Raw genomic sequence first — 112,835 nt, 5'->3', positions numbered from 1 at the left:
TACATTAAATTTTTATAAATTTCAAAATGAAGTTAATATACTAATATCTATAAATAGTGAATCTACTCCTATAAATGAATTAAAAAATTTAAAAAGAAGATTGAAATAACGAGGTTAGCTTATAAAGAGATTGAATTTATTTTTGATTACTACCAAACCTCCTATAACGGAACGTATATTAATGGTGCTCCTTTACCTAAAATAAGTGAGTATTATGAAGTAGGTAATATTATTGAACCCTCTGGTTTATAAGCGTTACATGAAGCTGTTTATGGTGAGCCTACAAAAGAAATCATACAAAACATAAAAGAGTTTGCTAAAAAATTAAAAGAACATGTTGATTTTGCTTCAGAAATATATATTCCAGTTCATTTAAATTCAAGTCAAATTATAGAAAGCATTCGGTCTGGACTAGTTAGCGTTTTCACTTTAGGTATAACAGGTTTTGACACACCAGATTCTGTTAATGGTTTAAAAGAGAGCTACGTAAGTTTACAAAGTATGGAAAGTACATTTTTGTACTTTGAGGAAGGCATACTTCCTGAAGCGAAGCTTAAATTTAACATCTTCTGGGTGCATTTCTCCCGAAGGAAGTGGTCCTGTGTTTAATAATAAATTTGCAGGATAACTGTTTGCTTTTTTTAACATTGTGATGACCTCTTCTTTGGTTTTGTGTTTACCATCTTCTGTTTTGGTATATCCCCAACCTTGTCGTTGCAAGTGGTTTTGTTATTTTATCTTTGGCATCAAACTTTCGTTCCGGAGCTAAAAAATCTTCAGTTCCCAATAAACCTTGTTTGTAAGAAACTAGTACTTTAGGCTGTTTAGAATGAATCATATCATACAATTCTTGACATTTAAAAAGAGAACGATGTCCTGATAATGGACCACCAATACCATCTAACCATATCCCAGCTATAGGTGAATAATTTGTCAATAATTCATCAATTTGATGGGACATAAATTCCAAATAAATATTCAAATCGTGGTCTTGACCATATTTATAATACGGTTCTGGAGTATCAAATTTGGGTCTTGCAGAACTCCCCCATTTATGCAGTTTTTTTTAAGTTCTATGCTTATAAAAACCCAGAATAAACAGTTCATTCGTGCATATGCCTATTTTACACTATTTATAATTCTAGAAGCTCACTGAGATAAGTTGGGTAATTTGCACCTTGTCCACCTCCGCGGGTAATTGAGTCCCCGAAGCAAATGATTTTTTGGTTTGGATCTAATAGACCTTTTGCTTTTAAAAAGAAATATACATTTTGGGCAATAAAGCGATATCCTAATGCTGTGGGATGTACACCATCTTTCTTTCCGCTATTCTTTTCATTACTAATTAGTATATCTTGATTGTGCAGCGGCAAGTTCTGTGCTTTAAATTCGGCATTTAAATCATAAAAAAGCACATTGTTTTCGGCCGCCAAAGTTTTAACAATTTTACCAACCTGATCTATTTTTTGATTTGGCGTTTCCGAAAAGAGACTTTTGTCATGTCTTGAAAACAAGTAAATGCTGTCTGCTGGAATAGGACTCATTAAAACCAACTTGCTTCCAGCCGATTTAATTTTTTTGATTAATTTTTCTAAGTTGGCAGTGTATGTTTTATAATCAACCATTTTGTTAGAATTCAACATATCATTGGTCCCCACCATCATGATGACTAAATCGGGTTTGTTGGCTACAACATCTTTATCTACTCGTTTTAGTAAATCGCTTGTAGCGTTTCCTCCAATACCAGCATTCACTACTTTGTTAATAGTATTTTCAGTATTGCTTACGGTACAATTAATTGCCAAATCGTTTAATCTCACTGGCATTCCTGTATAATTAAACAGTTTAATATTTGCTGCTCCAGCATAAGTGCCTTGAGGATCGGTAGGGTTTCTATAGCGATGTACATCATCCCAAAACGATTCGCCAAATACTATTGGAGATGCAACACTGCGTTTTTTATTTTGATAATTACGTATGGTGATGTTGTGTCCTGATCCATTAATTTCGGCCAAGCGAGCGACAGCGTACTCGCTAGTGCTATCGATTAACTCTAGCTCTACTTTACAATTTTTTACATCATTCCCCACAAAGGTAATAAGTGGCCCGTATAAAGCGTCCCCTTTGGAGTTTTCAATAACACCATTTGTGCCTATAGAAAATGCTTTTTCCTGACAACCAATTGCGGTGGAATTAGTTATTTTAGTTGGTGACAAATTTGCGCTTAAATCGAACCCAGAACGCATATTTTTTACAGTGCAGTTAATAACGGTTATGCCTTGGGTGCGTCTGCCGCTTAATCCTCCTGTGGGATAACTTCTAATGCCATCTTCAGAAAGTGATTTCATTTCATTTGCCAAAATTTTCCCCGGCGGATAATCACTTTTAAACCCAACATTAAAAGCCAAGCCTGAAGTTTCGGCCAGCATTTCATTAGTTGACCTCATTTTTCCTTCTACATAACAATCTTGTATCAATGTATTCACTGCTCCTTGCATAAAAATAGCATGACCATACGCATGTGTCACCACCTTACATCCTATTAGTTTGGTATTAGTTCCTTCAACCAACAAAATAGAATGCTTATGTAAGGGAACCAAGGCTCCTCCTCCTTTACCTAATAAATGTCCGTAACCATAAGGAGAAGACCCCTGAATAACTAAATCTGCATTTTTAATCGTGTTATCATCACCCATGATAGTGAGCATTTGTATACGATTTGCAGGAACATCATCGCCAACATCCTTAGCTTTTAAACCTTCGATGTAGTTATTATTTCCACTTACTAAAAATTCGGCGAATTCACTTTTCCCATAGTTTTTATGCAGCTTGGTGTCGAGATTTAAAGTTACACCCGTTAGAAAGTAACTACTATTATTTCCAGAAAAATGAATTAATGAACCAATACTAAAATCACCTTTCTTATTATTATTTTCACCATATTTAAAAACACTCAACTTTCCTATTGAAACGGACTTAATGGTATATTCACCTGGTTTCATTTTAACCAACACATTGCTTTTTTCTGCGTATTCAGCTAGTTTCTCTACTGAATTGATAAAGATGGTATCACGCAAGTTGTTTTTGGCTTGTGCCGAAAACAGAATCATTGTTAATAATAGTAGACTAATTGTATTTTTCTATTTTTTTTTAAATTTTATTTTTATTCTTTTAAGGATGAAGTTTTATTGAAACGATGCTCCATCAAAAACAGTTTCTTTTTCTGCTTTTAAGGTTACTTCCTTTTTTAAATTTCCGTATCTTACTATAATGGTTTGGTTTTTTATTGATTTTAAACTCACTTTAACCAGTTTAGCCTCTTTCCAATTTATACCAACAGTTATATTTCCTCTTGCTTTCAATCCTTTTATAGTTCCTGAAGGCCAAGCGTCTGGAAGCGCTGGTAATAGGTTAATTTCACCCGTTTGACTTTTCTATTCTCATCTATTTATTTTTATATTCTAAGATTGGATATTCTAAAAGGGGTTATTAGTACCTCCCTATATTAATTTCAATATTAAAAGTTAACGTGCCTATGGCTAATTCAGAAAATAATCAGGTCAAACGTAATAAAATTATTTTATGATTTTTCTTACACGAATTACACCAGTTTACACGAAATAGGTTTTGTTTAAATTCCATGAATCTGACACAGTCAGATAAAATTTTTTCTGTTTTTAGAAAAATCGGTCAAATTAAGTAGAATATTAGCATCAAAGTGCGCATTGATTTTTGTTCGGGCCATAATACCGTAATTCGATAGTTCTATATTATCGTTTACACCTGCTCCTAACAAATTGGAGCCTTTTGAATTTACCTGATCAGTTAATGAATTGTTCTATCGCAATTGAAGGAGGTATGCTACCTGTATGCTGCGTTTAAAAGTGGCCAAATTATGAACAGTAGAGTAACCGGTATTCGTGAAGGAATTGGTTTTGAAGTAGCGACTGCTGCAAATAACAGCATCAAGACAGGAAGTGTATAGCGCATAAAAACGTCATGTGAATTTATATGCAAGTATACCTGTTGTTTCTTTGAACTAAAACGCTCAATATCATTACAATAAGTAATTGTGCTGTAAAACAAAAAACATATGCACTTGTGTAAAAATTTTCCTTAAACTTCAAAATGCATGAGTTTTTATTGGAATCATACACAATCGTTTCCGTAAATAAATCCTTTGAAAAGCTGTTGCGATCCCTTTTTTTTCATCAATTTTACTCATCCAATAATAGATTAAATTAAACCAAACAGGATATGTCTTCAGAATTTTCAGGCAAAGTAGCAGTGATTACCGGTGGTGGTGGTGTGTTATGCAGTACAATGGCAAAGGCGCTTTCTAATAAAGGAGCAAAAATTGCCATCTTAGATTTAAGATTAGAAGTAGCAGAACGTGTAGCTGCAGAAATAAGGGAAAACGGTGGTGAGGCAATAGGTGTTGCCTGCAATGTGTTGGAGGTCGAAAGCCTTAAATTGGCACATGAAAAAGTGAATAAGGAACTTGGATCTTGCGATCTTCTGATCAATGGTGCCGGTGGTAATCATCCTAAGGGAACAACTTCTAAACCATATTTATATGCAGAAGATCTGACCTCAACAGAAGAAGGTCTTAAAACTTTTTTCGACCTTGATCCTGAAGGTATCAAATTTGTGTTCGATTTAAACTTTATAGGAACGCTGCTGCCTACTCAAGTCTTTGCAAAAGATATGATTGGCAAAACTGGTGCTTCTATCATCAATATATCATCCATGAATGCCTTTACTCCATTAACTAAAATTCCTGCATATAGTGGTGCTAAAGCGGCTGTATCAAACTTTACACAATGGCTGGCGGTTCATTTTTCGAAAGTAGGGATCCGTGTAAATGCGTTGGCTCCTGGATTTTTCCTTACTGATCAAAATAGAACATTGTTAACCAATACGGATGGGAGTTTAACCGACCGTGGAAATACAATTATTGCGCAAACACCAATGAGTCGTTTTGGTACACCAGATGATCTTACCGGGACTTTATTATGGTTGTGTGGTGATGGATCGAAGTTTGTAACTGGTGTAGTGATTCCAATTGATGGTGGATTCAGTGCATTTAGTGGAGTTTAATTTTAAATTAAAGACATGTCATTAGAACAAACATGGAGATGGTACGGACCGAATGATCCAGTATCTTTATCCGATATCAGACAGGCGGGCGCTACGGGAATCGTAACGGCTTTACACCATATCCCGAATGGCCAGGTATGGTCTCAGGAGGAAATTCAAAAAAGAATAGCGATAGTAGAACAAGCCGGTTTAACATGGTCTGTTGTGGAAAGTGTACCTGTGCATGAGGATATCAAAAAACGTACGGGTGATTACGAGAAGTATATTTCGAATTATCAAGAAACACTGATTAATCTGGGGGCTTGTGGTATTGATACTGTGTGTTATAATTTTATGCCTGTACTGGATTGGACGCGGACCAATCTGGATTATCCTATGCCTGATGGTTCAACTGCATTGCGTTTTGAAGCAGCAGCATTTGCGGCATTTGAGTTATATATTCTAAAAAGACCTGGTGCTGAAGCGAATTATACCGAAGAGCAACGGGTTAGAGGGAAGGTTTATTTTGAGGCTTTGTCTGAGGATGATAAGCAGAAGTTGGTTAATAATATTATTGCGGGACTTCCAGGATCTGAAGAGGGATATTCGCTTGATGATTTCTTAAAGGTGCTTGCCGGATATGATGCAACTGGGCCAAAAGAGTTGAAGGCTAACTTATATAGCTTTTTGACTGATATAGTACCTGCTGCTGAACAGGCTGGTGTGTTATTATGTATTCACCCTGATGATCCTCCATTCCCAATATTAGGCTTGCCACGTGTGGTAAGTACAGAACAGGATATTAAAGACTTGTATGAAGCAGTTGATAGTCCAAATAATGGCCTGACGTTTTGTACCGGTTCTTTTGGTGTACGGGCTGATAATGATCTTGCTGGTATGGTAGAGCGGTTAGGCGATCGAATTCATTTTATTCATTTGAGAAGCACCCGTCGTGATGATGAAGGGAATTTTAATGAAGCAGATCATTTGGATGGTGATGTCGATATGTATGCAGTGATGAAGGCGCTTGTTGAAGAACAGGATAAACGTAAGGCAGCTGGTCGTAAAGATTTGCGGATGCCTTTCAGACCTGATCATGGACATAAGATGCTGGATGATTTAAAGAAAAAAACCAATCCGGGTTATTCTGGCATTGGTCGTTTAAGAGGTCTTGCAGAATTAAGAGGTTTAGAATTGGGGATTATAAGGAGCAAGGGGTAAATCAAATAAAGATTGATTTTTGCAATGAATGAGTTAAAGTAAAAATTCCGGGTAAGATTTCTTACTCGGAATTTTATATAAATATTACCTGCGATATTATGGAACTAATGTTAAGATCTAGTAACGACAGAGCATCGCTGAAATTTTAGCCCTGGCTAAGAAACTTAATGTTGTTATTGAGAAGAAGGATACTGATACGGGTAAGAGTGCCAGGGAGGTTATTAAACAACGAATATTAAACTTCAAATCTACTGGGCCATCTCCATTCAGGGATCCTGCTAATTGGGAAAGAGAACAGCGCGCAGATAGGGAACTTCCATTTTCTTAGCTATGCCGTTTCTTTTAGATAGGAACATTATTATCTATTCTTTTTCCGACGAATACGAATATCTTCGAAAACTTTTTATTGATGAAAATTCTAATATCTCAGAAATTTCAAGGGTAGAGGTGCTGGGTTTTTACGGCTTAAAGGATACACTTATTTAGACCTCATTTCAATGTCTATGTATTCGAAGTCGATACTCGTTCAATTAGCGTTGACCGTAAAACTATATTTCTATTTTCCATTGGTATCTGAGGCTTTTTTAGTGCCTCAAATAGAGCTTTTGCGGCTTCTTTTCCCATATCAAAAGCGGGCTGAGTTATCGTAGTGAGTGCAGGATTAAGTAAGGAGGCTGTCCGAAGATTGGAAAATCCGATGATCTTGATATCATTCGGGATGTTTATTTTCATTTCCGCACATACTTCATAACATAGGATGGCCAGAAGTTCTACCGAAGCAAAGATCCCATCGGGCCTGTTCTCCTCCGAAAAAAGTGTTTTAATTTTGGTGTGACTTTCTTTAGTGTTGGTATTGCACCTCACAATGTAATGATCATTGGGAACTAGATTGTGCTGTATTAAAGCATCCTGATAACCCTTCATCCGTTGCCGTTCTATAGAGAGATTTCCTGAAAAGGTTAAGTAAGCAATATTTTTACAACCCTTACTGATGAGGTGACTGGTTGCCAGATAACCGCTCTCATAGTCATTTGTGGTTATTTTAACGGTATCAATGCTATCGCAAATACGGTCAAAGAAAACGATGGGGATGTTGTTTTCCTGAAGTTCCTGAAGGTGAGTGATGTCTTCGGTTTCAATTGATAAGGACATTAATACGCCATCTACTCGTCCATTCAAAAGATGCCGGATAATGGAAGCTTCTTTAGCATGATTCTCATGGGTAAGATAGATCAGCACATGGTAGTCGTAATCCTGGGCAACTTCTTCAATTCCATTAATGGCAAGGGAGAAATAATTATTAGCTATTTCGGGTAAAATGATGGCAATCGTCTTGCTACTGCGTTTTCTTAGGCTTCTTGCAAATGGATTAGGCTGATAGTTTAACTCCTTTGCAAGATTGATTACTTTTCGTTTGGTTTCTATGCTAATGTCGTGACTATCGCTTAATGCCCTGGAAACCGTAGAGACGGCCAGGTTTAGTTCTTTTGCGAGTCGTTTTAAATTTACATGATCCATATACCAATACGAAGATATACAATTATGATTAGAGTTCGTACTGGAGGGAGAGGTACGAATCAGGAGACAATTTAGAACTTTAGCAAAAAAAAGGTATTAAACCAAACTTAGACAGTTTGGTTTAATACCTTTTTATGAGAACAAAGCGATTTTAATTGTTTGGTATAAACCTCTTTGTAACGATTAACATTAACTATATTTTACCATCTTCATTGTCTTTCTCGTCAACATGAAGCGTGTCTGTATGCTGTTCAGCATTGTAATTAGCCTGAAGTTCTTCAAGTTTCTTTTTTCCATAAGCCAGGCGGGTGATGAATATAAATAGAACTGGAACGAAAAAGATGGCTAGTAGGGTTGCTGCAAGCATCCCTCCAAATACGGTCCATCCAATCGTTGTACGGGCGATGGCACCAGCACCTGAGGAAAGCATCAATGGGATAATACCTAATATAAAGGCCATGGAGGTCATGATAATAGGTCGAAGTCTTAATTTTACAGCTTCGATAGTCGCAGCAACAACTTCCATTCCCCAATCGACACGTTCTTTAGCAAACTCAACAATTAAGATTGCATTTTTAGCGGCAAGACCAATCAGGGTAACCAATCCAATCTGAGCATATATATTGTTATCAATTTTTGGAAGGAAGGTTAGCGCTAGTATCGCACCAAAGAGTCCTAATGGAACTGATAGCAAAATAGAGAAAGGGACAGACCAGCTCTCGTAGAGTGCCGCAAGTAAAAGGAATACGAACACAATACATAATCCAAAAATGAGTAGCGTGCTGCTTCCTGCTTCACGTTCCTGGGCACTTAAACCGGAGAAGCTGTACGAATAACCTTGTGGTAGGGTTTGCGCGGCAACTTCCTCAAGGGCATCAAGGGCATCACCACTACTATATCCTGCTGCTGCACTTCCACTGACTTCAATTGAACGGAATAAATTGTAATGATTGATAATTGTAGCAGTTTGTGCTATCTGATACTTGACCAATCCGCTTAGAGGAACATTATTCCCAGCTAAATTTTTGACGTATAGTTTACCTATATCTTCAATATGCTGACGATAAGTGGTATCAGCCTGTGTAACTACCCGATAATTTCTTCCATAACGGGTAAAGTCATTGATGTAGCTACTACCAAGATAACTGGAAATTGTACTATAAATAGCACCAACGGATACACCCATCTTTTTAGCTTGCTCCCGGTCAACTGTAAGTTGATAGTTTGGCGTATTGGCATTAAACAAAGTATAGGCCATGGCAATCTCCGGACGTTGGCTTACTGCTCCAAGAAATTTATATGCCGCAGCTTGAAAATCTTTAAGGCTTCCAGCAGTTTGCTCTTCAATTTGAATACTAAAACCCCCACTGACACCTAAGCCGGGAATTGCGGGTGGAGAAACAGCCAGTATACTTCCTTCCTTGCTGCCAGCAAACATACCTTGGATTTGACCTATGGCCTCCACAACGGTTTTTTCGCGCTCGTCCCAATTCTTCATTTGCACGAAGAAAGTTCCGGCATTTGATTTAAATGACCTGTTCAGGATGTTAATTCCCTGGATTGAAGTAATGTTTTTGACTTCAGGAATTTCTTTCTTAATTCTTCCTATAATGGTTTCAATAAATGCATTCGTACGGGCTGCTGAAGCTCCTTCAGGAAGAGATACTCCCATTAGAAAGACACCGGCATCTTCGTTAGGAATGAAACCGGCGGATTTGCTTCTAAATAATCCAACTGTTCCGATAAAAATACATACAAGAAGGATCAATGCCATAGGTGTTTTGCGAATGGTCCATTGAACACCATTAGAATACTTGCCTGTAATATGTTGAAACCATCTATTGAATCTATAGAAGAATTTATTAAGCCCCCTTGACTCTTTATTGAGGTTCATTGGTACTAATAACAGCGAGCACAATGCCGGTGTAAGTGATAATGCAATAAAGGCAGATATAATTACAGATACGGCAATGGTAATGGAAAACTGCTGATAGAGCTGACCAACCATTCCTGGAATAAAACCAACGGGTATAAATACTGCAGCAAGGATAAGTGCGATGGCAATTACCGGAGCTGTAATATCTTTCATTGCTCTGGAGGTTGCTTCTTTGGCAGAGAGCTTCTCGTGATCGATATAATGCTGGACAGCCTCTACCACCACAATGGCGTCATCCACCACTATACCAATAGCCAGTACAAAGGCCAGCATGGTTAACGTATTAATGGAAAAGCCAAGCAAAGTAAAGAAAATGAATGTACCAATAATCGATACTGGAATTGCCAGTACGGGTATTAAAGTCGCTCTCCAACTTTGAAGGAACAGGAATACGACAAGAGTTACCAAGACAAGCGCTTCAATTAAGGTATGAATAACAGCCTCAATGGATACGTTGATTACAGAAACGGTTTCGTAACCGATGGTATAATCCATATCACTTGGAAAGGATCTTTTTAGTTCTTCCAGCGTTTTATAAATCCCTTCAGCTGTTTGGACTGCATTTCCTCCTGGCATTTGATTGATAGCCATCATGGATGCTGCTTTGCCATTTACTTTAGCATTGATTGCATAAGAGAATTCTCCAAGTTCAACCCGGGCGACATCTTTTAAATATACAATTGATCCGTCTGCACCCGTTTTTATAATGATGTTTTTAAACTGATCTTCTGTTTCAAGGTCTCCATCAAGGATTACCGAAAACTCAAATGCCTGAGAGGATTGTTGAGGGGCACCACCTACACTTCCTCCCGGAACCCTTACATTTTGTTCCTGAATAGCGGTAGATACATCTGCTGGAGTTAAGTTCAGCTGGGCCATCTTTCCGGCGTCCAGCCAGATACGCATACTAAAAGGTTGTCCAAAAGACTGTACGTCACCTACACCAGGTACTCGAAGGATGGCATCCCGTATATATAAATTCACGTAATTGGACATGAACTTAACGTCGTGAGTGCCTTTGGGAGAATATAGTCCCAATACCATCAGGATATCTGTATTGGCTTTACGGGTTGTTACTCCAAGGCGTCTTACTGCTTCTGGAAGAGCAGGTTCTGCAATACCTACCCGGTTTTGTACGTCCAGTGTGGCAATGTCAATGTCGGTACCCACATCAAATGTGACGGTAATAGCAGAACGTCCGTCAGATGTACTGTTGGAGGACATATAAGACATTCCTGGTGTACCGTTGATTTGACTTTCTATGGGTGTGGTAACCGTTTTTTCAACTGTTTCGGCATCTGCACCTGTATAGGTACTACTTACGGTTACCGTTGGAGGGGCAATATTTGGGTATTGACTGATAGGTAGCGTGGTTAAAACAATAACACCAATCAGCACAATCAGAATGGAGATGACGATAGCGGTGACGGGTCGTCGTATAAATACTTCTGAGATCATATAGATTTTATCTACTTTGTAATAACATTATTTCTTTGCGGCAGTAGCTGCCTGTGCAGGAGCTCCAGTTTGCACTTTGACTCCTTCTTTGAGGTTTTGTGTGCCTTCACTGACGATTACTTCTCCTGCTTTCAGTCCTTCCTGAATCACAATTTTATCGGCTACCTTAATGCCAAGTTTAACCTGACGTTGAGCTACCTTATTACTGTCGCCTACAACATATACAGTAAATTCGCCCAATTGCTCAATTACAGATTGGTAAGGAATAGTGATTTGTTCACCGGATTGTTTATTGGGTACCTCAACAGTGCAATTCATACCGGCAATAAGTTTTCCGCTATTATTAGGGAAACTGGCACGAACACGAATGGTGCCGGTCTGTGCATCTACCGCTCGATCTACAGCAAGTACTTTCCCGCTAGAGGAGTACTTCGTTTGATCAGATAAAATAATGTCAAAACTGGCTGCTTTCTGTTGTTGTAATCTGGTAAAGTAAGAGATGTCACTTTCGTTGATATTGATGTCTACACCAATTGGATCAGGCGCAGAAAGAGTATTGATTAGGGTTGAACCAGCGGTAACTAATGTTCCTTTTCTAATCATAGTGATCCCTATTTTTCCTGTTAAGGGGGCGATGATTGTAGAGCGGCGAAGATCGGTAGCGGCGTTAGATAGAGTAGCCTGCGCTGCGGAAACTTGTGCTTGTGCGGTTTGTAAATCAGCCTGTGCATAATCTACACGCTGTTTCGCTATGGCATCTTGTGCGGCAAGCCTGGTATACCTTTCTGAGTCCTTTTGGGATTTAGTCAGGTTTGCTTTTGCTATCATAAGCTGTGCATTTGCCTGATTGTAGACGGCCTGGTATCGGCTACGATCAATTTCATATAATTTCTGTCCTTTTGATACCTTTTGGCCATCTTTTACATAAATAGCAGTGATGTAGCCATTTACTTCGGCCCTAAGTTCTACTTCATTTAATGCAACAATAGTTCCCGGGTAAGAATCAATGCCGTTAACTTGTTCCTTTTGAACGGTATAAGTAGTGACAGGGACAGCTGGTGGAGCTGCCTGTGCTTGTTGCTTGCTTTGATCTGATCCTCCACAGGCCGTAAATAAAACGGCACCTATTAGTAAAGAAGCAAGTGTTAATTTGTTATTCATCATGGGTTATTGTTGAATGGTAATGGTTCCTAAAGCCTGTTGTACGTCGAGTTTACTGGATAGCAAACTGTATAATGCATTGAGATAATTAATTTGAGTGGTGCGCAGATCAGTTTCTGCTGTCATCAGTTCCAGGTATGATTTAATACCTTCATCATATTGAACCTTGATGGTATTATACACTTCCTGGGAAAGGGTAACGTTCTGACGGGATGTTTTCCAATCATTCAGATTGGCTTTATATGAGGCCATAGCGGCTTCCGTTTGGCTATAGATCGAATTTTTTGCTTGTATCAGATCCAGATCGGCTCTTTTTTCCTGTAGTTGTGCTTTTCGTATTTCCTGGGTACGTTTGGTTCCCTGGAAAATAGGGATACTGAGGGTCAGGCCGCCAACAGAGCTAGGGTAATTGGTATCATACAGATTCCTAAAGTTATCGTTTAAATAATTTTCGCCGTAATTAATGAAAGCTGAAAGGGTTGGAAGGTATGCTAGTTTATTATAATTTGTGTTGATTCGTTGCAGTTCACGCTGTGTGGCCAATTGTCTGTATTCAACTCTGTTCTGGTAATTGAGTTGTTGTGTGGTGTCCAGCAATATTTCATTTTCCATGCTGGTATTATTTGCATTGATCATAAAATCAGCGGTTACCGGGTAACCTATAAGCTGTTTCAGGTAAGCATATTTGTATTTTAATAATTCGGTAATTCTTTTTTTATCGGCTTGGGAGTTACTTAAGCTGATTTGTGCACGTTTATAATCTGTTTTATCGACAAGGCCTCCTTCATATTGAGCAAATGCATCTTTTAATTGTTTTTGAAGGCGTGCGATATTTTCATCTGTAATGTTTAACTGCTCTCTGCTGGTCAAAATGTCGTAAAAAGCTTTACTAACATCGACAACTGTAGTTATTTCATTGTTCTCTGTGTTTTGTTTGAACTGTTGTCTGAAGAACTTTGCCGTTTTAGATGCTTGGATTAAACCTGCGTTTAATATATTCTGATTAGCCTGTACCGATATTAAGGAGGTGTTTTTGGTTCCTATAGTTACATTAGTGGGCACTCCATCCACTGGGAATACGGAAACTTGTTGTTTAAGGTTATGGTTGAGATTTGCATTACCATTTATTTGGGGCAACCAACCGGAGAGTGCTGATTTGATGTCCCGTTCACCAATTTCTTCATCGATGAGTGCTTGTTTAACAGCTGGCTGGTTTTTTAACGCATATTGAATACACTGATCTAAAGTAGCATTATTGATTGATGAATCTCCTGCTACTGTTTGTCCGTTTATTTTCCCCGGTATAACAAAGGGTATAGCTAATACTAATGAGAAGATTAGTTTGTTGATTTTCATATGATTGGGTGAGTGGTAATTGTAGTAGGTTGCTTTTTTATCCCATCCCAGATTATCAGGGCTGTTTCTCGAAGTTTTTCTTTTGTAAATTCATAATGACCTGATAAATGGTATTTTGCCGCAGCAACAATGCTTCCATGGATAACAGGCATAAGCAGTTGGTAATCCATTTTGCGGATATGTCCCGAATCAATGCCCTTTTGGAAAAATGGAACGATTCGGGTTAAAAATAGTTTGCTTTCTATTTCAGGATTTGAATTCCTGTAGGGGGAAGTCAAGTATTGCTCAAGAAAATATAAGGCATTTTCATGGGCTATAAAATACTCGCATTGATCTACCCAGTATTGAATAAACAGATCTTTGTAAGACAGGATATTGTTTTCTAAGGGTATTGTGTCGGCAAGACCATCTTTGACGTAAATGTAGAGTGCTTTGATCAGGGCATCTTTACTTTCAAAGTAATGATAAATTGTGCCGGCGGCTACATTTGCATTTTTAGCGATCAGGCTCATAGGTGTACCATGGAAGCCGTGCTCCTTAATTAAGCACAATGTGCTATCAAAAATTGCTGTCTTTTTACAGGTAAAATTGTTTAATTGAACGTTCATTCGGTTGCAAATATAGGGCTCAGATGAAAAAAAAATAGTGTTCGATTAGATAATGACATTTGGATGAGATGATCGAAATCCTTGTAAAATTTCTAACATATTGCGATTTTAGGTAGCAATTTTATCATTAATGTTTGCTAAAAGATATTCTTTATGCCAAATGTCAGGTAGATAAATGATATTGATCAGATTAGGAAAGTGGAAAGAAAGTAACTTTGATGCATCAAACCAGAAGTCATGGCTAACGAAAAAATATCAAGAGTGAGCACATCCATATTTACCTGTCACTGCTGTAACTCACCATTAAATTACGTACAAATATTAAACGATGATTTGAGAATTCAGGAAGATTTTTTTGAATGTCAGAATTGTGGTACCCGTATTGATAGCTTAATGACGGAAGATGAGGATGTACCTGCTTTCTTCGATTAACACTGTTTTATTGATATTGAGGCTACATGATGAATCAAAAATGTACTTGGCAATCAGATTTTAACTAGTACCCAACAGTATAAAAAATTAATTATTGGCAGTTTTCTAATTGGAAATTGCCATTTTTTATTTTAATAAAGCTTCCTGAAAATATATTTGACAGTGTTTAAGATTAATAACCTGATTTAATTTCTGAGGTATTTCGTTGCTGGCTCAACAGTAAATACCTTTTTAACTCCCTTTAGATTTACGCTATCTCTATAAAAATTGGAATTTCTGGAAGGATAATTATGGCCCATATCCTACTATTTTGGCATAAGGATCCGGTATATTTTGATCAAGAGTATACTAATGAAGAAATATTTCATTAAGTTTCGTCCTTTTACAATTTTATTATGGTCACTTTTTTTGAAGCTTCAATTGAGCAACTATCCATTCATCGTATTGGAAACAAGATGCAGGATGAATTTTATGTTCTATCTGAAGAACCTCTAAAAATAGAGGATGAATTTTTAAGTAAACTCCTTCTCCAGTATTTTCTAAAACCTTTTGAGAAAATAAACGAAGTTTATCGGTTGATCCATTCAAGTGATAATCTGGATTTAAACGAGATATTTCATTTTTGTACTTCTATTTTTGATGATGCAGGATGCTTTCATGAAAATAGTGAATTAATGGCAAAGTATCTGTACGAGGTCTCTAGTCATCCTAAGATAAAATCAGGTGAACTTTATGTCGTCTTGTTTAAAAATGTTCAAATTGAAGGTGAGCTTTTGGATGCCCTTGGCATATTTAAATCAGAGACAAAGGATACTTATCTAAAAATATTGCCAGTTCAAAGTGGGTTTGAGATGGAATATGAAGAAAGTGGAATTGACATCAATAAGCTGGATAAGGGAGCGCTGATTTTTAAGACAGAAAAAGAATTGGGGTACAAGGTGATGGTGGCAGATCAAACGAACCGAAGTTCAGAAGCCGTATACTGGAAGGATGATTTTTTGAAATTAGGGATTCGTAATGATAGTTATAATCAAACTTTCAACACTTTGGGCGTATATAAAAGTTTTATTACCTCAGCAGTAGAAGCAGAGTTTGAAGTGACAAAGGCTGACAAAATTGACCTTTTAAATAAATCAATGAAGTATTTCAAAGATAAGGACAGCTTTGATATAGATGAATTTTCCAGGGAGGTGATAGGTAATACTATAGCAATTGAATCATTTAAAACGTTCAAGAGCAATTATGAACAAGAATTCAGTACAGAGATTAGTGATTCTTTTGATATTTCAGCAGCGGCAGTTAAAAGCCAGACTAAAAACTATAAAACTGTTTTAAAGTTAGATAAGAATTTTCATATTTATATTCATGGAAACAGGGAATTCATTGAAAAGGGTTTTGATGATGGAAAGTCTATGAATTATTAAGTTTATTTTAAGGAAGAAGAATAGCGGATTCCAATCTCATTATTGATTTAATTTAATATGATATGTTAAAAAAAACTTTTCGAATACTTGTGTATTGTACTGTGTTGATATCGTTTGGCTGTTCTTCATCTCCAAAAACGCAAGACTTTTATGGAGAATGGAAGTATATTAAAGTGGAAAACCCTAATCAAAATCCTCCAAATACAACATCAGAGGAAGAGCTTTCTGCAAATGATCCATCTATTACCTTTACCTCGAAAGGGGATATAGTGATGATGTGGGGAGGCAAGCAGCTTTCTCATGGTACTTTTAAAATTGAGTATCCTACGATAAGTTATCAGGAAAGTATGGCTGACGGGAAGATTAGGAGTATTCGTTTTTTGATAAAGAAATTTGATCAGGATATTTTGGTATTTGAAACCATGGAGGCAGATGCAGTACGTGTTACTGCTCGAAAAGTGACTGCAAAATAACTACATTTGCGAATATATAAGTTATGGTCTCGGTTAGATTTCTGCCTCTTCTCTCAGTTCTATTTTTTTTAAATAGTATTACGCTGCAAGCTCAGGTCGATTCTGCGGTTCTGGAAATGCATTCTTTACAAGATTCATCTGTTCTATCTGATTCAGTATATTCTTTAAATATAAATTCTTTCCAGGCACCGGATCCTAATAGAGCAAATCTTTTTAAGGATAGCCTTATTGCTGTACATACTGTAAAAAACCTGGATTTTGTTGGTTGGGCAAAAAAATTTGTAAAAAATGAGCAGCAGTATAATAAAGGTGCTCCAAGAAAAAAAGGGGAACTATGGGTTATCGCATTTGTATTTGTGGCTCTTATTCTCTTCGCTATTTTGAGAAACATGTTCTTTAATGAACTATCAGCTATCATAAATGCTTTTTTCAGTAACCGGGTTTTAGGTCAGATAAATAAGGAGGAGAAGTTTTTTAATTCATGGCCTTTTGTGTTTCTCTATTTACTGTTTGGCTTTACTATTGGTATGTTTTTATATCAATGTGGGAAATATTTTCAACTCTCCTATTCATATAGTGGTTTTCAATGGTTTTTAAGGCTTTCCATGATTGTAATTGGGTTGTTTACATTAAAAATTATTTTGCTAAGACTGCTTGGGTTTCTGTTTGACTCGGTAAAGTTGGTTAAGGAGTATATTTCAATACTATTTTTAAGCTATTTTAGTGCAGCTCTATTGTTTCTGCCAATTGTTGTTGCCTTTAGTTTAACCCCTACACGCTTTGCACCGTATTATATCTATTTGTCTTTAGCCTTAATCCTATTTATTGCTTTTTTTCAGTTCACCCGGGCTGTTTCAAATATTTTAACAAGCTACAAGTTCCCTAAACTATATTTAATTCTGTATCTTTGTGCCCTCGAAATCTGCCCAATATTAGTGTTAATTAAAGCTCTCAGGTTCTAAAATAAAGATGCAGTTATCAGACTCAAGAAGAAAGAAAGTTAAGAATGTTTTGGTTACTTTACCAAAACCGGAAACAGAAAAATCGCCTTATTATGAACTTGCGAAAAAGTACAATGTAAAAGTTGACTTTCGTTCATTTATACATGTTGATGCCGTATCAGCAAAGGATTTCAGAAAAGAAAAAATCAATTTAGCTGACTTCAGCTCTGTTGTTTTTACTAGTAGAAATGCAGCTGATCATTTTTTCAGAATCTGTGAAGAGATGAGATATGACGTCCCCTCAGAAATGAAATATTTTTGTCTTTCAGAGAATATCGCGTTGTATTTGCAAAAGTATATCCAGTACAGGAAGCGTAAAATCTTTTTTGGTAAGCAAACTGCAGCAGATCTTGCAGAGGTTTTAAAAAAGAATGCGTCAGAAAAGTTTTTGTATCCATGTTCTGATATGGCGGCCGAAGAAATGTTGAAATTTATGCAGGATAATGGTTATGATATAACTCCTGCTGTATTATTTCGCACTGTTTGTAGTGATCTTTCAGATTTAGCTGATGTGTTTTATGATGTTATTGCCTTTTTTAGCCCATCAAGTATTCAGTCGCTGTATAAAAATTTCCCAACTTTTGTACAAAATGATACGCGTATTGCGGCCTTTGGCGTCAGTACGCAGAAAGCAATTCATGAAAGGAATTTAATTCTTGATATTCCAGCTCCAACACCTGCAGCCCCTAGTATGACTATGGCTATAGAACAATATCTGAAAATAGCCAATAAGTAGAGGTTTATGAACTTAAAGTAGTCTATCTTAAGCATATTGAGTATTAATTGAGAATATATGAGAAAATTTTTACACAGTTGGCCTCAATTAGTAAAGGTTTTAATATCTTAGTCTAATATTTAAAGTGTATCATTTACAAATGAAAAAAGTTTCCATTGTTGCTTTTTTCCTCATCTCAGTTATTTTCGCAAGTTGCGGTAAAGGTGGAGCAGGAGGAGAATTAATAGGAGTAAAGAGCAAGAAAGTGAGTACAAATCAAGTCCCTTATGGAATGGTTTATGTGCCGGCTGGTACTTTTATTATGGGTCAAACAGATCAGGATATAACATTTTCTCAAGTTGCTCAAAATAAACAAGTCACTGTTCAGGCATTTTACATGGATGAAACTGAAATTACAAACAGTGAATACCATCAGTTTGTAAACTGGGTTAGAGATTCGATTGCTATTACTGACTATTTACAGGATCCACAATTTTTTATACAGCCGAATAAGCAAGGAGAGAATACTTCGTCCCGAAAAAATATAGATTGGAGAAAGGTTGGAGATGGATCTTCAATTTGGGGAAACAAAAAGAACACAGCAAACGTAAACAAACTTCAGGGAATGTATTACCAGGGAGAGGACAGGATATTCGATCAGAATGAGATTGATGTGCGCTTGCTGAAATATAATTTTGCTATGATGAATTTGCAGAATGCCGCAAATAACCGTGGTGATCGAACAAAGAAGAGGTCAGACTTTATTTTTAGAGATACAGTCGCAATTTATCCTGATACCCTTAGTTGGTTAGCTGACTTTGCTTATGCGCAAAATGATCCATTAACAGAGGGCTATTTTACACATCCTTCATATGCTAATTATCCGGTAGTAGGAGTGACATGGAGACAGGCCAGGGCCTTTACGGTATGGCGAACCAGATTATATGGAAATTCCGAAAATGGAAAAAGAGGTCCTCGTCTTCCTTATGGTTTACCATCAGAAGCAGAATTTGAATATGCAGCTCGTGGTGGACGGATTGGAACTGATTATCCATGGGGGGGACCCTATATACGCAATGCAAAGGGATGTCTGATGGCTAACTTTAAGCCAGGACGTGGAAACTATAATGACGATGGAGGAGCCACTACTGTAAATGTAAAGTCTTATTTTCCAAATGACTATGGTCTTTATAATATGGCAGGTAATGTAGCAGAATGGACCTCGTCTGCTTATGATGAGTCGGCTTCTACATTTGTTCATGATTTAAATCCGGTATTTAGTTATGAAGCGAAAGCCAGTGATCCGGAGGTAATGAAGAGAAAGGTAGTAAGAGGAGGTTCATGGAAAGACATAGGTTATTTCCTGCAAAATTCAACTCGAACTTATGAATATCAGGATACATCAAAATCATATATAGGTTTCCGCTGTGTAACTCGTTTCCCGGGAAGGGATATTAGAGACAAGAGTTCAATTTAGAAATTCAAATAATTCAACAATAAAATGGCTGATAAAAAAAGTGCAGGTGCAGAGGCTTTTCTACATAAAGCAATTTCATGGGGAGCAAGTGTGGTGATTTTAGGCGCATTGTTTAAAATATTGCATCTTGGGGGAATTTGGGGGAATTATATGATTGGGATAGGACTGGGAGTCGAAGCCTTTTTGTTTTTCATCACGGGGTTTGTTCCACCAGCAAAAGATCTTGAATGGTCTAAAGTATATCCTGAACTGGCAGATGATTTTTCAGGAGAACCATCAGTTAAATCGGTAAAGCCTGCTACTCAAGCTCCATCGACAACAGTGGCTTTAGATAAGATGTTAGCAGATGCGAAAATTAGTCCTGAACTTATAGAAAGCTTAGGCACTGGATTAAGAACTTTTGGCGATAAAGTAGCATCTATATCGAATGTTGCGGATGCTTCTTTGATAGCAAAAGATTTTACTGATAAGGTAAAAGGAGCTTCTATTGGATTTGGCAGGTTGAGTGAAACATTTGACAGAGCAACCGAAAATCTTAGAGAACTGGGAAATTCTAATTCTGATACAAAATCTTATCATGATCAGGTTAATAATTTGGCAAAAAATTTATCAGCACTGAACACCGTATATGAGCTTGAATTACAAGATTCAAGTGCTCATTTGAAGTCAATGAATAAATTCTATCAGAATGTTTCTGTTACTATGCAGAACTTTAATGAATCATTGGAGGACTCAAAGAAATTTAAAGATGAAGTTGGCCATCTGGCTAAAAATCTAGCATCTCTAAATGCTATTTATGGTAATATGCTTTCAGCAATGAACCAGCCAAGAGTTTAATCAGATCAGGTTTATTAATTATTTCAATATTAAACAATGGCAGGAGGAAAAGAAACGACGAGACAGAAGATGATCAATATCATGTATTTGGTATTGCTAGCTATGCTCGCGTTGAATGTGTCGGATAGTATTCTTAATGCATTTAAAAATATTAATGACAGTTTGGAAATGTCTCGTTCAAATGTCAATACAAGTGTAGAGCAACTTTTTGCAGCATTTGAAGCTACGAAGCTTCAAAAAGAACCAGAAAGAGCTCGCCCAATATATGAGAAAGCTAAAAAAGCACAATCCGTTGCTGAAGAGCTTAATTCTTACATTGAAGAACTCAAAAAAGAATTTGTAACAGCTGGTCAAGGCTACAATCCTGAAACAGGCGACCTGGTTCAACGCGATAATATGGATATTGCTCCTGGTATTATGATAAATAAGAGGAAGGGTAAAATGTTAAAGGAAAAAATTAACGAAACCCGAGAAAAGCTCATTGCGTTAGTTGATCCTAAGGAACGCGCAGGTTTATCAATGTCACTACAAGCAAATGATCCGGTTAAGGGCAGGGCTAAATGGGAAGAGGCTAATTTTGGTGAAGGTACACCGCTGACTGCAGCAATGACCATATTAACTAAAATACAGACGGACGCTAAGAATACAGAAGCTGATGTTATAAAAAGGATTTTAGGAAAAATGGATGTGGCAATTGTAAATCTGGATAAATTTGCAGCAGTCGCTGTTGCTCCAACATCTTATTTAATTCAAGGGCAACCATATACTGCTGAAGTGTTTTTGACAGCTTATGATTCAAGGACTACTCCTACAATAAGTGTAGGAGGTTCAAACCTTACCTTGCGAGATGGAAAGGGTCTATATTCTGTATCAACTACACGTGAAGGAATATTTTCATGGTCAGGAATTATCAAAGTAAAACAAACAGATGGCAAAATAAAGGAATACCGTACCCCTGAGCAAAAATATCAGGTTGCACGTCCTTCTGCTGTTGTTTCGCCAGATAAAATGAATGTTTTTTATATAGGAGTATCTAATCCGGTTTCGGTGTCTGCTCCTGGAATATCCAAAGAGAAGCTGAGGGTTAGTATGAGTGGAGGCTCAATAAAAGGTTCTCAAGGGAAATATACAGTCAATGTTAGTTCTCCTGGCGCTGCTAAGGTTTCTGTTTCAGCGGAAATAGCTCCCGGCAGAGTTCAGACAATTGGAAGTACTGAATTTCGCGTGAAGCGGATACCTGATCCGGTAGCAAAATTTGCAGGCAAAACAGGTGGCGTAATGAGCTCAGTGGCAATAAAATCCCAGGGGAAAGTATTTGCGATGTTAGAAAACTTTGACTTTGACGCTAAGTTTACTGTAACCCGGTTTACTCTAATTATTGCTAAACCAAGAGCTGATGCAGTGGTACTAAGTGTTTCGGGTAATAGCTTAAGTGCTGCTATGCATTCTGCTTTAGCTGGAATAGGTCCAGGTTCAAGAGTTATATTCGACAATATTGTTGCAGTGGGTCCTGATGGGTCTCAAAGGGCTTTAAATTCTATTGCATTAACTGCTAATTAATCAGAAAATGAAAAGATATTACCTGTTCGTTTTTTTAGTTTGTTTGCGGCATTGGCAAGTGCGCAAAAGCCTAATCAAAACAATTCAATAACCCCTATCTCTGAAGAACCTGCAACGGAGAGACCCGTGGATGGTTATTATAAGCGTAGCAATATAGAGAATGCTAAAGTAACACCTTATGCAAATTTAAGAGATGCAGATGTTATGTTTTCTAAGCGTGTATGGCGTGAAATAGATACCAGGGAAAGAATGAATCATGTATATGCCTCACCAAAATCACGTTTAATTGATGTGATAATGGATGCTGTTATGGCTGGAGAGCTTAATGCATATGATGCTGTTAGCACAAAATCAGATCCTAGTGGTGATGCCTTTGGTACGCTTTTACCGGCTGGTAATGTAATGGCTAAATTTGCTGATAGTGTGGTAATTCCTGATTTTAATGACAATGGAGAGCAAATTGGGTCGCATGTGGCAAGTGGGGAGTTTAATCCTGATAGTGTAACGCGATTTCAAATCAAAGAAGACTGGATTTTTGATAAACAACGTTCGGTTTTCGAACCCCGTATAATTGGGATTGCTCCAATGGTTAAAATTAAGGCTGCCGGTCAGGATTTAGGCGAACAACCTGCATTTTGGATTTATTTTCCAGAAGCAAGACATATTTTCGCGACTAAAGCTGTTTCAACAAAAAATAATGATGCTACAGGATTAAGCTATGATGATATATTTATGAAGCGATTGTTTTCAAGTTATATCGTTAAGGAATCAAATCCGGATGATCTTAGGTTTAAAGATTACACCATTGGTATTGATCGCCTTTATGAATCAGAGCGAGTCAAAAAAGAACTAATGGATTACGAGCATGATTTGTGGTCTTACTAGTTACTAAGATCTTTTTCGTCATCTGCAGATGTTGATAAATCGATGCTGCTGCCATCATCAAAATAAGAAAGCAGCGATTTTGTTTGTTTTAAATTAAGAACGGTTAGGAGTTCTTCTTTCGATGCTTCACGGATTTTTACAACTGATTTAAAGCGTACTAAAAGCTTTTCTGCTGTTGTTTTTCCTATTCCCGGGATATCATAAAGCTCAGTTACAAGTGTACCTTTATCTCTTTTTAACCTATGAAAGGTTATTCCAAAGCGATGTGCTTCATCTCTGAGTTGTTGTATAATCTTAAGTGTCTCTGATTTTTTATCCAGGTATAATGGGTATTGGTCGCCAGGGAAAAAGAGCTCTTCCAGCCTTTTGGCGATTCCAATAACTGTCAATTGTTTATCAATACCTAATAGTTTCAAGCTTTTTAGAGCAGCTGACAGTTGACCTTTTCCACCATCTATGATCACTAGCTGAGGTAAGGGTGTTTCTTCTTCCAACATCCTTTTATAGCGTCGGTATACTGCTTCTTCCATTGTTGCAAAGTCATTGGGGCCCTCTACAGTTTTAACGTTAAAGTGGCGATAATCTTTTTTAGAAGGTCTTGCATCTTTAAAAACGACGATAGCTGAAACGGGGTAATTGCCCTGGAAATTTGAGTTATCAAAGCACTCTATATGTCGGGGCAACTGATTTAGCCTTAAATCCTTCATCATTAGATTGAGCAGCCGATCGGTTCGAACTTCAGGATTGAGCTTCTCATACTGTTCCATCTTATCCCGTCTAAAGAAAATTACGTTCTTTTGAGAAAGCTCCAGAAGTTTTTTCTTTTCTCCCATTTTAGGCACAGTAAACTTAAGCAGAGGGTCTTCCAATTCAAGCTCAAAGGGTATAATTATCTCTTTGGAGTTGCTGTTAAAGCGAGTTCGGAACTCTGTAATAGCAATACTTAGAAGTTCCTCATCTGTCTCTTCTAGTCGTTTCTTTAGCTCTAATGTCTGTGTTTGGATCACAGACCCATTCATTACTTTCAAAAAGTTAACAAATGCTAGTTTTTCGTCTGAAGCGATGCTAAATACATCTACATCGGAAATCGAAGAATTCACTATGGTCGATTTACTCTGGTATTTCTCCAGCAAATCATACTGCCTTTTTAATTTGTGAGCAAGTTCAAAGTTAAGTTCTGATGAAGCAATATCAAGTTGCGATTTGACACTTCTCACTACCTGGCCAGTTTTGCCATTTAAAATATCATAAATGTTGGTTATATTATTATTGTAATCTTCTTCTGACTGGTATGCCTGACAGGGTCCTTTACAATTTCCAATCTGATATTCAAGACATACTTTAAACTTCCCTGCTGCTATGTTGGATTGGCTGAGAGGTAGATTACAGGTCCTCAATGGATAGATCTCCTTGATCAGACCAAGAATAGTATGCATCATGCTGATAGAGGCATAGGGACCAAAATACTTTGATCCATCTTTTATAATGTTTCTTGTCCAGTAAATCCTTGGAAAAGTTTCATTTTTTATAACAATCCAGGGATACGTTTTATCGTCCTTTAGGAGTACGTTATACCGGGGCTGATGTTTTTTAATCAGACTGTTTTCCAGCAACCAGGCGTCTATCTCAGAATCAACTATTGTAAATGTAATGTTTGCAATTTTACTAACCAGAACCCTTGTTTTTGAATTAATGCGGTAATTGTCCTTGTTAAAGTAAGAACCTACCCTGTTTCTAAGGTTTTTGGCTTTACCAATATAAATCAATTCACCAGCTTCATCCCAATACTGATATACACCAGGATTAACTGGAATCTTTTTTAAAGCCTCACGATAATCAAACTTCATCTTTTCTATGGCAAGGATTTGTTATGGGGTTGGTTCTTCCGTTGGAACTACGGTTGAGTCTTTTGTGATTTTAGGGGCATATGCATCACAGTTTAGAGTGATGGTACTTCCTCCTTTTGGTGGTTCGAAGTCGCCTTTAGAGTATTTAAGAGTTGGATCTTTGTATACTTTTTGCATATAAAGCCCAAATATGGGTAATGCGGAATTGGCGCCACCACCCTGATCTGTAGAGAGAAAATGTATCCCGCGATCATCGGCACCTGTCCAGACCCCTGTAACCAATTGAGGTGTAATACCAATAAACCAACCATCGGAGTTATTTTGAGTGGTTCCAGTTTTTCCACCTATAGGATTGGTTAATTTATAGGTATACAATAACCGACGTCCTGTGCCACGTTGAACTACGCCCTTTAGCATATCAGTCATCGCATAGGCAGTTTGAGGATTCAGTGCAACCACAACCTTTGCCTTACGTTCATAAAGCACATTTCCATTTTTATCTTCAATTCTGTTCAGGTATGTGGGTTCGGTCCAAATACCCTGATTGGCAAATACGGCATAAGCACCAACCATATCGAAGACGGATGCATCAAAGCTTCCTAAGGCAATGGATGGATAAGCTGGGACATCACTTGTCACTCCCATCTTTTTAATTAGGGTTGATACTGCCGTTGCACCTACCTGACCCATCAAATAGGCTGTTGCATAATTTTGAGAAAATGCAAGGGCCGTTTTTAAAGAAATTGGTCCTGGAATTGGTTTATAGGCACGCGGTTCCCAACCATCCACATTTATAGGTGAGTTGGGAGCCATAAAACAAGGGGAGTAACCTTGATTTTCAATGGCTACAGCATAGGTAAAGGGCTTAGCTGTTGATCCTACCTGCCGTTTCCCCGTCTTAACCTGATCATATTTATAGTGCTCAAAGTTAATACCACCTACCCAGGCACGTACGAATCCTGTTTGAGGTTCCATCGACATTAAGGAGTTACGTAGCATCAGCTTGTTATATTTGATAGAATCCATTGGAGTCATCACTTTTTCGACATCACCATTCCAGCTAAATAGAACCATTTTTACTGGGGTATTAAAGTTTTTTCGGATCTCGCTATCAGACATTCCATCTTCCTTTAATTGGTGATAGCGGTCTGACATGGTCATACCCAATTCAAGGATCTTTGCTGCTTCCCCTTTAAATGGGTTTCTATTTACCCAAACCTTGTTAAATGATGCTTGTAATTTTTTCATATATTCGCGCTGTGCTTGTTCGGCGTATTGCTGCATGTGCGAATTTATAGTGGTATATATTTTTAAACCATCACGATCCAGATCATAAGGAGTGCCATCTGCTTTAGTAATATTCTGTTCGTCAAATATTTTCTGTATTTCTTTTTTAAGCACTGCTCTGAAATAGGCAGCATATCCGTCAAAATGATGCGTGGCTTTGAAGGATAATACCAAATCCTTTTTCTTTAACTCTTCTGTTTCCGGATCTGATAAATAGCCGGCCTTTCCCATATTATCCAGAACTGTATTTCGTCTGGCTAAAGCACGGTCTGGATTACGTACAGGATTGTACCATGATGGCCCTTTAAGCATACCTATCAATATGGCAGCTTGTTCAGGGGCTAATTTATCCGGTGATGTATTAAAATAGGTCTGTGAAGCTGATTTAATACCAAAACTATTGTAAGAACCAAAATCCACCGTATTCAGGTACATGGTTATAATTTCTTCCTTGGTATAATTACGCTCCAGTTTTAAGGCGATAATCCACTCTTTAAATTTAACAATAACGGTACTAAAAAAACCATTTACGCCCTCACGTGGGAAAAGATTTTTAGCCAATTGCTGTGTTATTGTACTGGCTCCTTGTTTGTTTCCCATCAGATTATAAAATATAATCGTGAAAATACGTTTGAAGTCAATTCCTGAATGACTATAAAATCGAATATCTTCAGTTGCTATAAGGGCATTTATTACATTGGGCGATATTTGGTCGTAGCGAACATTGGTTCTGTTTTGCACATAGTAGGATCCTAAAACTACCCCATCATCAGAAATTACATCCGATGATAAGTTACTTTTAGGGTTTTCAAGGTCTCGGAATGATGGCAATTTCCCAAATAGGCCTAATCCAATACTGAAAATTAAAATGATGCCAAATGCGATACAGCCAATAATGATTTTCCAAAAGGTTATGGTGTACTTGGTAATTTCCTGCTTGGAGAGTAAAGTTTTATTTTGTGGCATATTTCTACTTACTTTTATTAAAGTATTCAACATACGATTGTATAATCGTACCTGTATTTAGTTTTTCAAGTCCTTCTTTGGTGATAATAAAGGTATTGTATTTATCAGAAGGGATTTTCATTATGTCTTTAATTAATGGAGCAATATTATTTTCGTATGAATTAGCACTAGTTCTTGACGTAAATGGACCTACAAATATCAGTTGATTTTCCTTATTCACCACTTTTAATTGATGTTTTATTGGTAAAGATAGATATCGGGTTCTATTAAACTGTCCAATACCAAATCTGGACGGACTAAGATTAGTTCTTGAATCTAAGATATTAATAACAAAATAATATTCAGCTGAATCTGGTAAACTAAATTGAGCCTCAGCCAAGACTTGATTTGTAGGAACTGCTGGACCTTCGCTTGATTTAGTTTTATCCGGAATACCATCATTCTCAATTGTTGAAATCTTATTTTCCAACTTTGATTGGTTCGAAGGATTTGATATATGCTTTACATGTCCGTTTGATTCGGGTAGTATTTCCGGTTCATAGATCGCACTCTTTGAATCATTTTCCAATAAAGCTGTATTCCTTTTCATAAGCTCCTGCCTGTTTAGATCCACATATTGAAGTTGTTGTTTTGACAGGGGGGTAACCAGAGAATCTTCTGGGAAGGTGGAAATAATGGATTGAAGTGACTCCTCAAATGCAGGAAGCTTTTGTAAATGGCCTGTAGCAAGAGCGTCCAGATAAGCCAATTGTGCTGAAAGAAAGGTGCGGTTGTTTCGATTTTTAAATTCATTTGTAAGTTGAATAACCTCTCTGTATTTTTTTTGAGTGTACAACTCAAAAATAGCGGTATAGTCCTGATTAAATGTTTTTTCCTTTTCAGCCGACTGCATATTAAATAATGGGTTTTGTAAGCTTTTTGAAAAGTTTGATTCCGGGTATCTGTTTATAATCAGTTTTCTATAATTATCGGCCTTAGCAGGGTTTTTATCCAGATTTAAAAGATATAAGCTATACAGGGTAGAACTGGCATAACTGCTTGCCGGATAAAGAGCTAGTAAATTTTCAAATGTCTTCTGTGCTTCTTCATTATCCTGAAGTTCGGTACGATAAAAATCACCAATTTCATACATTGCAGCTGCAATTCGTTCATTTGAAAGCTGCATTTTTTTATTATCCAGCGGTATCTCTTTCATATATTCGTTGAATAAAGCTGTGTACGCAGAGCTGGTGCTTATTGTGTCGGCAAGAGGGGAAGTAAGCGGACTAGATACCGCCTGTGTGATTTCGATACCTAAATTAGTACTGTTTCTCCAGTTATCACTACGTTTTCTATTACCCCACCGCTGCTTAAAGTCAACACTCCCCTTGGTTAAAGCTGCAGTATTGTAGAAGTAAAATGTGTTATCTCTGGAACTTTCCACAGCTTGATCTGAATAAGCTAATGAATTATTTTGTGAAGCGTGAAAAGGTTCAGCACGAAGTGTAAGATCCGATTGCTTTCTTATTAAGCTGTCTATTTTTTCTTTAAGGTCTTGTTCGGAAAGCACTGCAAATACCTGTAGTTGCTTTTCAACATAAATGTTATTGAACCGATTTGCAAGAAAAGTGAGACTAGCTGCTTTGCGTTTTATTACCGAATAATCCGGATATGTAGGAGGCAAAGTAGACAAAGTGGTGTCGTAGTAAGTCTTTGACAGTGTATATTGTCCCTTCTGGAAAGTTATTTCAGCTAACTTCAAATAAGAAAGTCCTTTTTGATTTTTATTGCCAGTATTGAGCTTTATGGACTTATTGTAGCTTTTAACAGCTTCATCAAGTTGGTTCCTTTCCTGATAGATGTTTCCTATTTTGTAATAAATCTGATCCTGGAAATCTATATTATTATCTCGTTTGAGTAGTGATTTGAGGATAATAATATTGTCTTGTTTAGTATGATCATTATCAATTCGAATGCGGTTTAGGTCTGCGTTAAAAGCCATTTCAAAAGGAGCATTACCTTTTATAACAAGTGTATAATTAGAATAAGCTTTTTCTGGCAGTTTGTTTTTTTCTTGAAGTTGTGCGAGAAGATAAGTCCATCGGATCTTATGACTTCTTGGCGGCTTAGCTTTAAGAGCCTGATTGATCATTTCTTCCGCATCCATGAAGCGATTCTGGAAAATTAAGAGCTGCGCTTTCGTTGCATATAGATCAGTTAATGCCTCTTTAGAAGAAGGTGCGTTTTTTAGAACAAAAGCACTATCTAATATAGCTTCCGCTTGAAATGGGTAATTAAGTTGAATCAGTGCACGAGCTTTCCTAGATTTTGCAAGTTGAGACAAACGTAAATCATCCGGATAGGAGGTATATATATAGGTATAGAATTCCGCAGCATCAAAGTAATTTGCTTTTTGAAAATTGGCCTCAGCTATCAAAAAGTAAGCATCATCTACATATTTGCTCTCTGTTTTTTTTAATATTATACTATTTGCTTTTTGAATTACCGAATCGAGCGATTTACTATTAGATTCCGCTGTTTCATTTATTGGTTCTTTATACACCGGCAATATATGAGTGTAATCATCGATAATACTTCTTTCGGTGGTTTCCCGGCATTTATTTAATAAATTCTCTGCGTTATAAATGATATTATACCGGGCAGTAAGATTCTGTATAGCCGGTATTTTTCTGGCCGAACCACAGCCTGCTATAAGAAGTAGACTCAAGAAAATAAATAAATAATAATATGTAAGAAAACGCTTCACACCAACATTGCTTCGTAATTAGCAATTTTACGATAATTAATTTGAAAGGTTAGGTTAAGACATTTAACAAAAAAATCTTATGCCTAATTCTATGGTTAGCGGAGAAGTATTTCGTACTTTTGAAAATTATTATAAATATGAAAGATGTTAAAGCCTAAATCTCCAAAACAACTGGAAGAGCAAGATGGAAAGAAGGCTCTTAATAGCTATGCTTACTACTCTGGATTGGGATTTCAAATGATAGCCGTCATAGGTGTCTTTACGTTTATAGGCTATAAAATTGATGAAACAAAATCCTCAGCAACCCCTATTTTTACCGCTTTTTTTAGCTTGGCAGGAGTGTTTGCCTCATTATATTTAGTAATTCGTTCAGTTAAAAAGAATAAAAGTTGAGTTTAAAAAAATTTCTTATACAATTCGGCATCCTTGTGCTTATCCTTGCAGTCGTAGCTTTGTTATTAGATTCCGCCTACACAATTCTTGTTCCCAAATTCTGGATTATCTTTGGTTTTTTGGGTGTCCTTACATTACTTGCCTATATAACATCCAATGTAGCAATAAAAACAGGGGGTGATCTATCCGTTTATATTTTATTGGCTGCTATATTTATAAAGTTAATTGTCAGTTTGTTTTTCGTTGTTTTTTACCTGAAAATATATAAAGTTAGCAGCACATATTTTGCACTTGAATTTTTTTCCATATATTTTTTATTTACGGCCTTTGAAGTTAAATCATTGTTAGTTAACTTGCGCGCACCAAAATAAAAAGTAAAATCTCCAATTAGATGATCTCTACGCGTATTTTGAGTACAGGAAAAGTTAGACTTAGCATAGTTTACGCTTTTTTTTTCACTCTATTTAGTTTTAGTACCTCTTTATCAGCTCAAAATCACTCAGGTGAAATGACAGATAGTTCCACCGTTAATACCGATGCCCAGATTCCGGGAGTAGAAAATGGTGAACACAAACCGGAAGAGGGTAAGTTCGATCCAACCGCCGCCATTATGGAGCATATTGCCGATTCTCATTATTGGCATTTATGGGGAGAAACTTCATTCCCACTTCCTGTTATACTTATTACAGATAAAGGCGTCGATCTATTTTCTTCTTCAAAGTTTAATCATGGCGAAGATGCTTATCAAAGTAATCATTACACGTATAAGCTTATTGAAGATCAGGTTTTTGCCGTAGACGCTGCAGGAGCTGTCGACAAAGAAGCATCGTCTCACGTCTATGACTTCTCTATTACCAAAAATGTTGCATCAACCTGGATTTCTATCATTATTTTACTATTGATATTTACATCCGTATCATCTGCTTATAAAAAGCGTATTGGTAAAGCTCCAAAGGGATTTCAGTCTCTTATTGAGCCTATTATTATCTTTGTAAGAGATGATATCGCTATTCCTAACATTGGTTATAAGTACGCTAAATTCATGCCTTTGTTGCTGACCTTGTTTTTCTTTATCTGGATCAACAACTTATTAGGCTTGCTTCCAATTTTTTCCAGGAGGAGCTAACGTTACCGGTAATATTTTTATGACCTTCCTATTGTCATTCATTGTTTTGGTCGTTGTGAACACGAGTGGAAACAAGTACTACTGGAAGCATATATTACTACCAGATGTGCCATGGTGGTTATATCCAATTATGATCCCTGTTGAGATCATAGGTGTAGTGTCTAAGCCTTTTGCATTAATGATTCGTTTATATGCGAATATTTCTGCAGGTCACATTATTGTTTTGAGTCTGATATCCCTGATATTTATTTTTAAATCAATCGCAATTGCACCAGTATCGGTAGCCTTTGTATTGTTTATGGATGTACTTGAACTTTTAGTGGGATTTTTACAGGCATTTATTTTTACAATGCTTACTGCCCTGTTTATCGGAACAGCGGTACAGGAGCATCATTAGTTAGAAACATTTTTATTTAATATTAATCAATACAATTATGGTAGGTTCAATCGCTGCACTAGGTGCAGGTTTAGCAGTAATCGGTGCTGGTATCGGTATCGGTCAAATTGGTGGTAAAGCAATGGAAGGTATTGCGCGTCAGCCAGAGGCTGCTTCAAAAATTCAAACTGCTATGATCATCGCTGCAGCCCTTGTAGAAGGTGTTGCTTTGTTCGGTGTTGTAGTAGCATTATTGGGTAACAATCCTCAATAATTAAAAGGACTTCGGTCTAAGGGCCGGAGATTAACGATTGGTTAATTCCGGTCCTTTAATTTTGCAATAAAAAATTATTTGATAGAAAATGGGAGAATTATTTGAGGGTATACTTAATCACCACCTCGGGTTTGTAGTTTGGTCAGCTGTTGCTTTTCTGCTTTTACTGATCATGCTTAAGAAATTAGCATGGACACCTATTTTAGATGCTATAACTGAACGTGAGCGTTTTATTGAAAGTGCACTTGCTTCTGCTGAAAAGGCAAAGAACGAGATGGCGCGTCTTACCAATGAAAACGAAAGTTTATTGAAACAAGCACGTGTAGAACGTGATTTGATTTTGAAAGAAGCTAAAGAGCTTAAAGATAAAATTGTCGCTGAAGCCCGTACCAGTGCGCAGGTTGAAGGCGCAAAGATGATCGAGAAAGCTAAACACGAGATTGATGCTCAAAAGGTGACTGCTCTTAACGAAGTTAAAAATCAGGTTGCCGAACTTTCAATCCAAATAGCAGAGAAAATTCTTCGCAAACAGTTTGAAGATCAACAGAAACAACAGGCGTTAGTATCTGACCTATTAAAAGACGTGAAATTAAACTAATTAACTTCACACACTCACAAAAAATAAGATGTCTGAAATTCAAGTAGCATCAAGGTACGCAAAATCATTACTTGATTTAGCCCAGGAACAAAATTCTTTGGAAATGATTAAGTCTGATATCGATTCTTTTCTAGCTGTTCTGCGTTCAACGCCCGAATTGAAGGCTGTGCTGAAAAACCCAATTATTAATCCTGATAAAAAATTCGCGATTATTAAGGCAGTGTTCGGTCCATCTGTTCATGAGATCGTGTTGACGTTCTTTAAAATAGTTATCAGTAAAGGTCGCTCTGAAATTCTTTTCGAAACTGCAAAAGAGTTTGTAAACGGTTATAACCGAATTAGAGGAATTATTAAAGCTAAAATTGTTTCAGCAGCACCTCTTACGGATGCAAATAGAGCTGAAATATTACGCGTAGTAAAAGAGGCAACTAACAATGAAGTAGTTCTGGAGTCACTAGTTGATGAAGATCTGATCGGCGGTTTTGTACTGAAGGTTGGCGACAAACAATTTGATGCCAGTATTTCAAGTAGCCTGAATAAACTAAGGAAAGATTTTTTGCAGAAGGTTGTTAGTTAAGTATCTATTACTTTAAAACATACCCGAAATATATTTTTAACAGATTAAGAAACAAAATATTAATATAAAACTATGGTAGAGGTAAGACCGGATGAAGTATCGGCTATATTGCGTCAGCAATTGTCGGGCTTTAAATCAGAGGCTGAACTTGAAGAAGTAGGTACCGTATTGCAGGTGGGCGATGGTATTGCCCGGGTTTATGGGCTCACCAAAGTTCAATCAGGCGAATTGGTTGAATTTGATAACGGACTACAAGGTGTAGTTTTGAACTTAGAAGAAGACAATGTAGGTGTTGTTTTACTTGGTACTTCTGACAATGTGAAAGAAGGTGACACCATGAGGCGTACTGAAAAAATTGCTTCTATACAGGTGGGTGATGGTATGTTAGGCCGTGTTGTAAATACATTAGGTCATCCTATTGATGGAAAGGGACCAATAACTGGTGAAACTTATGAAATGCCCATTGAGCGTAAAGCTCCTGGTGTAATTTATCGCCAACCGGTTACAGAACCTCTTCAAACAGGTATTAAGGCTATTGATGCCATGATTCCTATTGGTCGTGGTCAACGTGAACTTGTTATTGGTGATCGCCAAACTGGTAAAACTGCTGTATGTATTGATACCATTATCAATCAAAAAGAGTTTTATGATGAAGGCAAGCCGGTATATTGTATCTATGTAGCTATTGGTCAAAAGAATTCAACAGTTGCAAATATTGTACGTGTTCTTGAAGAAAAAGGAGCAATGGCCTATTCAATTGTTGTAGCTGCTTCTGCTGCTGATCCTGCTGCAATGCAGTTTTATGCTCCATTTTCAGGTGCTGCAATAGGTGAATTCTTCCGTGATACTGGTCGTCCTGCTTTGATCATCTATGATGATTTATCAAAACAGGCAGTTGCATACCGTGAAGTGTCTTTATTGTTACGCCGTCCACCAGGCCGCGAAGCTTATCCAGGTGATGTGTTCTATCTTCACAGTCGTTTATTAGAACGTGCAGCAAAGATTAACAGTTCTGATGCAATTGCCAGAAATATGAATGATTTGCCTGATTCAATCAAGCATCTTGTTAAAGGAGGAGGTTCATTAACTGCACTTCCTATCATTGAAACTCAGGCAGGTGATGTTTCTGCATACATTCCGACCAATGTAATTTCAATTACTGATGGTCAGATCTTCCTTGAATCTAACTTGTTTAACGCAGGTGTAAGACCAGCTATTAATGTGGGTATATCTGTATCCCGTGTAGGTGGTAATGCGCAGATCAAATCAATGAAGAAAGTTGCTGGAACATTGAAATTAGACCAGGCACAGTACCGTGAGTTAGAGGCTTTCTCTAAGTTTGGTTCTGACCTTGATGCTGCTACTCAATCTGTATTGGATAAAGGTGCCAGAAACGTTGAAATTCTAAAACAAGGTCAATTCTCTCCTGTAGCAGTTGAAAAACAAGTGGCAATCATATATGCTGGTTCTAAAGGTTTATTGAGACAGGTGCCTGTTAATAAAGTAAAACAATTCGAAGCAGAATATACTCAACAGCTTGAAGTCCGTCATCCGGAAGTGCTGAAAAGCTTAAAAGCTGGGAAATTAGATGATACGATTACCGGGGTTCTTGAAACGGTTGCAAAAGAACTTGCTGCGAACTACTAGTTCGTTTTCATAAGTTCAAAGGATGAATTCATCTTTTGAACTTATGATTTAAATTTTATAAGATGGCTAATTTAAAAGAAGTAAGAAACAGGATTGTTTCCATAAGTTCAACACAACAGATCACTAAAGCCATGAAAATGGTATCTGCTGCAAAACTTAAAAGGGCTACAAATGCAATTGTTCAGTTACGTCCTTATGCAAATAAGCTAAAGGATATTCTGACCAATTTGTCTACGAGCCTGGAGGATTCAACCTCTCCATTTATTCAGGAACGAGAACCTGTACGGGTATTAGTTGTTGTCGTATCTTCTAATAGGGGATTAGCGGGTGCATTTAATGCAAATGTGATTAAAACCGCTAATAGTCTTATTGCTGGTAAATATGCCACTCAAAACCAAAATCAAAATGTAAGCATTTTGGCCATTGGTAAGAAAGGTAAAGACTTTTATGAAAGGCGTAAATACAAAACTATCGGAAATCATACCGAAATATTTTCAGATTTATCATTTGAGAATGTTTCTACTGTTACTCAAACCATCATGGATGGATTTGTAAATGGTGATTATGACAGGGTAGATGTGATATACAACCAATTCAAAAATGCTGGAATGCAAATTCTGGTAACTGAACAGTTATTGCCATTACCTCGTCCTGCTGCTAAAGCTGGAGATGCGGCTGCAGAATCCAGGGTGGATTATATTCTGGAGCCTTCACAAGAGGAGATTGTCAATAGCCTGATACCAAAATCTATCAAAACTCAATTATATAAAGCAGTTTTAGATTCTTGGGCGTCAGAACATGGTGCACGTATGACTGCAATGGATAAGGCTACAGAAAACGCAGGTGACCTTATAAAGTCCCTTAAGCTTTCTTATAACCAGGCCCGTCAGGCGGCAATTACAACTGAACTTACAGAAATTGTAAGTGGTGCTGCTGCTCTTTCCAACGGTTAATTATTCGTTAAAAAACATATTTTGAAAGTCCTGACTGAAAAGTTCGGGACTTTTGTATTTACTAAGCTTTATTTCCTGATTTCTATGATCTGAACAGAAGCGCATCTGCTGCAAATTTCTGATTCATTTAAGGTAAGACTCTGAATTTCCATTATACTACAACATCCACTTTTTACTATTCGGGAATTTATACTGATCACGTCTTCAGGGTAGTTTTTGAACTTTAATGATAGGGCTTCATTTCCTGATGAAAGAATACTGATATAGTTACTGTTTAGTTCAGTGCTATCAATTTTAATCACCAGGTTTGAGTGGTAAGCTGTGCTGGTTATTGATAAGTCAGTGAGTTTAAAATCTGCCCCCTTATCTAGTAAGTTCTTATTTGTAAGTTTATCAACCAGTTTAATCTTAAGAGTTGCAACAGGTGCCTCACATTTAGCAGCCTCGCAAAGGTTATCCTCAACCGTGCATCCTCCCAAAAATAGAAAGTGTATTAAAAAAATATTTAACAATAATTTATTCATTTTCCTTATATATCATAGCCCTATTTAATAAAGGGTTATCAATTCATTACCTTGTCTTTACGAACAATATATCCTGAATGCGACATTTTAAGCTTATTTTTTGGAATTCCTTTAAAATATTTACATAAACTCCCAGACATCCCATCATCCGATCCTTATCTCCATTAGGTCAAACGATGGAATGTTGAGAGAATAATTATTTGTATCAGGCCGAACATTCCTGTCCATCTCTACAATCCCGATACAATGATCTCATTATGTGCCAAACCAAAAATGGGTTACTTTTTTATTCCTATTGAGTCCGGCATCTGCGATATAGACGATTCTATCCGCTCCTGATCCAATCCTTATTTCTAAGCTGCTTCCGACTCATGCCAAACTCATTATTAAGAAATGAATAATGAAACTAAATCTTTCTGTTGAACAAATGTAAATAGGGTATTTAGGAGAAACGATTGTAAAGTCCAATCTTCCTAAATCTTCTCAAATAGAGTAGGTTTTTAGCTTTAATGAGCTAATTTGGATTGTCTCTTTTTATAAAGTTTATAGCTAAACTTAATACAATACTCTTTGTTCAAAAGGTATATGGAATATAGAAAATTAGGCGATTCGAATCTCGAAGTCTCTGCAATTACATTTGGTTCATGGGCTGCCGGAGGATGGATGTGGGGAGGAACTGAACGGAATGAATCTGTTAAGGCAATTAAGGCTTCCTACAATGAAGGTGTAACGTCAATCGACACAGCACCAATATATGGTCAGGGGTTAAGTGAAGAAATTGTTGGTGAGGCAATAAAAGGAATTCCAAGGGATAAGGTTCAGATTCTTACTAAATATGGAATGAGGTGGGATCTAAAAAAGGGTGATTTTGCATTCAAGAGCAAAAATAATGATGGTCAGGATATTGATGTCTACAAATACAGCGGAAAAGAAAGTATTATCAAGGAATGTGAAAATAGTCTCAAACGATTAGGTACCGATTATATCGACTTATATCAAATTCATTGGCCCGATGTTACTACGCCAATTGAGGAAACCATGGAAGCTATTCAAGATCTTATTACCCAGGGAAAAGTTTTGTATGCCGGTGTTTGTAATTATAATGAAAATCAAATGATGGAAGCTGCGAAAACTATTAATCTGGTATCCAATCAAGTTCCTTATAGTATGGTTAATCGCGGGATAGAACAAGTGGTTTTGCCCTATTCACTTGCTAATAAAAAATCAATTATTGCTTATAGTCCGCTTGAAAGAGGATTGCTTACCGGAAAGATTAACCCCGGACACGTATTTGCCAATGGTGACCACCGTGCCACTAATCATTTTTTTACTGAAACCAATATCATCAAAGTAAATGCATTTCTTCAGGAGATTATCCCTCTGGCTGCAGATAAAGGCATAAGTGTTGGGCAACTTGTTCTTCGATGGACAATTGATATACCGGGAATCACAATTGCACTTGCAGGTGCCAGGAATGCCGAACAGGCGATTCAAAATGCTAAAGCTATTCATGTTAAGATTTCACCTGATCAAATGAGCTTTATCAATTCTCAATTGGATCAATTATTAATCGATTGAAAGTTTTTGCCGGAATAAAAATACACCACTTAATATTGTATGTTTGCAACACATAATATGAAGGCGGTTGAAAAGCCTGATATTGTATCTATTAGATTTTAAAACGCTTACGCTAGAAATGGAAAACACGAATAACACGATCGAAACAAAGAATGACGGTATTAACGCAAATGATTCAAGTCATTACAAACTGTTAACTATTGGGCTTATAATAACTTTATTGGGCGTCTTGTTGCGTTTTATAGGTCATTTTAGCTTTATTGACCTTATATCAAATGTTATACTTGTCGTAGGAGTTGGTATTTGTTTAAGAGCTATATATAACGTGCTGAGATAAAATTAATTATGGAATCTTCAAACGAATAGCATCATTAAATCGTTAATGTTATTACTATGAAGGGAATCATGTTGTACTTGGGTATGCTTATCCCACTGTTCGCCATTTCGCAAACAGAACAAAAAGTAAAATATATTGAAATAAAGAAGCTGGTCATTGACAAGCGGAAATCATATGATTTTTCATCAAGAGATTCAAGTGTATCTATAAAAATAGATACACTTATCATGCATGCTAACGCCAGAATTAACTTTTTGAACAAAAAAGAAGCAAGTATGGTTGTCGGTTATGCGCAAATTGATAATGGAGCTCAGCTGAATGGCAATGATGGAAAAAACAACGGTACCAATTTGAATTTAAGTATCAATTTTGCAGATCTTAAAAGTTTATCAATTAATGTTCCAGGCCTGGATGCTAAAACTGCAAACAGGAAGTTTGATAATGGCAATGGGGGTAAAATAGTCGTTAAGTACTTGTCCTCAGGTATTAAGCCCCAAACTGAAAATTCAAAACAGCCAGCCTTTTTAGATATCCGAAACTCAGCAGGAGGGTATACCACCAATGCACAGACAGATCTTGTCGTAGTGTTTTCACAAATTAGGTCCGGCAATCCAGGTCGCCCATTAAGCCAGTTACCTAACGGTCGTGTTTATTCCGGTAACACAGGAGGCGAAGGTAAATTTACAATGACACCGGTTGCTGATTTAGAAGATTAAAGCTTTTATTTAGGCTTGTAGTGCGATTTATTTAAGATGGACTGGTAATCTTCATCTTTCATTAAAGCAGGAATACTGATTTTTGGATTCCTGTCCATGTATGATTTCACTATCTGCCAGCCACTATACAACGCTAGCTTAGGGGCCGATTGATTACCATCTCCGATACCTGGAGTAAAGGGGGCTTCAGTTAAAAATTTCTGAATTTTCATGTAATCACTCTCATAGAGTAAATTATTTTCCAAAAAATATCCCCATATCCCAGACTCATACTTTTCTGCCCATTGCTGTTGTTCGGAAGTGTAATTGATCAGGAGCGAATCGGGAGTATCAGGCAGAACCGCCTGCATGAAATAAAGAACCTTACCATTGTAGATCATTCTCTCCAGCAAAGTATGCTGTACTTCGGGCTCTGGAAATAAATCCTCTCTTACAAACGTCTCCATAACCCTGGGTGTGATGTTTTCAGGTGTAAACCGTCTGGATATATACTGTGGAATACCGGGTCGCAACGCAGGGTAAAACTTAGATTGTGCACCTAAAAACATATCTAAACCAATGCCTATATAATTTTCTCCAATTGGCACCTGTACGGCAAAGCCCGAAAAGAAAGAAATTAGCCGTGGAATCTTTTCCTGCGGATAATAATATTTTACTCTTTTAAAAGCATCAGTCAAAGCCTCTTCCTCCATACTCATGTCTTTAAACGTTGTGGAAACTTCGGTTTTCAGTTCATTGAAATCTTTATTTTGAAGTATAAGGCGCATGTTAGCATAATACCCAGTATCAGAACTAGATCCTGCATTGACCATTCCCCCAATAAAATCGGAATAAAATGGGTCGTATTTATTCTCCAATGGAGGTATTTCAGATGTAAGATCGGAAGCTTTTAAAGCACTTAGCTCCTGATCAAATCGTTCAATTTTCAAATCCAGCTTAATCTGGCTGGTGTCAACTCCCTGTTTGTTCCGGCAATTACATAAGAATAATGTAATGAAAAAAAACAAGTAGATTTGAAGCGTGTTTTTAAAAGTCATAGTTAAATCAGATACGCAAATATGAAAAATCTTTTTCTTGTAATTATATGTTTTATTACACCTTTTGTTTCCTCTGCTCAGATGTCTGGAAGTAATACGCAACTAGGCTTTACCGTCTCTCCGAATTTAGGTTGGTTATCTGGTGATGGATCAATAAATGATGGTACCCGTGCAGGAGTCTCTTATGGCTTACTAGCAGACCTGGCACTTTCACCGAACTATTACTTTTCTTCAGGATTTACTGTAACGTCTATCAATGGAAGATCTATGGTAGAATCTGCTTCAACCAATTATAAAATAAAATACATTGAGGTTCCTTTAACCTTAAAGTTGAAAAGTCAGCCTACTTCCATAGGTCGGTATTATGGCCAGTTCGGTTTAGGTACCGGATATAAAATTGGTGCAAAGGCTGATATTTCAAACGGCGTAGGCAGTACAAAAAGCGAGGATGTTGATATCTCATCAGATATTAATTTCTTTCGCATCAGCATGATTGCAGGGGCAGGTGTGGAATGGAAAGTAAATGAAAGTTTAAATGTAATGACCGGGATTACCTATAATAATGGATTTACATCAATGAATGATGAGGGTACTAAAATCAAAAATTCCTATCTGGCATTAACTTTGGGTGTATTCTTTTAACTAGATTTAAGTAATAAAGTAAATACGCTCATGAAGATAGCTCTTTCCCAACTTAATTACCACATTGGTAATTTTGAAGCCAATACCTCTAAAATTATTCAGGCAATCAATAAAGCAAAAACGGAAGGAGCAGATCTTGTTGTTTTCGCAGAGCTTGCTGTATGTGGTTATCCACCACGGGACTTTCTGGAGTTTAGTGAATTCATCGACCTATGCGAAGAGGCGATCAATAAAATAGCAGAGGCTTGCACCGATATCGTCTGTGTGGTAGGTGTGCCCTCAAAAAATCCTGCCCGCGAAGGTAAAGACCTTTTCAATTCGGCATATGTTATCCAGGATGGGAAAGTCGTACAACAGGTACACAAAGCGCTACTACCCAATTATGATGTCTTTGATGAATACCGCTATTTTGAGCCAGGCCTGAGTAACTTCAATTGTATTGAGGTTAAAGGCACCCGGATTGCATTAACTATTTGTGAGGATCTCTGGAACATAAACGATAATCCATTATATCTCATGTCTCCTATGGATGAGCTGATTAAACAAAAACCAGCTCTAATGCTGAATATAGCAGCTTCGCCATTTTCTTACGTACACGACGATAACCGGGTAAAGGTATTAGGTGACAATTGCAAAAAATACAATCTTCCGCTCTTATACATCAACCAGGTTGGCGCACAGACTGAAATAATATTTGATGGCGGTTCCTTTGCTTTTAACAAAGAAGGGATTCTGCTAGATCAAATGAACTATTTTAAAGAAGATTTTAGGATTTATGAGTTTAATAACGGTGAAATAGAAGGACTGGCGCCAATCGTATATAAACCATTGCCGGATATCGAACAAATTCATCATGGCCTGATATTGGGGATCCGGGATTATTTCTATAAATCAGGCTTCAGTAAAGCTGTATTGGGACTCTCTGGGGGTATCGATTCAGCCGTAGTATGCGCATTAGCAGCCGAAGCACTAGGTCCCGAAAATGTAATGGCCGTATTGATGCCATCCAAATATTCCACTGACCATTCTGTTAAAGATGCCATGGACTTGGTTAATAACCTGGGTTGCAAACATCAGATCATTGCGATTAAAGATGCAGCTGATGCTTTTGAGGGAATGTTGGAAACGGCCTTTAAAGGTTTGCCTTTTAATACCACTGAGGAAAATATTCAGGCACGTTGCCGTGCTATTGTGGTGATGGCTTTTTCAAATAAATTCGGATTCATCTTATTAAATACCTCAAATAAAAGTGAATGTGCAGTGGGATATGGAACCCTGTATGGCGATATGGCAGGTGCAATATCTGTATTGGGTGATGTATACAAAACCCAGGTATTCACGCTTGCTAATTATATCAACAGGGAAAGAGAGATCATTCCGGTCAATAGTATCACTAAACCACCCTCAGCAGAATTAAGACCCGGACAAAAGGACAGCGATTCCTTACCTGATTATGAAGTTCTGGATGCCTTACTCTATCAATATATCGAATTAAAGAAAAGCTCTAAAGATATTATTGGACAAGGATTTGATCAGGCAATGGTCAAAAAAGTCTTAAAGATGGTCAACACTGCAGAGTTTAAAAGATATCAAACAGCTCCTATACTGAGAGTGTCACCTAAAGCGTTTGGAATGGGAAGAAGAATGCCTCTGGTAGGAAAATACCTCTCTTAATTAAAATAGCAACATCTAAAAAAAACATCTATGAAAATTTTAGCATTTCTCCTGGTCGCTTTATTCATGACACCTCCTAAGTCTGTGTATGAATTTAAAATGCAATCTATTGATGGGAATAAGATTGATTTAAGTGCTTATAAGGGTAAAAAAATCCTGATTGTGAACACTGCATCCAAATGTGGCTTTACCAAGCAGTACGCGGGATTAGAAGAGCTTTCGAAGAAGTATAAAGACAAGCTGGTTGTGATTGGCTTTCCCGAAGATAATTTCAAACAAGAATTGAGCTCTAATGAATTGATTAAAGAGTTCTGTAAAGCCAATTACGGGGTTACTTTTCTATTGAGTGAAAAGGTAAGTGTAAAAGGGGATGATCAGACGGCACTGTTTAAGTATTTAACTACTGCCGAAAACCCCGATTTTGAAGGCGATATTAATTGGAACTTCGAGAAGTTTTTAATAGATGAAAACGGTAAATTGATCCATAGGTTCAGGTCAAAGACAGAACCACTATCACCCGAATTGACCAAATATCTATAGATCAAGCCAGTATAGTATTTTGCATTTTATTTTGTAATCTTACAATCTGAGCCTATATTTGCAATCCCAAACAGAAACACTGTTTCGGGAATAAGGAGGCTTAGCTCAGCTGGTTCAGAGCATCTGCCTTACAAGCAGAGGGTCACTGGTTCGAACCCAGTAGCCTCCACTTTAATTAGGACAACGCCGCATTTGGTTTTGTCCTTTTTTTTGCCATAACCCTAAATAAAGATCCTCGACTTATTTAAACCCTCCTATTTCTTTAGTTTGAAAGTATTTAGAATTCAGTTCTTATAAATTTTTAATTAATGCCCTTTCTGAACGAATAAGGAGAGTAAACCTAGCTCTAAGCCGAAATTTAGATCTATTAAAGAATGTGCCAGAATAAGAGATAAAAATATTTATTTATTTGGCAAGAAGCTTTTAATTAGCAAGTTCAAATTTATATATCAGAATATATTTTGTTATCTAATATTTAAACGTGTATAAATAGTTAATCTAGTATTTCAAAAATAAAAATTTAGCTCTCAGTCCTCTAACCGGTATTTTATGAAAGTTTTAAAAGCGCTAATCCTAATATCATTTGAATTTTCATCTTGTTCTCCTGGCTGGATCAGGTGTAAGACAGACAGTAGTCCTTAGGCTGATTCATTTAAAAAATTAGCTTCAATTAAGGAAAAATAATAAATATTCTATTGCTGCACGATGGAAATTGCGCAGTGTTTATCTGCGGATCAATGTATTATTAAATAATATAAGCCAATTACATTCAACAAAATATTCTTCCTTATGAACACCAAATTCACTGAAAGAGGCCAAGTTGTTTTATTTTTTCTGCTCTCCATATTTGTTTTCTCTTGTAGAAATCATGCTGCTGATATCGAGTGTAATTTCACTAAGAATGAAATTACAGGTATAAAACAGATACTTTAGATACAACTTTGGCTATAACTGAAATTAAAAAAGATACAATAGATTCCGTTATAGCTACACCTAAACGTGAAGCTCCCAGAAGTCGGTTCTAGGCCGGCGCACAAGATAAATAGTAAAGCATGTAGGTAATTCTACAGGGTAATACAACAGATCCATTGATGTAACTTTCTTGTTTAATGCCTTTTTAAGGAAAATCTTTACTATTTTGTGGTCATCAGTAAAGAAAGACATCTGATCGATCATAATGAATAAAGGAAACGAACTACCACCATTTATTAAATCCTGGAATCACTATTACTGGATAGTTGTATGCTGGCTGATTTTATTGATTGTCTTCTTCTCCCTGATAACACTTTATTATTCATGAGTTTAGTCGACTGGTTGGTCCTTGGTTTCACCATCCTCTTTATTGTGGTATATGGTATTTGGAAAAGCCGGGGCAATAAAAACATGGATGGCTACTTCTTAGCCGACCGTTCTATGCCATGGTACAGTATCGGCCTTTCAGTGATGGCTACTCAGGCCAGTGCCATCACTTTCCTATCTGCACCAGGGTTGGCCTACTCCAGCGGAATGCAGTTTGTCCAGTTTTATCTGGGTCTGCCACTAGCCATGATCGTGCTCTGCATCACGTTTATACCCATCTTTCACCGCCTTAAAGTTTTTACTGCATATGAATTTCTGGAACAGCGGTTTGACTTAAAAACAAGGGCATTAACAGCTTTCTTGTTTTTGATCCAAAGAGGCCTTTCTACAGGGATTACCATCTATGCGCCATCCATTATATTGTCCACAATCTTAAATATCAACACCTCTTATACTACTTTATTTATTGGATGTGTAGTGGTATTATATACCGTTTTTGGGGGAACAAAGGCAGTCTCCTATACACAAATGCTCCAGATGAGTATTATATTCGCCGGATTATTTATGGCGGGTGTTGTCGTTGTTTCGCTACTTCCTCCAGCTGTGGGCTTCGGACAGGCATTATCAATAGCCGGAAAAATGGGGAAGATGAATGTGATCAACTGGGATTTCGATCTTAATAACCGGTATACCATCTGGACAGGACTCATTGGAGGTTTCTTTCTCCAGCTCTCTTATTTTGGTACAGACCAGTCACAGGTAGGCAGATACCTAACAGGTAGCACAATTGGTCAAAGCAGGATGGGATTATTGATGAATGCGATGCTTAAAATTCCCATGCAGTTCATGATTTTACTCATAGGGATTCTTATTTTTTCCTTTTATCAATACCAGAAGCCTCCGGTATTTTTTAACCAGTTTGAAATTAACAAAGTAAAAAGTGGTGTCTATAAAGATGAATTTGCACAAAAGGAAGCTGCATTTAGTCAAGCATTCGAAGCAAAAAAACAAAAAGTTATCGCTTTAGAAAATGCGCTTAATCAGGGACAAGATGTATCAAAGTACCAAAATGAGTTAAACAAGGCCAATGCCAATTTCCTTGATACCCGAACAGCAGCCATAGCCGTCATCAAGAAAAATGATAACAATGCCGATCTGGACGATACCAACTATGTGTTTCTGAATTTTGTGACCCATTATTTACCTCAGGGTTTGATCGGTCTACTCATCGCGATTGTTTGTATGGCTTCCATGGGTTCAACTGCCAGTTCGTTAAATTCGTTGGCTTCCACAACCTCCGTAGATATTTATAAAAGGTTAATAAATAAAACCGGATCGGATCTTAAGTATTTGAATATAAGTAAAATTACTACCTTGTTTTGGGGAATTCTAAGTATAGGAATGGCACTCTACGCGAGTAAATTAGGCAATCTTTTAGAAGCTGTTAATATCCTGGGGTCACTTTTCTATGGAACCATATTGGGCATATTTCTTGTCGCCTTTTACATTAAAAAAGTGAAAGGAAATGCTGTCTTTATCGCTGCTATCCTAACTGAAATAATTGTTTTTTCGGCCTTTTATTATAAAGTAATGGCTTACCTGTGGTTAAATGTATTGGGTTGTGCAATGGTAATCATCATTAGTTTGTTAGTCGAGTTGTTAAACAGTAAAGATGAGAGCGACCCTAACAGAACTGAAATACAACCTATCTAATGCTCTAGACTATTGCTAAACAGATTTTAAGTTTATTCAAATTCTCCATTAAACCTAATGATAACTTAACACTATCCTAATACGCTTAGTACTTCTCATGCATAAATTTGCACACATAATAAATGAGGTATTGAGTAGTCAAACAAATATAGTGTCCGATCAGGATTTGGTGAGGAAGCTTAAAGCCGCTGATAATGATGTATTGGAGCTCATTTACCAACGGTACGCTCAAAAATTATACCATGCGGCTTACAACCTGCTTCGCAATAAAGAAGTCTGTGAAGACCTGATTCATGACCTGTTTGTGGATCTTTGGCTGAAAAGAGAAACGTACAACATCAATGTCCTGAAGCCTTATCTATATGCCGCAATAAAGAGTCGGGTGCTCATGCATCTGCGTTCATCAAAATCAATAATTGATATTTCTTCCATGGAATTTACTGATAACGGGCGTACACCTGAACACCTTTATGCCTTAAAGGAAGTCAGCCAAATTTCTAATCATGAGATCTCAAATTTACCCCACAAATGTCGGGAGATCTACAAGCTTAGCCGCCTGGAGCAGCGTTCCCATAAAGAAATTGCGATACTAAAAGGTATTTCTACTAAAACGGTTGAAAGCCAAATCACAATTGCACTTAAACGCTTACGTCCGGCCCTCAAGGACTACATGACTCTAATCTTATAGATGACCTTTTTCGGTCAATAAAAATATTAAAATTTCTTTTAGGGGATAAGTGCTGGTTTTGCATTATACAGGCAAGACACAGCAAATAGATAGAATGAACCCCTTTAAAAAGAAATTAAGCTCCAAACTTGAAGAAAAGATCAATAATTATTTTGATGATGCTGAAGATCCTTCCACAATAGAACAGGAGTCAAACTTCGAAGGGAATAAAACTTATCAGAGAATACTAAAAACCATCAGCAGTAAAGAAAAGCAAAGCAATCATCCTAATTGGTTTTATCAGGTTGCAGCCGCAGTCTTATTAATCTTCTTGACGTCTGGTGCTTTTTATTTTTATTACCAATCTGGTGCTAATGTAACTCAAGTGGCCATGCAAGAGAAAAAAGCAGCCCCGGGAACACTTACCAAAGTAAACTTGCCGGATGGTACCGAAATTTGGCTTAATGCAGGCAGCAAGATTTCATTTCCTAGTGAATTTGATAGTGATAAAAGGGAGGTTAACCTCGAAGGGGAGGCTTTCTTTAAAGTCAAACACGATCCCCAAAGACCTTTCCTCATCCATACGCAGAACTTGGTTACCCAGGTATTAGGTACCAGTTTCAATGTCAACTCTTTTCCTCAAGAAAATCAAATTAAGGTAACCGTACTTAGTGGCAAAGTAGCCGTCTATGAACAGGAAATGCAGGGTAAGAAAAATCTAAACAAGACGCTCTTTCTAACCGCCAATCAGCAAGGGGTTTATTCGAAAAAACAAAAAAACATCTCCTTGAATAAAAAAAATATCAAGTCGGAGGAAGCAGTTGCATGGAAGGAAGGTAACCTCATATTTAAGGATACAGAGCTCAGCGAAGTTGTTCATAACCTGGAACGTCGTTATGCCATTCGCATAGAAATGGAGAAAACAATGAGCTGTCCGGTTACCGTAAATTTTAACAATGAATCTTTAGAGAGGGTGATGCGGGTTCTCGCTAAACTGGTGAATGGGCAGGTAAGCTATGAAAATGGGCATTATCGGCTAACAGGTGCTATATGCGAATAAAACAGAATGTAAATGAATTATAAAAATCGAATATGAAGATCTAGTATGAAAAAGTAACAAATCCGTTCCGCAGAGTGCAGAACGGAGATTTTTATTAAAAAAATGGATGTTATCCCCCGGCGACCTGAGAATCATAGGGGAACATCACTAACACTTAAAACTTGGATATAAAATTATGAAAAAATCTCTATGCCCCAATGGAGTGGTATATTATTGCTTGCTTTTTATGAAATATGGCATCTTAATCAACAGTATGATCTTTTGTTTATGTACTCTGGCCATGGCAAAGTCTACATTTAGTCAGGAAGTAGTCAATAAACCTGTACATATTCGCTTGAACCAGACTAGCCTGGAAACTGCCCTCGACGAACTTTCTGAAAAATTAGGTGTAAAAATAGCCTACCGTCAGAAATTGGTTGACCGGTCTGCATTAGTTAATCAGGTTGCTAACGGCGAAAGTCTGAGAGAGGTATTAACTAAACTGTTAACACCATACAAGTTAACCTATTACCTTATAGACAACGCTATCGTAATTACCAAACAAGGTGATCTTGCCGCATTAAATACAGACCTGCGTCAGGTTCCTGAAGAAATTGAAATCAGCGGAACAGTAAAGGATTCAGTTGGAGTAACACTTCCAGGCGTATCCATTCGCATTAAAAATCAATCAAAAGGTACAGTAACGGATCAGAATGGTGCTTTCCGCATACGTGCTGATGCTGATGCCACTTTGGTCTTCAATTACATTGGTTTCATAAGTCAGGAAGTGCCTTTACAAGGTCGTACCAACGTTAATATTCGTTTACAAAGCAGTATTTCCACCTTACAGGACGTCGTTGTAATTGGTTACGGAACGGTAAAAAAAGGCGACCTTACCGGCTCGGTAGGTAAAGTCAATTTAGCAGATGCCCAAAAAGCACCTGTTAGGTCTTTTGATGAATTCCTTGCCGGACGAGTAGCAGGTCTACAGGTTAGTTCTACCGACGGTCAACCTGGTTCTCCAATAAACATTGTAATCAGAGGAAACAACTCCATCACACAAGATAATTCGCCATTGATCGTTGTCGACGGCTTTCCAACTGAAGATCTGGACTTGAATACGATTAACCCCGATGATATCGAATCTATTGAGGTGTTGAAAGATGCGTCTGCAACTGCCATTTATGGATCAAGGGGTGCAAATGGGGTCCTTATGGTGACCACAAAAAAAGGAAAAGTAGGTACTCCTGTGCTTAACTTCAATGCTTATTATGGTACACAGCGAACTACGAAACAGTTGGACCTGATGGATCCATACGATTTTGTCAACTATCAAATTGATCGGAGCCCTAGTCTGACAGATACTTTAGCACCATCGGCTATATTTCTTTCAGAAGGACGTACGCTGGACTATTACCGCACGGCAGAAAAACTGGATTGGCAAGACATGATGCTTCGTGATGCCCCATTTAAGAACTATTCCTTATCATTAAGTGGTGGTAATCAGCAAACAAGATACTCCCTGTCCGGATCTATAAATGACCAGGAGGGTGTAATTATCAATTCATTTTACAAACGATATCAGGGCCGTGCAGCAATAGATCAGACCGTAAACTCAAAATTGAAAGTTGGCATTAATACAAATTATTCGTACCTGGAACGCAGCGGTATAAGTCCGTCTGAGTCGGGAGGTAACCTTGCTACTACATTGCTATACAGTGTATATGGTTCTAGTCCGGTTAATTCTCCCCGCAGTAACGTTAGTCTTGACGATGAACTATTTGACCCATCCATCGACTTAACATCCGATTACCGCATCAACCCGATCATCAATCAGGAAAATCTGGTTCGGAATACCACTACACGGAACCTCTTTGCAAATGCCTATGCCGAATATGCCATCATTCCTGAACTGACCTTAAGAGTCACCGGTGGAATCAGCAACACCATGGGTAGGTTTGACGCTTTCAATAATTCAAATACGTTGTATGGTAATGTCAGAACTGTATGGGGTGCAACCTATGGCGTCAATGGTTATGTTCAGCATCGTGAAAATAATTCATGGATCAATGAAAATACATTGACATGGAATAAAAAAATTGCCAGTGATCATAATTTAAACATCGTAGGTGGCGTAACTGAGCAGGGAGGAAAGACATCAGGATACCAATTTGGTGCTTCAAATTTACCTAACGAAGCGCTAGGGTTGAGTGGATTGGAAGAAGGTAATCTTTTGCCAGTACGTACACAAGCCTTTAGTTCTAACTGGCGGCTTATGTCGTTCCTGGGTAGGGCAAATTACAATTACCAGTCGAAGTACTATGCTACAATAAGCTTTAGGGCAGATGGATCATCGAAATTTCCTCCTGATAACCGCTGGGCGTACTTTCCTTCTGCAGCACTGTCATGGAGAATCATCAATGAGGACTTTATGAAAAATATACCGGTGATATCCGACGCGAAACTTCGTGGAAGTTATGGTTTAACCGGGAATAACCGTGTAGGCGATTTTTCTTATCTCCAATCATATGGGCTTCCAATTCAGAATACCTATATATTCAACAACAACTACCAGAGTGTTATCGTCCCACTTTCTCCAGGAAATGACGAATTGAAATGGGAAACAACCCGTCAATTTGATTTGGGTATGGATCTCGGATTTTGGAAGGATAGACTTACGTTGACGGCTGATGTATACAGCAAGACCACTTATGATCTACTGCTGAATGCACGCTTACCATTCTCTTCAGGTTATGCATCCGGATTTAAGAATATAGGAAGCATGAAAAATGAAGGTCTTGAAATTACCCTTGCCGGTACGCCGGTAAACAATCGTAACTTCAGATGGAACTCCAGTTTAAATATCTCATTCAACAAGAATAAAATACTGGAATTGACTGAGGGACAGCAAGCGATCGCTACTTCCATTCAGTGGGACAACAATTGGCAGAGTCTACCTGCATACATTTCTGAGATAGGCCAGCCGGTAGGAAATATGTATGGCTATATCTGGGAAGGAAACTACCAGGTGAGTGATTTTGATCAGGACGCTAATGGAAAATACATATTAAAGGAAGGTATTACGACCAATGGTAATACGGCTGACCGCATCCAACCCGGCGACATTAAATACAGAGATCAAAATGGAGATGGTGTAGTTGATGCATCAGACTATACCGTAATCGGTCGTGGTCTGCCTAAACATATCGGAGGTTTTAACAATACATTTAATTATAAAAGCTTCGACCTGAATGTATTCTTTCAATGGTCTTATGGCAATGATATTCAAAATATCAATCGCCTTGTATTTGAAGGAAATGCGTTTAATAAGCCTTACCTGAACCAACTGGCTTCTTATGCAAATCGCTGGACACCGGAAAATACCGGGAGTGAAAACTACCGCACGAACGGTTTCTTTGGAGGCGGATATTCATCCAGAACAGTTGAAGATGGTTCTTACCTACGCCTGAAAACACTTGCATTAGGTTACACGATGCCGAAATCAGTATTGCAAACTTTAAAAATTTCGAACCTAAGGGTATATGCTTCAGCACAAAATGTGATCACCTGGACCAAATACAGCGGCTCCGATCCTGAAGTAAACACGTATAACACGGTGCTGACTCCAGGATTCGACTTTTCTTCCTATCCCAGAGCAAGAACAATGGTGCTGGGTGTTAATTTAACTTTTTAATTCATACATAGATATTATTAGTCATGAAACTACATATTTCTTATCTCTTAACTGCGATAGTACTGTTATTCAGTGGTTGCAGTAAATTCCTGGATACCAAACCAACCGACTTTCTGACCACTGAGAACTATTATAATTCGGAGGCGAACCTCCTTAAAGTGCTGGCAGGCGTTTACAGTCCGTTGTCTTCAGCGGCTATGTACGGAGATGCCCTATTTAACCAAATTGGTGCAGGAACAGATGAACATTTCCGTTCTGCAGTATCAAGCACTACAGGAGTATGGGTAAATAACTTTGATTATACCAACCTGGACGTAAACAATCTTTGGCAGCAATGTTATATCGGAATTGAGCGTGCGAACAGCCTGATTGTCAATATTAACATTCCTGAAATGGATGAAACCAATAGACAGGCTATTCTTGGAGAAGCCCTGTTTTTGAGGTCCTATTATTACTTTTTATTGGTAAGCTATTACGGAGGTGTACCCTTGAAACTCGAGCCTACAACCAACATTAATACCATTTCCATTCCCCGTGCCACTGATAAAGAAGTGTACACACAGATTATTAGTGACATGACTGAAGCTGAAGGAAAAGTGCTTACATTGGTACAATTGGGTCATGCCAGCAGAGTAGGTAAAACAACGGTACAGGGTGTTTTAGCAAGAGTTTGTCTCACTATGGCAGGATTTCCTGTTCAGGACGAAAGCAAATATGCCGAAGCCTTAAGCTGGGCAAAGAAAGTTAAAGCATCAGGAGAACACAGCCTGCTTACGGAAATTGTAGGAACCCCAGACGGTGACAACAACAGCGGTTATAGCCAGGTATTCGTTAATGAAGCTCAGGATAAATACGACGTCCATGAAGCAATGTGGGAATCGGAGCAGAAAGGTAACCGGGCCGATGGTTATGTATCTAACGGCCGTATAGGCAATAATATAGGTATAAAATTTACTGGAAGTAATTTCGCAGACACAGGGTATTGTTATGGTAACTTGAGGATTACCGAACGCCTGTATCGCCTGTATGGTAATGGAGACCTAAGAAGGGACTGGAATTGTGGCAAGTTTACCTACGATGCAAATGCAAAAAGAACTTACCTGGCTGCCAGCAAAATTTACGACCGTAACGCAGCAAAATGGAGACGTTCTTACGAAACGCTATATCCGAAAGATAAAAACTACACCCCTATTAACTTTCCGCTATTACGCTATTCAGATGTATTGTTGATGCTTGCAGAAGCAGACAATGAAGTCAATAGTAATCCATCTGCTGAGGCGTACGAAGCAGTCAACATGGTAAGACGCCGGGCTTATAAGTTGCCGATAAATACAGCGAATGCCCTGGCCGATATTCCTGCAGGACTGAGTCAATTAAATTTCAGAACAATGATTCAAGATGAACGCTCAAGAGAACTTTGTTTCGAATCGTTAAGGAGATTAGACTTGATTCGGTGGGGCATCTATGTATCCAGAATGAAGGAAGTAGCAACTCAGTTTACTGCCAGTGCAGGTAGCTATGCTTACGGTGCGATAGCTGGTAATAATACAGCTGAGCGACATGTGCTTTTCCCGATTCCTAGTGGTGAAATATCGGTTAACAAAGCTGCTACTCAAAATCCAGGCTGGTAATTTCGATTATTCAAGCTGATTTATTTCCATAAGAACAAAAATGTCACGACTTAAATTTTATATCACCATCGTCCTGATGAATCTTTATTCATTGACCTGTCTCAGCTTAAGTGCTCAGCAAAGAACCTTGAAAGTGCTCAGCTATAATGTATTAAAAGGATTGCAGGGGGACACGGTAAATATGAAACGCTTTACCAATTGGGTAAATGAAAAATCGCCGGATATTATTTTCTACCAGGAAATGAATGGGTTTACCCAAAAAACAATTAGAAAACTTCGCGATGGGTTATGGTCATCCCTATGCCGTGCTTGCCAAAGAGAGCGGTTATTCGGTGGCTTTAACCTCGCGTTTTCCAATTGTAAATGCACATAAAGTACTGGATAATATGTGGCATGGTTATATCTATGCCAATATCAGGGGAATCCATGTTTTCGCCATACATTTGTCGCCATTCCTTTACGAAAAGCGGGTATATGAAATTAAACAAATTCTGTCACAAGCGGCGCTCCTACCTAAAGGCAGTGCGGTAATGATTGCGGGTGATTTCAATTCCTACCAGGCCAGAGACAGTAGTCATTACTCTGCAAAGGATCTACGTGCGCAGCAAGTAAGAGAACAGAACAATGCTGAAATCCGTAACCTGAACCATGCGAAGTTCGATTACAGTGTGACTAATGAAATAGCAGCAACAGGGTATCAAGATGCAGTGAACATGTTTAGCAAGCAGTTTGATTTCACTATGCCTACCAAGAAATACGACGCACCCTTCAAGCATAAAATCAGGATTGACTATATATGGCTCAATCAGGTACTCCAGAAGAAAGTTAAAGCTGCTGAGGTAGTGTATGATGATGATACTGAAGCAATGTCAGATCACTATCCAATCTTCATTCAGATAAAGTACTAATTATAGGCAAGTAGTGACCAGATTAAGGGTGATGCCACAGTGAGGCCACAGTGACGCCACAGTGAGGCCACCTTTTACCGCAAAAACGTGGCGTCACTGTGGCTTCACCGTGGCATCACTGTAGCCTGAAGGGTAACCAAATTCTAATCAGTCCTCAATCTTATCTTATGTTTTATCTTTTCGTTTATAATGGTTTAGATCTTTCCTTTTACATGAGAAGATCTAAATCATTTTTAGAACTCTTTAACCAAAATTACTCAGAGCTCTTTCAAGTTGTCCCAAACGTCTTTTCCATAATAAGTATACAAAGTAAGAATGAACTCCGAAAAATAATATTATGCCTCCAAGTAGCATATATTTCTCCGTAGTGAATTGAACATTATATAGGAAAAATAGCAATAATCCGGAAGCGTAAAATGCACGTGTTAAAATAGATATCATGGCATATCTCTTCACATTTGAAAAATAGTTTTCTATTGATTCCCGTAAAGTCGTACCCTTTAGTAGATATTTGGCAAAACGATAGCCCATTAGGTTATGAACCAAAGGAAATAAAGTACAAATCAGGAGTATGATATTAATAAGCAAAGGTTTCTTGTCACCATCAAACATGGTATAATAACAGATCAGGAAGAGTGACCAACCTGCAATTTCCAGCGTTAATTGTCTTCTTATAGCTTTCAAAACAGGATGGTTATTTTCCAATAACATCTTTTTAATCTCCTCCGTTGTCTTAACCGGTGTATCTAAATTGTTCCAGGATGCTTTTAAATCGTCAAGTTCCATCTTTTATTTAATTAAGAGTTTTTGTATTTTGTTCCTTATTCTGGAGAGTTTCACTCCAATATTGTTTTCACTAATGCCCACTATCTCTGCAATTTGCTGATAACTGAAATCTTCCAGATAGAGTGTAATCAATGCCTTTTCGCTGTCGTCCAACTGTTTTAATGCAGCAAATAAAAGCTCATGCTGAATTGAATGTCCTTCCTTTTCCTGTTCTGCCTGATTGTCTGGCAAAACGGGAACATATTGAATATCAGGTCCCTTTTTACGAAAGGTGGCTATGGCGGTATTGAGTGCAATCCGATAAATCCAGGTGCTTACTTTGGACTGGCTTCTAAAAGAGGAGTAAGCTTTCCAAAGTTGAAATGTGATTTCCTGAAACAGATCTTCGCGGTCCTCTTTGTTATCCCGATACAAATGGCAAACCTTATGGATGATCCGCTGATATTCTTTAATCAGTGTTACAAATTCTAATTCATACATCTTCTATTTCTTAAAAAGCATTTAAGGGTTGTTTGAGCATCTGCTTCTCTCAAAATTGATTGAAGGGTGAAATTCAGTTCTACGATAACCATATTGTTTGATTTTACATATAAGTTGAATAAAACCTGGAAAACTTACATAAATAGATAAATAATTTTTATCAGCATGCAGGACTATTGAAGGATTTTATACTAGTCCGGAAAAATTGCTCAGAGAATCGTCAAGCTTCTTTAAACTAGGTTAAGTTATTGGTCGTTTCCGGTTGGAAAAAAAAACTCAGGCAATCGACAAGATTCCTTATTTTTAATCTTCCAAAAAGAAGAATAAAACCTCAGATTGACTAATCCTATTTTATTAGATCCCTGGCAATGAAAAACCCTAAATTCAATGTACTCCTTTATGCATTAACCTGTGTTCTGCTTGCTGGATGCGCCACGAAACAGACAGCCATAAAATCCCAAAACAAGTCCTTTGCGAAAGGTGCAGACGTAAGTTGGTTGCCACAGATGGAGGCATCGGGATATAAATTTTATAATGATAATGGAGTAGAGGAAGATTGCCTTAAAATCTTAAAAGACCACAGCATGAATACCATTCGGTTAAGGACCTGGGTCAATCCATCTAACGATCGGGCAAGTGGACATTGCAGTAAAGACGAAACGGTACAGATGGCCTTACGTGCAAAAAAGGCGGGAATGCGGGTAATGATTGATTTCCATTACAGCGATAGTTGGGCAGATCCGGGCAAACAAAAAAAGCCGGCAGCTTGGGAAGGGCATGATTTCAAGCAATTACTTGAGGATGTGTATAGCTATACTTTTGACGTGATGTCAGCATTAAAAGCGGCAGGCGTGGAGCCGGAATGGGTGCAGGTTGGAAATGAAACCCCGGGCGGGATGATTTATCCGGAAGGCAGCACCGCAAATTGGCCTCAATTGGCGCAATTGATAAATAAGGGTTATGATGCGATAAAGGCAGTCAGTAAAAATTCCAAAGTGATTCTTCATGTGGACCAGGGGAATAATAATGAGCGTTTTAGAAACTGGTTCGACCATGCTAAAGCAAATGGGGCTAAATATGACGTGATTGGGCTTTCTTATTATCCTTACTGGCTTGAAGGAAATCCGGATTATACGCTTTCGATTAATGATCTTGGAAATAATCTTCTGGACATGGCGTCCCGCTATGGAAAAGAGGTTATGGTAGTAGAAGTAGGAGGAGAAGATAATAAAGCGCAGAATATCTATGATATGTTAACGGCAGTTCAGGAAAAGGTTAGGGCTGTTCCCGATGGAAAAGGTCTGGGTGTATTGTATTGGGAACCTGAGGGAGCTAGAAGCTGGAGTAAGTATGGTTTAAGTGCATGGGGCGATGATGGAAAACCCACCAAAGCCTTAAAAGCATTCATCTCAAAATAGGGATGACGTTTATAACTCTGGTGAGTATAAAGGGTATTTCATTATTTATTTTTTAGCCTGGCTTTACTGACATAAACTTTGGCCCCTTTTTTATTGACATAGTAGTATTTACTGTTTTTGTCAATATAAATGGTTTGACCGCTGGGACCAACTTTACTCGCATATGTTTTGTCTGCTACTTTTGATGCTCCCTTAACGGCTAATTCAGCTGTTTTGTTACCTACTTTATTGGCAGCTTTTTTAATTGCATGATCAGGATTTACCTTCAGCGTGTCATGGTTTTGAGCAATACTTGGTGTAGCGAAGCCGATGACTGCTGTGCAAAGGGCGATTGCTACTACTTTTACTACGTTTTTCATTTTGTGTTTGTTTATTTAGATGATGTTATTTTTAAAATTAATTGGCTTTCATGAAATTGTAAACAATCCTACTAATTGAAATTTTAAAACTAAAATATCATATAATAACAAGCTGATTCGAAAGTTGTTGTGTCTAATTTATACTGAAGAGCTTTTTTTGAATGACAATTGGATGGTATATCCTGTTCTTTTGAAGACTCCACTTGGAGAGTTCTCAGCTTAGTAATAAAATTAAATTATAGAGACAATTAGTTTAAAGAAAAATTTTGTGCCTTTTGGCAAAGTAGATGCGTTTAATTTTTTTTATAGATAGGTGGCAGATGTTGATGAGCAGCAATTAGCCATGAAAATAATTCTCAATGCTTTACCATAGTCTGCCTGACATATAAGTGATTTATAGGTCAGGCTTTTTCTTTCGCATACTTTTTTTTCTGTTTAATAGTGCTTGTTGTAGCAGGTACTCGATTTGGCCATTGATGCTTCTAAATTCATCCGTTGCCCAACTCTCTACTTCCTTCAAAACTTCCGGATTAATTCTTAATATAAATGCTTTCTTTTCTGCCATAATAATTGAATATGTAGCGACCTGTTATCATATTCCTCCTGGTTATTGAGGAATAAGGCATCAACAGGTATTAGTGATATAAAGTGCCGGTATTTACGACAGGACTGACGCTTTTATCACCACAGAGTACAACCAGTAGATTGCTCACCATGGCTGCTTTTCGCTCTTCATCAAGCTCCACGATATTTTTTTCTGATAACTTAATTAAAGCCATTTCTACCATTCCAACAGCACCTTCTACGATAAGTCTTCTTGCTGCGATAATTGCAGAAGCTTGTTGTACCTGCAACATGGAATGTGCAATTTCAGGAGCATAGGCTAAATGGGAGATACGTGCTTCCAATACTTCTATACCTGCCCGATCAAGCCGTTCATTTAACTCTTTTTCAAGCAGAACGCTCACCTGTTCAGCTCCTCCTCTTAACGTGATGGTGGCTAATTCATCTTCCAGATTGTCGTAGGGAAATAAGTTGGCCAAGTGCCTTACTGCCGCCTCACTTTGAATGTCTACATACTGAACGTAATTTTCTACTGCAAATACAGCATTTGCCGTATCCTTAATTTGCCATACAATAACTGCCGCAATTTCTATTGGATTGCCGATTTTGTCATTTACTTTTAATTGTTGTCCATTTAAGTTGAATGCCCGCAAGGAGACTCTTTTTTTAACTGTAAAAGGGTTCACCCAGAAAAATCCATCATGTTTAACGGTGCCTACATATTTACCAAACAGCGTAAGCACTTTTGATTCATTGGGGTTCACAATGATTAGTCCTGATAATACAAATACAAAGGCTGCTAGTCCAACAATAACACCAATGGCAATTTGTTCTGACACCATGCAGATTCCGGCGGACACTACCAAAATGATAAACAATGCCAAGGCAGCATATCCTGATGGAGGAGTAATTATTTTTTCAGTTTTCATTTTTATATGATTTTAAATTGATATCATAAAGATATCAAAATATCGATATTTAAATAAGGTTTTATAAAAAAAATAAATTTGATAGGTCAGTCTTTAAAAAAGATTTCGATTGCTGCTTATTGGTCTTTTTTGTCACCATGTTTAATTACTTCAGTTGTCGATCCATTTTCATATCCTTGTTGAACAATTAGGACCTAACAAATAGCAGTATGAAATTTCCTTCCTTGTATTCTTTGGGACAGAGTATCCAGCGAGTGGTATTACGCTTTCCTCTGCAGGTACTTGCTTCAGTAGCTGCCACACTGGTTTGGTGTTATATGATTGACCCCATTGGAGACGTCAAAATTGTGGAAGACAATTACATCAAGTTTATCCTGGTATGTAATCTTGCATTGGTGCTTTTATTAGCTGGTGATCTCTATGCGGAAGTAAATAACTTCAGTATGGTAAAAAAATGGATCATTCGTACTCTTGGAGTGTTGATTTGTACAGGTTTATATTTTGCATTGCATCCGTCATATTACGATGCTGATATTTACAGGATTGGGTTAATCGCCTTTGCCTTTCATCTTTTAGTGGCTTTCGTTCCTTTTATTAAGCATGGGAATCTAAACGATTTCTGGGGATTCAATAAAACGTTGTTTCTTCGATTTCTGACCTCAGTACTCTATGCATGGGTGTTATATGGTGGCTTGGCTGTGGCATTATTAGCGATTGATGGATTGTTTAGTGTAGACATTAACTCCAAAATCTATATGATGCTCTTTGCAGGAGTCACTGCAGGGTTCATGACGATCTTTTTCCTTTCGGGAGTTCCTGAAGTTGTGGAATCCGATAAAGCAGTTGATTCGTACCCTAAAGGGCTTAAAATATTTACCCAGTATGTACTGATCCCCTTAATGACTATCTATTTGGGGATTTTACTGGTATACGAAATTAAAATTATCATTATTTGGGAACTGCCCAAAGGTATGGTCTCGGCTCTTATTTTAGGGTATGCCGTATTTGGGATTCTCTCTTTATTGCTGATCTACCCAATTAGAGAGAAGTCCGGCAATGGATGGATTAAGATGTTCTCCAAGGTATTTTATTTTATGATGATTCCATTGGTCGTGCTGCTGTTGCTGGCTGTTTGGAAAAGGGTAGGTCATTATGGCATTACAGAATCCCGGTTTATCTTAGTCCTTCTAGCGGTATGGCTTACTTTTAATACGATTTACTTCTTGTTCAGCAAGAGACAAAATATTAAAATTATACCTATTAGTCTCTGTATCCTGGCCTTATTGTCCACCTACGGTCCTCAGAGTGCTTTTTCTGTATCCAGGTATTCTCAGGTACTCCGGTTGAAAAGACTGATGGCTTCCAGGGAGAAAGAAGATATTAGACAGCGTGCAGGGGTGGTGCGTTATCTGGTGGACCGTCATGGATTGCATTCCCTTCAGAATTTCACTAAGGTAGATCTGTCTGCCCTTGAAAGTAGGATGGAGAACAAAGCTGGTGTTCGTTACAGGTATGAGATTAAAAATAAGCTATTAGATACGGCTTATGCGTTGTTGAAGGTAAAAGAGGATGATTCTAACTTTCAGCGTGATGTCACTTTCATCGCTCCCGGTAATGAGATGATTGATGTTAAGGGATATGATTATATGGTTGACATCAATAGCTATGCTAATAAAACGGAAACAACATTAAACGGTTTGCCTGTAGTTGTGGAAAGATTGGAGCCAAATAAGAATCTCCATATAAAAATAGGAAAAGGCATTGTAGCGGAGCTTGATGTGAACAAATTGATTAAAAATGCTGCTGCAAAATTTAAAAAGGGAAGATTGAAGAGTAAGTCGGGTAATCAAGATAGGTATTATCTTTCCAAAGACTCTTTTGTCTTAATGCAACAAGTCGATGCATATGATGTGTCTCTTGTCATTTCATCTCTCACTGTTCCTAATACTGATGACCAGAAAAGAATCAATAGGGAGACGCACTATACGGGTTATCTGTTGATTAGATTACGATCTGATCAACAAAAGAAGTAGTATTCAATTCCTTACTTCTGGTAATAAGTTGGGTGTTAGGATACGTGCTCAATTTATCTATTGGCGGAAGAACTATTTACTTGGATGCCGCATGAGTAAATGATAGGTTTTTATTAAAATTATGGACGTAGTGTCTTGTATCATTTGATGGTATAACTGGTAGCCATTTTAGTCATAAATTATAATTGAAAGAATAAGTTGCTTTTGTGCTAAAGGTTGCTATCTTTGCAATCCCAATCCGAGACAAGATTGTTTAAATACAATGGAGGCTTAGCTCAGCTGGTTCAGAGCATCTGCCTTACAAGCAGAGGGTCACTGGTTCGAACCCAGTAGCCTCCACAATCGTTCGCAAGTTGCGAAACACTTGCGAACGATTTTAGATAATATTGTTTATAGACCTCAATTCAAAACCTATAGTATTATCATTTCAAATTAGTAAGCGGTCCTTTTATTTTTTTAAATGCAAAACCGGGTCATTTTTTTGGGCTTCCGGGTCAATAACCACATTTTCCCCGGCAGTCATTAGCCATTTACCCTTTTGTTTTACATAAACTAATAAGGCTATATCATCACTACCTGGTATCTTATGACCATCAGGGGTGGTAAACTCGCTTACATAACTTTTAAATTGAACTAAAGCCGTTGTCGGGTTAATGATTCGTACAAAAACTCCTTTATTAGTCATGGTAGTCTGCTTAAACATGTTAGTGTGGTAAAATTGAGTAGAATATTCAACCTCTTTTAAATTTTTCCACCACATGCCTACAATGTTTACCCAACTGCAATCTGCTGTGCAGTAGGTTTTCATATCACTATGGTCATGCCTGTTCCAACTGTTAACCATTGCGTCAACTTGCTTTTCAATGGCTTTAACATCTGCATTTTTTGTTTGTGCCTGTACAGATAAAACAGATAAAATAATTGCTAAAAATGTTAATGTGCTTTTCATGGTATAAGTTTTTTTTTGTAAAACTAATTGATCACTATGAGCACAAATAGTAAAAAAGCGACATCTTATTCTATATACGCATGTGTTCTTGCAATAGCGCTGGTGCACTATTGATCTGTTTGGCGAGCGTACCGGGAAGTGAGCCCGTAAATTCCTTAAAATCCCTGATTAAATGCATTTGATCAAAGTATCCGCAAGTATAGGCTATGTTAGTCCAGCTTAACCGGGGGTAGCGCTCTTTTAACCTGTAGGCTTTGGAAAAACGAACAAGCCTCGAAAAGACTTTTGGTGAGTAGCCCATAACCTCTTTAGCCCGCCGTTCATATTGCCGCAAACTAAGGCATGCCAATGAAGCTGCACTTTCTATGGACATATCACCTTGTAATTGGGCTTTCAGAGCATGTTCCCATGGCAGCAGCAAAGAATAATTGAGTTTGTGCATAAAAAAGCGCTCCACCACATTTTTCATATCAAAAGCTGTTTGTGCCTCCTGTAACTGCTCATTTACCTCCGCTATTTCGTGGCCTAACAATAGCGTGGCATCGAAGGGTTCATCGTATAACTCCTGCATCGGCATTTTTAGTAACCTGTGCATACCACCAGGCATAAATGCTACCGAAACAATAATGTGGTGAAGACCCATTGCAATATTAACCTGACTTACCTGTGGCCCTACGATGATACTTGCTGGGTGTTTTTGAACGCCGTTTTTATCATTACGAACGATAACTGCATCCCTGGGATATAAATGAATAGCATGTTGAGGAGTCGGCGGAAAAGGACTGAACTCAAGGGTAACTTTATCGAACTTAGCTTCAAGAACCATAATATGACTGATATGGTTTCTTAGCGCAGGATGAGGAACGTAAAACGACGGTACCATGTTCATATGTTCAAGGTACGACACTATTTCAATAAATTCTAATCGAAATAATTATATGTCTAAATCGGCGATTAAACGCAAATCAGACAGGAAATAGTTCGATACTTGTAAAGTAGCCACCACAAAACTAGACAAGTCAGATAATTCTGAACTTGTCTAGTTTTTTTGTATTTAGGAGTGTACAAACCGATAAAACATATTTCAATCTAAGACATTACTGATTCATTTCATTTCTGATAAATGTCTCAAGAGTTTCCTTACTGGGCTATTGGACAAGATATTTAGACACAAACACTTCATTAGATAATCCGGTGGTCGTGTATTCCACTAAAGCATCATTTTTGTCTGCACATAAAATTATTCCTATTGGAGGGTTGTCTCCTTCACTCATTTCATGTTTGCGGTAATAATTCAAGTAAAGGTTCATTTGACCTGCATCAGCATGGTCATAACGGCCCAATTTTAAGTCGAGTAATATATGCGATTTATTTTTACAGCTTCCACCGCATAAAAATGTCGTATCAAGGAGTTTTCCACTTTTAATAGCTCAATAAAATGTGAAAAATTAAGGTGGCTCAGCAGTTCCTTTGGAGAAAGATAAGATACTTGATCTTTTTCGCTTATCAATTGGTCAGACAACGTCTGACCAATTTCAGGATAGGTCTGGTAAAACTGCCTAAAGAGCTTCAGGTTTGTCAACGACATACCTTTTTTGTTAATATCGTCGTGGCACTCCTCTATTCAATTTAAGATGTTGAATTTTTAGAGTTCTATTCCTAGGGGCGGTAATGGCGGTTCTTACAAAGTATGTATATCAGTAAGATGGCCTTTCCTTTTTTCTAAAGCTATACTCCCTAATAAGAAAAACATGTTTGTTAACGTTTTATGACGGGAAATGTACGTCCAACTATAAATCGTATTACAGACTTTTACAATTGCAAAATAGCAAGCTGTTATTGCCAATAATATATACAGGGAACTAACTATATCTTTAAGGTCCCAGTTTGATTTCCCCGTATAAGAAGATATCATTGCAAGAAAAAAAGTAATAAGTATAGATAAAGGGAATAAATTTTGAAGCTTAATTATCATTTCAGTAGACTTCGCGCGATTGTTGATTTCGGTCTGTAACAACAAGATTGATTCAAAAGTAAAAAGCTCGTGCCTATTCAGTATCTTTTCAAGTTCTGTTTTGTCAAATTCTGAAATGCCTATTGTTACCGTGGGGCAAATTAGCCTTCTTGGGTAAGAGCTTTTATTATGTATCGGTTACAAAGGTTATTCCCTACATATACTAATAAAAATGAGATTGGTAACAGTATTAAAAACCACAACGAGTTGACACTAAACTTAAAAGAGAGTATAAATACCCCAAAATATATTCCTATCAATCCGCCAATGACCATCAGGTTCACCCGGATTAGTTTTTTATTGTCAATCTTAGTTATCAGTAACTTTAAATTTGACACATTTTTAAATTCATAAATAATCTTATCTATCATATTGATGCAGTTTAGTGTAATACTGTGCCTATTATCTTGTTTTTCGCTTAAAACATACTATTTGCATAATCAGGCTTCATAGCAATTGATTCAATCGGTTAGCGATTCTTCATGTTAAATTAAAGCATGTCCTTAAATTACAGAAAAATGCTTTTCTAGCAAGCATATAGTTTTCTTTGCCAGATCCGGTTTTTGGTAATAGATTGAAAGCCACTCAACGCATAATCAGCCTTTTCTATCTTAACATATAATTTATCAATGGTTAATAGTTCCTTAATTTAAACTTAATACTAACTTTTAATTGCTCTAACACGGATTAATTATTCTTGCCGCTATTAAAATCATCTACTATTTCTATTTCTGATTAAGATTTACACTACCTAAGATTAATTTTATGAGAGATTCTACTACGAGAAAGCATTTTTTTATTTTTAAAAGGGCAATTATTCCATTATTTCTATTATTTACGATGGAAATGAGTGTTTCTGAAGCTATTGCTAAGCCATTATTAGGGAGCAAATCTTACCTCAAAGATGTTGCCATTACAGGAACGATTACTGACAAACAAGGGAAAACACTTCCTGGGGTTTCTATCAGGATAAAAAACGAAACTGTAGGCACTACTAGCGATATCAATGGAAAATTTGGCTTGCAGGTTGCCGACGGAAATGCAGTCTTGTTGATTTCATACATTGGCTTTAAAACGGAGGAAGTAGCACTTAATGGACGTTCAACTATTACGATCGTATTAAGCGAAGAAGACAATCAGCTTAATGAAGTGGTTGTGACTGCGCTGGGCGTTTCCAGAGAGAAAAAGTCTTTGGGATATGCCGCACAGGAAATTAAAGGTGGAGAGCTGGATAAAGCTCGTGAATCTAATTTTTCCAGTGGGTTAGCTGGAAAGATTGCGGGAGTTACAGTAATGAATAGTCCTTCCGGAGTCGGGGGGTCTGCACGGGTCACCATTAGAGGAGACAAATCTTTAAATATCAATAACAATCAGCCTTTATATGTAATTGATGGGATTCCAATCAGCAATGATAATTATGGATCATCGGGGAGCAGCTATCAGGAGGTGGATTATGGAAATGGTGCATCACTTGTCAATCCGGATGATGTGGAGTCCATAAATGTGCTGAAAGGCGCAAATGCTGCTGCTTTATATGGTTCAAGAGCTGCGAATGGAGTAATTTTAATTACTACTAAAAGTGGCAGGCGCAGTAAAGGAGCTGGAATAAGTGTGAATTCTGGGGTTACTTTTGAAAGGCCTTTGGTATTACCTGACTTTCAAAAGAAGTATGGACAGGGTAATGATGGAGAATTTTCCTTTGTTGATGGTCTTGGATCAGGTGTCAGGGATGGTGTGGATGAAAGTTGGGGACCTGCATTTAATGGACAACTCATTGATCAGTTTGACTCACCCACATCAAATGGTTTTCGCGGTGGTGATATTTACCTGATTAACGACGGATCATTGGGCTCTGCTGCAAATCTTGCTGCAAGAGGTACTATAACACCTACACCCTGGTTGAACAGTTTTGATTTGAATGACTTTTATGAAACCGGAATTACAACGAATAATAATATTGCCGTTACCTCATCAAATGATAAAGGTAATTTCAGGTTTTCCTATACCAATCTGGATCAAAAGGGTATAGTGCCTAACACTGATTTGAAGCGGAATACATTCGCATTCAATTCTGGATATAATGTCACCTCTAAATTGAATGTAAAGGCGAGTGTGAATTATATATTAAATGATAGTGATAACAGGCCAAGCATCAGTTATGGTACTGAAAATATCATTTATCTCCTGAACAATTGGTTGGGGCAGCAAGTCAACATCAATTCTCTAAAGGACTATTGGATGCCGGGTATGGAGAATCGGCAGCAGTTTAATTTCAATTATAACTACCATGATAATCCGTATTTTAATCTTTATGAGAATACGAACGCACAAAACGCCCACCGTCTTATTGGAAATATAGCCGTTAAATATGATATTAACAGCTGGCTGAATGTGCTGTTGCGGGGAGGTACAGACTATGGTAACGAATTACGGGAACGAAGAAGAGCTTATAGTACACAACGTTTTCCTCAGGGTGCTTATCGAGAAGAACGGATTGAAAATATAGAAACAAATTTTGACTTTCTGATTAATGCAAACCGGTCCATCAGCAAAGATTTAAAGGTATCGCTTAATGCGGGAGGTAATTCACGGATCAATAATACAGATCAAATTGCTACTTATACTTCACAATTGCTTACGCCAGGGATTTATAGCCTAAATAATTCAGCGATTCCATTGGTAACAGAGGTTTTTAGTCCGGAGAAAAGGGTCAATAGTTTATATGCTTTCGGACAGTTCTCCTTCAAAGACTTTTTATATCTGGATGTTACGGCCCGTAATGATTGGTCCAGCGCACTAACTTTACCTGTAAATTCAGCCACACTGGGCATTACAGATAATTCTTACTTCTACCCGTCTGCATCTTTAAGTGGTTTGATAAGCGAAATGTTTAAAATGCCGTCATGGATCAGTTATGGAAAAGTAAGGTTAAGTGTGGCACAGGTTGGTAATGATACTAGTCCTTATTCATTTACGCAGGCTTATAACAAGCAGAATCCAATAGGAAGTAATCCTGTATTCAGCACCTCTGGTGTGTTACGGAATTTTAATATTAAACCTGAAATCAGTACTTCATTAGAAGGAGGATTAGAGTGGAAGTTTGCGAAAAATCGTTTAGGCTTTGATGTCACTTATTATCATGTGACTACTAAGAATCAGATCTTGAATAACGTTCCGATTTCTATTACGAGTGGATTCAGTACACAGATTCTGAATGCGGGAGAGATCAGCAATTCAGGTATAGAAGTTTCATTAAATGCCACACCAATCAAACAAAGTTTTAATTGGGATATTAATGTGAACTTTTCTGCTAACAGAAGTAAGGTGCTTAAGTTAACGGACGAAATTTCTATCTATCAAATGGCTAGTAAAGAAGCCATATCTATAGAAGCCCGTGTAGGTAATAGGATGGGAGATATGTATGGAGAGGTTTACCAACGGGTAACAGATCAATCAAGTCCTTATTTTAATCAGATCATCAATAACGATACCGGTCGGCCTTTATCTACGGGTACTGCACAGCGGTTGGGTAATTATAATCCGGATTGGCTTGCGGGGATACGGAATTCGTTTTCATACAAAGGAGTTAATCTGAGCTTTTTAGTTGATGTCCGTGAGGGTGGTAAGGTGTATTCGCTTACTCAGGTAGTGGGAAGGGAAGCAGGACAACTAGAAGAAACACTTCTGGGGCGAGCAAATGGATATGATTTAACTTTAGAAGGGAACGGTGTGATTAGTCCGGGAGTGATCCAGAATGCAGATGGTTCCTACCGCCCAAATGATGTCAAGCTTTCTGCCAGAGCATGGAATTCTGCTTTTACAAATGGACGATCTATTGCGGAGCCGGTTATCTATGATGCCTCATTTATCAAACTCCGCGAGCTCAGTGTGGGTTATGTTATTCCTTCTAAGTTTTTGCAAAGGTATAGGATCAGCAATATGGCCTTATCCTTGGTAGGAAGGAATCTATGGGTACATTCTAAAGTTCCGCATATTGATCCGGAGCAAATCGCATTGGATGGGGGAACGTATGTGCCGGGAGTTGAATCTGCTTCTATTCCTACTACACGTTCATTGGGACTCAATCTGAATTTTAATTTCTAAACTGATTTAAAGATGAAATATTCTAAACTACTGCTTTCTTATATCCTGCTGAACGGTTTGGTGTTATTAGCCGGATGTACCAAGGATTTTGCTGATATAAATGAAGACAAAAACGCCATTACGATCATTACACCAGATCTGTTGCTTCCTTCCGTGATTCGCTCCTCTGTTAATACCATGATGGGTGAGGCTTGGGGTGTGGGTACGCTAGTCGTTCAACAAACAGCAAAATATCAGTTTGTAGATGACGACCGATACATTTGGGGAAATAGGGATAATATTTGGAATTCTTTTTATACGAATTTGAGAGACATCAAAAAACTGTCCGAACTTGCAGAATCTTCCTCTCAGCCTGCTTACGAAGGAATTGCTTTAATCCTAAAATCGTGGATGTTTTCTATAATAACCGACACCTATGGGGATGCCCCTTATAGCGAAGCCACTGCCGGCGATCAGAATATCCTGAAGCCTAAATACGATACACAGGAAGAAATTTATACTGGTATTTTAAAAGATCTGGAGACGGCTAACACGATTCTTTCTACCTCTGCATCCTCTGTTGGAGGCGATCTGATCTACCAGGGCGATGTTTTGAAATGGAGGAAGTTAGCCAATAGCTTGCGCATCAGGTATCTCATGCGGATTTCTGCTAAAGTAGATGTGAAATTAAGATTGCAGGCAATTGTAGATAATCCGTCAAGCAGTCCTTTGTTTGAAAATAATGCGGATGATGGGGACTACTCCTATTATGCAGAGGCTCCTAATCAGTTTCCAAATTACACAAATAGAATTGGTGGATTTGATGAATTTCGGTTAAGTAAAACTTTCAGCGATGTGTTGCAGGCATTTAATGATCCACGACTTGCTATTTTTGCCAGACCTACCTCTGCTTCTGTCACTGCAGGATCGCCTGTATATGTAGGAATGCCAAATGGATTAAGTGATACGGAGGCATTGAAATATAATGGAGGTTCGAATAACATCAGTAGAATAGGAAGCTTTTATTATGAAAATTCAATTACTCCAGCAGGACTTCTTGTTGCAAAAGGATATATGATGGCCTATCCGGAGTTGCAGTTTCTTTTGGCTGAAGCAAGGCTTAAGAACCTGATTACGACGACGACTTCAGTTCAAACCTATTATGAGCATGGTGTTTCAGGTGCTTTTACCTACTTGAATTTAACGATGCCAGGCGACTATTTAACCCGTACTGGTGTGATATACGATAGTTCAAATGCCTTGAAACAAATTATTACACAAAAGTGGATCTCCCTTTTCTATACCGGATTGGAAAATTGGTTTGAATGGAGACGTACTGGATTTCCTGTACTGGTAGCAGGTCCTGATAATCAGAATGGGGGCAGGATACCTGTGCGCTACAAATATCCGTTAAATGAACAGTCGCAAAATCCTGCAAATTTAAATGAAGCTATTACAAGACAAGGGCCTGATGATATTAATACCAAAGTTTGGTGGGATAAATAATACTGTTTATTTTTAAGATACATGAATGAGAGTAGAAGAGCATTTATAAAAAAGGCAGGATTGCTGACAGGCGCAGCCGGGTTATTTAGTATCATGCCAGCATCTATACAGCAGGCATTGGCTATTGATGCCGCACCAGGGAGTACGTATATGGACGCGGAACACGTGGTTTTTTTGATGCAAGAGAATCGTTCTTTTGATCATTGTTTCGGTACTTTAAATGGTGTCCGTGGTTTTAATGACCCAAGGGCTTTCCAATTGGCCAACACTAATCCGGTTTGGTTACAAACGAATGCTTTGGGAGATACCTATGCTCCGTTCCGACTAAATCTTAAAGACACTAAATCTACCTGGATGAGCTCACTTCCTCATTCCTGGGAAAATCAGGTGGATGCTTTAAATGGTGGGAAAATGGATAAATGGTTGGAAAGCAAAAAATCGGGGAATAAAGAGTTTGCTCAAATGCCGCTGACAATGGGGTATTATAATCGAACTGACATTCCTTTCTATTATGCATTAGCCGATGCATTTACGGTTTGCGATCAGCATTTTTGTTCTGCTTTAGCAGGTACGAGTCCTAATCGCTTATTTTTCTGGACAGGCACAGTACGGGCAGAACAGGATGAAAATTCGAAAGCGCATATCTGGAATGGTGAAATTGATCACAAAGATATTCATTGGACTACTTTTCCAGAGCGGTTGGAAGACTTAGGGATTTCATGGAAGGCCTACCAAAACGAATTAAGTATTCCTGTTGGCTTTGAGGGCGAGGAAGAAGACTGGTTAGCTAATTTCACTGACAATGATCTTGAATTTTTCGCTCAGTTTAATGTTCGCTTGCATGCAAAACATCTTGATTTTTTGACTAACAGATATGTTGCGCTTCAAAAGGAGGTTACAGAATTAAAGAATCAGTTACAAGGATTTCCTGACGATAGTAAGCTGCATAAGAATCTCGAAGAGAAAGAGCAGTTACTAAAATCGATTCAGGATGATATGGGCACATGGAACAAACAACGTTTTGAACAACTGTCGGAACGCCAGAAGAGTATTCATCGTAAAGCGTTTGTAACCAATAGTCAGGATCCTGATTATCATCAATTGGTAGAGATGGATTACATGGATGATGGGGTTAAGCGAAAGATGAAAGTTCCTAAAGGCGATGTTTTGCACCAGTTTAGACAAGATGTGGATGCTGGACAGTTGCCTGCAGTATCCTGGTTGGTACCATCATCTCATTTTTCAGATCATCCAGGATCTCCATGGTATGGTGCCTGGTATATTTCTGAGGTGATGGATATATTGACTAAGAACCCGGAGACATGGAAGAAAACTATTTTCATTATTACCTATGATGAGAATGACGGCTATTTTGATCATGTCCCGCCTTTTTTACCTCCACATAGTGCAAGACCAGAAACTGGTAAAGTTTCCGGCGGAATGGATACCAGGGTAGAGCATGTTAGTCTTGAACAAGAAAAGCAGCGGGGATTTGAAGACCAGCGCGAAAGTGCTATAGGACTTGGATTTAGGGTACCAATGTTAGTCATTTCACCCTGGACGAAAGGGGGATGGGTAAATTCGCAAGTCTTTGACCATACCTCAAACCTGCAATTCTTAGAGCACTGGTTATCTAAAAAGACAGGTAAGGAGTTGACACAACCAGAAATAAGCGATTGGCGGCGTACAGTTTGTGGCGACTTAACATCTGTATTCAGACCTTCACCTGATAAGGTTGTTAAAAATCCGGCACCTGTAGAGAAGGATAGGTTTATTCAAAGCATCCATAAAGCACAATTTAAGGCTTTACCATCCGGATATAAAATATTGAATGAACAAGATATTGAACAGGTGAAAATCAATCCTTTCGCAAATACAGTAGTTCCAATACAGGAAAAGGGGATGAAACCGTCCAATGCTATTCCTTATCAAATATATGCGGATGGTTATTATGATGCAAAACAGCATGGATTTGTTTTAAGTCTTAAATCAAAAACAGAAGTTTTTGGAAAGCAAACAGCCGGATCGCCATATAATGTATATTTTCCGGGAAGGACATCCTTTAAGGATGCTAATGGGTTGCTGAAATGGGAAAATATGCGACTTCGCTCGTATGCTGTTCAAGCTGATGCTGACATAATGGATCTGATTGCCTTAGAGAGTTTTGAAAATAACAAATATCACCTTCAATTACATGGTCCTAATGGGTTTTATAGGGAATTTAAAGGAGATCATTCAGATCCGGCTGTAAAGATTTTAGTTGAATATCAGCGGAATAGGTTATACAAGAATAAATTAACAGGGAATGTGGAATTAACAATAATCAGTGAGCCGCCTGGGCAGTTTAAGGAAATTGTTGTAACTGATTTAGCATACGGAGGCGTCACCAAAACAATTAGGGTTTCTGGTAAATCTGGAATTGTTGGTGTGGATTTAAGTAAGAGTTACGGCTGGTATGACTTTAGTATAAAAGTAAAAGGGCATGACCAATATGAACAAAGGTTTGCCGGAAGAGTGGAAACGGGTACAAGCAGTTTTAGTGATCCATTTATGGGAAGGGTAATAGTTTAAGGCGAAAATATTTGTTTATTTAATGAAATATATGATAAAAATTATTGTATCAATTCTAACTGGATTTATCTGAATTTTAGCATATGCATTATTATATTTGTACATAACCAATGACCAATGTCCTCTTTAAGTACTATATGCGATTCAGAACTAGTTGTGCTGTTAAAGCAGGATAGCAAGGAAGCGTATACAGAAATTTACGACCGTTATCATGGTATTCTCTACGCTTTTTCTTATAAGAAGCTGAATGATAGGGAAGAAGCGAAGGATCTTATCCATGAGCTTTTCCTGTCACTATGGGAACGTAGAAACTTGCTGGATGTCAAGATAGGGCTGGCTGCCTACTTATTCACGGCAGTACGAAATAGGGTATTGAATTTAATTAAACATAAGAAAGTTTCTTCTGTGTATGTAGAATCCTTCCAACTCTATATGGTTAACAACCAAATTGCAGCAGATGAGGTTCTTCAACAGAAGGAGCTGACTGCTTTTATAGAAAAGGAAATACAAGCGTTACCTTACAAAATGCGGATGGTGTTTGAATTAAGCCGAAAAGACCATTATACACGGGTGGAAATTGCTCAGGAATTAAACCTTTCGGAGGAAACGGTTAAAAGTCATATGCATCATGCTTTAAAGATCCTGAGGGTTAAATTGGGTTCAATGTTTTTCCTGATCTTTCTGATCTATCCCTAAATTGTTTTTTCTGATAAAAAAATAGTTTATTTTAACCCTTGATGCTGGGTTAGGTGTCTTGTATATAATAAGAATAATAATCCAAAGGCTATGCAAGATCAAGACGCTAAAACACTCCTTTCTAAATTCCAAGCGGGTACTTGTACTGATGAAGAAAAAGCCATCATTGAAAACTGGATTATGTTTGGTCATGTGACTGAATTTGATTTGAGTAACAAGGAAATAGTAGCAGATCTGGCAGAAATAAGGAGAGGGCTTCCCTTGAAAGAAAGGAATAAGGTGATTGGAATGTGGCCAAAAATTGCTGCTGCAGCTTCTGTATTGCTTATTATTTCTGTGGCATTGTTGCTCCACACCAATAATAAAACTGTTCATCAGAAGCAAATAGTAAAGGTTCTGAATAAGCCTAAAGAGGTGATCGTTCCGGGAAGTAATAAGGCTTTTATTACTTTGGCAGATGGGTCTAAAATATCATTGACTGATGCTTCAAGTGGTAGAATAGCTAAAGAAAATGGGGTGCAGATTATTAAGACTTCAGATGGAAAGTTGATCTATACCATTTCGGAGACTGAACATTCTGCAAAAATAATAGCCTATAATACGATTACAACACCCCGTGGAGGCCAGTACCAGATCGTATTACCTGATGGTACGCATGTATGGCTCAATGCGGCAACTTCATTGAAGTACCCAACTTCTTTTATTGGCAAGGAACGGAAAGTGGAACTGAATGGTGAAGCCTATTTTGAAGTGGCTCCTAACAAGTCAATGCCTTTTAAGGTACAGACCAGGAATCAGGAAGTGGAAGTTTTAGGAACGCATTTCAATGTAAATAGCTATGCGGATGAAAATGAAACTAAAACTACACTTTTGGAAGGCAGCATCAGGGTTTTCCAGAACAGTACACAGCTTACACGGGTTTTGCGTCCCGGTCAGCAATCTATAATAATGGCAAATGCTTCAGTGATTATTCGAAATGGGGATCTGGAGGAAACTATGGCATGGAAGAATGAAAAGTTTGTCTTCAACGACCAAAGTTTAGCAGTTATCATGAGACAGATTTCCCGATGGTATGATGTGGATGTAGAATTTGCAGGGAATAAGGCTGTTAATAAGGCTTTTGGAGGTACTATTTCACGTTTTAAAAGTATAAATCAAGTCTTGGAAATTTTAGAACTAACCGGATCGGTGCGTTTTAAAGTGGAAGGAAGGAGGGTTATTGTGATGAATTAACCTCTACTTATAGGATACTAAAAATGAACCAGGAGTAATTGGACCTACTCCCGGTTCTAGTTTAAGTTTTCGATCGTAAATTTTGCGCTTACAATGAACCATAAACTAACCAAATGTATGAAATTTTATGCTCAAAAACTGTTCCTGTGTAATGATGCCAGTGACAGTAAATTTGGAATACTAACCTATTCGAATTGTAATCATAGTAATGATTTCTTTAAATTTATAAGGAGTAAGGCATTACTGAATAAAGGACTAATCATGCGGATAAACCTAACGTTTTCTATATTGTTTATTGGCCTCTTGCAGGTCAGTGCAAATAGTGTTGCGCAAATGGTTTCCTACGTGAAAAAGGATGCAACGCTAAAGCAGGTATTGAAGCAAATTGAGGCACAAACAGAGTTTGATGTTTTTTATGATGTGGAAGAGCTTAAAAGATCTAAGCCTGTTGATGCCAGTTTTAATAATGAACCTCTTAATGAAGTGCTCGAATACTGCTTTGCAAACCAGCCCTTAAGTTATATTATCAAGAACCAGACGATCATCGTTAAGCCTCGTGAATATGCTTTTGTATTAGACCAGAAAGCTATTGTCATCACTGGAACGATCAGGGATGAAAAGAATATTCCACTTCCTGGCGTCAGTATTAAGGTGAAAGGGACTTCGACGGCAATCGTTTCTAATCTGAATGGTGGATATAGTATCTCGGTGCCTAATCAAAATGCTGTACTTGTTTTTACCTATATCGGCTTTGAAACGCAGGAATTTGCTGTAGACGGGCATACAGTGATCAACGTAAAGATGATTGAAGGAGCGAAGTTCCTGGAGGCCGTAGTGGTTACGGGTTATGGTACACAGCGTAAAAGTGATTTAACGGGATCTGTTGCGTCCATTGATGCAAAGCAGATAGGTGAAATTCCGGTAATGAGTATTGAGAAAGCGATCCAGGGAAGGGTTGCCGGCGTGCAGGTACAGCAGGCTTCCGGACAGCCTGGAGGCGGCATTAGTATGCGTATTCGTGGTGTTTCGTCCATTGCCGGGGGAAATGAACCTTTGTATGTGATTGATGGACTCCCTCAGTTTAACGATGATGTACGGGGTGCTAATGGTCTGGCCACTATTAATCCATCGGACATACAATCCATCGAAATATTGAAAGATGCGTCCGCAACGGCCATATATGGTTCCCGTGGTGCAAACGGCGTTGTAATGATTACTACAAAGTCTGGTAAAATAGGCAAGGCCGTGGTTTCTTTTGAAAGTTCTTACGGTGAGCAGCAAGTAACCAATCGGATAGAGATGATGAACAGTGCTGAATATGTAGATTATGTAAACCGGTTTTATACCAATTCAAATTTGCCTGTCCCTGCTTCAATTGCGAATTTCGCGCCTACCGTAAGTACTGATTGGCAAGATGAGATATTCACTACCGCTCCGGTAACTAACAATAGCCTGAGTATTTCTGGTGGCTCAGACAAAACCAAATATTATATTTCCGGAGGGTACATCAGTCAGGATGGAGTAGTAATCAATACGGGCTATAAAAGGGGCTCTATGCGCCTGAATATGGATAGCAAGATTAAGGATCGCTTTAGTGTTTCAAGTCGTCTTACCGTATCCAGAGCTATGCAGAAAGGTTTTTCTCCTTCTTTGGGTAATGCAGCAAGGAACTTTGGCAAGTCAGGCATAGGATCTACTCTCCTTGCTTCGCCAACTGTGCCTGTTAAAAATGAAGATGGTACTTATTCCGTAGTAACGCCTTTCAGCTTTAACGGTATAGATGCTGAAAATCCTGTTGCCCTGGCTAAAGAAGTGACGGATCAGAATATGACCACACGTGTTCAGGGAGGAGTGGACTTTAAGGCAGTGCTTTTTAAAGGGCTGACCAATAATACAAGGTTATCGGCAGATTATTATGATATCCGCAGGGATCTTTATTTTCCAAAGATCCTGCCACGGCTGGGGAACAATGTTGGAGTTGCAGAGTTAGGGCGTTACGACAAGACCTCTGCTTTGGCGGAAGATTTCATGGAGTACAAATATAACTTTTCTGAAAAGACTAATCTGGAGGCAACTGCAGGGGTATCTATTCAGCAGGAGCGATATAACACGATTGATCTCTCTGCTACAGGTTTTGCAAGTGATGTGCTTAAGAACTATAATTTTAGTTCGGCAACTACAATCAGCAAGCCAATTACGGATGTGATTGAAAATACGATCATCTCCTCGTTTGCCAGGGTACGTCTTAACTTATCAGATAAATACCTGTTCTCTGCCAGTATCAGGCGTGACGGGGCTTCTGTATTTGCAGAAAACAATAAGTATGGAGTTTTTCCTTCTGTTTCTGCTGCATGGCGCTTATCTGAGGAGGCCTTTATTAAGGACAAGGACTGGGTTTCGAACTTTAAACTAAGGGCAAGTTGGGGCGAGGCAGGTAATCCCGCTATCAGTCCTTATCAGTCTTTATCTCTTGGCAGGACAGTTAATACCGGCCAGGGTGCAGGTACAGGTCTTGCTGTAGGTCTTTCTCCTACATTCCCTAATCCTGATCTTAAATGGGAAACAACTGCTCAGACTAACATTGGATTAGATGCCGGATTTCTACAAGAAAAATTCCGTTTCACATTTGATTACTACTTGAAAAAGACCAAAGACTTACTGGCTTTTGTGCAAATTGCACCAAGTGCAGGAGTTAATCAAATTATTGATAATGTAGGTGAAGTGCAGAATAAGGGTTGGGAAGTATCGCTTGGTACAAACGTAGTGAATACCAAAGATTGGACCTTCTCGCTTGATTTTAACTTATCTCAGAATAAAAATAAGGTAACTAAAACGAAGAACAACCAAGACCTTTCAGCTGCTTTATCAGCGGCTGATGATAAGTCTGGAAGTATCAGTATTATCCGTGTAGGAGAACCATTATCGGTGTTCTACGGACCTAAATTTTTAGGGCTTAGTCCAGAGGGTATTCCATTACATGAGAACTTAAATGGAGATTTGAATGCAGACGGAACAGATATAATCAATGCACTTGATAATCAGATATTAGGCAGTCCATACCCTGATCTTTACTATGGTGTTAATTCATTGGTGAAATACAAACGCTTAACATTTAGTATGGTTTGGGCAGGTGTTAGCGGCTCATTAATCAATAACGTCAACCTTTCTAACCTCACTTCTGTAGGCGTTGCTAATCAATTTAATAAAGCGAAAGTGATCAATGAGCTATTTCCTGTACCCAGTGAAAAGGTGAGTACAGCTAACAGGGTATCTTCCAGGTTTATGGAAAGTGGTGATTTCTTCCGTATGCGGAATGTCCGGTTAGATTATATGATTCCTATAGCAAAACTCGGGACAGTAAAGAGCATCAATGTGTATGTAAGTGGCCAGAATCAAATCACATTTACAAAATATTCAGGCTTTGATCCGGAGGTAAACTCTTTCAATGGGAATGATCGCAGACAAGGGGTTGATCTGGGAGCATATCCTACAGCAAAAGTATGGACATTTGGATTTAGTGCAAATTTTTAACTGATCGGATTAATAACACGACAATGAAACGAAATATTTATATACAGCTCTTTTGTTTGGTACTGATCATGATAGGTACCACTGGATGTGAAAAACTATTAGAGGAAGAGCCTAAAGCGACAATTAGCCTGGGAGAATTAAATCCGGTTTTACTGGATCAAACAATAATCGGTGTATACGAACCGCTTACAAGGTCACGTGGCAGACTATGGGAATCAAGGCTAGGCCTTTATCTTGAGTTGATGAGCGATTATGCTGATGGTGGGGCTAGCCAGAAAGCTAGTAGCGATTATACGAATTTGCTTATGTCTCCCAATAGTCTGGAACCAACATGGGTATGTATTTATGAAGCTGTTGGAAAGGCGAATCTGCTTCTCGCCAATCTAGATGCGAATACATCTTTAAGTGATGATCAGAAATCCAGAGCTTATGGAGAGGCTTATTTTATCCGTGCACTTTGCTATTACAATATAGTACGTATTTGGGGAAAGGTGCCGTTACGTTTAAAGCCGATTGTTAATTCTGATGATGTGGACTTACCACTTTCAGAAATTCCTGAGATTTATGACGCAGTTATTAAAGATCTTAAAATAGCTGAAGTTAACCTACCAGCACAAGTTCCGTCAGCAAATGCTGGTAGGGCAACTTCAGGGGCGGCTAAAGTAATGTTGGCAGATGTATATCTCACCTTAAAGGATTATACAAATGCGCGCGATAAAGCTAAAGAGGTTATTGATAATAAAGCAACCTATGGCTATGATTTGGAACCCTCACTAGCAACATTATACTCACCTGTTTTGGCTACAAATAAAGAGGATGTCTTTTCATTGAAATTTTCTCAGGTTGTTGGTGCCGGAAGTTTTTGGGCCTCTTATTGGGCTGATTCTAAAGCGAAATTAGCGGGATATTCTGTAACCGGAAACAAATTTGGAGGCATTATGTCGAAGGCTCCAATTATTGCTGGTTGGGATAATAATGATTTACGTAAGCAATTCAGCCTTTATAGCACCTATATTATTAACGGTGTAGTAACTAATGCTGAAGTAGAAGCAAATAATTACGATTTGCGAATGGGTAAATACAAAGATCCTAATGCACCCGCAGATACGGGCAATGGCAATGATTTTTATTTTTATAGATATGCAGACGCGCTCTTGATATTTGCTGAAGCAGAAAATAAACTAAATGGGCCAGTTAATGCATACGCTGCTATTAATCAGGTAAGACGACGAGCCTATGGGGTAAGTCTTGCAGTTTCAAGCACAGTAGCCGATTTACCTGCAGGACTAAGCCAATTGCAATTTGATGAATTGGTTTTAAGGGAAAGAGCTTATGAGTTTATTGGTGAATGCAAAAGGTGGTTTGATATGGTTCGTACGGATAAAGTAGCTGAAATTTTAACAGGAGTGCGTGCGGCAATACCAACACCAGCCCGTAAACCAATACCTACTAAGTTTGTATTTGGTATCCCGGATATTGAACTACAGAATAATTCATTAGCAAGGTAGTTCCCTGTTAGGGATGTTAGGGAAGGAAAGTAGAATTTTACTGCATGTGGATTTGAATCAATTAGTAAAGTTTGTGGATGATAATCGTAGTAACACTATCATGATTGTAAATTCGGGTTAATCCTTCGGGAAAACCTCCAATGACTATCGAAAAATTCGAAGATTCTCAGGCTTATGGATATGTACCGGCCAATAGAGTTGTTAAAAGGGGCCAGTATAAGAACATCGCCGAAAGGCTGAAATAAAGGGAAAAGTATAATAGCAGATATCCAATGATGAGAGGGCTTAAAAACAAAGGCATCTGATTTAATAATTAGAAGTATGAAAGGATTAATACTATTCATTTTAATGATTTATACCGTTGACTCACTCGCTCAGACAGCGGATAAGCCTAATTATGATGAATCAAAAGTTCCTGAATATACTTTGCCTGAACTTCTTAAAACCAACGATGGGGTTAAAGTGAACAACAAACAAGTATGGGAAGCGATTAGAAGACCAGAACTTATAAGGGAGTTCGAGGATAATATTTACGGACAGATGCCCCAAGGTTTTGATCGCATTACCTATTCTTTTATAAATGATAACAAATCTGCCATGGAAGGGAAGGCCCGGTTAAAAGAAGTGCTGATAAAAGTATTTAACAAGGATCAGAAATTGGAAATAAATCTGATTCTTTTTATTCCAAATCGTGCTAAAAGACCTTCACCTGCCTTTTTACTGATTAACAACCGAGGAAAAGAAAATACAGACCCCACTCGCATCAATAAAAGTGATTTCTGGCCCGCAGAATTACTGATTGATAGTGGGTATGCTATTGCGGCGTTCAACGTAGATGAGCTGGCTCCGGACCAAAAAGACACATACATGAATGGTGTTTTACGTTTGTATCCGGAGCAGCTGGCCGCAAACAATGGAATGCGGGCCATTGGTGCATGGGCATGGGGTGCTAGTCGTGTCATGGATTACCTGCTGACCGATCCGGATATCGATGGAAAACAGATAGCAGTTGTTGGACATTCCCGAGGGGGTAAAGCTTCCTTATGGGCTGCCGCTGAAGATCAACGGTTTGCACTATGTATCACCAATTGTTCCGGGAATACGGGTGCAGCATTAGCAAGAAGACAATTTGGGGAACGGATCAAGACGATCAATACCAAGTTCCCTTATTGGTTTAGTCCAAATTATAAAAAGTTCAATGATCAGGAGGCTTTGCTGCCTGTTGACCAGCATATGCTGATTTCGATGATTGCGCCAAGGCCTGTTTATGCTACCAATGCCTCTGACGATCTTTGGGCAGATCCTAAAGGAACTTATCTGTCCTTACAAAATGCCGAACCGGCATATGTCTTATATGGCATCAAACCTAACCTTCCTGCAAATTCACCGGCAATCAATGAGCCGATTGTAAATGCTTCATTGGCTTATCATATCAGGGAGGGTAAGCATGACTTAACTTTGTTTGACTGGATTAATTTTATAAAATTTGCCAACTATAATTTTAAAAAGAGAGCGTTCTAAAACTATAAATCCTGATTTTTAGTCATAAAATAATTTTAAAAAAAGAATTTTATTAAAGTTACAGATCATGAGTATTCAATATCCTAAAGCATTGTTCTTTATGTTTTTTATCCTGAGTCTTCAGGTATCCGCTCAGTCCTTTGATTTGTTGGAAGTAAAAACTCTGCCTCCACATCCAAGAATCTTACTTCTAGCACAAGCGGAATCTGGTATAAAAAAGTCAATTCAGGATGATTCAACATGGAAAGGAATTCATGAACTGATTTTACAGGAAAGCCGAAAGATGTTAACGCATCCACCAGTAGAGCGGGTGATGAATGGAAGACGATTGTTAAGTATGTCGCGGGAAAGTTTACGCAGGATCTTTTTTCTCTCTTATTCCTGGAGGATGACCAGAGATAGCCTGTTTCTTAAAAAGGCAGAAGTAGAATTACGTTCCATTGCCGGTTTTACGGATTGGAATCCCTCACATTTTCTGGATGTTGCAGAGATGACTACGGCGGCGGCAATAGGGTATGATTGGTTATTTCCTGACCTTTCAGCTGAAGTAAAAGCTCTTGTTAAAAATGCAATCCTTAAAAAAGGAATAGAGCCTTCATTAAAAGCGGAAAATAATGCCTGGCTGCAAAGCGCAAATAATTGGAATCAGGTGTGTAATGCAGGGATGGCTTATGGGGCACTGGCTATTTATGAAGATGAACCGATACTTGCAAAAGCAATTATTACCCGATCAATAAAATCGGTTCCTGTTTCCATGAGCGCGTACGCTCCTGATGGTGCTTATCCGGAAGGTTATGGCTATTGGGATTATGGTACAACCTTTAATATTTTACTGATAGATGCACTTGAAAAGATTTTCAAAAGCGATTTCGGTCTGAGTAAACAAACTGGTTTTTTAGAAAGTGCGGCCTATATGGAGAATATGTCAGGCCCTATAGGGAAAAGCTTTAACTATTCGGATGTGTCTGATGCTGCAGAAGTGCACCCTCCAATGTTTTGGCTGGCAAAAAAGCAGAATAAATTATCCCTGTTGTTTGAAGAGAAAAAATATCTGCAGGATAAGTGGCTTGTTAGGAACAGGATTCTGCCCGCTTTAATAATTTGGGGAGAAGGGATTCCGATCGATAAGATAGAAGCACCTAAAGAACTGATGTGGGTAGGAAAAGGACCTACACCTGTTGCCCTGATGCGAACATCCTGGGTTAATACGAATGCCTTGTTTGTAGGAATAAAAGGGGGAATGCCTTCTTCGAACCACTCACATATGGATGCGGGCTCTTTTGTGATGGATGCGAATAACGAAAGATGGGCAATGGATCTGGGTATGCAGGATTATAATTCTCTTGAAAGTAAAGGGATTGCACTTTGGGATTTTAAGCAAACTGGACAGCGTTGGGATGTTTTGCGCTACAATAATTACTACCACAATACGATTACGCTGAATAATGAATTGCAGCTGGTTGATGGCTTTGCACCAATAACTAATTTTACGGACAAACCCTCTTTTTTAAGTGCTTCAATAGATCTGAGTCAAATTTATAGAAATGCAGCTTTAACAGTAAAACGGGGTATTGCTATAGTAGATCGGCGATTTGTGATGATCAGGGATGAACTTATTAGTGCTGATACGGCTACGACTTACCGATGGGTGATGCTTACGCCGGCAAATGTAAAGCTGGGAAAGAATGGAACAGCAGAACTTTCTCAACATGGTAAGAAACTGCAATTAAAGGCTTTTGGGGATGCTGGTATTACGATAAAGACCTGGAATACGGAGCCTGTTCATGATTATGATGCTCCTAATCCTGGAGTTACCCGTGTTGGTTTTGAAGTACGCATCCCTAAAGGTTCAAAACGTTCTTTTACAGTGCTGTTAATTCCTGAAAATGATGCTGCAAATAAGGGGATAGAAAATCTGCAATTGAAGGATTGGTCCTCCAGGTAGTTGCAATTGACTATCTAACGTTTGTTTTAGCATAAATAATTTGCTGTGCTAACAAGAAATCCCGAAGTTCAACTAACTGATCTGTATTAATCAAATCTACTCCACAAGCCATTAAAGCTGCCCACACTTTTGTGTTTTCGGGGGATGCCCATAACCGTACTTTTTTGCCATTTTGATGTGCATATGAGACGTACCTGATTAGTTTTTCTTTCTCTACCAATGGCATTTCACCAATTCCCTGCCAATTGATAAGATGAGCGTATTTGCAACTTGCAGTTTGATAAACGTCGGCAGACTCAATAGACTGTTCAATCTTTAACAGGTCTTCATCTATGAACGCCATGCGGCTGGTTTGTTCTTTTATTCGTTTATAGGGCTTATGTCCTGTGATGATAACGGTAACTTGTCTGATTGTCGTCTTCCCATTATCATAACTCGAAAGTATGGATGCATATTTATGGAGCAGATGCTCTAGTTTGGAGTAGGTTTCATTGGCTTCGGATTTAATATCAATCATCAGCGTAATGGGTGAAGCAAGGTTTCGGATTTCCTTATTAGTTCCCTGAGTGATTTTCAGCAAAGGTTTAAAATATAACTGTTCTAAAGTTTTCTTTTTTTTAAAGAAGGGGAGGATATGTGCAACAATCAGTTTGTTGTTTCGCAAATAAATATCAGCTTCTACATAGGAGTACCCATTTTCCAGTGCATCGTACAAAGGCCGCTGATGCCAGTAATCGTTGTGTGCAAAACCCTGAGTAAATAAAACGTTTTGAGATTGGCAGTTGAACACCAAACAAATTAAAAGAAGGGATAAGCTTATTTTCAGGTGCTTTTGACTTATTGCTACTTGCATCTTGCTTTTTATTTTGTTCTGCAAGTTACAAGTGCAATATATACAAGGTGTTAACCAAGGGTAATCAATAAGGACGAATAGTGCTTTTCAAATTAATTTTGAGTCTTAAACAAAAACACAGGCTACTCTTTTGGAATAGCCTGTGTTTTAGAGATGTTTTATTTTTTACCAGATTCTGATACGGTCTTCTGGTTTTTTGTAAAGTTTATCGCCAGCCTGCACATTAAAGGCCTTATACCAGGCATCCATATTTACAGGAGTACCAATGGTGCGGAATTCACCTGGAGAATGCGGGTCAGTCAGAATATACTGAGCGGCAGTTTCTGGTAAAATATTACCTCTCCAAACCTGTGCCCAAGCGAGAAAGAAGCGTTGATCGGGTGTAAATCCATCAGTCTTTTCTTCTGTTTGGCCTTGTTTAGTCATTTTAAATGCTTCGTATGCTGCGTTTAAACCTCCTAAATCGCCAATATTTTCTCCCATAGTCAATTTGCCATTAACATGCAGCGTATCCAAAATGGTATAGGTATCAAATTGCTCACCTAATGCTTTTGTTTTTGCTTTAAATTTCGTCATGTCTGTATCGGTCCACCAGTTACGCAATGTTCCGTCTTTGTCGTATTGGCTTCCTGAATCGTCAAATCCATGTGACATCTCGTGACCAATAACGGCACCTATTCCTCCGTAATTGACTGCGTCATCTGCATTTGGATCGAAGAAAGGGAATTGAAGTATGCCGGCAGGGAATACAATTTCATTCATCACAGGGCTATAGTATGCATTTACGGTAGGAACAGTCATACCCCATTTGGTGCGGTCTACTGGTTTGCCTAACTGGTTTACCATTTCATTATAAGACCAGATGTCTGCATTGCGAAGATTTTGGAAAAAGGTAGTTTTGCTGATGTTCAATCCTTCATATGTTTTCCATTTGTCGGGATACCCGATCTTAGGAGTAAAGGCATTCAATTTAGCCAATGCTTTTTCTTTAGTCACGTCGCTCATCCAATCCAGTTTACTGATTCGGATTTCATATGCTTTCCTTAGGTTTTCTACCAATACCTGCAACCTTGCTTTTGCTTCTGGCTTGAAATACGTCTTCACATAGAGCTGTCCAAGTAGTTCGCCAATAGTGTTGTCGGTTAAAGACGACATGCGCTGCCATCTTGGTGTTTGTACCTTTTGTCCGGATAAAGCCTGGTTATAGGCAAATTGAGCGGATACAAATGGAGAACTCAGACCAGCGGCAGAGCTTTTTAGTACATTCCACTGCAGGTAGATCTTTAAATCACTGATGGGTGTATTTTTAACTGTCGTGCTGAGTGAACTGAAAAAGGAAGGCACATTAACTAATATAGTATCCTGTCCGTTTACCTTCATTTTGCTTAACAATGGTTTCCAATCGAATTCTGGAGTTGTTTTGCTTAAGGCTGCGAGTGAAAATTTATTATATGTTTTCTGCGGATCACGAAGTTCAACACGGCTCAATTGTGCTGTTGCCAGTGCTTTCTCAAAGTTGAAAATCACTTCAGCATTCTTTTTTGCTATTGCTTCTGTGGAACCTGTCAGGGTAAATAGAGTAGTTATATATGTTTTAAAAGCAGTTTGGATCTTTAAACTACGGGCATCAGACTTCAAATAATAATCACGGTCTGGTAAGCTAGTGCCTCCTTGTGAAAGCTGTGGAACCATATTGGTTACGTACTTGCGATCCTGCGCAACGTAAAAACCAAAGAATGGTGAGGCATATCCGGTAGACTGAAGATAGGCAGTTTCGTTGATTATGCCATTCAAATCTTTAATAGCCTTGATGCGTTGCAGATCTTGTTTTATTGGCGTATATCCCAGCTTTTCGATCGAAGCACTATCCATTGCTGCGGTATAAAAATCGCCTACTCTTTTTTCAACTGAACCAGGAGTGGCGTTTGTATTTAATGTTGCTGCTTCGATAATGGTTTTTACTGCATTAATATTGAAATCGCGTAATACATTAAAGCTTCCCCAGCGTGTTTCTTTGGCGGGAACGGGATTATTTTTAATCCATGTGCCACTGGCATATTGATAGAAATCGTCGCCTGGTTTTACGGAAAGATCCATGTTAGCTGGATCGATGTACTTTGTTAAAGGTGTTTGTTGTGCATTAACCTGAAGATTAATGGCTACTAATCCAGGTAAAAGCAGATTCATGTACTTTCTTTTCATAATATTATAAAATAATGACCTCTATTTTGATAATTTGGAACAAAAATAGGCTTTTTGGTGATTAAAAAATGTAATAGAAGTATTGCATTTTTTAAATCTGTAGATGGATTTGAGTATTAGAGGTATTACATTAAATAATTTTTTACATGGGTGAATTTAAAATGACAATAATAAGGGTTTTTCAGATCTGTATAGCTGATTGTTAGCGGAAAATTGCTAAATTAGGATTTATGTTTAAATACGGTTAATAGCAGGATCATTTCCTTTTATGGACTAGATTGCCTATTAAATAAAGCGCAGCCTGCACCCACCTCAGTCGCACCTTGTCCGCACCTTCTCCGCTCCGAAGCGTATATGCTGTGGAGGAAATCCTACTTAAGTCCCTTTTAATTATAGGGAGTTTACTCGTTAAGTGATCTTAAGAGCAAAGACGGACTATGACTAATCCTCCATTTGTTTTCATCCACTTATTTATATCGTAAAAACGTGTTTGTTCGTGTTTTTTGATTCACCGTATTTTAGCTTCAATTGTTTTGAAACATCAGAGATCCGATTTAAAAGCACGATAGGCATTATTCCATGAGTTCAGGGGAGAAATCTTATTCCTAAATCCGTAGTCGTGTATTAAACTTTTATTATCGTCTCAATCTCATTTGCGCTATATATATTTGCACATCTTTTAGTAATTATCAGATCAATGGAAAAGAAAAAAGATCCTTTCTTTGAAAGGATGTCAACAAAAATAACCGCATGGACAGGAAGCTCCAAAGCTTTTGTTACCGCTTTTTTGATTATCCTGATATGGGTTGTTACAGGGCCCTTGTTTAAATATTCTGACACCTGGCAATTAGTTATCAATACGAGTACGACCATCGTTACCTTTTTGATGGTTTTTGTTATTCAGAAATCTCAGAATAAAGAATCGAAAGCGGTACAACTTAAACTCAACGAATTGATTGCTGCAAGTAAACAAGCGAGCAACAGGATGGTTGACATAGAGGATCTGACTGAACTTGAAATGGATGTATTGCACAAATATTATCAAAAGCTGTCTGAATTATCCAAAGCAGAGGGCGATATACATAAATCGCACTCCATTGATGCTGCAGTGATCCTGCATAAAAGCCAAAAATTTCAGAGACTTGATGGTCAGAAATAAGATGCCATACTGTTTGGAACAGACCATATTACGGATAGCTTATGAGTAGTAAAATTGTTCGTATAAAAGATATCGCCGAAAAGGCAGGGGTTTCAACTGGAACGGTAGATCGTGTACTGCATGATCGTGGACGAATATCACAGGATGTCAAGGAAAAGGTTTTAAGGATCATCAAAGAGATGAACTATGAGCCAAATTATAGTGCCCGTGCGCTTGGCTCAAATAAGATCTATCATATTGTTGCTCTGGTTCCCAATCATACGAATGATTCGTATTGGTATGAGGCGGTTATGGGAATTGAAAAGGCGGAACGGGAACTTAAACAATACGGGATCAATGTATCCAGGTATAAGTTTGATCCTCATAACGTAGCTACTTTTATAGAAAAGGCCCAGGAAATAACAGATAGTGCTCCTGATGGAATAATTCTGGCTCCTTTATTTTACAAGGAAACATTGCCGTTTTTTGATAAATGGAGCACTATGAAAATCCCGTTTATTATTTTTAATACGCAGATTTCTGAATATAGTCCACTGAGCTATATCGGGCAGGATTCGTATCAAAGTGGTCTGCTGGCAGGAAGGCTTTTTAGTCAGATTAATCCGGACCCTTGTTCTATTTTAATAGCGCATATTGATGAGGATATTGGCAACGCTACCCACTTGATTAAGAAAGAGCAAGGGTTTCGTAATTATTTTAGTCACAATAACCTTGCTGATAAATATACTTTACACCGGATTGAGCTTCAGCGAAAAAACTATTCCTTGTTTCAAAAGCAGATTGATAGCGTAATTGAGAATAATCCTGATCTGCAGGGTATCTACGTAACCACCTCCAAAGGGTATGCGATTGCAACTTACCTGGAGCAAAGGCATATTAAAAGTATTAATTTGATTTGCTATGACCTGGTGCCTAAAAATATTCACTTTTTGAATAAGGGAATCATAAGTTTCTTAATTAATCAGAATCCTCGGGGACAAGGTTATTGGAGTTTGCATCACATGGTTGACTATCTGGTATTTAAGAAGAAAGTTTCGCTAATAAAATATTTGCCTTTGGATGTTATTGTAAAAGAAAATATAAATTACTTTATACACGAGGATTAATTGAAATTGTTTCTATATACTGTAAACTGTGCTCTATTACGCTATAGTGTGGGCGTGGACACAATGGACGATTTAAGTTGGCTTAAACGTTAAATTATGGTGTTTGTGCGCACACACTATTTGTTTTCTTTAAAATTATTGTTTAGGTTTGAGCTACAAGATTAGTATCAGGTTCATTCCGTTCTATAGCTAAATAGTCAAATAATAAAATTTTAACATGTCAAGATTAAATTTATTAGAAGAAACACGTTATGAGAAATTACCGGTAACGGTATTTCCAGACTCCGCATCAGCATCTCTTTCTGTAGCAAAAAGAATTGCCGATTTAATTAAAAGCAAACAACTTTTAGGAGAAAATGCGGTATTGGGACTAGCTACAGGGGCAACGCCGATAGAAGTTTATGCCGAATTAGTTCGTATGCATAAAGAAGATGGGTTAAGCTTTTCTAATGTAATCACTTTTAATCTGGATGAATACTTTCCGATGCAGCCTGATGCGGTGCAGAGTTATGTGCATTTCATGAAAGAGCAGCTTTTTGATCATATTGACATCGATATGAACAATGTGCATATCCCGGATGGTACACTGGCAAAAGAAGATATTGCAGCATTTTGTCTGGAATATGAGAGAATGATTAGTTCGATTGGTGGTTTAGATTTACAAATTCTCGGTATTGGTCGTACTGGTCATATCGGTTTCAATGAACCAGGATCAGCTCCAAACTCAGGAACACGTCTGGTAACATTGGATGATCTGACTCGTCGGGATGCTGCACATGATTTTGGGGGTAAGGAGAACGTACCCACAAAAGCGATTACGATGGGGATAGGTACTATTTTCAAGGCCAGAGAAATTATTCTGATGGCTTGGAATCGAAAAAAGGCAGGCATCGTAAAGAAGGCAGTTGAAGGAGAGATCTCTTCAGATGTGCCATCTACCTATCTTCAATTATCAGATAAGGTAGGATTTGTGCTTGATGAGGAAGCGGCTTCCGAACTTACGCGTTTTGACACTCCCTGGGAGGTTAAAGATTGTATCTGGGACGCGCTGTTAATTAAAAAGGCCGTAATATGGTTGGCTAAGACACTTAAAAAACCTATTCTTAAGCTTACTGAAGAGGATTATAATAATCATGGCATGGCTCAGCTCGCAGTAGAGCAAGGACCTGTTTACAACATAAATATTAATATATTCAATCAGGTTCAGCATACAATAACAGGCTGGCCGGGAGGTAAACCTAATGCAGATGATAGTCAGCGTCCGGAACGTGCTATCCCTGCAGTGAAACGTACCATTATATTTTCTCCACATCCGGATGATGATGTGATCTCTATGGGTGGAACATTTATCCGTTTGGCCGATCAGGGTCATAACCTGCATGTAGCTTATCAGACATCAGGAAATACAGCGGTATGGGATGATGAAGTTCTGCGTTATGCGGAATTTGCTATGGATTTTGCCAGAGCAAGAGGAAAAGATGTTACTGATCAGGAAAAGGCATATGAAGAGATGCGCAGATTTATAGCTGTAAAACAACCAAATCAACCTGATTCAAATGAAATAAGGGCCATTAAAGCGCTGATCAGAAAAGGGGAGGCTACTGCAGGGGCAAGGTTTGCAGGTCTTCCTGATGAAAAGATTCACTTTATGGATCTTCCATTTTATGACAGACAAAAAACAGAAAAGAATGTATCTTTTGAAGATGATATCGTCCTTACGATGAAATTGCTTCAGCAGATTCAGCCACAACAGGTTTTTGCAGCAGGCGACTTTGCAGATCCTCATGGTACACATAAAGTGTGTTTCGATATTCTTCTGGAAGCCTTAACCCGTTTAAAAGCAACTGAAGAATGGACCAAAGATTGTTGGTTATGGCTTTATAGAGGTGCATGGCATGAATTTGAAGTGCACGAAATTGAAATGGCTGTTCCTCTTTCTCCTCAGGAAGTAGAACTTAAAAAGATGGCTATTTACAAACATCAGTCACAAAAAGACCTTCCCGTATTCCCTGGTGATGATGCCCGTGAGTTTTGGGTGCGAGCTGAAGAACGAAACCGTGAAACAGCAAAATCATATGACCAACTTGGTTTGGCAGAATATGAAGCAATGGAAGCATTTGTAAGATATAAGTTTTAAGTTTGATGAAGCAAATAGAATTAGTATAAAAAATGGGAAAGCCTAGCACCTATTCATCTGAGCCGGTTAAATATTCCGGTATCCCTCCAATTGCAATTATTGGGGCCTTATTCTTTATTTTCGGGTTTGTTACCTGGCTGAACTCTGTTCTGATCCCTTATCTCCGGATCGCCTGTGAACTCAATAACTTTGAATCTTATCTGGTTACCTTTGCTTTTTATATCTCTTATCTGGTAATGGCAATCCCTTCGGGTTGGGTATTAAAGATCACGGGATTCAAGAAAGGTATGGCATTAGGTTTGGGCGTTATGGCGCTGGGAGCACTGGTATTTATACCTGCTGCAATGACCAGAACCTACGAACTGTTTTTGTTGGGACTTTTTGTACAAGGAACAGGACTAGCTTTACTTCAAACGGCTTCTAACCCTTATATCACTATACTTGGACCTGCAGAAAGTGCTGCCAAACGAATCAGTATCATGGGTATTTGCAATAAAGTGGCTGGTGCCATTGCGCCGATTGTACTTGGTGCAGTTACCTTGAAAGATGTAGATGTACTGAAGGTCCGTATCATGACAATGAGTGTAGTGGATAAGGCTGCAGAGCTTGATCTACTTGCCGGAAGGGTTATCGTTCCATACATAGTTATTATGGTGGCACTCATCATCCTGGGGGTTTTGGTTAGTAAGTCTAGTCTTCCTGAAGTAGATACCGACATCGAAGATGAGACGGTTGCTGCTGCAAATACAGGTAAGACCAGTATCTTCCAATTCCCTCATCTGATGTTAGGGGTATTGACCATCTTTTTATATGTAGGGGTGGAAGTTTTGGCTGGAGATACTGTAATCAGTTATGGAGCTTCTCAGGGAATTGCCTTATCAACGGCTAAATTCTTTACCACCTTTACTCTTATTGGTATGATCGTAGGTTATCTGGTTGGGATCTTTTGTATTCCAAAGTATATATCTCAAGCAAATGCGATGAAAACTTTCTCTATCATGGGAATAGTTTTTACAGTTATTGCACTTATGACACATGGATATGTTTCCGTACTGTTTATCGCCTTATTAGGTCTGGCTAATTCGCTGGTATGGCCTGCTATATGGCCGCTCGCTTTATCAGGTTTAGGACGGTTTACTAAAATGGGATCTTCTTTACTGATCATGGGTATCGCAGGTGGCGCAGTAATGCCGTTAATTTATGGACGGTTAGCTGATATATGGAGTCCTCAACAAGCATATTGGATTATGATTCCATGTTATCTCTTTATCCTGTTTTATGCAGTTAGAGGGTATAACGTAGGTAAAGCTGTTCTTGTAAAAGCATAAAAATAAATTTCATTTAATAAAGGAACCAGCTGGTAATTACACCTAGCTGGTTTTTTTATATACAAAGTTTTACAGGGTAAAGTTTTCCTTTAAACTGTGACTAACCGCATGCTGTTTTTTTAAGAAGTTAGCGCTCCCGTATAATTAGTTTTCCTTCAAACTGCTATTAACATGATTCTGTTTTTTTATAAAGTAACAGACGTGCAAAGCTGTAAGAGATTACAAGTATTGTTATTAAAAAGCTAATTTTATCGAATCAATACCCATCAATTAAATTGTAACCATGAACCTTATTCGCAGGTACTTTCTATCCTTATCCTTATTGTTATTCATTCATGCTGCATTCGTGACTAAAGTTGATACTGTTAAAACCCTTAGCACTGCCATGAACAAAACGATTAAAGCAGTTGTAATTATATTTAACTATTAGAAATCACTATAAAAAACTATAGGTAGTACGAGTCCATTTATAAGAAGTTGCAAGCGTTTTCGTTATTGCAATTCACTGATAATCAGCTTTCTGTTCTATAGTTTCCTTTACGACTTCGGATCAGAATCAATCCAATAAATAGACCTGCAAAAATACAGCCTATCCAGGCGATGTAATCGCCATATCGTACATAAAAGGTCAGATCGCTGTTGAGATTAATATCTTGCTTTAAAGCTGTTGGCACCCACCATTTACTGGACTGCACAATATCGCCCCGCTGATTAATGAATCCAGAGATCCCGGTATTGGCTGACCTGGCAACCCAACGACGTGTTTCAATTGCCCGAAGTTTGGCATAGGCGAAGTGCTGATCCTTACCGGATGTATTGCCCCACCAGGCATCATTCGTGATAATGGCTATGAACTGTGCCCCATCTTTTACATAATCGGCCACGTAGCTTCCCCAAATGGATTCGTAACAAATTACAGGCGCTGCTGCTAAACCACTTTGCGTATAGAAAACACTGGGATGATCCTGTTTGCCAAAACCTCCTGAAGATCCTCCAAATGAAGCAAATACAGGTTTCAGAAAGCTTAAGGCTGTTGCAAAAGGAAGGGATTCTACTCCGGGAACGAGTTTGGATTTGTGATAAAATTGCACTTTGGAGGAGTTCTCAATGTTAACTGCGGCATTATAATAGTCCAGATACTTACCTGCACTTTTATTAAATGCAGCAGTAGGGGTTTCCTGCTTATCATATAAGTTAAAACTTTCTATGCCCGTGAGCACATTCCCGTTTTTATACTTGGAAAGAAACTGCTGAATGCGGAGATAGCTGGGGTTTTCCCGGATGGTATACTCCTCTATAAATTGGGGAACGGCTGTTTCTGGCCAGATAAAGTATTCTGTATTGGCTTGTCCCAGTGAATCAGAGAGATGGATGAGATGATCAATCTGTACATCTGCCGGTTTCTCCCATTTATCGTAGGGATTTACATTGGGTTGCACCACCACAATATTGGCAGGGTTTACAGCTTCTGTGTATAGGGTATAGATGATCATAGAAAAAGTGATCGGCACAACTATCCAGACAGAGAGTGCCATGGTAAGTTTTTTCTTGAGTTTAAGGCCTTCATCAACCGTGTCATTTTGAGCCCCTATTTCAAAAGCCAGTATATTGGCAATTAAGATCCATAATGTTCCACCATAAACACCAGTATACTCATACCACTGCACTAAGCTACTTGTTTCGGCAAAGCCATTGCCCAGGTTCATCCATGGAAAGGCAAGATCCCAGGTTTGATGCAGATATTCGTATGCGATCCAGAAGCTAATCAGTCCTGCATAACTCAACATTTTCCCTGCTACCCTTCTCATCTTATAATAAAGCCAAAAGGCCAGGGTCATCAGTACGGCGGCAAGGCCAAAGGGAATGATAGAGATCAAGCAGGCAACCCATACGGGCAGCACCGCATTTAAGGAATTAAAAACCCAGTAAATGGAGGCCGTATTCCAGATTAAATAAGTCAGGCCAGCAATAAAGAAGACCTTTCTACCCTTGGCAGGTTGATCCGAGAGGATCACACTTTCGATAGCTCGCAGCAAAGGCACAAGTGCGACAAGCAAAATTGGTGCAGTGAATTGCATAGGAGGCCATGCGATCCACAATAGAAAAGCACTGATGAGGGCAAGGAAATAATTTCTTTTCACCTAGAACTGGGATAAAATATCAGATTTTTTAGCTTCGTATTCTTCCTGGGAGATTAACTGCTTTTCAAACAGGACTTTCAGCTTTTTAAGCTTTAGCGTAATTTCATCTTCAGGCTCTACAGCAGGTTCAGGAATGGGTGCAAAGGCCTGGGGTTCTACAACAGGTTCAGCTTTAAATTCAATACTTTCTGGTTTAGAGATGGGTAATTCTGCTGCAGGTGGAGTATGTTGCATAAATTGAGTTGACTTTTTTAAGTCATTCTCTAGCTGCTCCTGACGTAATTGTTGTTCCTTTCGGGATTGCTCCTGCTCCAACTCATCTTTTATTCTGTCAATCTGCTGGTTGGAACTTTGATATAGCTTACGAGCCTGTACTTTAGGAATATAATCTACTGTAAAATTCTCTCCCCGAACGGGCACTGCAGTAAAGCGTGCTCCAAAAAACTCTTCTTTAAAAGAGACCTCTTTGATGTCCTTCCAGGAGAAGATCTCAAAGTTGGTGGTTAGTCCCATGTTGCCTGGGATACAAAAGAACAAGCGTTTGTTGGTGATTACAATAGAATCGGGCACGAGTGTTACCGCTGGTTTTTTCTGAATAGCCAGGTAGAGAACTTCTTCACCCGGTGTAAGCATATCATTCAGTTTCGCTAAGATTTTTTCTGTTGCCTTAGGATCCTGCTCATCAGTTAAAAATTGCTCAAAGTTCATCTTCAGTATAGTTTTTAATATTTTTCTTTACTTCTTTTCCAGCTAAAACAAGCACAAATTCACCTTTTAACGTATGTGTCTCGTAATAGGTTTTAATTTCAGCTAATGAACCTCTTATGGTTTCTTCGAAGATTTTTGTAAGCTCCCGGGATACAGAAGCAAGCCGGTCTTCACCAAATACAACGATAAATTCGTCAAGAGATTTTAGCACACGATGTGGGGATTCATAGATAATCATAGTCCGCGGTTCCTCGGCCAACTCCTTTAAGCGGGTCTGTCGACCTTTCTTTACGGGCAGGAAGCCTTCGAAGATAAAACGGTCGGTAGGTAATCCGGAATTTACTAGGGCAGGCACAAAAGCGGTTGCTCCCGGCAGGCATTCGATAGCGATATCATTTTTCAACACCTCCCGTACGAGGTAGAATCCAGGATCGGATATAGCGGGTGTACCGGCATCGGTGATCAATGCAATCTGCTGTCCCTCTTTAAGAAAGCGTACAATTTCTGAACTGGCCTTATGCTCATTGTGCTGATGGTGAGCATACACTTTTTTATCAACACCGAAATGTTTTAATAAAGGCGCACTGGTTCGCGTGTCTTCAGCGAGGATTAAATCCACCTCTTTTAAAACCCGTATTGCCCGGAGTGTAATGTCTTCCAAATTGCCAATTGGAGTGGGTACGAGATAAAGTTTCCCTGTCATATTTAAAATAATGCAAAAACTACCTGTAAACTAGCCAAGTCATTATATCTTTGACAAAAATTTACAAACGATGCTGCAAGTTAGTTATATCCGCGAGAACAGAGAGAAGGTTTTAGAACGATTGTCTGTTAAAAATTTTAAACAGCCTGAAATTGTAGACGCCGTAATTTCACTAGATGAAGAACGCCGTCAAACACAGACCACTCTGGATTCGATTTCCGCAGAAGCAAACACCATTGCAAAACAGGTGGGTGAGTTGATGCGACAAGGTAAAAAAGAAGAAGCGGAGATTTTAAAATCCCGTACAGTAACCATAAAAGAACAGATTAAAACACTTAGTGAAAAATTAAACAAAGCGGAAGCTGAGTTATTGAAGCACATTGTTTTGATTCCAAACCTGCCGCATAGCAGTGTACCCCGGGGTACCACACCGGAAGAAAATGAGAACATATTTGAGTTTGGTGACAAGCCAGCATTATATGCAGGTGCTTTGCCTCATTGGGAACTGGCCACTAAATATGATATTATTGATTTTGAATTAGGGAATAAAATTGCAGGTGCAGGTTTTCCGGTTTATAAGGGAAAGGGTGCTAAACTGCAACGCGCTTTGATTAACTTTTTCCTTGATAATGCGGAAGAAGCGGGATACAGAGAGATTCAACCTCCTATTGTTGTGAATGAAGCATCAGGATTTGGAACAGGTCAGCTACCTGATAAAGAAGGTCAGATGTACCACGTTGGCGTAGATAACTTATATCTGATTCCAACTGCTGAAGTTCCGGTTACTAATTTATACCGCGACGTAACGGTTAAAGAAGATGAATTGCCGATCATGAATTGTGCGTATACACCTTGTTTCCGTAGGGAAGCTGGTTCTTATGGTGCGCATGTAAGGGGACTAAATCGTCTGCATCAGTTTGATAAAGTAGAAATTGTGCAGGTTGCGCACCCTGATCATTCCTATGAAATATTAGAAAATATGAGTGCACATGTACAATCCTTACTTCAAAAGCTGGAGCTTCCTTACCGGGTTCTCCGTTTATGTGGTGGTGATATGAGTTTTACCTCTGCGCTTACCTATGATATGGAAGTATGGTGTGCTGCTCAGGCACGTTGGCTGGAAGTTTCATCTGTCTCAAACTTTGAAACGTTTCAGAGTAACAGGCTGAAATTACGTTATAAAGGAAAGGAAGGAAAGGCACAATATGCACATACGCTGAATGGAAGTGCTCTTGCATTGCCCCGCATAGTTGCATCCTTACTTGAAAATAACCAAACGGAGAGAGGAATTAAAATTCCGGCTGCTTTAGTTCCTTATACTAAATTTGAGTGGATTGATTAATGATGATTTGCTGAATTTTTATAAGGAGAAACAAATAAACTCCTGATGGGCAGGAGCTCAAACTAACCAATTATAAACCTAAACCTTATTGTTTCTTAATATAAGATTCGGTTATGTTTCTTCTCAAAGATACAGTTGAGTTAAATCATTGCAAAACATTTAACTTTTTTTAACGTGCCGATTATTATATAAAAGTGAATTGATCTACTAATGAGATAGTTACAATAGTATTGTATCATCTATTTTACACAAGGTGTAATAAATTAAAACATAAAATAAAAAGCGGAGTTATAACCCAACAGGTAGTTATTGTTTATTATAGTTTGGGGTTATCTAAAGCATGTCAAAACGGATACTAATATTTGATGATGATATTGATATATTATCAATATGTACCTATATACTTCAGGAACAGGGTTGGGATGTTCAGACTTCAGCTCACTGCAATGATATTGTAAATAAAGTGAGAACCTTTGATCCTAATGTAATTTTAATGGATAATTGGATTCCTGAGTCGGGTGGAGTGATTGCTACGCGGGCTATAAAATCTGAACCTGATCTTAAAGATATTCCCGTTGTTTACTTCTCTGCAAATAACGACATCCAAACGCTTGCATTTAAAGCTGGTGCGGATACTTATCTTGAAAAGCCATTTGATTTAAACGAATTGGAAGATATGATTGAAAAAGTAGCACGCTTTAAGAATTAAATACCTCTTCAATTATTTTATGTGAGTGAATCTCTCCAAAGTTGTCGATATGCATGCGGTAATAATCGAGTACTTTGGAAAGGAGGTCTTTCCTGTTTACAGACGAGATCTTCAATAAATGCATACTATCCACATTCATAACTAAAATTTCGGAGAAGGTGCTGGTTAATTTCCCATGCAAATAGTAAGCGTGTCCAGGGACAAAATTTGTAAATACTCCATTTTTAAGATCAAAATAAGAGGAGATATTTTCATTGGTTCGCTCCGGATAAAAGCCAAGATATTTGCTTAAATGCAGTAAAAACCAGAGATGGAAATTACCAAGCCCATTCTCTAATTTATCGAGCAAAATAATACTGTGGAATATAAATTCAAATAAAAGCACATCATCATGATGTTGTCTGACGACTTTATATAATACCTCATTGAGAAAGAGAACAAGGCTGCTTTTAATTAGGTCGTAAGGAATTGTTTCAAGCAGAGGAGCATTACGGAGTTCAGAGATACGTTGAATATTACCATTCGGTTTGTGATAAACAACCATATCCAATAAGTGAAGTGGTTGTATCATATTCATTCGAATCTTCGCTTTTGGCTTACGCGCGCCATTCACTAAATAAGATTGTAAGCCGAATTTTTCAGTAAAAATTTGTGCGACAACACTACTTTCTGAATAAACAGTAGTCTTAAATACAATTCCCCTGGTTTTATGTAACATTTTTTCCAGGTGTAAATAGCCGTATTATTAATGGGAAAACCAAAAGTATAAAGTAAATTTTAAATCATATCAGCATTTCTATTCATACTAAGACTGTGCTCGAAGACTCTCTGAGTCATCATCATTATTTTGCATATCGGTTTCGCGTTGTTCTTTTTTTTCTGCCACAACGGCACGCTCTTCTACAATTCCCTTATATTCAACTTTGCGGACAAAAGAATAAAAGATAAACAAGAAACCTACACCAAATAAGATTGTTCCTACAATCATGGCCCATCCGTAGTTTTCTAACTCATTCCGCTTGATGGAATACCCCACCAGATTTAGGCCTACTCCCACAGCTACCATGACGAGGCCTCTTCGCATAAATTTATTCATACTCAAATTTAATCAAAGTGTATGCCATTATCAAGCAGGTTAAAAAACTTGATAATCCTATGATTATGTTGGGATTGAACACAATGCAGTATAATTTAGGCGTCATTAACCTTTGTTTTTGAACGCTTGATTAAAAATTACCTTCTAATTTCGTAACTTTGCACCTTAAAATTTGGGTTAAAGCACTGATGTACAAAGAATATAAACAACTGAATTTATCTGATACAGGAAAAGAAATCCTTGAATACTGGAAAAGTCATAAAATCTTTGAAAAGAGTATTTCTAACCGACCGGAATCAAAGCCATATACATTCTATGAGGGTCCCCCTTCAGCGAATGGAATGCCTGGTATCCATCATGTCATGGGCCGTAGTATCAAAGATATATTTTGCAGATATAAAACGCTGAAAGGCTATCGTGTAGAGCGTAAAGGCGGATGGGATACGCATGGCCTTCCAATTGAGCTTGCAGTTGAAAAAACGCTTGGCATTACAAAAGAAGACATCGGCAAAAAGATCAGCGTAGAGGAATATAACGCAGCATGTCGCAGTGAAGTGATGCGCTATACAGATGTATGGAATGACCTGACTGAAAAGATGGGTTATTGGGTTGATCTGGAACATCCTTACATCACCTACGAAAATAATTATATTGAATCCCTGTGGTGGATTTTAAAAGAGCTTTATAATAAAGGCCTTTTATATAAAGGATATACTGTTCAACCTTTCTCACCGGCTGCAGGTACCGGATTAAGTTCGCATGAACTGAATATGCCTGGTACGTACCAAAATGTGAAAGACACTTCTATCGTTGCACAATTTCGTGTGGTGAAGGATCAGGTACACCCGTTGATGCCTATTCTGGTTCAGAATGAGGCAGAAGATACTGTTTTTCTGGCCTGGACAACAACACCATGGACCTTACCTTCTAATAGCGCTCTGGCGATTGGAAAGAACATATCTTATGTAAAACTCCGAACTTTTAATCCCTATACCTATGTACCGGTTAGTGTGGTTCTTGCCAAGGATCTGGTATCAAAATATTTTAAAGCTGAGGGAGAAAATGCTTCTTTTAAGGAGTATAATGATGGGGATAAAATCATTCCATGGGAAGTTGCAGGAGAGTTTAAAGGCGCTGAAATGATCGGTTTACGCTATCATCAGCTTATGCCTTATGTGACAAATGAAAATCTTGAAAAAGAAGCTTTCCGGGTTGTGCCTGGTGATTTTGTGACTACAGAAGATGGTGCTGGTATCGTACATATAGCTCCTGTATTCGGTGCAGATGACTTTAAAGTTGCCCGTGAAAATGGGATCCCTGCCGTCATGATTACTGATGCCCAAGGAAATGAGCTTCCACTGGTAGATCGTCAAGGTAAATTTGTAGATCAGGTGACAGACTACGCTGGTAAATACGTAAAGGAAGAATACTATTCAGACGAGATCAGAAATGAACCCGATTTTAGGGCTACTGATGTATTGATAGCCATACAGCTCAAAGAAGAAAATAAGGCTTTTGATGTAAAAAAATACGAGCATAGTTACCCGCATTGCTGGCGGACAGATAAACCGGTACTTTATTATCCTTTGGATAGCTGGTTTATAAAAACAACAGCTGTGAAAGAAAGACTGGTTGAGTTAAACAAGGATATCAACTGGAAGCCTGAATCTACAGGATCAGGACGGTTTGGTAACTGGCTTGAAAACCTGGTTGACTGGAACCTATCACGCTCCAGATTCTGGGGAACTCCCCTACCGATATGGAGAACGGAAGACCGTACTGAAGAATTGTGTATCGGTTCTGTGGAGGAGCTTAAATCTAAAATTGCGGAAGCAACAGTATCCGGATTGCTAACTGAGGAGGAGTTTAAGAAACTTTCCGTACTTCAGGATACTTATAACAATGCCACGTTCGATCTTCATCGTCCTTATGTGGATGATATTATATTAATCTCGCCATCTGGTAAAAAGATGTACAGGGAGCCAGACTTAATAGATGTTTGGTTCGATTCAGGTGCGATGCCGTATGCACAGTGGCATTATCCATTCGAAAATAAAGATGAATTTGACAAGGCTTACCCGGCAGATTTTATTGCTGAAGGTGTTGATCAGACCCGTGGATGGTTCTTTACGCTCCATGCGATATCGGTAATGCTGAATGATTCTGTAGCATTTAAAAATGTTATTTCCAATGGGCTTGTCCTGGATAAAGCGGGTAATAAAATGTCTAAGCGTTTAGGCAATACCGTAGATCCGTTTGAAACGATTGAAAAATATAGTGCAGATGCCACCCGCTGGTATATGATTAGCAATGCCTCGCCTTGGGATAATTTAAAATTCAATGAAGAAGGATTAGATGAGGTACGCCGCAAATTCTTTGGAACCTTACATAATACCTATGCCTTCTTTGCCCTTTACGCCAATATAGATCGGTTTGAGTATGCAGAAATGGACATTGCACATTCATCCCGTCCGGAAATAGATAGATGGATTATCTCCATGTTAAATACATTGGTGAAAGATATTGATGGCTTTTATGGTGATTTTGAACCAACTCGTGCTGCCCGTGCTATTCAGGAATTTGTGGATGCGCATTTAAGCAACTGGTACGTCAGGTTATCACGCCGTCGTTTTTGGAAGGGCGATTATTCAGAGGATAAGATCTCTGCTTATCAAACGCTGTATACCTGTTTGAATACGATTGCTAAACTCATGTCGCCAATCGCACCCTTCTTTAGTGAGCGTCTTTTTCAGGATTTGAATACCATTACTAAAAAGGAAAGCGCAGAGTCTATTCATCTGACAGATTTTCCGTCATATAATCCAGAGCTGGTAGATAAACCTTTGGAAGAACGGATGTCTCTTGCACAAAACATTTCGTCTATGGTGCTTTCTTTACGAAAGAAAGTAGGTATCAATGTACGTCAGCCTTTAAATAAGATTTTATTGCCGGTACTTGATGCGAGTTTTCAGGAGAAGGTGGAACAGGTAAAAGAGCTAATTCTTTCAGAAACGAACATTAAAAGCATTGAATTTATAAGTGATACTTCAGGTTTCATCAAGAAGAAAGTGAAACCTAATTTCAAGGCTCTGGGTCCAAAGGCAGGAAAATCAATGAAAGATGTAGCCGCCTTTATTAATTCATGGACACCAGCTGACCTCGCCTTGTTTGAAGAAAATGGAGTCGCTTCATTCTCAAAGAATGGCTTCAACATGGAAATCTTCCCTGAGGACGCTGATATCAGCGCAGAAGATGTTTCAGGCTGGCAAGTTACTACAATTGGCAAACTAACTGTGGCCTTAGATGTTACGATAACAACGGAATTGAAGCAGGAGGGATTATCAAGGGAAGTAGTAAACAGGATTCAAAATTTAAGGAAAGATTTAGGTCTTGAAGTAACGGATAAAATAAATGTACAAGCTGCATTTCCTGAGCTGATATCTGAAGCTGTGAAGAATAATTTATCCTATATTTGCGCAGAAATTCTCGCAAATTCTTTTAACATTGTACCTGATCTTCAGTCGGGTGAAACGGTAGAAATTGAAGAACAGGAATTAACGCTATTGATTACAAAAGCATAAGATGGAAAAAAACTTAAAGACCAAGTACTCTGACTCTGAGTTGAAGGAATTCAAAGATATTATTTTAGATAAGCTTCGTATGGCTAAAGAAGAGCTTGGATCGCTTACGCAATCATTAAGCAGCCCAAATACGAACGGCACAGATGACACAGCTGGAACTTATAAGACATTGGAAGATGGATCGGCTACTTTAGAAAAGGAGCAGATTAATCAACTAGCTGCACGCCAGAAGAAGTTTATTGAGAATCTGGAAGCAGCAATGGTACGTATAGAAAATAAAACGTATGGTGTTTGTCGTGAAACAGGTAAACTAATTCCTAAAGAGCGTCTGCGTGCGGTTCCTCATGCTACTTTAAGTATGGAAGCAAAACTGAAACAAAATTAATGATGAAAGCTTATTTTAAGCCTTTTCTTACCGTATTTTTGATCTTATTAGCAGATCAAAGTTTAAAATTCTGGATTAAACTTAACATGAGTTTAGGTCAGGAATATCATATCATTGGAAATCGGGCTATTATACATTTCACTGAAAACAATGGAATGGCATTCGGTATGGAATTCGGTGGTGAAGCAGGAAAATTAGCACTTACCCTATTTCGGATAGTAGCAGTTTGCGCTATTGGATACGGCGTGATTCATTTAATTAAACATAAATATCACAGAGGACTGATTCTGAATGTTGCCCTTATTTTTGCAGGTGCAATGGGTAATATTATTGACTCTACCTTTTATGGCCTGTTATTTAATGAAAGCACTTACTTTCAGGCCTCTAAATTTTTACCTGTGGATGGTGGTTATGCAGGACTATTTCATGGAAAGGTAGTAGATATGTTTTACTTTCCGTTGATTGAAGGCACTTTCCCCAACTGGTTTCCTTTATGGTCTGGAGAAAGCTTCATATTTTTCCGCCCTATATTTAATGTAGCTGATGCTGCCATTTCAATAGGCGTTATTGCCATCCTCATCTTCCAAAAAACCTATTTTAAGGAAGAAAAGCAAGAAAAGATTTATCCTCATAATGAGATAATTGAAGAATAATTCAATTTGAATATATTAAGGAGAGATGCTGAAGTATGGAATATCATACCATCATGCATCTCTCTTTTAATTAAACACTCAACTATTAAATATGAAAAAGTTCATCTTAATTGCTCTAATCAGCATATTTGCCAGTCCACTATTTTCTCAAACTGTTGATACCCGTCGAAAGATAGAGGTAAACGGAACTTCTGAAATGGAAGTAACTCCAGACATTATCCGCATCTCAATTTCTTTAAAAGAATACCTAAAGGATAATAACAGCAAAAAGAAAGTAGAGATTAATGATCTGGAAACTAAACTGTACAATGCGGTGCAAGCTGCAGGAATTCCCAAAGAAAATTTAACAATCAATAATATTTCCGGTTACAATATCACTTGGGAGAAAAAGAAAAATCCAGACTTTTTAGTGGCTAAACAGTATTCGCTTAAAGTAACCGATCTGAATAAATACAATCAGTTAATGGAAGCGCTGGATCCTAAGTCCATTCAGTATACAAATATTGAAAGCTATGACTACTCAGGCATTGAAGCGCTTAAAAAGGAGCTAAAGATTAAAGCATTGAAGTTGGCAAAGGAAAAGGCTGGTTATCTTGCTGAAGCACTTAATAATAAAGTAGGCGAGCCCTTAGAGATTCAGGAGATCAATAATGAATCTTATCCTCAACCGATTTATCGCATGAATATGATGATGGCCAAAACAGCTGATGAGAGTTCATCTCCTGAAATTGACTTTAAAAAAATTAAACTTAACTATCAGATGAGAGTTGTGTTTGAATTGGTTAAATAGATGCTGTGTTGAATTCCAAATGTATTTTACTTTTGTTTTATTAAAGGCGGCTTTATGTTAGCCTCATTAGGGCAGTTCATTTTTTAATGGCTGCTCTAACTATTTTGTAAAACTTGTATGCCATTTACGCCTTACTGGATATAATCATTAAAAGGCTTGTCTGTTTTAAAGATTATATATATGAGTTCCAATATCTTCCTTTGTACGGACACTGCAGCTTTCATTTTAATACCATGTCGGGATACCAGGCGGACAAATAAAGCTTTATTTTGTTCATTAAATCTCATTGCGGACAGTGCTGGCATATGCATGGCTTTTCTAAGATGCCTGTTCCCTTTCTTAGATATCCGGGGTTTGCCTTTTACTGATGTGTCTGAATCCTTTAACTTTACATCCAGGCCACCAACTGCTTTTTAATTCTTTATCAGTTCAAATCCATTTGTTTGTGCTAATATGATTACTGCAGTAAGGTTACCTACACCCGGTATAGTCGTTATCAGGTTAATCTTCTTTACTAATTCTGCATCTTTTTTAATAATTGTAGTGATCTCTGCCTTAATTTCCAAATCCTGCTTATCGCAGCTTAATACGTTCAGTTATCCTTTTCATACTGCTTTGATTTGGAAAAGCTTCTGTATTTTCCGCATGTAACTGGTTCATTAATACGGTTCTGTCTGCAATCAGCTGGTCTCTTTCACTGGTTAATTGCTTCAGTTCCCGGAATGTTTTTTTAGGTTTTTGACATACTTCTAATTTCCTTCCAATCCAAAACGGGCAATAGCTTGTGAGGCTGTTTTGTCTGTAATCGCATTGACATCAAGGGTCCGGAAAAGTTACTGATCTTGTTGGGCAATACAATACTTGCTTCTAAGCCATTGTCTGTCAGATAATAGGCCAAGGATTCATGATATACCCAGTGGCTTCCATAACATAACGGATCTTTATGTTATTTTAACCTGATTTTCAGTCCACGTTGTTAATGCTTTAAATCATTTTTGACTGTTGGCAAATACCTTATAGTCAAACAATTCTATTGTTAGCTCCTGATTCATATGTCCAAGGGATACTACCAGTTCTTTCTGAGCTACATCAATACCTGCTACCTGTTTTAAAATCATCATTAATTTGTATGTTAATAATTTATAAGTGAATAACCTTTCTTCGTCTTTTCTCCTGGTTGGATATTGTGAATATATAGCCAACCTATATTTCTTACATACTGTTCTGACTCTAAAAGGTGAAAAAACGTGATGCAATATTTATTTATGTACATGCTTTTAATAACTGTTAGGGTCTAATTTTACTCTCACGTTTCTCACTTATTATATTAAATTTATTATTTTAATGTGGTAATGCAAACATAAGAGCTGACGCTACATTCGCCACCAGTAAACCCTATACCATATGATGGTATAGGGGGTTCTTAGCAATTTGTTCACTAACACGTCGCCTGCACCTGAAATGAGCTGGTCGAAGGATGTCCGGATTTTTCTCATAGCTATTGCTTTAATGATCGCTACATTGCGGTCTTCATTACAACAGCTATAGTTATGTAAAGTGCTTTACTTCGCAACAAAGCCTAAGATCGGATTTTACCCTTTACTTAACATAATCCTCAACAATTCATAATCGATTTTATGTAAAACTTTACATAAATCGGAAAACGAAATTATTTGTTTCATGGTTCTCATGAAGCTGGGCAGTCAAGCTCTATTCTTCCTTTGGTACCTGCAAATTACATCAGATTAATCCACAGGAATGGCTGACAGATGTACTGAACAGAATGCCTGGTTGCCCTAAGGAATAAACTCAAGGAGTTCCTCCCTCAGAACTGGTCCCCTCTTGTAGTAGCCTAAGTAGTTTGGCTACTACAGTTTCTCCATAAAACGGATACTGGTAAGCTCAGGACGTTCAAACTCAGCAGGAGTAACAATATCAGCAAATTCATGCAGGCTGATTCGTAGAACCTGCAGATTTTGAATATGACTATAAAACTCGCTTCTTTATAACCCCGTTCAACATTGTAGTAGGTAGCGGTTGATAATCCGGCAGCTTTAGCTATCGAACTGATGGTTACACCATTAGATTCCCATAATTTCTGTAGTGTTTGTCCTATGGTTATCATAAAACAAATATGAACTGATTGAAAAGAGATGCAATAAAAATTATATCCACTTTTCAAATATGCTTTTCACCGAGCGCTTACGCTTACAACAATGTTATATCTCTCTTATTAGCAGGTAAATTCATCAATAAATACCCTGCTAATTCGGATCCTCTATGTTTTTTTTGTTTACAGGAGTATATTTAACAGCAATAGTACCTTCGTTTATTGGTTTGGTAAAATCAATACCAATTCTATAAGCTGTACCCCCTTGTCTTAAGCCTTTTACTGGTACTTGCTCATCCACAATTTTAATTTCACCACCCGTACTTGTAATTTCTGCTTTTACTTTTTGATTTTTTGTGGTTAAAATAACGGTGTTTGAATTGATGATTTCATATTTGGCAAAAGTCAATATTGCTGTACCAAAAGTTAGAGGCTTTGTAGCCGAAAATTGATCTTCAATGGTAATTGTTCCTGTACCTGATTTATTATTTACTATCGTACGGACAAGCTTTTTGATTTGCGGAATCTCATAAGCTTTGCTGATATCCATCACTGCTTTATCAATTTCCTTAGTAAATGTTGTTTCCGTGATTTTTCCTTCAAATTTTCGGCCGTTCGATTGTAATTTGCCATCAATACGAGGAAGAGGATGCCCCCAAGAGCTTCTTGCTGGGTTATCTTCAGAAAATGCACCAGCGGTATACGATGGCGCTCCTATATCACCGGTTATTAAGTCATTTCCTAAAAAAACAACATAAGTTCCCACATCGCTATGGTTATGATTTTCGGCGTTGTGCCCCGCTTTTACAGCAATTGAAAAAGGATTTTTCTGCTTTCCCCTTGAAATTACCATTCCAAAGTCATCGAAATAAGAATAATTAGGTAAATCTTGATTTGGTTTTGGAGCGTTTTTATTGATTGAAAATAGGGTCGGGTTATTCCATGCTATAAGATGTTCTACGGCTTCTTCAAACCTAAACTCTACAGGTTTTATAGCGCCATAGTGTGCAGCTGAAAGGGTAGCAGCAAAATTACTACCGCTATTAGAGAGTTGTGAGACCCCATCAGCAAAGGGAGCACAAGTACTATTCTGAATTTCAAATTTCTGAGGAAAATTACCTACATTTTTAAGTTTCTCAGGGTTTCCTCCGTCAAATAAGTTTATTTTACCATGGGTATAATCTGATAGTATTTGTGCCAGATACAAATAATGCCCAAATCCATAACCCCAATAGCCTGCCCCTTCCGAGCAATAACCATCTTGCCCAAAACCACTTAAATAGTATTTCATACTGTTTAAAGCAGAACCAACAATAGCAAGTCTTTCATTTGCATCAGTAGAATTGGCAATGGTAGAAAATACAGAACCACTTGTGCAAACCGCATTCCAGTTACTGGTGGCTTTTATCCATTTATTCAATTCGTTTTCGCCTTTTGCACTTGCTAAATATGATGCTGTAATTCTTTTATGTACAATTGATGATATATCGTTTCTTAACTTGGCAGGCAATTTATCTGCTAAAAGAATATTAGCCAACGTTAAAACCGACCCGAATTTCCGTGCACCTAAATCAATTGCAATGCTTTTGCCTTCTAAATTGCTGTTTGCCGAATCGTCATGGTTAGGATGCATCCACGATTTCATCGTCATAATAGCTTTACAATAAGTTTCTATTTGAGGTATGAAATTCCCTTTATTTTCAAGACATTCTGCCAATATAAAATACTCCAATCTCTCCATGGTATTGTAATATTTAGGTTTATACATCCCTCTATTGCCTTGTTTATTGGCTTCTCTATACACTTCATCAGAAATAGGGATCTCAGGAGTTTTTTGTATTACTGCATAAGCTTCCTTTAAGTATTCTTTTCCTGATGATGAATTTGCAATTTTGTTCCAATAATCCCTATCGCTATATGCTGGTGCAGGCATAAAGGTTTCCTGTGGCATAAATGGACGTAACATCTTTATTTGTTTAGCGGTTGGATAAATCTGATCGCCATTCGCTAATTTTAAGTAGGCAGTAATGTTTAATCCATCATCAGCTTTAGCAAAAGAGGTGTTTGAAATAAACAGAAAGATTAAAATTAATTTTAATATTGTTTTCATTTTTTTATTAATTATTCAGCTTTACCAGTAGTTCTCGACCAAACAAAACTTTCGCTTAATAAGGCATTATATTCTTTAGCTAGTCTGGTTTTCATATCTTCAAAAACTTCTTTATTTGCTTTTGAAACTTCAAATTTTTCTATTCTATCCATTTTTATATTGTATAATTCAAAATCGGTTAGTTTGGCATTTTTAACTAACTCCCAATTCCCACTATAAATATTTTCAAATTGAGGCAAGTACTTGTTCTCATTTTTTAGTCTTGCTAAAATTTTCCAATCGCCAAAACGCATGGCAACCATTTCTTGGTTTAAAGCATTGTAGAAACTCCAAATCAATGGTTTTTTACGATTGTAATTTCCCGTTTTTATTAATGAGCTAATAGACTCACCGTCTAATCCAACATTTGGTAGTTTTGCACCCGTTAATTCGCCAAATGTTGGGAAGAAATCAAGCGCAGAAACCACAGCATCGCTAGTGCCCTTAAAGTTTTGTTTGCCTTTCCAATAAATAATTGCAGGAACTCTAATACCCCCTTCGTTAGTCCAAAGTTTATGTCCTTTTAAATCGTCAGTTGAACCGTATGATCTAAATGACTTACTGGTTCTGTTTAAAGTTTCTGGGCCATTATCTGAAGTGAAAATGATAATGGTATTCTCTACTTTATTTTTCTCTAAATAGCTCATTAATCTACCCACAGCTCTGTCAGCATTTTCTACGCTTGCAAAAAATTGGGCTTGATTTTCGTTGATTGATTTTGGGAGATATTTTTGAACCAAATCTTTTGGAGAAGAAATAGATTCATGTGGTTCGTGAAAGCAAATTTGAAGGTAATACGGTTTTTTATCTGTTTTTTTATCTAACCAACCCAAAGCTTCATCCATAACAATTTGACAACTGAACCCTTTTATTTCTCCAACTGCTACGCCATTCCTCACAAAGTTTACGGGGTTTTCATGACTAGGAGTTGCATTATTTGCGGTAGCAAACCAATAATCGAACCCGAAATTGTTTGGTTGTGGTTGTGCAGCGCTATTAAATTTAGAATTGCAATGCCATTTTCCCATTATTGCAGTAGCATAACCTGCAGATTTTAACATTTCGGGGATGGTGTGTTCTGATTTTTGCATGTGTACTAAATCCCTACAATCCTCGCTTTTATTCACGCCCGATATGAAATCATAAACACCCGCTTTATTTGGATTTCTGCCCGTTAAATAACCCACTCTTGATGGTGAGCAAACAGGAGCAGCGGCGTAATAATTAGTTAGTTTTAATCCAGCAGAGGCTAACTTATCTATATTAGGTGTTTCAATAGTTGGATGACCGAAAGAACCTAAATCGCCATAGCCTAAGTCATCACATAAAATGAATATAATGTTAGGTTGTTTTTTTCTTGTGCAAAAGAAACAGCTACTACAAGCAGTAATGCAGTGAGTATGCTTAATTTTGTAATTGGATTTTTTGATATTTTTTTCATGGTATTAATACGCCTACACTATTTAAAATTAATGATTTCTTTCTCTTGATTTCTCATTATCCCAATTGAAATAATTTTGTTGTTATTGAATAATTCTATGAGTTGCTTATAGTTGTCAACAGTTTTGCCATTATATGTGGTAATCACATCGCCAGTTTTAAAGCCTGCTTGTTCTGCAGCAGCATGCACAGAAAGTTTTAATATTAACACACCGCTTATTGTTGCAAGGCCTGCTGCAGATTGTTCTGAAAGTGTTTCTACGTTTTTTACTCGAGCGCCCAACCACTCAAATGTTTTTTCAACGGTTACTTTTGTGTTAAAAACTAAATCGGGGATAATTGGAGTTTTTGCAATGGCTTTTAGTTTTTTAGATTTCACACCAAACTCCATTTGGAAGTTTTTGAATCCGATTTTTAGAGCTGGTGAATTTTCTTTTACTCTAAAATCTCCATTTTTAGCATCAATAAAATTAGGGTTGCCTACTAGCGAATGCGCATCCGTTGAATTGGCTTTAAATTTTTCTAAATCGATGATATTGGAAGTGAAAAGATTAGAATCTATCAATGTGCCCCATTTCCCATTCTCGGCAATTGTTTTGTTCATTACTGCTGGTTTGTAAGCTCCAAAAACAATGTTGTTTTTAAACACATCACCACTTTCTGCATACCAAACATGTGGATGCAGTGAATTATTGATAATGACATTATTATAAGCCATACGGTCATATCCTTCACGAAGTTTTAAACCGCCATTCAATAAAACGTTATTGTAAATTTTATACCATGTAGAACCATCATCTAAATCTATATCCCAGCCATGGTCGCAACGGAAACGGCTATTTCTGATGGTGTTAAAATCTAAAATATCTAACTTAGGCAAGTTTGGATGTTTAACAACTTCTTTAACAGTTTGGTTAATGTCCGGAGTCCAAAATCGGTCTCTTCCCCAAGAGTTAAAACTACCATGATCGCCAGTTTCTAATACGGTATTAAACACATCGCAATACTCAATTATATGACCACCAAAAGTTCCCTCGCTAATATTTATTCCCGCTCTCGGAACATCGTAAATTGAACAATGGCTGGCTGTAATTTTATGCGACATAGAGATTTGTATGGGAGCGGTTTGTCTTTCATAGCGGCCAGTTTTGGTAATTAAACAATCTTCTACCAAACAATCCTCTGGGTAATCATTTCCTTTAGGACCTGGGGTGAGGTCAATTTTATCGAAATCTTGTTTTCCGTATCTAAATAATGGGCTACGTACCATATCTGGGTTACCAACAAAAGCAACTCCATTAGCACCACTTTCGTGGATATAACAGCTTTTAATAGTTATTTTTCGATTGTAATTATTTACGAAAATGCTGTTACCGCCCACTTGGTCAAATTCACAATTAATGATACTGCAATTTTCTGCACCATTAAAAAAAACGGCTCCACCACGGTAAGTTGTCCAATCGCTACGTAAAAGCGGTTCTTTATTTAGCATAAAGGTCGGACTAGCATGTCTGAATACGAAACCTTGAAAGCTTACATGTTTTACAGGCTGCTTTTGGTTTCCGTTAAACACTAATAAATGTTTTAAACGTACAATTTCAACGGTTGCTTTTGCTAAATCAACTTTAGCTAGGGGATAGTAATAAAGTGTTTTCTCTTTTTTATTGTAGAACCACTCGCCGGGTGCATCTAATTCTTCGAAGACATTTTCTATCATTCTGTAGCGTGGGTGCATGGCAGATGGACGGTTATTTTGCCAACCTCCCTCTAAAATTAAACTACCATCAGTGTTTTTACCTTTTACCAACCAGTGCATATCTCCCCATAAAGCCTGATGCATAGCATGTAAATATGCACCTTCTGGATTTTTCCACGATTTTATTCTGTTCAAATCTAAAGGGTCATTTTTAGGATCTGCGGTTTTTCCATGATCTAAATCCCAAGTATCAAAAACATTTTTACCTTCAATGGCATTAGGAAAACGAGCCATTCTTTGGTTTTGGCCATTGATGTAAAGCTGTGAAATGTCTTGTTCACCAGTTATTTGGGCCGTATAAATTCCGTTTTTATAGGGTTTCCATCTTAAGTTAAGCAAAGTGCCTCCGCTTATGATCGCTTTCCCTTCGTTTAAAGCTTTATAAATAACTGGGTTTTCTGCAGTTCCAGAATTGTTACTATTCAATACAAAAGTATTGGGCAAATAATAAATGCCATCGTTTAAAATGATGTTTACTTCTGCTTTTCCGCTAAAAGCATTTGCCAGTTCTTTTGCTCTATCTAATGTCTTTAAAGGATTTTCCTTTGTTCCTTTCGCAGTATCGTTTCCTTTCGGCGATACGTAAAATTCCTTTACAGGAGCTTTAAACGAACTTAGCGATAGATAAAGTGCGAAGACTGATAATCGAATTAAATTGGTCATCCTTTTAAGTCTATTTGTGTTCGACATGAGTTTCAGTTTTTTCTCTCATTAAATATGATGGGAATTTTGCCGCTGGAGTACCATACTCGTAGCGTAAAATACTTTGGTTTCCACTATCTGGAAGTAATGGAACAAATAAGCCATTTGTGCTGCTTAATTCTTTAAACAGTTCATGATTCATTTCAGCAGCAATTGCTAAGTGGTCCTTATCTCTAATTAAATTGATGATTTCATTTGGATCGTTTTTTAAATCATATAATTCATCGGTATCCCACAACCCCGTATATCTAATGTACTTATACCTATCGCCACGTATGGCATGTACTGTAGGGGTTTGCGGGAAATTGCGTTCCCAATAATATTCATAGAGCAATCCTTTTCTCCAATCTTTCTTTTCACCCTTTAATAGTGGCAAAAAGCTGCTTCCATTCATATAGTTTGGTGCTTTTAAGCCTGCAGCTTCTAAAAGAGTAGATGCAATATCAATATTCGCTACAACCTCTGGAACTACGGTATTTGGTTTAATAATTTCTGGACAATAGGCTAACATGGGCACTCTCATCGAAGCTTCGTAAGCAGTTCTTTTATCAATTAAACCATGCTCTCCATATTGGAAACCATTATCGCCCATATAAATGATTAATGTAGATTCTAAAAGATTGTTTTTCTTTAGATAATCCATCACTCTTGCAACAGACTGATCTACACCATACAAGGTTTCTGCATAGGTTTTATAAATTTCGCCAATATCAGCAGTGCTATGAAAAGGAAATTCTACACCATGCCATGAATTGCGCTGATTTTGCAACCACATAGGTGCTCCTTGATGTACGCCAATAGTCATGCTTAGAGGAGGTTTGAAGCTAAAATTATCTGCTAAATGTTTATCTTCTTCTCTGGGAATACACTCGGCATGAACAGCTTTATGTGATAAGTACAGCATAAATGGTTTTTTAGTATTTCTGGTGTTCAGAAAATCTAAAGCATAATCCGTAAGTTCATCTGTGATGTAGCCTTTTTGTGCTACATGTTTGCCATTTACGTTTAAACCATTGGCTTCGGGTAAATAAGAACCTTGTCCTTTAAAAGAAACCCAATAATCAAAACCTTTTTGCGGATCGTCAAATTCGCCACCCATGTGCCACTTGCCTATCATAGCAGTTTGGTAGCCCACTTTTTGTAAATATTGAGGGAAAAAAATCAAGTCTTTAGACACCGCATGTTGGTTATCAACTACTTTATGCAAATGCGCATATAATCCGGTAAGAATAGATGCCCGAGAAGGAGAGCATAGTGAAGTTGTTACAAAAGCATTGGGCAAATAGGCGCCTTCTTTGGCCATTAAATCAAGCGTTGGTGTTTTTATAAAATCTTGCGCTTTTAAAAAACCTAGTGCATCGTACCGTTGGTCATCCACCAAAATAAAAACAATGTTTCTTGGCTTTGAGTTGTCATTTTTTTTGAGTTTTAAACTTCCTTTATCTTGCCTAATCAATTGTGTTTGAGTAAAGCCATTAGTCGAAAAAAAAATCAACGTTAAGAGATAAAATAATTTATTTTTTTTAAACATGATATTTTTTTAAAAATTATTTATTTTAATGAATTGCTTTTTTTCGTCAACGATAGGAGCGGTAGCTCCCGATTTTTCACCGCGACTACAGCGGATAGCCTGTTACCTTACCCGCCGCAAGCAAAAAACGGCCATATTTCATTGACTAATTTTTTGAATAACAATTTTTGCAACCAATGATTCTTTAAAATCTTCCAG

At 38.0% G+C, this 112,835-nt stretch carries 91 protein-coding genes, 2 tRNA genes and 1 pseudogene (1 of these 94 only partly in view); 54 read left to right on the top strand and 40 right to left on the bottom strand.

The window, feature by feature from the left end; translation table 11 throughout:
- Positions 1–492: 492 nt before the first annotated feature.
- From ADIARSV_RS23295 to ADIARSV_RS22020, 4 genes are all read right to left on the bottom strand, one after another.
- Positions 493–720 (bottom strand): alpha-L-fucosidase, encoded by a 228-nt coding sequence (locus ADIARSV_RS23295; RefSeq protein ID WP_200864787.1) that lies wholly within the window; start codon positions 718–720, stop codon positions 493–495.
- Complete coding sequence (locus ADIARSV_RS22280) at positions 677–982, bottom strand: alpha-L-fucosidase (protein ID WP_262482261.1); 306 nt, start codon at positions 980–982, stop codon at positions 677–679. The genes ADIARSV_RS23295 and ADIARSV_RS22280 overlap by 44 nt, the downstream gene beginning before the upstream one ends.
- Before the next feature lie 151 nt (positions 983–1,133).
- Positions 1,134–3,110 (bottom strand): SGNH/GDSL hydrolase family protein, encoded by a 1,977-nt coding sequence (locus ADIARSV_RS20870; protein WP_016197470.1) that lies wholly within the window; start codon positions 3,108–3,110, stop codon positions 1,134–1,136.
- A 75-nt stretch (positions 3,111–3,185) separates the two neighbouring features.
- Positions 3,186–3,371: a glycoside hydrolase family 95-like protein gene (locus tag ADIARSV_RS22020; RefSeq protein ID WP_394331159.1), complete on the bottom strand. Its 186-nt coding sequence runs from the start codon at positions 3,369–3,371 to the stop codon at positions 3,186–3,188.
- A gap of 886 nt (positions 3,372–4,257) precedes the next feature.
- On the opposite strand from ADIARSV_RS22020, the gene ADIARSV_RS19800 reads away from it, so the two are divergent.
- Together ADIARSV_RS19800 and uxuA are read left to right on the top strand one after the other, a co-directional pair.
- Positions 4,258–5,100 carry an SDR family oxidoreductase gene (locus ADIARSV_RS19800; RefSeq protein WP_016197466.1) on the top strand — a complete coding sequence of 281 codons (843 nt, stop codon included), beginning with the start codon at positions 4,258–4,260 and terminating at the stop codon, positions 5,098–5,100.
- A 15-nt stretch (positions 5,101–5,115) separates the two neighbouring features.
- A complete protein-coding gene (uxuA, locus tag ADIARSV_RS19795; RefSeq protein ID WP_016197465.1) occupies positions 5,116–6,300 on the top strand; it encodes a mannonate dehydratase in 1,185 nt (394 codons plus the stop codon).
- 501 nt (positions 6,301–6,801) lie between these two features.
- Here the strand turns inward: uxuA and ADIARSV_RS19790 are convergent.
- From ADIARSV_RS19790 to ADIARSV_RS22015, 5 genes are all read right to left on the bottom strand, one after another.
- Complete coding sequence (locus ADIARSV_RS19790) at positions 6,802–7,818, bottom strand: LacI family DNA-binding transcriptional regulator (RefSeq protein WP_016197464.1); 1,017 nt, start codon at positions 7,816–7,818, stop codon at positions 6,802–6,804.
- Between the two features lie 193 nt (positions 7,819–8,011).
- Positions 8,012–11,212 carry an efflux RND transporter permease subunit gene (locus ADIARSV_RS19785; protein ID WP_016197463.1) on the bottom strand — a complete coding sequence of 1,067 codons (3,201 nt, stop codon included), beginning with the start codon at positions 11,210–11,212 and terminating at the stop codon, positions 8,012–8,014.
- A gap of 27 nt (positions 11,213–11,239) precedes the next feature.
- Positions 11,240–12,376 carry an efflux RND transporter periplasmic adaptor subunit gene (locus ADIARSV_RS19780; RefSeq protein ID WP_235048455.1) on the bottom strand — a complete coding sequence of 379 codons (1,137 nt, stop codon included), beginning with the start codon at positions 12,374–12,376 and terminating at the stop codon, positions 11,240–11,242.
- A gap of 3 nt (positions 12,377–12,379) precedes the next feature.
- Complete coding sequence (locus ADIARSV_RS19775) at positions 12,380–13,729, bottom strand: TolC family protein (protein WP_016197461.1); 1,350 nt, start codon at positions 13,727–13,729, stop codon at positions 12,380–12,382.
- Positions 13,726–14,337 (bottom strand): TetR/AcrR family transcriptional regulator, encoded by a 612-nt coding sequence (locus ADIARSV_RS22015; RefSeq protein WP_016197460.1) that lies wholly within the window; start codon positions 14,335–14,337, stop codon positions 13,726–13,728. The genes ADIARSV_RS19775 and ADIARSV_RS22015 overlap by 4 nt, the downstream gene beginning before the upstream one ends.
- A gap of 237 nt (positions 14,338–14,574) precedes the next feature.
- On the opposite strand from ADIARSV_RS22015, the gene ADIARSV_RS21685 reads away from it, so the two are divergent.
- The 9 genes from ADIARSV_RS21685 to porN all read left to right on the top strand — a co-directional run bounded on the left by ADIARSV_RS21685 (position 14,575) and on the right by porN (position 23,141).
- Complete coding sequence (locus ADIARSV_RS21685) at positions 14,575–14,769, top strand: hypothetical protein (protein WP_016197459.1); 195 nt, start codon at positions 14,575–14,577, stop codon at positions 14,767–14,769.
- A 395-nt stretch (positions 14,770–15,164) separates the two neighbouring features.
- Positions 15,165–16,193, top strand: a complete 1,029-nt coding sequence (locus tag ADIARSV_RS19765) for a nucleoid-associated protein (protein WP_016197457.1) — start codon at positions 15,165–15,167, stop codon at positions 16,191–16,193.
- Positions 16,194–16,255: 62 nt separating this feature from the next.
- Positions 16,256–16,666 (top strand): hypothetical protein, encoded by a 411-nt coding sequence (locus tag ADIARSV_RS19760; protein WP_040300730.1) that lies wholly within the window; start codon positions 16,256–16,258, stop codon positions 16,664–16,666.
- Positions 16,667–16,689: 23 nt separating this feature from the next.
- A complete protein-coding gene (locus ADIARSV_RS19755; RefSeq protein WP_016197455.1) occupies positions 16,690–17,628 on the top strand; it encodes a DUF4271 domain-containing protein in 939 nt (312 codons plus the stop codon).
- 7 nt (positions 17,629–17,635) lie between these two features.
- Positions 17,636–18,403 carry a uroporphyrinogen-III synthase gene (locus ADIARSV_RS19750; protein ID WP_016197454.1) on the top strand — a complete coding sequence of 256 codons (768 nt, stop codon included), beginning with the start codon at positions 17,636–17,638 and terminating at the stop codon, positions 18,401–18,403.
- 139 nt (positions 18,404–18,542) lie between these two features.
- On the top strand, positions 18,543–19,859 hold the full coding sequence (locus ADIARSV_RS19745) for a gliding motility-associated lipoprotein (RefSeq protein WP_016197453.1): 1,317 nt from the start codon (positions 18,543–18,545) through the stop codon (positions 19,857–19,859).
- 24 nt (positions 19,860–19,883) lie between these two features.
- On the top strand, positions 19,884–20,696 hold the full coding sequence (gene porL, locus ADIARSV_RS19740; RefSeq protein ID WP_016197452.1) for a type IX secretion system motor protein PorL/GldL: 813 nt from the start codon (positions 19,884–19,886) through the stop codon (positions 20,694–20,696).
- Positions 20,697–20,732: 36 nt separating this feature from the next.
- Positions 20,733–22,256 carry a type IX secretion system motor protein PorM/GldM gene (gene porM, locus ADIARSV_RS19735; RefSeq protein WP_016197451.1) on the top strand — a complete coding sequence of 508 codons (1,524 nt, stop codon included), beginning with the start codon at positions 20,733–20,735 and terminating at the stop codon, positions 22,254–22,256.
- A gap of 39 nt (positions 22,257–22,295) precedes the next feature.
- Positions 22,296–23,141, top strand: a complete 846-nt coding sequence (porN, locus tag ADIARSV_RS19730; RefSeq protein ID WP_235048454.1) for a type IX secretion system ring subunit PorN/GldN — start codon at positions 22,296–22,298, stop codon at positions 23,139–23,141.
- Here porN and uvrC read toward each other — a convergent pair.
- Genes uvrC through porW form a run of 3 tightly spaced genes read right to left on the bottom strand, consistent with a single transcriptional unit; the run spans position 23,138 to position 29,948 of the window.
- Positions 23,138–24,988 carry an excinuclease ABC subunit UvrC gene (gene uvrC / locus ADIARSV_RS19725; RefSeq protein WP_016197449.1) on the bottom strand — a complete coding sequence of 617 codons (1,851 nt, stop codon included), beginning with the start codon at positions 24,986–24,988 and terminating at the stop codon, positions 23,138–23,140. The two genes, porN and uvrC, sit on opposite strands and share 4 nt — an antisense overlap.
- Before the next feature lie 21 nt (positions 24,989–25,009).
- A complete protein-coding gene (locus ADIARSV_RS19720; protein WP_235048453.1) occupies positions 25,010–27,241 on the bottom strand; it encodes a penicillin-binding protein 1A in 2,232 nt (743 codons plus the stop codon).
- Positions 27,242–27,245: 4 nt separating this feature from the next.
- Positions 27,246–29,948: a type IX secretion system periplasmic lipoprotein PorW/SprE gene (gene porW / locus ADIARSV_RS19715; RefSeq protein WP_016197447.1), complete on the bottom strand. Its 2,703-nt coding sequence runs from the start codon at positions 29,946–29,948 to the stop codon at positions 27,246–27,248.
- A gap of 183 nt (positions 29,949–30,131) precedes the next feature.
- Here porW and ADIARSV_RS19710 point away from each other — a divergent pair, with 183 nt between their 5' ends.
- The 8 genes from ADIARSV_RS19710 (at position 30,132) to atpG (ending at position 35,931) form a co-directional block, all read left to right on the top strand.
- A complete protein-coding gene (locus tag ADIARSV_RS19710) occupies positions 30,132–30,380 on the top strand; it encodes an AtpZ/AtpI family protein (protein WP_016197446.1) in 249 nt (82 codons plus the stop codon).
- 508 nt (positions 30,381–30,888) lie between these two features.
- Complete coding sequence (locus ADIARSV_RS22735; protein WP_016197445.1) at positions 30,889–31,506, top strand: F0F1 ATP synthase subunit A; 618 nt, start codon at positions 30,889–30,891, stop codon at positions 31,504–31,506.
- A 31-nt stretch (positions 31,507–31,537) separates the two neighbouring features.
- A complete protein-coding gene (locus ADIARSV_RS22730; RefSeq protein ID WP_235048452.1) occupies positions 31,538–31,903 on the top strand; it encodes a F0F1 ATP synthase subunit A in 366 nt (121 codons plus the stop codon).
- Positions 31,904–31,940: 37 nt separating this feature from the next.
- Entirely contained in the window at positions 31,941–32,156 is a 216-nt protein-coding gene (gene atpE, locus ADIARSV_RS19695; RefSeq protein WP_016197443.1) for an ATP synthase F0 subunit C, read from the top strand.
- A gap of 88 nt (positions 32,157–32,244) precedes the next feature.
- Positions 32,245–32,754: a F0F1 ATP synthase subunit B gene (atpF, locus tag ADIARSV_RS19690; RefSeq protein WP_016197442.1), complete on the top strand. Its 510-nt coding sequence runs from the start codon at positions 32,245–32,247 to the stop codon at positions 32,752–32,754.
- Positions 32,755–32,782: 28 nt separating this feature from the next.
- Complete coding sequence (gene atpH, locus ADIARSV_RS19685) at positions 32,783–33,331, top strand: ATP synthase F1 subunit delta (protein ID WP_016197441.1); 549 nt, start codon at positions 32,783–32,785, stop codon at positions 33,329–33,331.
- Between the two features lie 72 nt (positions 33,332–33,403).
- Entirely contained in the window at positions 33,404–34,978 is a 1,575-nt protein-coding gene (gene atpA, locus ADIARSV_RS19680) for a F0F1 ATP synthase subunit alpha (RefSeq protein WP_016197440.1), read from the top strand.
- A gap of 62 nt (positions 34,979–35,040) precedes the next feature.
- On the top strand, positions 35,041–35,931 hold the full coding sequence (atpG, locus tag ADIARSV_RS19675) for an ATP synthase F1 subunit gamma (RefSeq protein ID WP_016197439.1): 891 nt from the start codon (positions 35,041–35,043) through the stop codon (positions 35,929–35,931).
- A gap of 68 nt (positions 35,932–35,999) precedes the next feature.
- On the opposite strand, the gene ADIARSV_RS19670 is transcribed toward atpG, so the two are convergent.
- A complete protein-coding gene (locus tag ADIARSV_RS19670; RefSeq protein ID WP_040300727.1) occupies positions 36,000–36,455 on the bottom strand; it encodes a hypothetical protein in 456 nt (151 codons plus the stop codon).
- 585 nt (positions 36,456–37,040) lie between these two features.
- On the opposite strand from ADIARSV_RS19670, the gene ADIARSV_RS19665 reads away from it, so the two are divergent.
- Both ADIARSV_RS19665 and ADIARSV_RS19655 read left to right on the top strand, forming a co-directional pair.
- A complete protein-coding gene (locus tag ADIARSV_RS19665; protein WP_016197436.1) occupies positions 37,041–38,033 on the top strand; it encodes an aldo/keto reductase in 993 nt (330 codons plus the stop codon).
- 393 nt (positions 38,034–38,426) lie between these two features.
- Complete coding sequence (locus tag ADIARSV_RS19655) at positions 38,427–39,086, top strand: hypothetical protein (protein WP_016197435.1); 660 nt, start codon at positions 38,427–38,429, stop codon at positions 39,084–39,086.
- Positions 39,087–39,091: 5 nt separating this feature from the next.
- Here ADIARSV_RS19655 and gldB read toward each other — a convergent pair whose 3' ends face one another.
- Positions 39,092–40,123, bottom strand: a complete 1,032-nt coding sequence (gene gldB, locus ADIARSV_RS19650) for a gliding motility lipoprotein GldB (RefSeq protein ID WP_040300726.1) — start codon at positions 40,121–40,123, stop codon at positions 39,092–39,094.
- A gap of 21 nt (positions 40,124–40,144) precedes the next feature.
- On the opposite strand from gldB, the gene ADIARSV_RS19645 reads away from it, so the two are divergent.
- From ADIARSV_RS19645 to ADIARSV_RS19600, 10 genes are all read left to right on the top strand, one after another.
- Positions 40,145–40,765, top strand: a complete 621-nt coding sequence (locus tag ADIARSV_RS19645; protein ID WP_040300725.1) for an outer membrane beta-barrel protein — start codon at positions 40,145–40,147, stop codon at positions 40,763–40,765.
- A 30-nt stretch (positions 40,766–40,795) separates the two neighbouring features.
- On the top strand, positions 40,796–42,439 hold the full coding sequence (locus ADIARSV_RS19640; RefSeq protein ID WP_016197432.1) for an NAD+ synthase: 1,644 nt from the start codon (positions 40,796–40,798) through the stop codon (positions 42,437–42,439).
- Between the two features lie 30 nt (positions 42,440–42,469).
- Positions 42,470–42,979 carry a glutathione peroxidase gene (locus tag ADIARSV_RS19635; protein WP_016197431.1) on the top strand — a complete coding sequence of 170 codons (510 nt, stop codon included), beginning with the start codon at positions 42,470–42,472 and terminating at the stop codon, positions 42,977–42,979.
- A 94-nt stretch (positions 42,980–43,073) separates the two neighbouring features.
- A tRNA-Val gene (locus ADIARSV_RS19630) sits at positions 43,074–43,148 on the top strand.
- Between the two features lie 1,127 nt (positions 43,149–44,275).
- Complete coding sequence (locus ADIARSV_RS19625) at positions 44,276–45,991, top strand: sodium:solute symporter (RefSeq protein WP_040300750.1); 1,716 nt, start codon at positions 44,276–44,278, stop codon at positions 45,989–45,991.
- A gap of 130 nt (positions 45,992–46,121) precedes the next feature.
- On the top strand, positions 46,122–46,679 hold the full coding sequence (locus tag ADIARSV_RS19620; RefSeq protein ID WP_160166684.1) for an RNA polymerase sigma factor: 558 nt from the start codon (positions 46,122–46,124) through the stop codon (positions 46,677–46,679).
- Between the two features lie 94 nt (positions 46,680–46,773).
- Positions 46,774–47,718 carry a FecR family protein gene (locus ADIARSV_RS19615; protein ID WP_016197427.1) on the top strand — a complete coding sequence of 315 codons (945 nt, stop codon included), beginning with the start codon at positions 46,774–46,776 and terminating at the stop codon, positions 47,716–47,718.
- 175 nt (positions 47,719–47,893) lie between these two features.
- Positions 47,894–51,391, top strand: coding sequence for a SusC/RagA family TonB-linked outer membrane protein (locus tag ADIARSV_RS19610; RefSeq protein WP_235048451.1), 3,498 nt, complete (start codon positions 47,894–47,896; stop codon positions 51,389–51,391).
- A gap of 23 nt (positions 51,392–51,414) precedes the next feature.
- Positions 51,415–53,022 (top strand): RagB/SusD family nutrient uptake outer membrane protein, encoded by a 1,608-nt coding sequence (locus tag ADIARSV_RS19605; protein WP_040300724.1) that lies wholly within the window; start codon positions 51,415–51,417, stop codon positions 53,020–53,022.
- Positions 53,023–53,267: 245 nt separating this feature from the next.
- The gene (locus ADIARSV_RS19600; protein ID WP_016197424.1) at positions 53,268–53,930 is read left to right on the top strand and encodes an endonuclease/exonuclease/phosphatase family protein; all 663 of its coding nucleotides are present in this window, start codon (positions 53,268–53,270) and stop codon (positions 53,928–53,930) included.
- Between the two features lie 243 nt (positions 53,931–54,173).
- On the opposite strand, the gene ADIARSV_RS19595 is transcribed toward ADIARSV_RS19600, so the two are convergent.
- Complete coding sequence (locus ADIARSV_RS19595) at positions 54,174–54,716, bottom strand: hypothetical protein (RefSeq protein WP_016197423.1); 543 nt, start codon at positions 54,714–54,716, stop codon at positions 54,174–54,176.
- A gap of 3 nt (positions 54,717–54,719) precedes the next feature.
- On the bottom strand, positions 54,720–55,196 hold the full coding sequence (locus tag ADIARSV_RS19590) for an RNA polymerase sigma factor (protein WP_016197422.1): 477 nt from the start codon (positions 55,194–55,196) through the stop codon (positions 54,720–54,722).
- A gap of 368 nt (positions 55,197–55,564) precedes the next feature.
- Between ADIARSV_RS19590 and ADIARSV_RS19585 the strand changes: the two genes are divergently transcribed.
- Positions 55,565–56,614 carry a glycoside hydrolase family 53 protein gene (locus ADIARSV_RS19585; RefSeq protein ID WP_016197421.1) on the top strand — a complete coding sequence of 350 codons (1,050 nt, stop codon included), beginning with the start codon at positions 55,565–55,567 and terminating at the stop codon, positions 56,612–56,614.
- A gap of 41 nt (positions 56,615–56,655) precedes the next feature.
- Here ADIARSV_RS19585 and ADIARSV_RS19580 read toward each other — a convergent pair whose 3' ends face one another.
- From ADIARSV_RS19580 to ADIARSV_RS19575, 3 genes are all read right to left on the bottom strand, one after another.
- The gene (locus ADIARSV_RS19580; protein WP_016197420.1) at positions 56,656–56,973 is read right to left on the bottom strand and encodes a hypothetical protein; all 318 of its coding nucleotides are present in this window, start codon (positions 56,971–56,973) and stop codon (positions 56,656–56,658) included.
- Positions 56,974–57,367: 394 nt separating this feature from the next.
- Positions 57,368–57,538, bottom strand: a complete 171-nt coding sequence (locus tag ADIARSV_RS21360) for a hypothetical protein (RefSeq protein ID WP_016197419.1) — start codon at positions 57,536–57,538, stop codon at positions 57,368–57,370.
- 70 nt (positions 57,539–57,608) lie between these two features.
- The gene (locus ADIARSV_RS19575; RefSeq protein WP_016197418.1) at positions 57,609–58,466 is read right to left on the bottom strand and encodes an SPFH domain-containing protein; all 858 of its coding nucleotides are present in this window, start codon (positions 58,464–58,466) and stop codon (positions 57,609–57,611) included.
- 209 nt (positions 58,467–58,675) lie between these two features.
- Here ADIARSV_RS19575 and ADIARSV_RS19570 point away from each other — a divergent pair, with 209 nt between their 5' ends.
- Entirely contained in the window at positions 58,676–60,499 is a 1,824-nt protein-coding gene (locus ADIARSV_RS19570; RefSeq protein ID WP_016197417.1) for a DUF4153 domain-containing protein, read from the top strand.
- Between the two features lie 264 nt (positions 60,500–60,763).
- Positions 60,764–60,838 (top strand) — tRNA-Val (locus tag ADIARSV_RS19565).
- Positions 60,839–60,947: 109 nt separating this feature from the next.
- Here the strand turns inward: ADIARSV_RS19565 and ADIARSV_RS19560 are convergent.
- The 4 genes from ADIARSV_RS19560 to ADIARSV_RS23285 all read right to left on the bottom strand — a co-directional run bounded on the left by ADIARSV_RS19560 (position 60,948) and on the right by ADIARSV_RS23285 (position 63,036).
- Entirely contained in the window at positions 60,948–61,448 is a 501-nt protein-coding gene (locus tag ADIARSV_RS19560; protein WP_016197416.1) for an SgcJ/EcaC family oxidoreductase, read from the bottom strand.
- Between the two features lie 70 nt (positions 61,449–61,518).
- Positions 61,519–62,331, bottom strand: coding sequence for an AraC family transcriptional regulator (locus ADIARSV_RS19555; RefSeq protein ID WP_016197415.1), 813 nt, complete (start codon positions 62,329–62,331; stop codon positions 61,519–61,521).
- A 265-nt stretch (positions 62,332–62,596) separates the two neighbouring features.
- A complete protein-coding gene (locus tag ADIARSV_RS23290) occupies positions 62,597–62,809 on the bottom strand; it encodes a PDDEXK nuclease domain-containing protein (RefSeq protein ID WP_083936624.1) in 213 nt (70 codons plus the stop codon).
- Entirely contained in the window at positions 62,794–63,036 is a 243-nt protein-coding gene (locus ADIARSV_RS23285; protein WP_083936623.1) for a DUF1016 N-terminal domain-containing protein, read from the bottom strand. The genes ADIARSV_RS23290 and ADIARSV_RS23285 overlap by 16 nt, the downstream gene beginning before the upstream one ends.
- A gap of 1,272 nt (positions 63,037–64,308) precedes the next feature.
- On the opposite strand from ADIARSV_RS23285, the gene ADIARSV_RS19540 reads away from it, so the two are divergent.
- The 9 genes from ADIARSV_RS19540 to ADIARSV_RS19500 all read left to right on the top strand — a co-directional run bounded on the left by ADIARSV_RS19540 (position 64,309) and on the right by ADIARSV_RS19500 (position 82,056).
- Positions 64,309–67,566, top strand: coding sequence for a SusC/RagA family TonB-linked outer membrane protein (locus tag ADIARSV_RS19540; RefSeq protein WP_235048450.1), 3,258 nt, complete (start codon positions 64,309–64,311; stop codon positions 67,564–67,566).
- A 12-nt stretch (positions 67,567–67,578) separates the two neighbouring features.
- On the top strand, positions 67,579–69,051 hold the full coding sequence (locus tag ADIARSV_RS19535; RefSeq protein WP_016197412.1) for a SusD/RagB family nutrient-binding outer membrane lipoprotein: 1,473 nt from the start codon (positions 67,579–67,581) through the stop codon (positions 69,049–69,051).
- A 21-nt stretch (positions 69,052–69,072) separates the two neighbouring features.
- Positions 69,073–71,622, top strand: coding sequence for a phosphocholine-specific phospholipase C (locus tag ADIARSV_RS19530; protein WP_016197411.1), 2,550 nt, complete (start codon positions 69,073–69,075; stop codon positions 71,620–71,622).
- A 117-nt stretch (positions 71,623–71,739) separates the two neighbouring features.
- Entirely contained in the window at positions 71,740–72,318 is a 579-nt protein-coding gene (locus ADIARSV_RS19525; protein WP_016197410.1) for an RNA polymerase sigma factor, read from the top strand.
- Between the two features lie 90 nt (positions 72,319–72,408).
- The gene (locus tag ADIARSV_RS19520) at positions 72,409–73,551 is read left to right on the top strand and encodes a FecR family protein (protein ID WP_016197409.1); all 1,143 of its coding nucleotides are present in this window, start codon (positions 72,409–72,411) and stop codon (positions 73,549–73,551) included.
- 117 nt (positions 73,552–73,668) lie between these two features.
- On the top strand, positions 73,669–77,082 hold the full coding sequence (locus ADIARSV_RS19515) for a TonB-dependent receptor (protein ID WP_200864786.1): 3,414 nt from the start codon (positions 73,669–73,671) through the stop codon (positions 77,080–77,082).
- A 23-nt stretch (positions 77,083–77,105) separates the two neighbouring features.
- Positions 77,106–78,590: a RagB/SusD family nutrient uptake outer membrane protein gene (locus ADIARSV_RS19510; protein WP_016197407.1), complete on the top strand. Its 1,485-nt coding sequence runs from the start codon at positions 77,106–77,108 to the stop codon at positions 78,588–78,590.
- Positions 78,591–78,911: 321 nt separating this feature from the next.
- Positions 78,912–80,111 carry a glucuronyl esterase domain-containing protein gene (locus ADIARSV_RS19505; RefSeq protein WP_016197406.1) on the top strand — a complete coding sequence of 400 codons (1,200 nt, stop codon included), beginning with the start codon at positions 78,912–78,914 and terminating at the stop codon, positions 80,109–80,111.
- Positions 80,112–80,178: 67 nt separating this feature from the next.
- Positions 80,179–82,056, top strand: coding sequence for a heparinase II/III domain-containing protein (locus tag ADIARSV_RS19500; protein WP_016197405.1), 1,878 nt, complete (start codon positions 80,179–80,181; stop codon positions 82,054–82,056).
- A gap of 10 nt (positions 82,057–82,066) precedes the next feature.
- Here the strand turns inward: ADIARSV_RS19500 and ADIARSV_RS19495 are convergent, their stop codons facing one another.
- Positions 82,067–82,909: a phosphatidylinositol-specific phospholipase C/glycerophosphodiester phosphodiesterase family protein gene (locus ADIARSV_RS19495; RefSeq protein ID WP_016197404.1), complete on the bottom strand. Its 843-nt coding sequence runs from the start codon at positions 82,907–82,909 to the stop codon at positions 82,067–82,069.
- Between the two features lie 165 nt (positions 82,910–83,074).
- Positions 83,075–85,111, bottom strand: a complete 2,037-nt coding sequence (locus tag ADIARSV_RS19490) for a M13 family metallopeptidase (protein WP_016197403.1) — start codon at positions 85,109–85,111, stop codon at positions 83,075–83,077.
- A gap of 697 nt (positions 85,112–85,808) precedes the next feature.
- Here ADIARSV_RS19490 and ADIARSV_RS19485 point away from each other — a divergent pair.
- From ADIARSV_RS19485 to ADIARSV_RS19470, 4 genes are all read left to right on the top strand, one after another.
- Entirely contained in the window at positions 85,809–86,270 is a 462-nt protein-coding gene (locus tag ADIARSV_RS19485) for a low affinity iron permease family protein (RefSeq protein ID WP_016197402.1), read from the top strand.
- Between the two features lie 41 nt (positions 86,271–86,311).
- The gene (locus tag ADIARSV_RS19480) at positions 86,312–87,376 is read left to right on the top strand and encodes a substrate-binding domain-containing protein (RefSeq protein ID WP_016197401.1); all 1,065 of its coding nucleotides are present in this window, start codon (positions 86,312–86,314) and stop codon (positions 87,374–87,376) included.
- A 217-nt stretch (positions 87,377–87,593) separates the two neighbouring features.
- Positions 87,594–89,513, top strand: a complete 1,920-nt coding sequence (locus ADIARSV_RS19475) for a glucosamine-6-phosphate deaminase (RefSeq protein ID WP_016197400.1) — start codon at positions 87,594–87,596, stop codon at positions 89,511–89,513.
- 32 nt (positions 89,514–89,545) lie between these two features.
- Positions 89,546–90,841: a sugar MFS transporter gene (locus ADIARSV_RS19470; RefSeq protein ID WP_016197399.1), complete on the top strand. Its 1,296-nt coding sequence runs from the start codon at positions 89,546–89,548 to the stop codon at positions 90,839–90,841.
- Positions 90,842–91,353: 512 nt separating this feature from the next.
- Here the strand turns inward: ADIARSV_RS19470 and lnt are convergent.
- The 3 genes from lnt to rsmI are packed head-to-tail and all read right to left on the bottom strand — an operon-like array spanning position 91,354 to position 94,393.
- A complete protein-coding gene (lnt, locus tag ADIARSV_RS19465; protein ID WP_016197397.1) occupies positions 91,354–92,982 on the bottom strand; it encodes an apolipoprotein N-acyltransferase in 1,629 nt (542 codons plus the stop codon).
- Positions 92,983–93,690, bottom strand: coding sequence for a PH domain-containing protein (locus ADIARSV_RS19460; protein ID WP_016197396.1), 708 nt, complete (start codon positions 93,688–93,690; stop codon positions 92,983–92,985).
- Positions 93,680–94,393, bottom strand: coding sequence for a 16S rRNA (cytidine(1402)-2'-O)-methyltransferase (rsmI, locus tag ADIARSV_RS19455; RefSeq protein ID WP_016197395.1), 714 nt, complete (start codon positions 94,391–94,393; stop codon positions 93,680–93,682). The genes ADIARSV_RS19460 and rsmI overlap by 11 nt, the downstream gene beginning before the upstream one ends.
- 70 nt (positions 94,394–94,463) lie before the next feature.
- On the opposite strand from rsmI, the gene serS reads away from it, so the two are divergent.
- Positions 94,464–95,735, top strand: a complete 1,272-nt coding sequence (gene serS, locus ADIARSV_RS19450) for a serine--tRNA ligase (protein WP_016197394.1) — start codon at positions 94,464–94,466, stop codon at positions 95,733–95,735.
- Between the two features lie 340 nt (positions 95,736–96,075).
- Positions 96,076–96,444, top strand: coding sequence for a response regulator (locus tag ADIARSV_RS19445; RefSeq protein ID WP_016197393.1), 369 nt, complete (start codon positions 96,076–96,078; stop codon positions 96,442–96,444).
- On the opposite strand, the gene recO is transcribed toward ADIARSV_RS19445, so the two are convergent.
- Together recO and ADIARSV_RS19435 are read right to left on the bottom strand one after the other, a co-directional pair.
- The gene (recO, locus tag ADIARSV_RS19440; protein ID WP_016197392.1) at positions 96,434–97,162 is read right to left on the bottom strand and encodes a DNA repair protein RecO; all 729 of its coding nucleotides are present in this window, start codon (positions 97,160–97,162) and stop codon (positions 96,434–96,436) included. The genes ADIARSV_RS19445 and recO overlap by 11 nt on opposite strands.
- Before the next feature lie 87 nt (positions 97,163–97,249).
- Positions 97,250–97,528, bottom strand: coding sequence for a DUF202 domain-containing protein (locus tag ADIARSV_RS19435; protein WP_152439957.1), 279 nt, complete (start codon positions 97,526–97,528; stop codon positions 97,250–97,252).
- Between the two features lie 200 nt (positions 97,529–97,728).
- Between ADIARSV_RS19435 and ileS the strand changes: the two genes are divergently transcribed.
- The 4 genes from ileS to ADIARSV_RS19415 all read left to right on the top strand — a co-directional run bounded on the left by ileS (position 97,729) and on the right by ADIARSV_RS19415 (position 102,949).
- Positions 97,729–101,121, top strand: a complete 3,393-nt coding sequence (gene ileS / locus ADIARSV_RS19430; protein ID WP_016197390.1) for an isoleucine--tRNA ligase — start codon at positions 97,729–97,731, stop codon at positions 101,119–101,121.
- 1 nt (position 101,122) lies between these two features.
- The gene (locus tag ADIARSV_RS19425; protein WP_016197389.1) at positions 101,123–101,506 is read left to right on the top strand and encodes a TraR/DksA family transcriptional regulator; all 384 of its coding nucleotides are present in this window, start codon (positions 101,123–101,125) and stop codon (positions 101,504–101,506) included.
- Between the two features lie 2 nt (positions 101,507–101,508).
- A complete protein-coding gene (locus ADIARSV_RS19420; RefSeq protein WP_040300744.1) occupies positions 101,509–102,159 on the top strand; it encodes a lipoprotein signal peptidase in 651 nt (216 codons plus the stop codon).
- A gap of 91 nt (positions 102,160–102,250) precedes the next feature.
- Positions 102,251–102,949, top strand: coding sequence for an SIMPL domain-containing protein (locus ADIARSV_RS19415; RefSeq protein ID WP_016197387.1), 699 nt, complete (start codon positions 102,251–102,253; stop codon positions 102,947–102,949).
- Positions 102,950–103,080: 131 nt separating this feature from the next.
- On the opposite strand, the gene ADIARSV_RS22725 is transcribed toward ADIARSV_RS19415, so the two are convergent.
- The 4 genes from ADIARSV_RS22725 to ADIARSV_RS22960 form a co-directional block, all read right to left on the bottom strand.
- A complete protein-coding gene (locus ADIARSV_RS22725; protein ID WP_262482263.1) occupies positions 103,081–103,347 on the bottom strand; it encodes an IS110 family transposase in 267 nt (88 codons plus the stop codon).
- Between the two features lie 15 nt (positions 103,348–103,362).
- Positions 103,363–103,515: a hypothetical protein gene (locus ADIARSV_RS22720; protein ID WP_016197385.1), complete on the bottom strand. Its 153-nt coding sequence runs from the start codon at positions 103,513–103,515 to the stop codon at positions 103,363–103,365.
- Positions 103,516–103,938: 423 nt separating this feature from the next.
- Complete coding sequence (locus tag ADIARSV_RS22965; RefSeq protein WP_016197384.1) at positions 103,939–104,070, bottom strand: hypothetical protein; 132 nt, start codon at positions 104,068–104,070, stop codon at positions 103,939–103,941.
- 252 nt (positions 104,071–104,322) lie between these two features.
- The gene (locus tag ADIARSV_RS22960; protein ID WP_262482260.1) at positions 104,323–104,445 is read right to left on the bottom strand and encodes a hypothetical protein; all 123 of its coding nucleotides are present in this window, start codon (positions 104,443–104,445) and stop codon (positions 104,323–104,325) included.
- 233 nt (positions 104,446–104,678) lie between these two features.
- Here ADIARSV_RS22960 and ADIARSV_RS23280 point away from each other — a divergent pair.
- Positions 104,679–104,756: pseudogene (locus tag ADIARSV_RS23280) on the top strand (transposase domain-containing protein); the annotation flags it as partial.
- A gap of 45 nt (positions 104,757–104,801) precedes the next feature.
- On the opposite strand, the gene ADIARSV_RS19405 reads toward ADIARSV_RS23280, so the two are convergent.
- From ADIARSV_RS19405 to ADIARSV_RS19380, 6 genes are all read right to left on the bottom strand, one after another.
- Positions 104,802–105,074, bottom strand: coding sequence for a helix-turn-helix domain-containing protein (locus ADIARSV_RS19405; protein ID WP_040300717.1), 273 nt, complete (start codon positions 105,072–105,074; stop codon positions 104,802–104,804).
- Positions 105,075–105,213: 139 nt separating this feature from the next.
- Positions 105,214–107,169: a heparinase II/III family protein gene (locus ADIARSV_RS19400; RefSeq protein WP_016197383.1), complete on the bottom strand. Its 1,956-nt coding sequence runs from the start codon at positions 107,167–107,169 to the stop codon at positions 105,214–105,216.
- Positions 107,170–107,180: 11 nt separating this feature from the next.
- The gene (locus ADIARSV_RS19395; protein ID WP_262482262.1) at positions 107,181–108,545 is read right to left on the bottom strand and encodes a sulfatase-like hydrolase/transferase; all 1,365 of its coding nucleotides are present in this window, start codon (positions 108,543–108,545) and stop codon (positions 107,181–107,183) included.
- A 122-nt stretch (positions 108,546–108,667) separates the two neighbouring features.
- Positions 108,668–111,067 carry a PDZ domain-containing protein gene (locus tag ADIARSV_RS19390; protein WP_016197380.1) on the bottom strand — a complete coding sequence of 800 codons (2,400 nt, stop codon included), beginning with the start codon at positions 111,065–111,067 and terminating at the stop codon, positions 108,668–108,670.
- Between the two features lie 10 nt (positions 111,068–111,077).
- A complete protein-coding gene (locus ADIARSV_RS19385) occupies positions 111,078–112,637 on the bottom strand; it encodes a sulfatase family protein (protein ID WP_016197379.1) in 1,560 nt (519 codons plus the stop codon).
- Positions 112,638–112,775: 138 nt separating this feature from the next.
- Positions 112,776–112,835: the 3' portion of a DUF4861 family protein gene (locus tag ADIARSV_RS19380; RefSeq protein WP_016197378.1), read on the bottom strand. It continues 1,071 nt past the right edge of the window; the window shows 60 of its 1,131 coding nt (coding positions 1,072–1,131); its start codon lies beyond the right edge, outside the window — the gene reads right to left on this strand; the stop codon is at positions 112,776–112,778.

The organism is Arcticibacter svalbardensis MN12-7 (assembly GCF_000403135.1).
GTDB classification, from domain to species: domain Bacteria; phylum Bacteroidota; class Bacteroidia; order Sphingobacteriales; family Sphingobacteriaceae; genus Arcticibacter; species Arcticibacter svalbardensis.
Note: the sequence above shows the minus strand (reverse complement) of the source record. Positions and strands in the feature narration are given on the sequence as shown.

Excerpts from the sequence above, each read along its gene's own strand:
- ADIARSV_RS20870 (WP_016197470.1), bottom strand. The coding sequence starts at position 3,110 with ATGATTCTGTTTTCGGCACAAGCCAAAAACAACTTGCGTGATACCATC.
- ADIARSV_RS19800 (WP_016197466.1), top strand. The coding sequence starts at position 4,258 with ATGTCTTCAGAATTTTCAGGCAAAGTAGCAGTGATTACCGGTGGTGGT.
- uxuA (WP_016197465.1), top strand. The coding sequence starts at position 5,116 with ATGTCATTAGAACAAACATGGAGATGGTACGGACCGAATGATCCAGTA.
- ADIARSV_RS19790 (WP_016197464.1), bottom strand. The coding sequence starts at position 7,818 with ATGGATCATGTAAATTTAAAACGACTCGCAAAAGAACTAAACCTGGCC.
- ADIARSV_RS19785 (WP_016197463.1), bottom strand. The coding sequence starts at position 11,212 with ATGATCTCAGAAGTATTTATACGACGACCCGTCACCGCTATCGTCATC.
- ADIARSV_RS19780 (WP_235048455.1), bottom strand. The coding sequence starts at position 12,376 with ATGATGAATAACAAATTAACACTTGCTTCTTTACTAATAGGTGCCGTT.
- ADIARSV_RS19775 (WP_016197461.1), bottom strand. The coding sequence starts at position 13,729 with ATGAAAATCAACAAACTAATCTTCTCATTAGTATTAGCTATACCCTTT.
- ADIARSV_RS22015 (WP_016197460.1), bottom strand. The coding sequence starts at position 14,337 with ATGAACGTTCAATTAAACAATTTTACCTGTAAAAAGACAGCAATTTTT.
- ADIARSV_RS21685 (WP_016197459.1), top strand. The coding sequence starts at position 14,575 with ATGGCTAACGAAAAAATATCAAGAGTGAGCACATCCATATTTACCTGT.
- ADIARSV_RS19765 (WP_016197457.1), top strand. The coding sequence starts at position 15,165 with ATGGTCACTTTTTTTGAAGCTTCAATTGAGCAACTATCCATTCATCGT.
- ADIARSV_RS19760 (WP_040300730.1), top strand. The coding sequence starts at position 16,256 with ATGTTAAAAAAAACTTTTCGAATACTTGTGTATTGTACTGTGTTGATA.
- ADIARSV_RS19755 (WP_016197455.1), top strand. The coding sequence starts at position 16,690 with ATGGTCTCGGTTAGATTTCTGCCTCTTCTCTCAGTTCTATTTTTTTTA.
- ADIARSV_RS19750 (WP_016197454.1), top strand. The coding sequence starts at position 17,636 with ATGCAGTTATCAGACTCAAGAAGAAAGAAAGTTAAGAATGTTTTGGTT.
- ADIARSV_RS19745 (WP_016197453.1), top strand. The coding sequence starts at position 18,543 with ATGAAAAAAGTTTCCATTGTTGCTTTTTTCCTCATCTCAGTTATTTTC.
- porL (WP_016197452.1), top strand. The coding sequence starts at position 19,884 with ATGGCTGATAAAAAAAGTGCAGGTGCAGAGGCTTTTCTACATAAAGCA.
- porM (WP_016197451.1), top strand. The coding sequence starts at position 20,733 with ATGGCAGGAGGAAAAGAAACGACGAGACAGAAGATGATCAATATCATG.
- uvrC (WP_016197449.1), bottom strand. The coding sequence starts at position 24,988 with ATGAAGTTTGATTATCGTGAGGCTTTAAAAAAGATTCCAGTTAATCCT.
- ADIARSV_RS19720 (WP_235048453.1), bottom strand. The coding sequence starts at position 27,241 with ATGCCACAAAATAAAACTTTACTCTCCAAGCAGGAAATTACCAAGTAC.
- ADIARSV_RS19710 (WP_016197446.1), top strand. The coding sequence starts at position 30,132 with ATGTTAAAGCCTAAATCTCCAAAACAACTGGAAGAGCAAGATGGAAAG.
- ADIARSV_RS22735 (WP_016197445.1), top strand. The coding sequence starts at position 30,889 with ATGACAGATAGTTCCACCGTTAATACCGATGCCCAGATTCCGGGAGTA.
- atpE (WP_016197443.1), top strand. The coding sequence starts at position 31,941 with ATGGTAGGTTCAATCGCTGCACTAGGTGCAGGTTTAGCAGTAATCGGT.
- atpF (WP_016197442.1), top strand. The coding sequence starts at position 32,245 with ATGGGAGAATTATTTGAGGGTATACTTAATCACCACCTCGGGTTTGTA.
- atpH (WP_016197441.1), top strand. The coding sequence starts at position 32,783 with ATGTCTGAAATTCAAGTAGCATCAAGGTACGCAAAATCATTACTTGAT.
- atpA (WP_016197440.1), top strand. The coding sequence starts at position 33,404 with ATGGTAGAGGTAAGACCGGATGAAGTATCGGCTATATTGCGTCAGCAA.
- atpG (WP_016197439.1), top strand. The coding sequence starts at position 35,041 with ATGGCTAATTTAAAAGAAGTAAGAAACAGGATTGTTTCCATAAGTTCA.
- ADIARSV_RS19670 (WP_040300727.1), bottom strand. The coding sequence starts at position 36,455 with ATGAATAAATTATTGTTAAATATTTTTTTAATACACTTTCTATTTTTG.
- ADIARSV_RS19665 (WP_016197436.1), top strand. The coding sequence starts at position 37,041 with ATGGAATATAGAAAATTAGGCGATTCGAATCTCGAAGTCTCTGCAATT.
- ADIARSV_RS19655 (WP_016197435.1), top strand. The coding sequence starts at position 38,427 with ATGAAGGGAATCATGTTGTACTTGGGTATGCTTATCCCACTGTTCGCC.
- gldB (WP_040300726.1), bottom strand. The coding sequence starts at position 40,123 with ATGACTTTTAAAAACACGCTTCAAATCTACTTGTTTTTTTTCATTACA.
- ADIARSV_RS19645 (WP_040300725.1), top strand. The coding sequence starts at position 40,145 with ATGAAAAATCTTTTTCTTGTAATTATATGTTTTATTACACCTTTTGTT.
- ADIARSV_RS19640 (WP_016197432.1), top strand. The coding sequence starts at position 40,796 with ATGAAGATAGCTCTTTCCCAACTTAATTACCACATTGGTAATTTTGAA.
- ADIARSV_RS19635 (WP_016197431.1), top strand. The coding sequence starts at position 42,470 with ATGAAAATTTTAGCATTTCTCCTGGTCGCTTTATTCATGACACCTCCT.
- ADIARSV_RS19625 (WP_040300750.1), top strand. The coding sequence starts at position 44,276 with ATGAGTTTAGTCGACTGGTTGGTCCTTGGTTTCACCATCCTCTTTATT.
- ADIARSV_RS19615 (WP_016197427.1), top strand. The coding sequence starts at position 46,774 with ATGAACCCCTTTAAAAAGAAATTAAGCTCCAAACTTGAAGAAAAGATC.
- ADIARSV_RS19610 (WP_235048451.1), top strand. The coding sequence starts at position 47,894 with ATGAAAAAATCTCTATGCCCCAATGGAGTGGTATATTATTGCTTGCTT.
- ADIARSV_RS19605 (WP_040300724.1), top strand. The coding sequence starts at position 51,415 with ATGAAACTACATATTTCTTATCTCTTAACTGCGATAGTACTGTTATTC.
- ADIARSV_RS19600 (WP_016197424.1), top strand. The coding sequence starts at position 53,268 with ATGGGTTTACCCAAAAAACAATTAGAAAACTTCGCGATGGGTTATGGT.
- ADIARSV_RS19595 (WP_016197423.1), bottom strand. The coding sequence starts at position 54,716 with ATGGAACTTGACGATTTAAAAGCATCCTGGAACAATTTAGATACACCG.
- ADIARSV_RS19590 (WP_016197422.1), bottom strand. The coding sequence starts at position 55,196 with ATGTATGAATTAGAATTTGTAACACTGATTAAAGAATATCAGCGGATC.
- ADIARSV_RS19585 (WP_016197421.1), top strand. The coding sequence starts at position 55,565 with ATGAAAAACCCTAAATTCAATGTACTCCTTTATGCATTAACCTGTGTT.
- ADIARSV_RS19580 (WP_016197420.1), bottom strand. The coding sequence starts at position 56,973 with ATGAAAAACGTAGTAAAAGTAGTAGCAATCGCCCTTTGCACAGCAGTC.
- ADIARSV_RS21360 (WP_016197419.1), bottom strand. The coding sequence starts at position 57,538 with ATGGCAGAAAAGAAAGCATTTATATTAAGAATTAATCCGGAAGTTTTG.
- ADIARSV_RS19575 (WP_016197418.1), bottom strand. The coding sequence starts at position 58,466 with ATGAAAACTGAAAAAATAATTACTCCTCCATCAGGATATGCTGCCTTG.
- ADIARSV_RS19570 (WP_016197417.1), top strand. The coding sequence starts at position 58,676 with ATGAAATTTCCTTCCTTGTATTCTTTGGGACAGAGTATCCAGCGAGTG.
- ADIARSV_RS19560 (WP_016197416.1), bottom strand. The coding sequence starts at position 61,448 with ATGAAAAGCACATTAACATTTTTAGCAATTATTTTATCTGTTTTATCT.
- ADIARSV_RS19555 (WP_016197415.1), bottom strand. The coding sequence starts at position 62,331 with ATGGTACCGTCGTTTTACGTTCCTCATCCTGCGCTAAGAAACCATATC.
- ADIARSV_RS23285 (WP_083936623.1), bottom strand. The coding sequence starts at position 63,036 with ATGTCGTTGACAAACCTGAAGCTCTTTAGGCAGTTTTACCAGACCTAT.
- ADIARSV_RS19540 (WP_235048450.1), top strand. The coding sequence starts at position 64,309 with ATGAGTGTTTCTGAAGCTATTGCTAAGCCATTATTAGGGAGCAAATCT.
- ADIARSV_RS19535 (WP_016197412.1), top strand. The coding sequence starts at position 67,579 with ATGAAATATTCTAAACTACTGCTTTCTTATATCCTGCTGAACGGTTTG.
- ADIARSV_RS19530 (WP_016197411.1), top strand. The coding sequence starts at position 69,073 with ATGAATGAGAGTAGAAGAGCATTTATAAAAAAGGCAGGATTGCTGACA.
- ADIARSV_RS19525 (WP_016197410.1), top strand. The coding sequence starts at position 71,740 with ATGTCCTCTTTAAGTACTATATGCGATTCAGAACTAGTTGTGCTGTTA.
- ADIARSV_RS19520 (WP_016197409.1), top strand. The coding sequence starts at position 72,409 with ATGCAAGATCAAGACGCTAAAACACTCCTTTCTAAATTCCAAGCGGGT.
- ADIARSV_RS19515 (WP_200864786.1), top strand. The coding sequence starts at position 73,669 with ATGAAATTTTATGCTCAAAAACTGTTCCTGTGTAATGATGCCAGTGAC.
- ADIARSV_RS19510 (WP_016197407.1), top strand. The coding sequence starts at position 77,106 with ATGAAACGAAATATTTATATACAGCTCTTTTGTTTGGTACTGATCATG.
- ADIARSV_RS19505 (WP_016197406.1), top strand. The coding sequence starts at position 78,912 with ATGAAAGGATTAATACTATTCATTTTAATGATTTATACCGTTGACTCA.
- ADIARSV_RS19500 (WP_016197405.1), top strand. The coding sequence starts at position 80,179 with ATGAGTATTCAATATCCTAAAGCATTGTTCTTTATGTTTTTTATCCTG.
- ADIARSV_RS19495 (WP_016197404.1), bottom strand. The coding sequence starts at position 82,909 with ATGCAAGTAGCAATAAGTCAAAAGCACCTGAAAATAAGCTTATCCCTT.
- ADIARSV_RS19490 (WP_016197403.1), bottom strand. The coding sequence starts at position 85,111 with ATGAAAAGAAAGTACATGAATCTGCTTTTACCTGGATTAGTAGCCATT.
- ADIARSV_RS19485 (WP_016197402.1), top strand. The coding sequence starts at position 85,809 with ATGGAAAAGAAAAAAGATCCTTTCTTTGAAAGGATGTCAACAAAAATA.
- ADIARSV_RS19480 (WP_016197401.1), top strand. The coding sequence starts at position 86,312 with ATGAGTAGTAAAATTGTTCGTATAAAAGATATCGCCGAAAAGGCAGGG.
- ADIARSV_RS19475 (WP_016197400.1), top strand. The coding sequence starts at position 87,594 with ATGTCAAGATTAAATTTATTAGAAGAAACACGTTATGAGAAATTACCG.
- ADIARSV_RS19470 (WP_016197399.1), top strand. The coding sequence starts at position 89,546 with ATGGGAAAGCCTAGCACCTATTCATCTGAGCCGGTTAAATATTCCGGT.
- ADIARSV_RS19460 (WP_016197396.1), bottom strand. The coding sequence starts at position 93,690 with ATGAACTTTGAGCAATTTTTAACTGATGAGCAGGATCCTAAGGCAACA.
- rsmI (WP_016197395.1), bottom strand. The coding sequence starts at position 94,393 with ATGACAGGGAAACTTTATCTCGTACCCACTCCAATTGGCAATTTGGAA.
- serS (WP_016197394.1), top strand. The coding sequence starts at position 94,464 with ATGCTGCAAGTTAGTTATATCCGCGAGAACAGAGAGAAGGTTTTAGAA.
- ADIARSV_RS19445 (WP_016197393.1), top strand. The coding sequence starts at position 96,076 with ATGTCAAAACGGATACTAATATTTGATGATGATATTGATATATTATCA.
- recO (WP_016197392.1), bottom strand. The coding sequence starts at position 97,162 with ATGTTACATAAAACCAGGGGAATTGTATTTAAGACTACTGTTTATTCA.
- ADIARSV_RS19435 (WP_152439957.1), bottom strand. The coding sequence starts at position 97,528 with ATGCGAAGAGGCCTCGTCATGGTAGCTGTGGGAGTAGGCCTAAATCTG.
- ileS (WP_016197390.1), top strand. The coding sequence starts at position 97,729 with ATGTACAAAGAATATAAACAACTGAATTTATCTGATACAGGAAAAGAA.
- ADIARSV_RS19425 (WP_016197389.1), top strand. The coding sequence starts at position 101,123 with ATGGAAAAAAACTTAAAGACCAAGTACTCTGACTCTGAGTTGAAGGAA.
- ADIARSV_RS19420 (WP_040300744.1), top strand. The coding sequence starts at position 101,509 with ATGAAAGCTTATTTTAAGCCTTTTCTTACCGTATTTTTGATCTTATTA.
- ADIARSV_RS19415 (WP_016197387.1), top strand. The coding sequence starts at position 102,251 with ATGAAAAAGTTCATCTTAATTGCTCTAATCAGCATATTTGCCAGTCCA.
- ADIARSV_RS22965 (WP_016197384.1), bottom strand. The coding sequence starts at position 104,070 with ATGATGATTTTAAAACAGGTAGCAGGTATTGATGTAGCTCAGAAAGAA.
- ADIARSV_RS22960 (WP_262482260.1), bottom strand. The coding sequence starts at position 104,445 with ATGAGAAAAATCCGGACATCCTTCGACCAGCTCATTTCAGGTGCAGGC.
- ADIARSV_RS19405 (WP_040300717.1), bottom strand. The coding sequence starts at position 105,074 with ATGATAACCATAGGACAAACACTACAGAAATTATGGGAATCTAATGGT.
- ADIARSV_RS19400 (WP_016197383.1), bottom strand. The coding sequence starts at position 107,169 with ATGAAAACAATATTAAAATTAATTTTAATCTTTCTGTTTATTTCAAAC.
- ADIARSV_RS19390 (WP_016197380.1), bottom strand. The coding sequence starts at position 111,067 with ATGACCAATTTAATTCGATTATCAGTCTTCGCACTTTATCTATCGCTA.
- ADIARSV_RS19385 (WP_016197379.1), bottom strand. The coding sequence starts at position 112,637 with ATGTTTAAAAAAAATAAATTATTTTATCTCTTAACGTTGATTTTTTTT.